91 protein-coding genes (2 of these 91 only partly in view) are annotated in these 115343 nt (G+C 31.9%); 52 read left to right on the forward strand and 39 right to left on the reverse strand.

Features of this window, described 5'->3' with window-relative positions:
* From TD29_RS15185 to TD29_RS15245, 13 genes are all read right to left on the reverse strand, one after another.
* Positions 1-550, reverse strand: partial view of a hypothetical protein gene (locus tag TD29_RS15185; protein WP_040281831.1) — the 5' portion only. The gene continues 1484 nt to the left of window position 1, outside the view; only the first 550 of its 2034 coding nucleotides appear in the window; its start codon is at positions 548-550; its stop codon lies off the left edge, out of view.
* Positions 551-579: 29 nt separating this feature from the next.
* Complete coding sequence (locus TD29_RS15190; protein ID WP_040282217.1) at positions 580-933, reverse strand: bleomycin resistance protein; 354 nt, start codon at positions 931-933, stop codon at positions 580-582.
* 37 nt (positions 934-970) lie between these two features.
* The gene (locus TD29_RS15195; protein ID WP_040281833.1) at positions 971-1480 is read right to left on the reverse strand and encodes a hypothetical protein; all 510 of its coding nucleotides are present in this window, start codon (positions 1478-1480) and stop codon (positions 971-973) included.
* Positions 1481-1502: 22 nt separating this feature from the next.
* Positions 1503-2249, reverse strand: a complete 747-nt coding sequence (fabG, locus tag TD29_RS15200) for a 3-oxoacyl-[acyl-carrier-protein] reductase (RefSeq protein ID WP_040281836.1) — start codon at positions 2247-2249, stop codon at positions 1503-1505.
* Between the two features lie 299 nt (positions 2250-2548).
* Positions 2549-5524 carry a M16 family metallopeptidase gene (locus TD29_RS15205; RefSeq protein ID WP_040281837.1) on the reverse strand — a complete coding sequence of 992 codons (2976 nt, stop codon included), beginning with the start codon at positions 5522-5524 and terminating at the stop codon, positions 2549-2551.
* A gap of 96 nt (positions 5525-5620) precedes the next feature.
* Entirely contained in the window at positions 5621-6496 is an 876-nt protein-coding gene (sucD, locus tag TD29_RS15210) for a succinate--CoA ligase subunit alpha (RefSeq protein ID WP_040281839.1), read from the reverse strand.
* A 152-nt stretch (positions 6497-6648) separates the two neighbouring features.
* On the reverse strand, positions 6649-7053 hold the full coding sequence (locus tag TD29_RS15215; RefSeq protein WP_040281841.1) for a nuclear transport factor 2 family protein: 405 nt from the start codon (positions 7051-7053) through the stop codon (positions 6649-6651).
* Positions 7054-7989: a UDP-3-O-(3-hydroxymyristoyl)glucosamine N-acyltransferase gene (locus TD29_RS15220; RefSeq protein WP_040281843.1), complete on the reverse strand. Its 936-nt coding sequence runs from the start codon at positions 7987-7989 to the stop codon at positions 7054-7056.
* 86 nt (positions 7990-8075) lie between these two features.
* Positions 8076-8642, reverse strand: a complete 567-nt coding sequence (efp, locus tag TD29_RS15225; protein ID WP_040281845.1) for an elongation factor P — start codon at positions 8640-8642, stop codon at positions 8076-8078.
* Between the two features lie 86 nt (positions 8643-8728).
* The gene (gene lpxA, locus TD29_RS15230) at positions 8729-9514 is read right to left on the reverse strand and encodes an acyl-ACP--UDP-N-acetylglucosamine O-acyltransferase (protein ID WP_040281847.1); all 786 of its coding nucleotides are present in this window, start codon (positions 9512-9514) and stop codon (positions 8729-8731) included.
* 82 nt (positions 9515-9596) lie between these two features.
* Positions 9597-11003 (reverse strand): bifunctional UDP-3-O-[3-hydroxymyristoyl] N-acetylglucosamine deacetylase/3-hydroxyacyl-ACP dehydratase, encoded by a 1407-nt coding sequence (locus TD29_RS15235; RefSeq protein WP_040281849.1) that lies wholly within the window; start codon positions 11001-11003, stop codon positions 9597-9599.
* Positions 10990-12018, reverse strand: a complete 1029-nt coding sequence (gene lpxD / locus TD29_RS15240) for a UDP-3-O-(3-hydroxymyristoyl)glucosamine N-acyltransferase (protein WP_040281851.1) — start codon at positions 12016-12018, stop codon at positions 10990-10992. The genes TD29_RS15235 and lpxD overlap by 14 nt, the downstream gene beginning before the upstream one ends.
* 183 nt (positions 12019-12201) lie before the next feature.
* Positions 12202-13428 (reverse strand): HD domain-containing protein, encoded by a 1227-nt coding sequence (locus TD29_RS15245; RefSeq protein ID WP_040281853.1) that lies wholly within the window; start codon positions 13426-13428, stop codon positions 12202-12204.
* A gap of 36 nt (positions 13429-13464) precedes the next feature.
* Here TD29_RS15245 and porX point away from each other — a divergent pair, with 36 nt between their 5' ends.
* From porX to TD29_RS15265, 5 genes are all read left to right on the forward strand, one after another.
* Complete coding sequence (gene porX / locus TD29_RS15250; protein WP_040281856.1) at positions 13465-15021, forward strand: T9SS response regulator signal transducer PorX; 1557 nt, start codon at positions 13465-13467, stop codon at positions 15019-15021.
* 243 nt (positions 15022-15264) lie between these two features.
* Positions 15265-15711: a tRNA (adenosine(37)-N6)-threonylcarbamoyltransferase complex ATPase subunit type 1 TsaE gene (gene tsaE / locus TD29_RS15255; protein WP_040281858.1), complete on the forward strand. Its 447-nt coding sequence runs from the start codon at positions 15265-15267 to the stop codon at positions 15709-15711.
* Positions 15712-15886: 175 nt separating this feature from the next.
* Positions 15887-16030, forward strand: a complete 144-nt coding sequence (locus TD29_RS18705) for a hypothetical protein (RefSeq protein ID WP_162835822.1) — start codon at positions 15887-15889, stop codon at positions 16028-16030.
* Between the two features lie 19 nt (positions 16031-16049).
* A complete protein-coding gene (locus TD29_RS15260) occupies positions 16050-16526 on the forward strand; it encodes a hypothetical protein (RefSeq protein WP_152611538.1) in 477 nt (158 codons plus the stop codon).
* A gap of 166 nt (positions 16527-16692) precedes the next feature.
* On the forward strand, positions 16693-17055 hold the full coding sequence (locus tag TD29_RS15265) for a hypothetical protein (protein ID WP_040281862.1): 363 nt from the start codon (positions 16693-16695) through the stop codon (positions 17053-17055).
* Between the two features lie 4 nt (positions 17056-17059).
* Here TD29_RS15265 and TD29_RS15270 read toward each other — a convergent pair whose 3' ends face one another.
* On the reverse strand, positions 17060-17665 hold the full coding sequence (locus TD29_RS15270; RefSeq protein ID WP_040281864.1) for a hypothetical protein: 606 nt from the start codon (positions 17663-17665) through the stop codon (positions 17060-17062).
* Positions 17666-17667: 2 nt separating this feature from the next.
* Positions 17668-18258: a hypothetical protein gene (locus TD29_RS15275; protein ID WP_040281866.1), complete on the reverse strand. Its 591-nt coding sequence runs from the start codon at positions 18256-18258 to the stop codon at positions 17668-17670.
* An 87-nt stretch (positions 18259-18345) separates the two neighbouring features.
* Between TD29_RS15275 and TD29_RS15280 the strand changes: the two genes are divergently transcribed.
* Entirely contained in the window at positions 18346-19545 is a 1200-nt protein-coding gene (locus TD29_RS15280) for an alanine dehydrogenase (protein ID WP_040281869.1), read from the forward strand.
* 15 nt (positions 19546-19560) lie between these two features.
* The gene (locus tag TD29_RS15285) at positions 19561-19932 is read left to right on the forward strand and encodes a hypothetical protein (RefSeq protein WP_040281871.1); all 372 of its coding nucleotides are present in this window, start codon (positions 19561-19563) and stop codon (positions 19930-19932) included.
* A gap of 163 nt (positions 19933-20095) precedes the next feature.
* Here TD29_RS15285 and TD29_RS18785 read toward each other — a convergent pair whose 3' ends face one another.
* Complete coding sequence (locus TD29_RS18785; protein ID WP_040281873.1) at positions 20096-24283, reverse strand: T9SS type A sorting domain-containing protein; 4188 nt, start codon at positions 24281-24283, stop codon at positions 20096-20098.
* Between the two features lie 673 nt (positions 24284-24956).
* Positions 24957-30263 carry a T9SS type A sorting domain-containing protein gene (locus tag TD29_RS15295; protein WP_040281875.1) on the reverse strand — a complete coding sequence of 1769 codons (5307 nt, stop codon included), beginning with the start codon at positions 30261-30263 and terminating at the stop codon, positions 24957-24959.
* Positions 30264-30578: 315 nt separating this feature from the next.
* Here TD29_RS15295 and TD29_RS15300 point away from each other — a divergent pair, with 315 nt between their 5' ends.
* Positions 30579-31529, forward strand: a complete 951-nt coding sequence (locus TD29_RS15300) for a glycosyltransferase family 2 protein (protein ID WP_040281877.1) — start codon at positions 30579-30581, stop codon at positions 31527-31529.
* A gap of 143 nt (positions 31530-31672) precedes the next feature.
* Here the strand turns inward: TD29_RS15300 and TD29_RS18740 are convergent, their stop codons facing one another.
* A complete protein-coding gene (locus TD29_RS18740) occupies positions 31673-31840 on the reverse strand; it encodes a hypothetical protein (RefSeq protein WP_206539802.1) in 168 nt (55 codons plus the stop codon).
* A gap of 159 nt (positions 31841-31999) precedes the next feature.
* The gene (locus TD29_RS18745) at positions 32000-32377 is read right to left on the reverse strand and encodes a class I SAM-dependent methyltransferase (protein WP_052467143.1); all 378 of its coding nucleotides are present in this window, start codon (positions 32375-32377) and stop codon (positions 32000-32002) included.
* A gap of 434 nt (positions 32378-32811) precedes the next feature.
* On the opposite strand from TD29_RS18745, the gene TD29_RS15310 reads away from it, so the two are divergent.
* The 23 genes from TD29_RS15310 (at position 32812) to TD29_RS15420 (ending at position 73595) form a co-directional block, all read left to right on the forward strand.
* The gene (locus TD29_RS15310) at positions 32812-33825 is read left to right on the forward strand and encodes a glycosyltransferase (RefSeq protein ID WP_052467144.1); all 1014 of its coding nucleotides are present in this window, start codon (positions 32812-32814) and stop codon (positions 33823-33825) included.
* 27 nt (positions 33826-33852) lie between these two features.
* Positions 33853-35397 (forward strand): lipopolysaccharide biosynthesis protein, encoded by a 1545-nt coding sequence (locus tag TD29_RS15315; RefSeq protein WP_040281879.1) that lies wholly within the window; start codon positions 33853-33855, stop codon positions 35395-35397.
* A gap of 30 nt (positions 35398-35427) precedes the next feature.
* Positions 35428-36534, forward strand: a complete 1107-nt coding sequence (locus TD29_RS15320; protein ID WP_040281882.1) for a glycosyltransferase family 4 protein — start codon at positions 35428-35430, stop codon at positions 36532-36534.
* A 17-nt stretch (positions 36535-36551) separates the two neighbouring features.
* Positions 36552-37676 (forward strand): O-antigen ligase family protein, encoded by a 1125-nt coding sequence (locus TD29_RS15325; RefSeq protein ID WP_084203504.1) that lies wholly within the window; start codon positions 36552-36554, stop codon positions 37674-37676.
* Between the two features lie 217 nt (positions 37677-37893).
* The gene (gene asnB, locus TD29_RS15330; protein ID WP_040281886.1) at positions 37894-39744 is read left to right on the forward strand and encodes an asparagine synthase (glutamine-hydrolyzing); all 1851 of its coding nucleotides are present in this window, start codon (positions 37894-37896) and stop codon (positions 39742-39744) included.
* Positions 39745-39748: 4 nt separating this feature from the next.
* On the forward strand, positions 39749-40828 hold the full coding sequence (locus tag TD29_RS15335) for a glycosyltransferase (RefSeq protein ID WP_040281888.1): 1080 nt from the start codon (positions 39749-39751) through the stop codon (positions 40826-40828).
* Positions 40828-41988, forward strand: coding sequence for a glycosyltransferase (locus tag TD29_RS15340; RefSeq protein ID WP_040281890.1), 1161 nt, complete (start codon positions 40828-40830; stop codon positions 41986-41988). Before TD29_RS15335 ends, TD29_RS15340 begins: the two co-directional genes overlap by 1 nt.
* 2 nt (positions 41989-41990) lie before the next feature.
* Positions 41991-43892: an asparagine synthase (glutamine-hydrolyzing) gene (asnB, locus tag TD29_RS15345; protein ID WP_040281893.1), complete on the forward strand. Its 1902-nt coding sequence runs from the start codon at positions 41991-41993 to the stop codon at positions 43890-43892.
* Between the two features lie 27 nt (positions 43893-43919).
* A complete protein-coding gene (locus tag TD29_RS15350) occupies positions 43920-45065 on the forward strand; it encodes a glycosyltransferase family 4 protein (protein WP_040281899.1) in 1146 nt (381 codons plus the stop codon).
* Between the two features lie 5 nt (positions 45066-45070).
* Positions 45071-45685 carry a sugar transferase gene (locus tag TD29_RS15355; RefSeq protein ID WP_040282222.1) on the forward strand — a complete coding sequence of 205 codons (615 nt, stop codon included), beginning with the start codon at positions 45071-45073 and terminating at the stop codon, positions 45683-45685.
* Complete coding sequence (locus TD29_RS15360; RefSeq protein ID WP_152611539.1) at positions 45686-46702, forward strand: ATP-grasp domain-containing protein; 1017 nt, start codon at positions 45686-45688, stop codon at positions 46700-46702.
* A gap of 234 nt (positions 46703-46936) precedes the next feature.
* A complete protein-coding gene (locus TD29_RS15365) occupies positions 46937-47953 on the forward strand; it encodes a peptidoglycan bridge formation glycyltransferase FemA/FemB family protein (RefSeq protein WP_040281902.1) in 1017 nt (338 codons plus the stop codon).
* A 130-nt stretch (positions 47954-48083) separates the two neighbouring features.
* Complete coding sequence (locus TD29_RS15370; RefSeq protein WP_241485291.1) at positions 48084-49118, forward strand: polysaccharide deacetylase family protein; 1035 nt, start codon at positions 48084-48086, stop codon at positions 49116-49118.
* Between the two features lie 15 nt (positions 49119-49133).
* Complete coding sequence (locus TD29_RS15375; RefSeq protein WP_040281906.1) at positions 49134-50273, forward strand: glycosyltransferase family 4 protein; 1140 nt, start codon at positions 49134-49136, stop codon at positions 50271-50273.
* A 107-nt stretch (positions 50274-50380) separates the two neighbouring features.
* Positions 50381-51172, forward strand: coding sequence for a hypothetical protein (locus TD29_RS15380; RefSeq protein WP_040281908.1), 792 nt, complete (start codon positions 50381-50383; stop codon positions 51170-51172).
* A 129-nt stretch (positions 51173-51301) separates the two neighbouring features.
* On the forward strand, positions 51302-52165 hold the full coding sequence (locus TD29_RS15385) for a class I SAM-dependent methyltransferase (RefSeq protein ID WP_040281910.1): 864 nt from the start codon (positions 51302-51304) through the stop codon (positions 52163-52165).
* 271 nt (positions 52166-52436) lie between these two features.
* Positions 52437-59063: a type I polyketide synthase gene (locus TD29_RS15390; RefSeq protein ID WP_040281912.1), complete on the forward strand. Its 6627-nt coding sequence runs from the start codon at positions 52437-52439 to the stop codon at positions 59061-59063.
* Positions 59064-59100: 37 nt separating this feature from the next.
* Positions 59101-66387, forward strand: coding sequence for an amino acid adenylation domain-containing protein (locus tag TD29_RS15395; RefSeq protein WP_040281915.1), 7287 nt, complete (start codon positions 59101-59103; stop codon positions 66385-66387).
* The gene (locus tag TD29_RS15400) at positions 66380-67147 is read left to right on the forward strand and encodes a 4'-phosphopantetheinyl transferase family protein (RefSeq protein ID WP_040281918.1); all 768 of its coding nucleotides are present in this window, start codon (positions 66380-66382) and stop codon (positions 67145-67147) included. Before TD29_RS15395 ends, TD29_RS15400 begins: the two co-directional genes overlap by 8 nt.
* Before the next feature lie 223 nt (positions 67148-67370).
* Entirely contained in the window at positions 67371-68495 is a 1125-nt protein-coding gene (locus TD29_RS15405; RefSeq protein ID WP_040281920.1) for a DegT/DnrJ/EryC1/StrS family aminotransferase, read from the forward strand.
* Positions 68492-70384, forward strand: coding sequence for a polysaccharide biosynthesis protein (locus TD29_RS15410; RefSeq protein ID WP_040281922.1), 1893 nt, complete (start codon positions 68492-68494; stop codon positions 70382-70384). Before TD29_RS15405 ends, TD29_RS15410 begins: the two co-directional genes overlap by 4 nt.
* Positions 70385-70406: 22 nt before the next feature.
* Positions 70407-71213 carry a polysaccharide biosynthesis/export family protein gene (locus TD29_RS15415; protein ID WP_040281924.1) on the forward strand — a complete coding sequence of 269 codons (807 nt, stop codon included), beginning with the start codon at positions 70407-70409 and terminating at the stop codon, positions 71211-71213.
* A gap of 18 nt (positions 71214-71231) precedes the next feature.
* Positions 71232-73595 carry a GumC family protein gene (locus TD29_RS15420; protein WP_040281926.1) on the forward strand — a complete coding sequence of 788 codons (2364 nt, stop codon included), beginning with the start codon at positions 71232-71234 and terminating at the stop codon, positions 73593-73595.
* A gap of 49 nt (positions 73596-73644) precedes the next feature.
* Here the strand turns inward: TD29_RS15420 and TD29_RS15425 are convergent, their stop codons facing one another.
* Positions 73645-74820, reverse strand: coding sequence for a proline dehydrogenase family protein (locus TD29_RS15425; protein WP_040281928.1), 1176 nt, complete (start codon positions 74818-74820; stop codon positions 73645-73647).
* Between the two features lie 70 nt (positions 74821-74890).
* Between TD29_RS15425 and aroB the strand changes: the two genes are divergently transcribed.
* Both aroB and TD29_RS15435 read left to right on the forward strand, forming a co-directional pair.
* Positions 74891-75964: a 3-dehydroquinate synthase gene (gene aroB, locus TD29_RS15430; protein ID WP_040281929.1), complete on the forward strand. Its 1074-nt coding sequence runs from the start codon at positions 74891-74893 to the stop codon at positions 75962-75964.
* A 182-nt stretch (positions 75965-76146) separates the two neighbouring features.
* Positions 76147-76530, forward strand: coding sequence for a VOC family protein (locus TD29_RS15435; protein WP_040281931.1), 384 nt, complete (start codon positions 76147-76149; stop codon positions 76528-76530).
* 42 nt (positions 76531-76572) lie between these two features.
* Here the strand turns inward: TD29_RS15435 and TD29_RS15440 are convergent, their stop codons facing one another.
* The gene (locus TD29_RS15440) at positions 76573-77565 is read right to left on the reverse strand and encodes a hypothetical protein (RefSeq protein WP_040281933.1); all 993 of its coding nucleotides are present in this window, start codon (positions 77563-77565) and stop codon (positions 76573-76575) included.
* Between the two features lie 233 nt (positions 77566-77798).
* Here TD29_RS15440 and TD29_RS15445 point away from each other — a divergent pair, with 233 nt between their 5' ends.
* Together TD29_RS15445 and TD29_RS15450 are read left to right on the forward strand one after the other, a co-directional pair.
* Complete coding sequence (locus TD29_RS15445) at positions 77799-80123, forward strand: type IA DNA topoisomerase (RefSeq protein WP_040281935.1); 2325 nt, start codon at positions 77799-77801, stop codon at positions 80121-80123.
* A gap of 102 nt (positions 80124-80225) precedes the next feature.
* Positions 80226-80795 (forward strand): pseudouridine synthase, encoded by a 570-nt coding sequence (locus TD29_RS15450; RefSeq protein ID WP_040281937.1) that lies wholly within the window; start codon positions 80226-80228, stop codon positions 80793-80795.
* Here TD29_RS15450 and TD29_RS15455 read toward each other — a convergent pair.
* Entirely contained in the window at positions 80785-81165 is a 381-nt protein-coding gene (locus TD29_RS15455; RefSeq protein WP_040281939.1) for a hypothetical protein, read from the reverse strand. The genes TD29_RS15450 and TD29_RS15455 overlap by 11 nt on opposite strands.
* A 9-nt stretch (positions 81166-81174) precedes the next feature.
* Positions 81175-81633, reverse strand: coding sequence for a cold-shock protein (locus TD29_RS15460; RefSeq protein WP_040281941.1), 459 nt, complete (start codon positions 81631-81633; stop codon positions 81175-81177).
* A 168-nt stretch (positions 81634-81801) separates the two neighbouring features.
* On the opposite strand from TD29_RS15460, the gene TD29_RS15465 reads away from it, so the two are divergent.
* From TD29_RS15465 to TD29_RS15480, 4 genes are read left to right on the forward strand one after another with little or no spacing between them, the layout of a single operon-like run.
* A complete protein-coding gene (locus tag TD29_RS15465; RefSeq protein WP_040281943.1) occupies positions 81802-82479 on the forward strand; it encodes a TetR/AcrR family transcriptional regulator in 678 nt (225 codons plus the stop codon).
* The gene (locus tag TD29_RS15470) at positions 82479-84143 is read left to right on the forward strand and encodes a peptidase domain-containing ABC transporter (protein ID WP_040281945.1); all 1665 of its coding nucleotides are present in this window, start codon (positions 82479-82481) and stop codon (positions 84141-84143) included. The genes TD29_RS15465 and TD29_RS15470 overlap by 1 nt, the downstream gene beginning before the upstream one ends.
* Positions 84144-84147: 4 nt before the next feature.
* Positions 84148-85503, forward strand: a complete 1356-nt coding sequence (locus tag TD29_RS15475; RefSeq protein WP_040281948.1) for an HlyD family secretion protein — start codon at positions 84148-84150, stop codon at positions 85501-85503.
* Positions 85503-86903 carry a TolC family protein gene (locus tag TD29_RS15480; protein ID WP_040281949.1) on the forward strand — a complete coding sequence of 467 codons (1401 nt, stop codon included), beginning with the start codon at positions 85503-85505 and terminating at the stop codon, positions 86901-86903. Before TD29_RS15475 ends, TD29_RS15480 begins: the two co-directional genes overlap by 1 nt.
* A gap of 5 nt (positions 86904-86908) precedes the next feature.
* On the opposite strand, the gene TD29_RS15485 is transcribed toward TD29_RS15480, so the two are convergent.
* Both TD29_RS15485 and TD29_RS15490 read right to left on the reverse strand, forming a co-directional pair.
* Positions 86909-87625, reverse strand: coding sequence for a hypothetical protein (locus tag TD29_RS15485; RefSeq protein ID WP_052467145.1), 717 nt, complete (start codon positions 87623-87625; stop codon positions 86909-86911).
* A gap of 110 nt (positions 87626-87735) precedes the next feature.
* Positions 87736-89250 carry a DEAD/DEAH box helicase gene (locus TD29_RS15490; RefSeq protein WP_040281952.1) on the reverse strand — a complete coding sequence of 505 codons (1515 nt, stop codon included), beginning with the start codon at positions 89248-89250 and terminating at the stop codon, positions 87736-87738.
* A gap of 817 nt (positions 89251-90067) precedes the next feature.
* On the opposite strand from TD29_RS15490, the gene TD29_RS15495 reads away from it, so the two are divergent.
* Positions 90068-90634, forward strand: coding sequence for an ExbD/TolR family protein (locus tag TD29_RS15495; RefSeq protein WP_040281954.1), 567 nt, complete (start codon positions 90068-90070; stop codon positions 90632-90634).
* 12 nt (positions 90635-90646) lie between these two features.
* On the opposite strand, the gene TD29_RS15500 is transcribed toward TD29_RS15495, so the two are convergent.
* The 3 genes from TD29_RS15500 to TD29_RS15515 all read right to left on the reverse strand — a co-directional run bounded on the left by TD29_RS15500 (position 90647) and on the right by TD29_RS15515 (position 93809).
* A complete protein-coding gene (locus TD29_RS15500) occupies positions 90647-91066 on the reverse strand; it encodes a 3D domain-containing protein (protein ID WP_040281956.1) in 420 nt (139 codons plus the stop codon).
* An 11-nt stretch (positions 91067-91077) separates the two neighbouring features.
* A complete protein-coding gene (locus TD29_RS15505; RefSeq protein WP_040281958.1) occupies positions 91078-91392 on the reverse strand; it encodes a hypothetical protein in 315 nt (104 codons plus the stop codon).
* 416 nt (positions 91393-91808) lie between these two features.
* Positions 91809-93809, reverse strand: coding sequence for an alpha-ketoacid dehydrogenase subunit alpha/beta (locus tag TD29_RS15515; RefSeq protein WP_040281961.1), 2001 nt, complete (start codon positions 93807-93809; stop codon positions 91809-91811).
* Between the two features lie 154 nt (positions 93810-93963).
* On the opposite strand from TD29_RS15515, the gene TD29_RS15520 reads away from it, so the two are divergent.
* From TD29_RS15520 to TD29_RS15540, 5 genes are all read left to right on the forward strand, one after another.
* A complete protein-coding gene (locus TD29_RS15520; protein WP_040281963.1) occupies positions 93964-94911 on the forward strand; it encodes an isopenicillin N synthase family dioxygenase in 948 nt (315 codons plus the stop codon).
* A gap of 98 nt (positions 94912-95009) precedes the next feature.
* Positions 95010-95342, forward strand: coding sequence for a translation initiation factor (locus TD29_RS15525; protein WP_040281965.1), 333 nt, complete (start codon positions 95010-95012; stop codon positions 95340-95342).
* Entirely contained in the window at positions 95339-96286 is a 948-nt protein-coding gene (locus TD29_RS15530; RefSeq protein ID WP_040281967.1) for a DUF1835 domain-containing protein, read from the forward strand. The genes TD29_RS15525 and TD29_RS15530 overlap by 4 nt, the downstream gene beginning before the upstream one ends.
* Positions 96276-97145 carry a nucleoside phosphorylase gene (locus TD29_RS15535; RefSeq protein ID WP_040281970.1) on the forward strand — a complete coding sequence of 290 codons (870 nt, stop codon included), beginning with the start codon at positions 96276-96278 and terminating at the stop codon, positions 97143-97145. Before TD29_RS15530 ends, TD29_RS15535 begins: the two co-directional genes overlap by 11 nt.
* Before the next feature lie 23 nt (positions 97146-97168).
* On the forward strand, positions 97169-98026 hold the full coding sequence (locus TD29_RS15540; protein ID WP_040281972.1) for a substrate-binding domain-containing protein: 858 nt from the start codon (positions 97169-97171) through the stop codon (positions 98024-98026).
* Positions 98027-98383: 357 nt separating this feature from the next.
* On the opposite strand, the gene TD29_RS15545 is transcribed toward TD29_RS15540, so the two are convergent.
* A complete protein-coding gene (locus TD29_RS15545; protein ID WP_040281974.1) occupies positions 98384-99049 on the reverse strand; it encodes a uracil-DNA glycosylase in 666 nt (221 codons plus the stop codon).
* Positions 99050-99227: 178 nt separating this feature from the next.
* On the opposite strand from TD29_RS15545, the gene TD29_RS15550 reads away from it, so the two are divergent.
* Together TD29_RS15550 and TD29_RS15555 are read left to right on the forward strand one after the other, a co-directional pair.
* Complete coding sequence (locus TD29_RS15550) at positions 99228-101396, forward strand: endonuclease MutS2 (protein WP_040281976.1); 2169 nt, start codon at positions 99228-99230, stop codon at positions 101394-101396.
* Between the two features lie 108 nt (positions 101397-101504).
* On the forward strand, positions 101505-101927 hold the full coding sequence (locus tag TD29_RS15555) for a thiol-disulfide oxidoreductase DCC family protein (protein WP_040281977.1): 423 nt from the start codon (positions 101505-101507) through the stop codon (positions 101925-101927).
* A 318-nt stretch (positions 101928-102245) separates the two neighbouring features.
* Here the strand turns inward: TD29_RS15555 and TD29_RS15560 are convergent, their stop codons facing one another.
* Genes TD29_RS15560 through aroC form a run of 6 tightly spaced genes read right to left on the reverse strand, consistent with a single transcriptional unit; the run spans position 102246 to position 106847 of the window.
* Positions 102246-103019, reverse strand: a complete 774-nt coding sequence (locus TD29_RS15560; protein WP_152611540.1) for a CPBP family intramembrane glutamic endopeptidase — start codon at positions 103017-103019, stop codon at positions 102246-102248.
* Between the two features lie 27 nt (positions 103020-103046).
* A complete protein-coding gene (locus tag TD29_RS18540; protein WP_161792623.1) occupies positions 103047-103211 on the reverse strand; it encodes a hypothetical protein in 165 nt (54 codons plus the stop codon).
* A 31-nt stretch (positions 103212-103242) separates the two neighbouring features.
* Positions 103243-103572 carry a hypothetical protein gene (locus TD29_RS15565; RefSeq protein WP_040281981.1) on the reverse strand — a complete coding sequence of 110 codons (330 nt, stop codon included), beginning with the start codon at positions 103570-103572 and terminating at the stop codon, positions 103243-103245.
* 2 nt (positions 103573-103574) lie between these two features.
* Entirely contained in the window at positions 103575-104399 is an 825-nt protein-coding gene (locus TD29_RS15570; RefSeq protein ID WP_040281983.1) for a sulfurtransferase, read from the reverse strand.
* 6 nt (positions 104400-104405) lie between these two features.
* A complete protein-coding gene (locus TD29_RS15575; RefSeq protein WP_040281985.1) occupies positions 104406-105731 on the reverse strand; it encodes a dicarboxylate/amino acid:cation symporter in 1326 nt (441 codons plus the stop codon).
* A gap of 54 nt (positions 105732-105785) precedes the next feature.
* On the reverse strand, positions 105786-106847 hold the full coding sequence (aroC, locus tag TD29_RS15580) for a chorismate synthase (RefSeq protein WP_040281987.1): 1062 nt from the start codon (positions 106845-106847) through the stop codon (positions 105786-105788).
* Positions 106848-107036: 189 nt separating this feature from the next.
* Between aroC and TD29_RS15585 the strand changes: the two genes are divergently transcribed.
* A complete protein-coding gene (locus TD29_RS15585) occupies positions 107037-107924 on the forward strand; it encodes a UDP-2,3-diacylglucosamine diphosphatase (protein ID WP_040281989.1) in 888 nt (295 codons plus the stop codon).
* Here the strand turns inward: TD29_RS15585 and TD29_RS15590 are convergent.
* Positions 107886-110828 carry an FAD-binding and (Fe-S)-binding domain-containing protein gene (locus tag TD29_RS15590; RefSeq protein WP_040281991.1) on the reverse strand — a complete coding sequence of 981 codons (2943 nt, stop codon included), beginning with the start codon at positions 110826-110828 and terminating at the stop codon, positions 107886-107888. The genes TD29_RS15585 and TD29_RS15590 overlap by 39 nt on opposite strands.
* A gap of 150 nt (positions 110829-110978) precedes the next feature.
* Between TD29_RS15590 and TD29_RS15595 the strand changes: the two genes are divergently transcribed.
* Positions 110979-111461 carry a hypothetical protein gene (locus tag TD29_RS15595; RefSeq protein ID WP_040281993.1) on the forward strand — a complete coding sequence of 161 codons (483 nt, stop codon included), beginning with the start codon at positions 110979-110981 and terminating at the stop codon, positions 111459-111461.
* Positions 111462-111541: 80 nt separating this feature from the next.
* On the opposite strand, the gene TD29_RS15600 is transcribed toward TD29_RS15595, so the two are convergent.
* From TD29_RS15600 to TD29_RS15610, 3 genes are all read right to left on the reverse strand, one after another.
* Entirely contained in the window at positions 111542-112057 is a 516-nt protein-coding gene (locus TD29_RS15600) for a DinB family protein (RefSeq protein WP_040281995.1), read from the reverse strand.
* A gap of 83 nt (positions 112058-112140) precedes the next feature.
* Positions 112141-112620, reverse strand: coding sequence for an Lrp/AsnC family transcriptional regulator (locus TD29_RS15605; protein WP_040281997.1), 480 nt, complete (start codon positions 112618-112620; stop codon positions 112141-112143).
* 75 nt (positions 112621-112695) lie between these two features.
* Positions 112696-113826, reverse strand: a complete 1131-nt coding sequence (locus tag TD29_RS15610) for a M14 family metallopeptidase (RefSeq protein ID WP_040281999.1) — start codon at positions 113824-113826, stop codon at positions 112696-112698.
* A gap of 303 nt (positions 113827-114129) precedes the next feature.
* Between TD29_RS15610 and TD29_RS15615 the strand changes: the two genes are divergently transcribed.
* The 3 genes from TD29_RS15615 to TD29_RS15625 form a co-directional block, all read left to right on the forward strand.
* The gene (locus TD29_RS15615; protein ID WP_040282228.1) at positions 114130-114528 is read left to right on the forward strand and encodes a helix-turn-helix domain-containing protein; all 399 of its coding nucleotides are present in this window, start codon (positions 114130-114132) and stop codon (positions 114526-114528) included.
* Between the two features lie 72 nt (positions 114529-114600).
* Positions 114601-114987 (forward strand): hypothetical protein, encoded by a 387-nt coding sequence (locus TD29_RS15620; RefSeq protein WP_040282000.1) that lies wholly within the window; start codon positions 114601-114603, stop codon positions 114985-114987.
* A gap of 1 nt (position 114988) precedes the next feature.
* On the forward strand, positions 114989-115343 hold the beginning of the coding sequence (locus TD29_RS15625) for a TerC family protein (protein ID WP_040282002.1). 443 nt of this gene lie beyond the right edge of the window; only the first 355 of its 798 coding nucleotides appear in the window; it begins with the start codon at positions 114989-114991; the stop codon falls past the right edge of the window.

The raw sequence follows: 115343 nt of genomic DNA on the forward strand, positions 1-115343 counted from the left end.
TCGTGTCTCCTAAAATAACCGGAAACACAGATTGTTTATAGCGTTTGGTCATGTAAGCATAATCGTTTCCGTAGGTTTGGTTTCCGTCGGAAATGATAAGGGTTGGAGAAATGGTGTTGTTGTACACTTCTGATAAGCGTTCAAACACTAAAGCGAGATTAGACTGCTTTTCATTGAAACTTAAAGAATCTGATTGTTGCAGCTCTTTTCCGAAGCTATAAAACTCAACATCAAAATTCTCGTTTAAGGCGTCGTTTGCTTTTAAATTTTGAATTAAATCTAAAGTATTTTGTGATTGTTTAAGATAGGTTACAGATTCTGAATTATCTACAGCCACCACTAAATTTGGTTTTTCGTTGTAATACGTAACTTTATCAAATTTAGGATTTATCAATAATAAAAAAATGGAGAAGTATGTTACAAAACGAAGCGCAGTTAATACCCAAGCACGTTTACCTTTGAGTTTAGATTTAAAAGCATACTGAAAAAGCGCTAATGCTAACGCTATAATTCCTGCTATTATGATAAATGTTAAGGTTTGGGTTTGCAATTATTTTTTATTTTCTTCAATTTTATTAATTATACCATTTGGCCAAAAGTTAGCAAATTATTATCTGGATCTAACAAGGCAAACTCTTTCATGTGCCAAGGTTTAATTTCTAAATCTCCATTGGGATGAATGTCAACATTATTATCTAAACAGAACTTATACATCTCATCAATAGTATCTGTTCTCATATAAACCATCCCATAATTCTCTTTTGTATTCAACGCTGTAAATTCAAAAAAATGAATCTCAATATCATCTTTTATAAGCATTAAATAACCATCATAATCTATATCTCCCAATGGTTTAAATCCCAAATTGTAGTAATACGCTTTTGTGATTGCTTTGTTGCGCATTGGTAGTTTTGGGATTATTGATTTGAGCATGTTACCAGTTTTATTTACTACGTATTGACATTCATTTTTATTCAAATTTTGATAAATCAGAGCTCATTAATTCAATTCTATTGAGATACTCTATATTGATTTTGTCTTCACTCGCAATTAACAGTTGTCTTTTTAAAGCTATTAAAGTTAACGCCTTTAATTTTTTATCAATTTTTCCTGTAATTTTAATTTGACCAAAGCCAGTTGCTATTATAGAATTATCCATGGCTAAAATTAAAAATTCATCTTTGTCATCAATTTCTTTAATTGTTTTTAAATCTAATAGTGTTGAGCAGCTTTCACTTTGAAATTCAAAACCCATTTCGTCGATTTGGTTGAACATCCATTTTACAATATTTCGAGTCCATTTTTTTTCTCTGTACCAATCTTCGAGATTATATAACAAATCTGCGCCATCGTCATTTCCAAAGGGAGAACATTCATCTAGACAACTAAAATAGAAGTCAGATGTCATTGCATTCACAAAGTTAGGATGTGACGTTTCTCTAGATGGACCGTTATCTTCAGTATCGAAATAGTATTTCATTAGTGCCAACTATGATAACTTTTTAAGTTAACATACCACCATCAACATTCAATGTTTGTCCTGTAACATAAGCACTCATATCACTTGCTAAAAACACACATGCGTTAGCGATATCTTCAGGACTTCCACCACGTTTTAATGGGATGGCATTTCTCCAACCTTTAACGGTTTCTTCGTCTAATTTTGCTGTCATTTCTGTTTCTATAAAACCTGGAGCAATCACGTTGCTTCTAATGTTTCTTGAGCCTAACTCTAAAGCTACAGATTTAGAGAACCCAATAATACCTGCTTTTGATGCTGCGTAATTGGTTTGTCCTGCGTTACCTTTTACTCCAACTACAGAACTCATATTAATAATAGACCCTTTACGCTGTTTCAACATGGTACGTTGAACCGCTTTGGTCATGTTAAAAACCGATTTTAAGTTGACCTCAATGACTTTATCAAAATCATCTTCTCCCATTCTCATGAGTAAATTATCTTTTGTGATTCCTGCATTATTTACAAGAATATCGATGCTACCAAACTCGGCTAATACATCCTCTGCCAATTTTTGAGACTCTTCAAAATTTGCTGCATTACTTTGATAACCTTTTGCTTTGATACCTAAAGTTGTAAGTTCTTTTTCTAATGCGTTTGCTGCCTCTACTGATGAGCTATATGTGAATGCAACATTTGCACCATGTTGTGCAAAAACTTCTGCGATTCCTTTTCCTATACCTCGGCTTGCACCTGTTATTATTGCTGTTTTTCCTTCTAGTAGTTTCATGAGTTGGTTGTTATTTTTGTTAGTGTCTCATGGAACATTTAATTCTTTAAAACCCATAGATTGACTAAAGGTTTAAGATTAAATGTTTCATTATTTGTGTTTTAAAATTTGGTATTCAAATATAATGAATACAAGTTCTGCAACATATAAAAACCTCACAAATTCTTGTGAGGTTTTTAACAGTGTATTTACTTTAAATGACAATACATATATGTTGCGTTACGTGTATTAAAAAAAGCAGCTACAAATATATGCAACTGCTTTTGAATTATAATATTTCCGAAGAAATTGAGATAAAATTACATCTTGACTTCTTCTGGTTGCTCATAATTAAATAGATAATCAATATCCATTTCTTGAAGCTTACCTAATTTTTCTAATGATTTGAAATCGATGTCTTTTTTATTACCAATTACCATCACGTTGTAGTTTTCGCCTTTAATATTAGAGTTGAAAAAATCACGTAAATCATCCATAGTCATGTTTTTTATGGTATTGTACAATTCTTCTCTATTATCGTTATCGATTCCTAATTTTTTAAGTCGTTCGTAACTCCAAAATATACCAGATTTAGTAATACGTTGTGCTGCTAATTTCTTCAATGTTGCCTCTTTAGCTGCATTAAATTGCTCTTCTGCTTCTGGCATGTTTGTCATTAACTCCATCATAGCATCAACGGCTTGTGGCATTTTGTTGGCTTGCGTTCCCATGTAGGCCATCACATAATTGTTGTTCTCCTTTTTACTGGCATTGCTATAGCTTGAAAATGCCGAGTAAGCCAATGATTTAGATTCTCTAATTTCTTGGAAAACGATGGATGATAATCCGCTACCAAAATACGTATTAAACAATGTTGAAGCTGCCATATTCTCTGCTTTAAAAGGATCTCCTTTTGCTAAGAATAACATTTCAGATTGTACCATATCAAAATCAACGAAGTATACATTTCCTCCAGTTTCTTTTTCTAGATAAGCCATTGCTTCTGGGTAGGTTTTTAATTCTTCGGAAACTTTATGACTCGTATTTAAAGCTGCTACAGCTGCATCGATATCTTTTCCGTAGTAAAAAATACGTTGTTCAAAATCTTTCATTCCTTTTACGATATCTACTAATTGAGCAGGATCCATTGCATTAAGCTCTTTGGTTTGGTAGATGTTTCTTAAACGCGAATTTTCCCCATATTTACCGTAATTCATTAAACCGTTCCAAAGAATATTTCCTTTTTGCGATTTACCATCTACTCTACCTTTTGTGATTGACTCTACATATTTTGTATAGGCTTCTTGATCTGGCACAGCATTGTTCCAGAGATGCTCTAAAAGTTCTAATCCTTTAGGCAAGTTTTCTTTAAGACCGTTTAATCCAACATAGGTTGTTTCTGCTCCTGCACTTACATAATATTTAATACCTAATTTGTAAAATTCTTTCTTTAATTCTTCAGCAGAATATTTATCAGTACCTAGATATTCCATATAACCAGCAGCCAATCCTAACTTTTTATCGTTATCGCTACCCATATCAAAAATGATATTCATATCGAATAAATCATTCATTTCATTCTCTATATAAGACACTTTAATACCGTTATCTAAGTCTGTTTCTTTGATTGCTTCTTTGTAATTAACGAACTTAGGTTGTAAATCTTCAGACTCTATTGCATTAAAATCTTGCATGTATTGAGATGTTTTGTCTCTATTTAAATTCACAGGTGTAATTCCTGGATTAGCAACTTTTACAATAGACGTATCTTCACCTTGACGCTTGTATGTTACAACGTAGTTATCTTTATAAAATCTGTTAGCAAAATCAACAACTTCTTGTTTGGTTACTTTTTTTAAATCGTCTAAAAATTTCACTTTATTAGCCCAATCTTCATGATGAATAAACGCATTATAATACATAGACGCTAAGGCAGTACTATTTTCATATTGTTGTGTTTGACTTAATTTTAAATCATTAACAACAGCATCAATCATCCAATCTTCAAACTCACCTTTTTTAAGTTTTTCTATTTGCGCTAAAATTAAATCTTTAACTTCATCAAGAGTTTGCCCTTCTTTTGGAGAACCATCAAAAGAATGATATCCATAATCGTTTAAAAATGTTGGAGAGCAACCTGCATATTGTACTGCTTGTTTTTGATTTAAATTTAAATCAATTAAACCAGCGTTACCGTTTGCCAAAATCATATCGGCAACCGTCATTAATTTTTCTTCTTCGGTATTTACACCTTTAGATCTAAATGCAATAGAAACCGTTTCTGCTGTAGGGCCAAAAACTTCTTTTATTATAGGAGAAGTAATAGGATCTTCTTTTGGAAGTGTAGGGTGTACAACCTCTTTCTTTTCTAGTTTACCAAAAGTTTCATTTACTTTTTTAATTGTTGCATCAAAATCCAAATCACCTACTAATACCATTGCCATGTTATTTGGCACATAATATTTCTCAAAATAATTATTAATATCTACTAATGACGGATTTTTTAAATGCTCAGCAACTCCTATTGTTGATTGTTGACCATAAGGATGATTAGGAAACAAACCTTCTAACATTGCTGCATAGCTTTTTCTATAATCGTTATCTTGACCTCTATTAAATTCTTCAAAAACAGCTTCTAATTCTGTGTGAAATAATCGTAATACAAGCTCACTAAAACGTTCGCTCTCTAATGCTAACCACTTATTTAATTCATTAGCAGGTATTTTATTTTTGTAAACTGTTTCTTCAAACCACGTATGTGCATTTGTACCAGTTGCTCCAAGCGAGCTCGTCATTTTATCATACTCATTAGCCACACTAAAATTTGAAGCCTCTAAAGACACTTCATCAATTTTTTTATATAAGGCTAATTTTTTATCAGGATCAGATTCTGCTCTGTGTTGCTCATACAAATCTGAAATTTGATCTAAATACGCTTTTTCTTTTTCCCAGTCTACTGTACCTACTTCGCTTGTACCTTTAAACACCATATGTTCTAGATAATGTGCTAATCCTGTAGATTCTTTTGGATCATAATTAGAGCCAGCTCTTACTGCGATGTAGGTTTGAATTTTTGGTTCTTCTACGTTTTTACTGAGGTACACTTTTAATCCGTTTTCTAAGGTATACAGACGTAAACCTGTTGGGTCATTTGTTACTGTTTCGTAAGCAATGCCATTGGCATCTTTGTTAGATTTAACTGCGTAAGCCAAATCTTTGTTGTTGTTGTTTTCTGTTTTACAATTGTACGCAAGCGCGACAATACAAAACAACATGATTAGTTTAATGTGTTTCATTTAGATTGATTTAGTTGTAAAAAAAATTCCGCTAACAAGATAATGTCAACGGAATTATAACGTAAAAGTTTTGTGTTTATTTTAACAAGAAATATCTTAGCTATTCATTACTTCTGCTACTTTCTTTCCAATTTCAGCAGGAGAATCAACAACGTGAATACCACATTCTCTCATAATTTTCTTTTTTGCTTGAGCCGTATCATCACTACCTCCAACAATTGCTCCAGCATGACCCATTGTACGTCCTGCAGGTGCAGTTTCTCCAGCGATAAATCCAATAACTGGTTTTTTGCTTCCACTAGCTTTGTACCAGTTTGCAGCATCTGCTTCTAATTGACCTCCAATTTCACCAATCATAACAACAGCTTCCGTTTCAGGATCGTTAATTAATAGCTCAACCGCTTCTTTAGTTGTTGTACCAATAATAGGATCTCCTCCAATACCAATTGCAGTTGTGATACCTAAACCTTGTTTTACAACTTGATCTGCAGCTTCATAAGTTAATGTTCCAGATTTAGAAACGATACCTACATTCCCTTTTTTGAAAACGAAACCTGGCATAATACCAACTTTAGCTTCACCTGGTGTAATAACACCTGGACAATTAGGTCCAATTAATCTACAATCTCTATCTTTAATATATGTTGAGGCTTTAATCATATCTGCAACAGGAATTCCTTCAGTAATTGTAATAATCACTTTGATGCCAGCATCTGCTGCTTCCATAATTGCATCTGCAGCAAATGCAGGTGGTACAAAAATAATAGTTGTGTCTGCCCCAACTTCTTTTACAGCTTCAGCAACTGTATTAAAAACAGGCTTATCTAAATGTGTTTGACCTCCTTTTCCTGGAGTTACACCACCAACAACATTTGTACCATATTCAATCATTTGACCTGCGTGAAATGTACCTTCACTACCTGTAAACCCTTGAACAATTATTTTTGAATCTTTGTTAACTAAAACGCTCATTTGTGTTTGTTTTATTGCCTTTTTTCTTCGGAAATTTAAAATTTTAAGAAGTTATAGGCTATTTATGATTTTGATTTTATGTTTTTGTGTATTCAGTTGATATTTCCGAATAATGACAAAAATAAGATATTGCTTATTATTTTTAAACCTTTTTAAACTTTAATTTCAGCATAAGAGTTTAAGCTTTCAGAACTATCATCTGGCAACTGACTTATTTCATATCCTTTATATAATTTTCCGTCCTTAACTTCCCAAATAGTAATAAAATGAGCTAAGGTATCCTCCTTTTCAGGACGTTCTATAGAAGTAACATAAATGGTATATCTAGCTGTAACCATATTGCCATCTTCTAATAAATGACTTAATCTAGACTTAAATGAGTGAAAAGATTGCTTTAAACCTTCAAGCATCTCTTCTAGTCCATTATAATTTAATTTTGTAAAGCCTTTACTACTATGCCATCTCAACTCACAATCTTTATGGTAGTGACTTAAGATATTCTCATCTTTTACTAAGTCTAAATCATAAAATGCTTTGACAATTTGTTTTGCAGACATTTATTTAGTTTTTAATTGCTTTAATATTTTTGGGATTTGTCTCAGGTAAGCCATTTCTTTAAATTTTTCGCGTGCTTCAATTGCTGGCGATCCAAAATACGTTCCGTTTGGTTTTGTTGAATGGCCTAAACCAGATTGCGCATACAACACAGTACCTTTTGCGATGGTGATTCCGCTTTTCACACCTACTTGTCCCCAAATAGTGACTTCATCTTCTACTACAACGCATCCTGCGATTCCTGTTTGTGAGGCTATTAAACATTTTTTACCGATTACAGTATCATGCCCAATTTGAATTTGATTATCTAATTTTGAGCCTTCACCAATAGTTGTATCTCCTGTTACACCTCTATCAATAGTACATAATGCACCAATGTCTACATTGTTTTCAATAATAACACGACCACCTGATTGCAATTGATCAAAACCTTCTGGTCTGTTTTTATAATAAAAAGCACTTGCTCCTAAACTGGTGCCTGCATGTACAGTCACATTATTACCAATAATCGTATCGTCATAGATACTTACATTGGAATGTATGATACAATTATCACCAATAATTACATTGTTACCTATAAAACAATTAGGTTGAATTATTGTATTTAGACCAATTTTAGCAGAAGCTGCTACTGCAGCATTTGAGGCTTGAAATGGTTTAAAGTGAGCGGTTAATGTATTAAAATCTCTAAATGGATCATCAGATATTAAAAGCGCTTTTCCTATTGGGCACTCTACTTTTTTATTAATTAAAATAATTGTTGCCGCACTTTCTAATGCTTTATCATAATATTTTGGATGATCTACAAATACAATATCTCCAGGTTCTACAACATGTATTTCATTCATTCCTAACACTGGAAAATCGTCTGCTCCTATATATTCAGTAGAAATAAGGTGAGCTATTTCCTTTAGTGTATGTGGTTGTGGGAATTTCATGTTGTTTAGTATACAGGTGGTGATTTACAGTTTACAGTCTCGAGTGAGTATGACTTACTTAAGACTGACTACTGCTTCTTAATGTCTTATTCTTTTACACGTTCTTTATACGTTCCTTTATCTGTCTCTACTTTAATTTTATCACCTTCATTGATAAATAAGGGTACATTTACCTCTGCTCCTGTTTCTACGGTTGCAGGTTTTGTAGCGTTAGTTGCAGTATTTCCTTTCACTCCTGGCTCTGTAGCCGTTACTTCTAAAATTACGGTTGCAGGCATATCTACCGATAACGGCATATTATCTTCTGTATTAATTTGGATTGTAACTACTTCTCCTTCTTTCATGAGGTCTGAACGGTCTAAAGCAGATTCTAATAATCGAATTTGCGTGTAATCTGCTTCATTCATAAAATGGAAAAATTCTCCATCATGGTATAAAAACTGGAATTTATGAGTTTCAACGCGTACATCTTCAATTTTATGACCTGCAGAAAATGTATTATCTAAAACTTTTCCTGTTGTCACACTTTTCATTTTTGTTCTTACAAATGCTGGACCTTTACCAGGTTTTACATGTAAAAATTCAATGATTTTATATATATCATTGTTATATCTAATGCATAATCCGTTTCTAATATCTGAAGTACTTGCCATTTTTTTGGTGTTTTGTATTTAGTGTATTGTTTTGCGTTATTGAATTAAACGCAAGGGTTTGGTGTTATTTAGTTTCCGAAGAAAACTTAATTTGATTTAAAATATCCTTTCATAATTCCGCGATGTGAATTCTTAATAAACTGAAGAATTTCATCACGCTCTGGAGTTGCCTCCATTTCAGCCTCTATTAAATCTGAAGCTTGTGAATTATTATAATTTTTTTGATATAGCATTCTATATATATCTTGTATTTCTCTAATTTTCTCTGTTGTAAAGCCTCTACGACGTAAACCTACAGAGTTAATACCTACATATGATAACGGCTCACGACCAGCTTTTACATAAGGTGGAACATCTTTTCTAACTAGAGATCCTCCAGTTACAAAGGCATGATTACCTACAGATACAAATTGATGTACTGCAGTCATACCTGCTAATACAACATAATCTCCAATGGTGATGTGTCCTGCAAGCGTACTATTATTTGAAAATATACAGTTATTACCAACGATACAATCGTGTGCTACGTGGCAATATGCCATAATAAGACAGTTATTACCTATAACTGTTTTCATTTTATCTGTAGTTCCTCTATTGATGGTAACACACTCTCTAATAGTAACATTATCGCCAATTACGGTAAGTGTATCTTCATCGTTATATTTTAAATCTTGAGGTACTGCAGAAATTACAGAACCAGGAAAAATATTACAATTTTTTCCAATTCTTGCACCTTCCATTATGGTCACATTACTACCTATCCAAGTTCCTTCTCCAATGGTGACATTACTATAGATTGTAGTAAAAGGCTCTATTACTACATTCTTAGCTATTTTTGCTCCAGGATGTACATATGCTAAAGGTTGGTTCATTTTTTTAATTTTTTTGATACATATTAAGTTATTTAAAACTTAATAAAATTGATTGATGCGCTAAAAATACGTTAAATATTGTTTATTTAACTTTAGAAATTTGTGCCATTAATTCTGCCTCAGCACATAATTGTCCGTTAGCATAAGCATAGCCTTGCATATGACAAATACCTCTACGAATAGGTGTAATTAAATCACACTTAAATATAAGTGTATCACCAGGAACAACTTTTTTCTTAAATTTAACTTTATCGATCTTCATAAAGAATGTTAGATAGTTTTCAGGATCTGGAACGGTACTTAATACAAGTATTCCTCCAGTTTGCGCCATAGCTTCAACTATTAAAACGCCAGGCATTACAGGTGCTCCAGGAAAGTGGCCTTTAAAGAACTCTTCGTTCATGGTCACATTTTTCATTCCAATAACTCCAGAGTCTGATAATTCAAAAACTTTGTCTAGTAATAAAAAAGGCTGTCTGTGTGGCAACATATCCATAATTTGATTCACATCCATTAGCGGTTGTTGATTCAAATCAATTTGAGGCACATTATTACGACGTTCATTTTTTATAATCTTTGATAGTTTTTTGGCGAACTGTGTATTTATAAAATGACCAGGTTTGTTTGCAATAACTTTACCTTTAATACGTGTACCTACGAGAGATAAATCACCAATAACATCTAAAAGCTTGTGTCTTGCGGCTTCATTTGGATGATGAAGCGTTAAATTATCTAAAATTCCATTTTGCTTAATCGCTATAGAATCTTTTTTAAATGCGACTTTAAGTTTCTCCATAGTTTCTGGAGATAGCTCTTTATCTACATAAACAATAGCATTATTTAAATCACCACCTTTTATAAGGCCATGTTCTAATAACATTTCTAATTCGTGAAGAAAGCTAAAGGTTCTAGAATCTGAAATATCCTCTTTAAAATCTAACAATCGGTTTAAAGTTGCGTTTTGAGTGCCTAAAACTTTAGTACCAAAATCAACCATTGTGGTGACTTGATATTCTTTTGAAGGCATAACAATAATTTCGCTTCCAGATTCTTCATCAGCATAAGAAATCACATCTGTTACCACGTATTCTTCTCTAAAATCATCTTGCTCTACAATACCTGCTTTTTCAATGGCTTCAACAAAAAACTTTGATGATCCATCCATAATTGGAGGCTCTGCAGCATTAAGCTCGATAATTGCGTTGTCAATATCCATACCAACCAAAGCCGCTAATACATGCTCTGATGTTTGAATAGTCACACCATTTCTTTCAATGCATGTTCCACGTTGTGTATTTGTTACATAATTTGCATCTGCCTCAATTACTGGAGATCCCTCAAGATCAATTCTTTTAAAAGAAAACCCGTTATTAACTGGTGCAGGACAAAATGTTATGGTTACATCATTCCCTGTATGTAATCCAACGCCTTGTAGAGAGACTTGATTCTCTATAGTTTTTTGCTTAATGTCTGTTTTAATTATTCCCATTTATTTTCTTTTCTAAATCATTAATAGATTTAACAATCTTTGGTAAATTTTTAAAATGTACGTACGATTTATTCCAGTCTCCAAATGAAAACGATGGAGATCCTTGCAATATTTCATTGTCTTTTACATGTCTTCCAATACCCGATTGTGCTTGTACACGCACATTATTACCAATTACAAAATGACCAGCAATTCCTACTTGGCCACCTATAAGGCAATTTTCGCCAATTTTGGCAGATCCAGCCACTCCTGTTTGAGCAGCTATGACTGTGTTTTTGCCAATTTCAACATTATGTGCTATTTGTATTTGATTATCTAATTTTACACCTCTTCTAATAATTGTAGAGCCTAAAGTTGCTCTATCAATAGTGGTAGCTGCACCAACATCAACAAAATCCTCTATAATTACATTACCAATTTGAGGTATTTTGCTATATTCTCCTTCGTTGTCTGGCACAAAACCAAAACCATCTGCTCCAATAATAACACCTGAGTTAATGACACAGTTATTACCTATAACGCTTTCAGAATAAATTTTAGCTCCCGAAAATATAATTGTATTATCACCAATAGTAACATTATCACCAATGTACGCATTAGGAAATACCTTAACATTATTACCTAAAGTCACATTATCACTAATGTAACTAAATGCACCAATATAAATATCACTTCCCATTTTTGCCGTGTCAGAAATAAACGAAGGCTGTTCTATACCTTGTTTATTTAACTTCACTTGGTTATAATATTCTAATAGTTTAGAAAAAGATTGGTAGGCATCATCAACCTTAATTAAGGTTGTTGAGAGTTCATTTTCTGGTTCAAAAGTTTTATTTACAATTGTAATAGATGCTTTTGTAGAATATATATATGAATTGTACTTAGGATTTGCTAAAAAGGTTAAAGAGCCTTCTATTCCTTCTTCAATTTTAGAAAGTTTAGAAACTTCTACCTCAGGATTACCTACGATATCACCTTCTAAAATTCCAGCTATTTGTTGTGCTGTAAAGTTCATCTTCGCAAAAATAGGAAAAATGTATAAATAAAAGTTAGGTGTTGAGTTGTTTGTTGTTAGGTCTCCTCAATTTTAATACTAATTGTAATGTTTTTGTGAGGTTTAACTTTAAAATGTTTTACTTCGGAAATTCTAAAATTCAAAAACATAGCCTCTGTATTCTAAACATTTACAAAACTTAAACTATTCAATTTTAGGATAACAGATATAATATTTAGTAATGGATTTAGACAAGGCCTTTATATTAAATTGATCTGATGCTTTGGTGATATCAACCACTCTACCCGATTTTTGTAATATTTTTATTTTTTGCGTTTTTGATTGATACGCCAAATTTGAAATCTCATCAATAAACACAAAATACTCAGCTTCTTTTTTAGAGATATTATGTTTTTCCATAAGTTGAGACTTATGTTTATCTAATGTAGAGCGTTTTATTGGTTTATTTTTAAGCTTAATTTTTAACAAATCTCTGTTAATAATCATACTACTTAGTTCGCTTAGCACAAAGTCATCATGGTATTGCCAATCTTTCATTGCCGAAACAATATCTGTATCATCCAATCTAGAGAAAATCTCTAAGGTATCATCATTAAAGTTATTATTAGAAATTTCATTCCGAAGAAAAAATGACAACGCATCACTTGCTCTTAAAGTTACACCTTGTCGCGATAACTCTTTGGCTCTTTTTAATACACGAGTTAAAAGTTGCTCTGCTACTACACCTGTTTTATGAAGATAAACTTGCCAATACATAAAACGTCTAGCTACTAAAAATTTCTCAACACTGTAAATGCCTTTTTGCTCAACAACGAGTCGGTCATCAACTACATTAAGCATGGTTATTAATCGTTCGCTATTTACATTACCTTCTGCAACGCCTGTATAAAAACTATCGCGTTTGAGATAATCTGCTCTATCCATATCAAATTGGCTAGAAATAAGTTCACATAAAAACGGTCTATCGTACTTGCCTTCAAAAATTTGAATGGCTAGCGTTAAACTTCCGTTAAATTCTTCATTGAGTTTTTGCATAAAACGCATTGAAATTTCTTCATGTGAAATTCCATTTACAATACTATGCTCCATGGCATGAGAGAATGGACCATGACCAATATCATGCAATAAAATGGCGATATAGAGCGCTCTTTCTTCTTCTTCAGAAATCGTAACACCTTTAAAACTAAGAACATTCACCGCTTTCTGCATAAGATACATGCAACCTATAGCATGATGAAATCTTGTATGATTTGCTCCTGGATATACAAGATACGATAAACCCATTTGAGAAATTCGTCTAAGCCTTTGGAAATATTTATGTTCAATTAAGTCAAAAATATCCGAATTTGGAATAGTAATAAATCCGTAAATTGGGTCGTTAAAGATTTTAAGTTTGTTACTTGTCTTCAAACACTATGCTTTTACATTAATTTTAAACAAATATACATGAACACTATAAATATTCTTTGGGTTGACGACGAAATCGATCTTTTAAAACCACATATCATCTTTTTAGAGCAAAAACAATATAAGGTAACAACCTGCCAAAGTGGTACAGAAGCTATCGAAATTATTGATGACACCAATTTTGATATTGTGTTCTTAGATGAAAATATGCCTGGACTTACAGGGTTAGAAACACTACATGAAATTAAAGAGCGACGTGCAAATTTACCAGTAGTAATGATAACTAAAAGTGAAGAGGAATATATTATGGAAGAGGCTATTGGAAATAAAATAGCCGATTATTTGATAAAGCCTGTGAACCCAAATCAGATCTTACTTAGTTTAAAAAAGAATTTAGATCATTCTAGGCTCATTTCAGAAAAAACAACATCAAACTACCAGCAAGAGTTTAGAAAAATTGCGATGGATATGTCTATGGTTAATAGTTTTGAGGAATGGAGCGATTTATATCAAAAATTGGTGTATTGGGAGTTACAGCTCGAAGATATAGAGGATGTTGGTATGACTGAAATTCTAGAATCTCAAAAAAATGAGGCCAATCTACAATTTGGGAAATTTATTGAAAAAAATTATGAAGATTGGTTTGATCATGATTCTGATGGACCGATTTTGTCTCATGATTTATTTAAAGAAAAAGTTGTGCCAGAGCTAAGCAAAGACCAACCTACGCTTTTTATTGTGATAGATAACTTGCGTTATGACCAATGGAAAGCATTTGAGCCTATCGTCAATAATTACTATAAAAAAATTAGTGAAGAACCGTTTTACAGTATTTTGCCTACAGCAACGCAATATGCTAGAAACGCAATATTTTCTGGTCTCACACCTTTAGATATGGAAAGACTACATCCTAATTTATGGAAAAATGATACTGATGATGGTGGTAAAAACATGTTTGAAAATGAGTTTCTTCAAGGTCAACTTAAACGATTAGGTTTACAAAACTTGAAAACATCATATCATAAGATCACAAATTTAAAAGCTGGAAAGAAGTTGGTAGAAAACTTCAAAACCTTAAAAGATGACGATTTATCTGTTATTGTATACAATTTTGTAGATATGCTTTCGCATTCAAAGACTGAAATGGATGTGGTTAAAGAATTAGCGTCCAATGACAAATCGTACCGTTCGTTAACAGTGAGTTGGTTTAAAAACTCACCATTATTAGAAATGATTCAACAAGCGCAAAATTTAGGTTTTAAATTAATACTCACAACAGATCACGGAACAATAAATGTAAAGAATCCTTCTAAGGTTATTGGAGATCGAGAAACAAGTTTAAATTTACGCTATAAAACAGGTCGCAGCCTAACATATGAAGATCGAGAGGTAATGGTAGCGAAAGATCCAAAGTCTATTCACTTACCATCTATTAACATGAGTAATTCATTTATTTTTGCTAAAAGTGACTATTTTTTAGCTTACCCAAACAACTACAATCATTATGTGAGTTACTATAGAAATACGTATCAACATGGAGGTGTGTCTTTAGAAGAAATGATTATACCTTTTGTGGTTATGAATCCAAAAACCTAATACTATTATGTTTATGTAAAACAAAGAAAATGAAGCCATTGTGTTTAAAACCACAATGGTTTTTCTACTTGTATTGACTATACATTTGACTCTAAAGTCTAAATATTAGACTTACAAAATTTGGTTTAAAAATCCTACGTAATGCAAAAATCCTCGATGAAATACACTTATTTCTAGCATTTACCAATAATTATACTTATAATTGCATTATTGGAAAGGACTTTACACGTTTAACTATTAACGATGACTCAATTATTAGAACTTGATTATCAATTAGAAGACATAGATATTGTTGCAAAACAAATTTTAAATCATACAACTTCTAAAACCTTACTTTTCTATGGAGACATGGGTGCTGGTAAAACCACACTTATTAAGTCTTTAGTTAAGTTACTGGGTAGTAATGACGATGTTAGTAGTCCAACATTTTCTATAGTAAATGAATATAGATCAAAAAAAGATTCTATTTTTCATTTTGATTTGTACAGAATTAACGATGAAGAAGAAGCATTAAATTTTGGTTTTGAAGACTATTTAAATCCCATGAATTGGGTGTTTATAGAATGGCCACAACATGCTAAAAATTTGCTTCCAGAGGACTCAAATGTTGTAGAAATTTCTTACAAAAATAAAACCTCAAGAATACTCAAATTGAGCCAAATACATATTATTAACCCAGTAAACAAGTAAAAAAGCAGTGAAATAGTGAAAATAAATTAGCAACCTTACACCACGTTATAGTTACAAAGTACGGAAAAACCGTAATCATAAGACGATTATTGAGCGTTTTTTAACACTCATTTTAACATTTTAAAATATAAGGCTAACTTATATTTGAATAATTAATTATTTAATCCCTTACATTATGAAAACTAAAAAGTACGTACTCGCTATCGCGATTTTCGGTGGAATGTTATTCACTGCTCATGCAACTGATTTAATCAATTTAGATGGACAAACTAAAACTGAAATCGAAAGAAAGAAATTCAGAGTACCGCCAAACGGATAAAAACGTTAGTAGAAAAAACTTGATAATTGGGAGTTTAATAGGAACTTATGTTGCTATAACTCCCTTTTTGTTTTATTTATATGAGTATGTTCCTAATACGCAAGTGTGGGAAACATTTTTGTTTACCTATGATAGTAATCTTTGGGGTGATGCAAATCTTTCCATGTGGATTTTGACCGGTAAAGCTGTTCCATTTGTACTGTTACTTATTTGGTTTTTTACTAATAGAAACTGGTGGTACCACGCGTTAATTGTACCAATTGTAATGTATGCTTTCCAAATTGTTGGTTTAATTTATAATGATATTGCTAATGTAGATGAGTTAGATTGGCTTTATATGATTCCTTTAATGGCTATTATAATACCTTCAATTTATCTAATTAGGGCAAAGATGTTTAATAAAATAAACGATGCCGATAAATCCATGCAAGAATTAGAAGAAGAGTTTATGATGAAACCCAAAGGTGTTTGGTCTAGAATTAAGCAGTATTTTTAATAATTATCACAAAGTTAAACAGCTAAGAATCCCACAATTTATTTAACAATTGTGGGATTTTTAGTTAAATAATTTACTTTTCTCATATAGATTACTAATATTTAAGTGAAAAAAATTACATTTGCAATACTTAAATCCCTCTTACTCTAACATAACCCTAATTATAATGAGTAAAACAATACATAGAATTATCCAATTATTATCTGCTCTTGACTTGAGTGCCAGACAGTTTGACATATCCATTGGTAGTGCTAATGGTTACACCTTGCGTATGCAAAAAAATAATGCATCTGTTGGTAGCGATGTCATTGAGCGCATAGTTAAAAAATATCCACAAATTAATTTAGTTTGGTTAATTACAGGTCAAGGAGAAATGTTTTTAAAAGACATGCCTAAACCAAAAGTTAGAACCAAAGCTGAAATTGAAGCTTACATTGATGACAAACTTAAGCAACAATGGTCTGACGAAAAGCGCGCTTTACTAGATGAAGTTTTAATGGAAATAGAGAAGGCTAATAAAGCTATTTAAATATTTATTGTAATTGATCTCTTAAAGTGATCAGTTTTGTTAAATACTCTTTTTTATCCATCATATCCTTTTGTGATTGTAACATATTAAGTTCGTTTTTCACAAACTTATACTGTTTAGCATCAAACTTAGAAAGTTTATTAATCTCTTTATTAATCCCAATATTTGACTTTAGTTCTTTCATTCTAAAACCAATTTTATTTGAAATAAAGTTCAATAGTAATAAATAGGGAATAGATATTATTAAACTATCTGAATATTCCACATCAAAATCAAAACCATACTTTAATAAACCGATATTCAAAGTTATTTTATAAATCTCCACTATAATTGTAAAAAATAGTACATATCTCCATCTGTTCAGACAAGTAATAAACCACAATGATAATATTGAAAGGGTAAGCAGTTTAATGTAGAAAATCCAAATTAAGTAATCTAAATCTTTTAAACCATCTAAATTAAGAGATAAAATATCTGAATACCAAATTGCACTATCAGTAGGAACAAGACGGTAAGTAAAAAACAAAAATGGTAGAATAACAATTAACACAAGAATTATTAAATCTCTTAGGTAACGTCTGTCATTTGATATGTTTTTTAGAGATGTCATAATTATATTTTATAAAATTCATCTCTTAATGCTTTAAGAGTATTTAAATAGTTAACAGCTTCTTTCTTATGTAATTTTTGTGCTTTTAACATTGTTACTTTTTCTTGTAAAGTGTCCAAATCCGTTTTCTTATATTTTTTTAAAGTCAAAAAAACCTCATCAATCTCAATATCTATATTTGTTTTAAGTTCTTGCGCTAGTCTATATTGATTTAATTTATGAGAAACTAAAAAAATCATCAAAATAATAGGAATTGTAATAGGTAAACTGGTTATGAATTCTATTTCATCTAAAGAATCTTGATTAGGGTTAAGTGTGCTAATTAGCTTCACTAATTCAATAGATATTATAATTAAAATTGAATGTCTCCACCAATGTTTAGAAGTGAAATACCATATTAAGCAAAAAGCAATAATTAAAATTTTCATTTTTGAAAAATGAAATAGACCCCAAAAACTATAAAAATCGAATTCACTAATATTTCCTTGTATATCCAAAATATTATTTGAATAATAACTCATTGTAACACATACAATTAATATAGAAATTAAAACATCCTTACTCCTTATATTTTGCAAACCAAATTTATTCATAGAAAATAATCACGAACTAATATATAAAAACTAAAATTGGAAATACTAAATAATTATTTGTAATTTGAGTTACCAATTAAAAACTCAATGAGCGAATCACTATCTCCCTTTACAAAAGCACAATTATTACCACAAGAAGAGACTCTTGAAGTCTACAAAAAGAAAGGTGATTTATTTATAGGCATCCCTAAAGAAACTCATTTTCAAGAAAAACGAGTGTGTTTAACTCCAGATGCAGTTCATGCATTGGTTTCAAACGGTCATCGTGTGATGTTTGAATCTGGCGCAGGAGAAGGCGCAAATTTTAAAGACAAAGCATATAGTGATGCAGGTGCAGAAGTTACTAGAGATACCGAAAAAGTGTTCTCCTGCCCTATTATTCTAAAAGTAGAACCACCTTCTATCGATGAAATTAAACTCATAAATCCGCAAACCTTATTAATTTCAGCGTTACAACTTAAAACTCAAAACAAAAATTATTTTAAAGCATTGGCTTCAAAACGCATTACGGCATTGGCCTTTGAGTTCATAAAAGATGACGATGGTGCCTATCCTGCAGTACGCTCATTGAGTGAAATTGCAGGAACTGCTTCTATTTTAATCGCCTCTGAACTTTTATCAAATGTAAATGGAGGAAACGGACTCATGTTAGGCAACATAAGTGGAGTTCCTCCAACTGAGGTCGTGATAATTGGTGCTGGAACTGTTGGAGAATTTGCTGCAAGATCGGCTATTGGCCTTGGTGCTAATGTGAAAATTTTTGATAGCTCAATCACAAAATTACGCTGTGTACAATCTAATTTAGGACGCACATTATATACCTCAACCTTACAGCCTAAAAACTTATTAAAAGCTTTAAAACGTTGTGATGTTGCCATTGGTGCTGTTCGAGGAAATAACCGCTCTCCAATAGTTGTTACAGAAGCTATGGTAAATGCTATGAAATCTGGATCTTTAGTTATTGATGTGAGTATTGATATGGGTGGTTGCTTTGAAACTAGCGAAATAACTAACCATGATCAACCAACTTTTGATTATAATGGTGTAACACATTATTGTGTTCCAAATATTCCTGCGCGATACTCTCGCTCTGCTTCTGTATCTCTCAGTAATATATTTACGCCTTACCTTTTAAAAATTGCTGAAGATGGTGGAATAGAAAATGCTATCCGTTTTGATCGTGGTTTAAAAAATGGGTTGTATTTTTACCACGGAATTTTAACAAACAAATCTGTAGCCAATTGGTTTGATCTAGACTACAGCGATCTTAACTTGTTAATTTTCTAGTAAAAAAAATAACTCATGAAATTATTACATCGAATTGGTTACTATTTGGGAGGATTCTCAATAGGCTTAGTTTTATTAGCCTTTTTTTTAGGCGGTAAAAAAACATCTTGTGCCTATGGTCCAAATGCAAGAACAATCAAGAATATTTCTATTAAAGATCGTTTCTATTCTGAAGACACCAAACTTGCCATGCAAACCTACAGTTTAGACTCTCTTGCTGTTTCAGAATTAATTAATACAAGTAATGTCAACTTTTCAAAAAGTGATACTAAAGCAGATTCTTGTAAAGTCTATTTACTCGAAAATGAGATTGATGATAAAGATGTCGAACTTTGGGTTAAGAATTGTGATTCAACTGCTACATTAGAAAAATTAATTATAAAATAAAGGGGTTATAGTTTCATTTTTATATAATGAAATCGTCTTATTTAAGAATGATATCAAATTTGTGTTCTAACCTGTAAACAATTACAGTCACCTTGAAGATTTCATTAAAAAAGTCCAGATCAATTAAGATCTGAACTTTAAATAAAATATAAACTAGTACTATCTATTGCTTAATAAATCGTTTTGTAATAGTTTGCCCTTCCGAAGAAAATCTAATTTGATATATTGCTCCTTTTAAGTGACTAACGTCAATTGTCTTGTTTTTTAAATTTCCTTTGGAAATTAGCTGGCCAACCATACTATATATTTCGTACGACATGTTAGTGAACGTTGATTCAATATGAAGCACACCATCTTTAACTGGATTTGGATATAATGAAACATCTTTTACAGTATCCAAATCTGTTGGCACTACTGATTTTTTTGATGCTGTTATTGACTCTCTTGATGTCGCTAAATTTGATGACAAACTAATGTTATCAATAGCCATATCTGCTTTCCAAATTCCACCAATAACTCTGTTAAATCGTAATTGTACGTTTCCTCCTGCATAAGTGGATAGATCAACACTTGCTTTTTGCCATGAATCACCTAAGTTGTTAGAACTTTTCCAAATACATGTCCAATTAGCACCAGCATCATCACTCACCTCTAAACAAATAATTCCCATAGCTGGTGCACCATATTGGTGATAATTAAAGCTAAATGTTGCATTAGTAAATCCTGACAAATCAAAGCATGGTGAATTTAGTATCGCTTTTTTATTAAGATTATTAGAAGCTTCAACAAAAATATAGTGCGTGCCTTGATAAGCACTTGAAGGACCTGTACCGTTAGACGGTGTTCCATTAGAATTAACTGTCCAGTCAATATCATCTAAAGATGATTGCGTCCAAGTTCCTAAATTGTTTTCGAAGCCCTCTGCATAAGGAAAAGAGCTAATTCCTCCTGAACACCCAGGATTTACATTACTTACAACTTCTAATAAGCTTACATCATCAATTGCAATATCTGCTAAATAAGAGTTTCCAATAATTCTATTAAATCTCAATTTAACTTGTCCTCCAACATACATATCAAGATTAATATTAGCTGTTAACCAAGTGTCACCAAGGTTCCCAGAACTATTCCAAATAGATATCCAGCTTGCACCATTATCATTACTTGCTTCTAAGTCAATTGTGCCTTCATCACTTGATCCAAACTGATGATATTTAAAACTAAAATTAGCACTAGACAAACTTGATAAGTCAAAACAAGGAGAATTTAATATAGCCTGGTTTGATGAATTTCCTGAGGCTTCAACAAATGCATAATATGAGCCTTGAGACGCCATTGATGGACCAGTTCCATTTGACGGAGTTCCATTGGTATTAATTAACCAATCAACATCATCAAATGAGGATTGTGTCCAAGCGCCTAAAGAATTTTCAAACCCTTCAGCATAAGGAAACGAAGTAATTTCACCGGTACATCCATTATCTATTATATGTCCTTCTTCTGACAAACTCACATTGTCAATTGCAATATCAGCTTGCCAAGTGTTTCCTACCAATCTATTAAACCGTAATTGAACAGCTTCACCTAAGTACTCAGAAATGTCAACATTGGCTGTTAACCATACGTTTCCTAAATTTCCAGAACTGTTCCAAACTGAAATCCAATTTGCTCCATTATCATTACTTACTTCTAAATCAATACTACCCATATCTGAAGCACCATCCTGATGATAGTTGAAACTAAATATTGCATTAGATAATGCAGACAAGTCAAAACATGGCGAATTTAATAAAGCTTGACTATTATTTTGATTAGAGGCTTCTACAAACATGTAATATGCACCTTGAGCTGCACTTGATGGTCCTGTAGAACTAGATGGTGTCCCATTTGAATGTATTGTCCAATCGATATCATCTAAAGATGATTGCGTCCAATCACCAAGGGTATTTTCAAACCCTTCAGAATAAGGAAAAGAGTTAATTCCTCCAGAGCAACTGCTTATAGTACTTGTGTTTTCGGTTATACTCACATTATCAATTGCAATATCGGCTTGCCAAGTACTTCCTATATTTCTATTGAATCGTAATTGAAGATTTCCACCCGAATATGAGGATATGTCTACATTTGCTGCTAACCATACATTTCCTAAATTACCTGAACTACTCCAAATCGTCGACCAACTTACACCATTATCATCACTCGCCTCTAAATCAATTTTACCAGCATCTGAAGCGCCATATTGGTGATAATTGAAGCTGAATGTTGCGTTAGATAAAGCAGATAAATCGAAACATGGTGAATTTAATAGCGCGTTTTTATTAAGATTATTAGACGCTTCTACAAAAACATAGTATGAGCCTTGAGCTGCATTTGATGGTCCTGTTGAACTTGATGGTGTCCCATTTGAATGTATTGTCCAATCGATATCATCTAAAGATGATTGAGTCCAAATACCTAAGGTATTCTCGAAACTTTCATTGTAAGGAAAAGAATTAATTTCTGCTGAACAATCTGTACCTATAGAGCTTAACGTATTGGTTAAACTCACATCATCAATTGCAATATCAGCCTGATAAGAGTTACCAATAACCCTGTTAAATCTCAATTGAACTAATCCTCCAACATAAGCATCAAGATCTATATCAGCTGTTAGCCAAGTGTCACCAAGGTTTCCAGAACTATTCCAAATCGATGTCCAATGTGCACCATTATCATCACTAACTTCTAAATCAATAGTGCCCTCGTCACTTGATCCATATTGATGATATTTAAAACTGAAATTGGCATTAGTTAAATTTGATAAATCAAAACATGGAGAATTTAAAATAGCTTGATTAGATTGGTTTCCAGAAGCTTCAACAAACACATAATATGAACCTCTAGCAGCATTTGATGGACCTGTTGAGCTGGATGGTGTTCCATTAGCATCAATAGTCCAATCCGTGTCGTCTAAAGAGGATTGTGTCCAATCTCCTAACGTATTTTCAAAATCTTCATTATAAGGAAAGGAATTGATTTGATTAGTACAATCAGGTATTGAGGTTGTCGCAATAGACATACCGTTAAGATAATACTCAAGATTTGTATAACCATCTGGTTGCATAAAATTTCTATCTGAAGCATCATTAGGATTCAATCCATTTTGTGTTTCCCAATTATTTGGCATTCCGTCATTATCAGAATCTACAGGTACTGTACCGCTTTGCATCGTTGGGTATGTTCCAGAATAAGCTAAAACACCATTACCATTATTATATTGATTAATAAGTCTAACATCTACCGCATCTCTTTTAGGCAAACTAGCACCTACATGAGATAAAATATCATTAGCAACTTGATCGGCAGGAATCGCTACAATTCCTGAACTAAGATACGGTGTCGTCTTAATATAAGGATTTAAATTAGAATGATATTCACTCATTCCATCTGGTGTTATGTTTCCTGATATGTACGCATAAGTTTCTGAAAGTGTTCCTGAACCCGCAAAAGTAGCATCTACAGCTGTTCCCATCGTTTCAACTTCACTAGATTTACGGTAATGATTATTTAGTACCGTAAACTTACTTCCCATACTGGGAGACGAAGCCCATCTCACACCATAAACTAAATTATTGATCATTTCAGAATCAAACATTCCAGCTGTTGGAAACCCATGAGCAATATTTCGTTCGGTATTATGTATAAATAAATTTTTATAATACGTTTTATTAAACGTGTTTTTAGCAGCAGCAGCACCATAAAGACTTTCTGCTATGATAGAATTTTGTAATGTTATATTTTGAACTTTACCTTCACTAACGGCTCTAACATCAAAATTCTCATCATCTGCCCAGCTAATGGAGCAATGATCTATAATTATATTTTCTACAATGTCAGATCCCCAAGACGTAATGTTTAGGCCATCGGCTGTATTTGATTGTGAATTACCTGGTCTAAACCTTATATATCTCATGATAACATTTGAGGTTTGAATAAGAACCATAGATCCTTTAATTAGTATACCATCACCAGGAGCTGTTTGACCAGCAACTGTGACATTACCATCTAAAACCGTTAAAGCACTAGTCAATGTTATAGTTCCTCCTACTTCAAATACTATGGTTCTAGCGCCAGATGTATACATAAGCGCTTGTCTTAAACTTCCAGGACCGCTGTCATTTAAATTAGTGACTTTTATGACAGTTCCGCCTCGTCCACCTGAGGCATATTTACCAAAGCCATTGGCTGTGGGAAAAGCAATAGTTTGGGCATAATTAGAATTTGAAATACAAAAGATAAAAATTACTAAAATTAGAAAAGGTCTTGATTTGAGGGTTGAGCAAAGATCCGTGAAACGGTTTAGTGAAATCATTTTAAGCTTGAGAGGATTTAATTAATTATTTAGTGTAAAGTTTTAATTATTATTTATTACTATTTATTGTGACTAATTATTTATAGTTAAAAACATTAGTTATATGTGAACTTCTCTTTAAAACCCACATGCTTATGACTATCCCTAACCCATATAATTTATTAAAAATGAAAAACTTACAATAAAATGAAATGAATTGCATTTCTAAATAGCTTTACAAAATTTCATATTATCTAACTGAAATTCAAATAGTATCAAAAAACATACTTCATAACAGATTATTGCGACACACGAACAGATATACGTTTGAAACGCAAAAAAAGACGTTTAAATGTGATTATTTTTATAAATTATAATTATTCAAAAATAAATTCAACAATAAACAACTAATAAACAAACACTTATTCTTTTAAGGTTAAAAAAAAAAAAAAAAACAAATACAAGCTAAGGCATTATGACATAAATTAGTCATGAATTAGTGTTTTCCAAAAATAACTTAAACAAAAGCGCTAGTTTTTTAAATTGAAACTCATTTTCTCATAAAAACGACAAATATATATATAATAAAACTTTTATAAATAGTTCTTAGTGAACATTATATATAATAAAAAAACCATTGCTAACATGATTTACGTTAACAATGGTTTAAACTTCAATTCAACTAACTATATTTTTATCGTATTGGTATTTTCTTTATCAAACTAGTATCATCATAAATTAACTTCACAACGTAAATTCCTCTAGAATATGTTGACACGTCTAATTCTCTATTCATTTGAGACATGTCTTGAAACTCTGATGGATTAAAAAGTTCTGTATAGACCACTTTACCTGATAAGTCATAAATTGAATACCCTTTGGCAGTCACAGACTGTAATCCATCAATTCTTATTTTCAAGATATCTAACATCGCGTCTTGGTAAATAAAGAATTCAAATGCTTCTGTTTCAGTAGGGTTTTCAATAGTACTACACTCTTCTACAAAAACCATTATAGAATCTTCGTCACTATCTAATGCATTATATACTAAAACCGAATATTCGGTATCTTCATTTGGAGACACTTCAATACTTTGAGTTGTTTCTCCATTACTCCATAAATACTCATCACCTCCTGTTGCAGTAAGCGTGGCCATTTCATTAGTACAAATTACTAGATCTTCTCCAGCATCTGCCTCAATAATTTCTAACACATTCACTAACACAGCTTTAGTGTCTTCACAGTTATTTATAAAGCCTGTAACTTCATATGTTGTGGTTGTTGATGGGCTTACAGCAATGTTAGGTTGTGTTGCTCCATTATTCCAGGCATACGTATTTGCACCAGATGCTGAAAGCGTTATAAACTCGCCTTCTAAAATCATAACATCATTTCCATTTGTAATAACCACATTTGGATTAGGATTTACACCAACTTGAACCTCAGCATCAGCTTGGTAATCACCTTCAAAAACGGTAACAGTATAGGTTTGAGTATTAGTTGGATTTACGGTAATACTTTGCGTAGTCTCACCAGTGCTCCATAAATAGCTATCACCTTCACTTGCCGTAAGGGTTGTTTCATAACCGTGACAAATAGTTTGATTAGCTCCTGCACTAGCTGTATATATAAAAGGCTCAACAATAACAGTTACCTCATCAATAGATTCACACCCATTTGAGATACCTGTAACTATATACGTTGTAGTCTCTACTGGGTTCACAGAAATACTCGATGTTGTTTCTCCCGTATTCCAAATATAAGCATCTGCTCCTATTACTGATAGCGTTGTAGACTCTCCTTCAACAATTGTCACATCATTTCCAGCATAAGTTTGTGGCACATCGTTAACAATTACTAATACATCATCTGTACTTGAACAATTATTTTCAAAAACCTCTACAACATACGTCGTTGTACTATTTGGGTTTACTGTAATGTTTTGTGTTGTTTCTCCTGTACTCCAAAGGTAAGTTGAACCTCCAGAAGCTGTTAAAACTGTTTCATTTCCGAAGCAAATTGTAATATCATTTCCTGCATTTGCTACTGGAATATCATTAACTGTTACAATCACACTATCTGCATTTGATTCATTCCCATTTGAACTAAATGCTGTAACCGTATAGGTTGTAGTTGCTGTTGGCGACACTTCAATAGTTGCAGTTGTTTCTCCAGTATCCCATAGATAAGTTGCGCCTCCTGTTGCAGTAAGCAAAGTACTTTCTCCATTACAAATTGTAACATCTGCTCCTGCATTAGCTGTAATATTTTCTGTTTCTACGGAAACGATAACGTCATCACTAATTTCGCATCCATTAGAAATACCGGTTACGGTATACGTTGTTGTACTAGTTGGACTTACTGTGATACTTGCTGTAGTCTCTCCAGTACTCCAAATATAGGTATCTGCTCCAACAGCAGTTAATGTTGTAGAATCGCCTTCTAGTATTAAAACATCATTTCCAGCATAGGTTTCTGGTAATGCATTTACAACAACTGTAACACTATCATCATCTGATGCGGTTTGCGCTTCATTAAAAGCGGTAACCGTATAATTTGTTGTTTGACTTGGACTTACAGTTATACTTGCGGTAGTTTCCCCTGTGTTCCAAAGGTACGTTGCGCCTCCAGTTGCAGTAAGCAAAGTACTTTCTCCATTACAAATTGCAACATCTACTCCTGCGTTTGCTATTATATTTTCAGTTTCTACAGAAACGATAACGTCGTCACTAGTTTCGCATCCATTAGAAACACCTGTTACGGTATACGTTGTTGTACTAGTTGGACTTACTGTGATACTTGCTGAAGTTTCTCCAGTACTCCATACATAAGCATCTGCTCCAATAGCTGTTAATGTTGTTGAATCGCCCTCTGTTACCGATACATTATTTCCAGCGTCTGTAGCTGGTAATTCTTTTACCGTTACAGTGATGTCATCAATACTAGAGCAATTGTTTTCAAAAACTTCTACTGAGTATGTTGACGTTACATCAGGACTTACTGAAATCGTTTGTGTTGTTTCTCCTGTGTTCCATAAATATGATGTTCCGCCAGAAGCTGTTATTGTGGTTACATTTCCGAAGCAAATTTCAACATCTTCACCAGCATTTGCTATTGGCAGTTCATTTACGTTAACGGTAACGCTATCCTCTGCAGTATTATTTCCAGAAGTACTATAAGCTGTAACCGTATATGTTGTGGTTGTTGAAGGTGACACCTCTATTGTAGTTGTTGTTTCACCTGTGCTCCATACATAGGTGACACCTCCTGAAGCCGTAAGTGTGGTGCTTTCTCCGTTACAAATCTCTGAATCGGCTCCTGCATTAGCAGTCACATCGTCTGATTGTATGGTTATTGTAACAGCATCTGTAAATTCACATTGATTACTAGTTCCTGTTACAGCATATGTTGTAGTATTTGATGGGTTTACAGTAATACTTTGGGTCGTTTCTCCTGTGTTCCAAAGATAAGTATCTGCTCCTGTAGCTGTTAATGTAGTTGATTCTCCTTCAAAAATGGTTTGATTTTCTCCAGCATCAACATTTGGAATGTCATTAACTGTTACTGTAATTTGATCTGTACTCGAGCAGTTGTTTTCAAAAACTTCTACGGAGTATGTTGTAGTTGCGTCAGGACTTACTGAAATTATTTGTGTTGTTTCTCCTGTGTTCCATAAATATGATGTTCCGCCAGAAGCTGTTAATGTGGTTACATTTCCGAAGCACATCTCAACATCTTCACCAGCATTTGCAACTGGTATTTCGTTTACAGTTACAATAACACTATCCTCTGCTGTATTATTTCCAGAAGGGCTATAAGCTGTTACTGTATATGTGGTAATTTCTGTAGGAGATACTTCAATCGTAGCTGTTGTTTCTCCTGTGTTCCATAAATAGGTTGCTCCACCTGTTGCTGTTAATTGAGTCGATTGGCCAATGCAAATCTCAGTGTCAGCTCCAGCATTAGCATTGACACTGTCATCTAACAAAAAAACGGTAACGGTATCTGTGTTTTCGCAATTGTTAGTTGTTCCTGTTACCAAATATGAGGTATCTAGCATTGGATTTACTGTAATGCTTTGGGTCGTTTCTCCTGTGCTCCATACATATGAATCTGCTCCAGTAGCTGTTAAAGTAGCAGTTTCTCCTTCGAAAATGGTTTGATCTTCTCCAGCATCTACATCTGGAATGTCATTAACTGTTACTGTAACTTGATCTGTACTTGAGCAATTATTTTCAAAAACTTCTACTGTATATGTAACTGTAGTATTTGGGTTAACGGTAATTGAGGCTGTTGTTCCTCCATTACTCCATTGGTACGAATCACCTCCTGATGCTGTTAAAGTAACTGGGCTCCCTATACACGTTGCTATATCTTCTCCTGCGTTTGCAGTTGGAACTTGGTTTACGGTAATTGTAATTTCATCTTGCGTTGTACTACCATCTGAATGTGTTCCTGTAACAGTATATGTTGTAGTCACATTTGGTGTAACTTCTAAAGTTGTAGATGTTTCTCCTGTGTTCCAAATATAAGAATCTGCTCCTGTAGCTGTTAGGGTTGTACTTTGACCTTCGCAAAGTGTGTCTGTATCACTTATGATTATTACTTCGTATCCTAAGGTTATTCCATTTATAAACTCTTCAAGGTTAGTGTAACCATTTCCGTTGTCGTCTCCATTAGAATCTCTAGTTAAATCACCAAAGGTATTTAGTTCCCATTGATCTGCCATCCCATCATTATCAGTATCATAATCGTTAGACCTAGTGTTATTTGGTAGCGTGGGCTGCGTCCATGATTTATTTGATGGATTTGAACTGATCCCGTTTAAAACATTTGAAATTTTTGTACTATCAAAACTGTCTTGATACTCTCCAAAAGTACCGTCAGCATTTAAATATCTATTGGACCCAACATCATTAGTTACATCTGCGTAAGCTAATTGTGGGGCTTTAATATCAGGTCCTTGACCTAGCAATTGATGTTGAGTTGTAGTAAACCTATTTGAAGATATTGATTGTCCTGGATAATAGAAATCAGTCCACATATCTCTATCATCTAATTGTGGTGTAGGATAAAACGTAGCATGATAATTATTAGCTGTATAAATAACTGGTGTAGAAGGGTATTGTACAACGTTGGCTCTAATATCAGAACTATAGTCACCTGGTTTATAGTAATTTCCAATATGGTTTATCATTGGTGAATCATCATTAGCATTTGCTAATCTGTTTCCCCAATTAAAGAACACATTATTTATGATATCCCATTGTAAATTTCCTCCCATATTAGGTGTTCTATGAGTAACATCTACAAAAAGATTATTACTAAATGTCATATCACCTCTTGGATGCGTACCACCAAGTCCTAAAATAATTTGTGTTGAATTTTCAGAAAAAACACATCTTTGTATGGTTATATTTTTTAACGGACCATAATATGAATCCATAGAGATAGCTTGATCGTCACAAAAACTAAACGAACAATGATCTAAGATTAAACCATTGGTTCCATTTGATATAAAACCATTATGATTATAAACATCGTTTTGTCCTGTATAACTCCCGTTTCTAAATCTTATATAACGCCAAATACCGTTGTTACAAGGTTCACTAGAGTTGCCCATTTGAATAGGTTTCCCACTAATAGTAATACCTCCTTGAGGTGCAGTTTGTCCTGCCACCGTAAAGTTTGAATTGGCAACTCCAAGTTCTAAAAGACTTGTCATATGGATTCTTCCGCTTACATCAAAAACAATTGTTCTAGGAACAGTCATTAGCAGTGCGTTTCTCAAACTACCAGTTCCGCTAGCGTTGAGGTTTGTAACTCTTACCACAATTCCTCCGCGACCTCCAGTTGTGTAGGCGCCAGCGCCTTCTGCGGTAGGAAACGCTAACTGTTGTGAAAACAACGTTGATGTTGATGATAAAATTAATAAAACTGTAATAAACAAGGTATACGCTTGATTACCAAGTTTATGGCGTAGGGTTTTTGAGAATGTCATTTTTATTAAATTGGGGCTTAATAAGTGAGCAATTTATAGAAATATTTTACATAAACACGTTTAAAGTATTAATTATTCGTTAAAGTGTATTTAAAAGAACAATTATTCTTACAAAATGCATGATTTTTCTTAATCAATATGATTTTCAACTATAACTGTAGCATTATGGATAAGAAAATCTTAGCATGAGATATCTAAGTTTGTAAGAGCATGTTTTAATATCAAATTATATAAAACGCTATGGATATAGATAAAAAACCAACATTAGTACTTACTTTTATACACTAACATTACTCTTATAGATATTACCTATAAATGAATTTAAGACATTATATACCACAATTAGAATCGATAGTAGATAATAATTACAAGTTTACTTTTACGGTTTTTACTCCCGTTTATAATGCAGAAAAGACGATTAACAGAGTACATGAGTCATTGTTAAAGCAATCATTTGACGATTTTGAATGGGTTATCATAAATGATGGTTCTACAGATGGGTCACATGAAGTTATACTAGATATTATAAATTCCTCTCCATTAAACATCGCTTACATTAATAATAAAAAAAACAAGCATAAAATGGCTTGCTTTTTTCAAGCCGTAAATTTAGCCAACGGTCATTTGTTTCTAACATTTGATGCCGACGATGAATGTTTTCCGACTGCTTTAGAAACCTTTAATAATGAATACTATGCTTTATCAGAAAAGGAAAGAGAGTATATTATTGCAGTTACAGGTCTTTGTGTGGATCAAAATAGAAATGCGATTGGAAATCAATTTAATCCGAATCCGTTAATTAGTGACACTTTTGAAACCACAGCTATTAAAAATATTACTGGAGAAAAATGGGGTTTTACAAGTACAAAGCATCTACAAAGTATAACATTTAACGATTGTTTTATTGAAAATGGATTTATGATGGAAGGTATTATTTGGACTCTTTTTGCTAAAAATGGATATAAGACAAAATATATTAATTCTATAGTTCGCATTTATCACACGGATATTGAAAATTCAATATCGTCTAGCAGTCATGAAAAAACAGCTTTAGGAGCTGTAATTTACAATATTGTAATATTTAATTGGTTTTATAAAAAACATGCTTTAGCAGCACCAAAGTTCTTTTTAAAAAACTTGTATTTTCTAATCTCAAAAAGTAAGTATTTAAATTTAGATCTAAAAAACTACATAGCTTCCATAGACTCATTAGTTATCAAATTCTTATTTATAATATTATGGCCTTTAAGATATTTTTTTAAATAGTCCTACATACTAAATCAGCGTTAAATTAGAATTTAAACAGAGACCTACCTTTACATCTTATAGATCGGGTATTTTATTAAGGCAAACTTTTTAAACTCATTAAACAATTATTAAGGCCTAAAAAAATAATAAATACACATTTTTTAACACTTCGAAAAAACGTACTCATTACATTCATATCCTCCAGCATTAGTTTTAAGTAATTCTAATTTGTAGTTTCTATCTCTATAAAAATTAAAAATCAATTCTATTGTTGCAACTTCAAAAGGATAACCTCCCACCCAATCAATCAAATCATAATGTGGAGACATCCCTCTATTATTTTTTGTTAGTCTCTACGTATAGAATGGTTTCCTTCTAAAGAATAGATCATAAGTAAATATTTTCCTCCAAATTTTAACATAACATAACGTAACCATAATTGATTTAAAAAAGTTAGAAGACCTCACGTAAGTAGATTTAATTTCCCTTCAAATTTTAGATCTGTTCCCTTGATTATTATATATAGCAATACATAAGGTTCCATCTTTTTTAACATTACTATCAACATTAGCAAGTGCTTTGATCATATCACCTGTATGATGAAGAACACACCATGAATACACTATATCAAATTCTCTAAGAGTTTTCATATAGTCTTCATTAAGAGCCGAACCTTGCTCAATACTCCAAAGCATATCATCTTTAAAATACTTTTGTTTTAAATATTTGGTACATTCCACGGACTGTTCATCGTAATCAAAAGAAAATACTTCGGCACCCATTTTCCTTGCTACTAATGAAGAAAGTCCGCTACCACTCCCGACATCTAAAAACCGTTTTCCAGATAAATCATTAACTCCAAGCATGTTGATTAGCCCTCTCTTAGAATCTTGCTATGCGATCATCATTTAAGTGTATTAAAAAATTTTTCCAATTATTCCCAAACTTAAACCGTTCTCTTTGATCGATCTCTTCCATATTAGAATATTTAAAATAATTCTAAAAATAGGAATAAAATTGTTCGCATAATTGATTGACTACAAGCGTTATAGAATTATAAATCAAAAATTAAGAAATTAGATTTCATTATAAAACATCACATAACAAGTGTATTTCATACCATTTTAAAACCATTTAATCTAAACAGTTTGTTTTATTATAAAAGAAGTTAAAAAATAATTTATTTTCGCAGTTCGAATACCTAATTAAAAAGTTGTTTTACATCCAAACAAAACCTTCAATTATATCTACTTATGATTTCAAGATTTAACTTGAAAACATTTATAGCTTAATATTTATTATGGAACCAAAGATTAGTGTAATAGTACCAGTGTATAATGTAGAAAACTACCTCAAAGTTTGTATTGATAGTATTACTAACCAGTCGTATACAAATTTGGAAATTATACTTATAAATGATGGTTCTATAGATAAAAGTGGTGAAATTTGTGATCAATATGCACATAATGATTCTAGAATAATAGTTAGACATCAAGAAAATAAAGGACAAAGTTCAGCTAGAAATATTGGCTTAACATTAGCTACTGGTGACTATATTGGATTCGTTGACAGTGATGATTGGATAGAATTAGACATGTATAAAACCATGATGCAAATTGGTTTAAATCATCAATTAGACATCATAGAATGTGATATTAATGTATCTCGAAATGGTGAAAACACTAATTTTAAAAAACCTGGTATATTAAAATTAGAGAATACTAGCCAGGCAGTAGAGCGAATTTTAAAAAGCACACAATTCTCAGTATGTACAAAATTATTTAAAAAGTCTATAATTGGTAATTCTAGGTTTTTATTAAATAAAACTTCTGAAGATGCGTACTTTGTTGTTGAAAATATTCCTAAATCTAATAACATTGGCTATTATAGTTGTCCTTTTTATAATTATAGATCAAATCCTAATGGCACTACAAAAAGCCCATATAATTTAAAAAGATTTGATGATGCTATTACTTCAACCCTATTTATCAAGAGTAAATGGACGCCAAACACATCTAGTTGCGTAGATTCATTAAAACAAGATACAGATGACAAATTATCTAATATAGTTTTAAGCTTTGTATTAAAGGAATTAATGTATCATTATAAAATGCTAAACTATTATCCAGAATTAGATAAAAAATACGAACATCGTAAGAGGTTAAAAAAACTAATTGATACTAATTATTTTAAAAGCAAGTCTCATAATAAAGAGTTAAAACAAGCTAAAAAATTATCTATTAAATCTTTTGAAGTTATTATAAGTATAAATAAATTTAAGCATAAAATATTAAAAACGAATCAATTTTCGTAGTCTTTAATTTTTATTTAAAAAGCAAAAATGTCTAGAGTTTCTAAGTCTTTAAAAAATGCAAAAATTGGAGCGTTCTTTTTTATTTTTTCAATTTTCGCTCAATTTTTTACAAGAAAAATATTTCTAGATTTTCTAGGTGATGAATTTATTGGTCTAACATCAACCTTAAGAAGTGTATTAGGTTTTCTAAACTTAGCTGAATTAGGAATTGGAACTGCAATTGGATATGCTCTTTATAAACCTATTTTTGATAATAATCATTCAGAAATAAATAAAATAATAGCCCTTTTAGGCCTGTTATATAAACGAATTGGAATTTTTATTTTTAGTGTTGGTATCATCATATCCTTATTTTTTCCATATTTTTTTGGAGATACTCAATTCTCATTTGGGTTAATCTATTTTGTATTTTACTCCTTTTTAATTTCAACTTTATTAAGCTATTTTTTTAATTATCACATGACGCTGTTAGAGGCTGATCAAAAAGGTTATGTTGTTCAAGTTTATTTTCAGTCGTTAAATATTCTTAGATTAGTTTTTCAAGGGCTCATAGCTTACTATTTACAAAGCTATTATGCTTGGGTTATTATGGAGTTGCTATTTTCTGTTATACTGAGTTTTATACTCAGAAAAAAAATAAAGCAGCACTACCCTTGGCTCATTATAGTCTCAAAAGAAACTTCCAATTTAATTAAAAAATACCCTGAAATAATTACAAAAACTAAACAATTATTTGTTCATAAAATGGGTTCTTTTGTTAAAGATGGCACAGATAATATTTTAGTATATGCTCTTGTAAATGTTCAAAGTGTTGCTTTTTTTGGTAATTATCAACTCATTTTCATGAATTTGATTAGCTTGATGCAAATAATTTTTGCAGGTACTGGTGCTGGAGTAGGAAACTTAATTGCAGAAAATAACAAAAAAAATATTGAAAAGGTTTTTTGGGAAATGATGGCTTTACAATTTTTTATAGCTGGTTTTTTTAGTCTCGCTGTATACTACCTAATTAGTCCGTTTGTTATATTATGGATTGGAGATGAATATGTTCTTGAAGAATTTATAGTTCTATTAATGATAGGAAATTTTTTCATAAGCTTGATTAGATCTCCTGTGCAGCACTTCCAAAATGCTTACGGTTTGTTTTCAGACACTTGGGCACCTGGACTAGAAATTATAATTAATTTAATCATTTCTTTTATTTTTGGAAAACTTTGGGGTATTTCGGGTATCTTATTAGGAACGTTCACCAGTTTAATCGTAGTTGTCATGTTATGGAAGCCTTATTTATTATTTACCAAAGGTTTTAAGACAAGTACATGGAAGTATTGGACAGGCTTTATACCCCTAACACTTGTTTTCCTTGTGTCAGCCTATATCGTTAACGTGATTTACTCTAATTATTTAGATCATGATAACCTAAACTTTTTATCTTGGTGTTTCAATTCGATAAAACTAAGTTTTACTATTCTTATCGTATATGGACTATTAATGTACATTAGCTCACAAGGCTTTAGAGATTTTAATCATAGAATATTCATATTGATTAAAAATAAGATTTATAAAAATTAATTAAAACCTCTATTTTTAACAGTCTACACTATGAAAAGTCCTAAAAAAAAGATAGCCTTCGTTATAGCTTCTCTCGCCTCTGGAGGTGCAGAACGTGTTATATCTAATCTTAGTAATGACCTCATAGAAAAATTTGAAATTGTTATTATTACATTTGAAAAATCAACACCTTTTTATACATTAGATAAACGTATTAAAGTTATACCATGCCTTAATTCTATTATACAGCCAAGTTCTTTTATTCAATCTTTTAAATTAAATTATAATTTAACAAAAAGAATATATCAAATATTAAAATCTGAACAAGTTAATATCGTTATAGGTTTCATTACTTCAGCTAATATTTTAGCAACTATTGCGGCTAAATTTTATCGTATTCCTTGTATTATAAGTGAACGTAACAACCCTATAATTGAAGATGTTCCTAAGTTTTGGGTGTTACTTAGAAAATTTATTTACCCTATTGCAAATAAAGTGGTATTACAAACTAAAGGTGTTAAAAAAATATACGATAATAAAATAGACGCACATAAAATTCATATACTACCAAATCCTATTTCTTCGGAATTAACGCAACTAAGAGATAGTTCTGTTTATAAAGAAAATCTAATACTAACCGTCGGACGATTAGATAAAAATAAATGTCAAGAGGATTTGATAAAGGCTTTTAGCAGCATTAATGTCGAAAACTGGAACTTATTAATTATTGGTGAAGGGCACAAAAAACAAGAATTGACTAACCTTATTAATAGCCTGAATCTTGGTGATAAGATTAAAATTATTTCTAAAGTCAAGAATATAGATGAATATTACAACAAGGCATCTATTTTTGTATTTACTTCTAAAACTGAAGGATTTCCCAATGCACTTCTAGAAGCCATGCACTTTGGCTTACCTTGTATCTCAACAGATTGTGATTTTGGACCATCAGATTTAATAAATGATGGTGAAAATGGTTTTCTCGTACCTGTGAATCAAGAGGTGATTTTAAGCCAAAGATTGCAACAACTAATGTGTAATAAAGAGTTAAGAGATAAATTCTCATCGCAATCAAAACTTAGCACTGATAATTATCAAAGTAAAAAAGTTGTGAAACAGTGGGAAGATTTAATAAATTCTACTTTTAATCGTGTATAAAGCAATATATTTCTGAAATGAAAATTCTTAGAATAATAATTTTACTGTTAATTTTATGGAATTTGCCTTCTATAGGTCTTTCTGCAATGGGAGATGGTGTTGGCAGCTTACTAAGCTATCTTACTATTACTTTAATAGCAGTTTACTATTTCTTTGAAGAAAAATCAAAACCAAATTGGTGGATTATTGTATTATCGTTTTTTTATTTCATAATAGCTAGTTTCCAATATTATGGCACTCCTAAGGTATTCATGCTTGAAACAACAAAATATTTCATTTTTGTATTAGGTGGCTATGAATTAGTGAAGCGAGTGAATAAAGAAGAACTGTTTTTTATACTACTCTTAGGTACTATAAGCGTTGCCATAGAAGCCCTCTACTTCCCCTCAAAATTAGGTAGATATTCTGGTTTTTATTTAAATCCCAATGAAGCAGGATTCGTGTGTATTTATGGATATGCACTTGTGTATAGTCTTAAAAATACAAGTTTTAAACTACTAGGTCAATTTGTGTTCACTTTAATGGGACTATTAACATTCTCAAGAACGTTTATTGTAATTTGGCTCATTCTAAATATTATATCCTTAAAAATTAGCATTAAAAATATTCGAATATTAGGTATAGGCGTTTTAATATTTAGCTCGCTTATTTTTATCGATGAAGTTGTAGGATTAAATAATCCTCGTTTTAAACAACTCACAAATATTATTAAAAATGAAAATGTATCTGTAAATGAGATAAATGAAGATTCTAGAGTAGATACTTGGGCACAACATTTTGATGAAATTTTAGAATCACCTTTTTTTGGCAATGGTTATGGCACCTTTTCTGGAGGAACTGGCCATTTGGGTGTGCATAATAGTTATTTAATGATTATTGGAGAAGCCGGAATATTTCCATTCCTTATCCTAATAGCTTACATGGGTTACTTGGTCTTTTGGAGTATTTACTTTTTTAATAGAACTCCGTATTTAATTATGCAAACAATAGCAGTAACTATGTTTTTGTTAACAGATCATAATTTCTTTACTCATTATTATGTGCTATTAGTTACCATGTGGATTCAATACCAAATAGTATTAGAAAAAGAACGCTTTTACGAGATTAACAATTCAATAGAAGTTGATACTACTGACACTTAATTTACGTATTGTCAATATCAAGAATGCACCGTTTTAATGAATACCAAACATTTTTAAAACGCTATAAATATAGTTATTGACTAAAGTTTCCGCAGAAAATAATAAAACATACTACAATCACTTTATAGCTTAAAAATACATTTGATAGATGTTTTTAAGTATAAGTTGATTAAATATCTATTTTTGTTAAAAGAATTAAACCCAAATTGAAGCTTTTATGTGCGGAATATACGGAACCACTCTCAATTACAGTGAACAACAAGTCAAAGACAAATTAAAGCGTACAGCTTTTAGAGGTCCAGACAAAATGGGATGGCAATTTTACAAATCTGATAATCATCAAATTACATTTGGTCATAATCGCTTATCAATTATTGATTTGGATCCAAGATCAGACCAACCATTTACCTATTACGAACATATCCATATTGTGTTTAATGGAGAAGTGTATAACTTTAAAATTATTAAAGAAACATTAACAAAAAAGGGTTATAAATTTACTACCACAAGTGATACTGAAGTATTATGTGCAGCCTATTTAGAATACGGTCAAAACTGTGTAGATCACTTTGATGGGATGTTTGCATTTGTAATTTATGATGAAAAAAAACAACACTTTTTTGGAGCTAGAGATCGCTTAGGAAAAAAACCATTTTACTACTACCATAACGGTAAATCTTTTGAATTTGCAAGTCAGATTTCATCAATCCAAATGTATATGGATGATCTTACCATTTCTGAAAAAGCCATTGCGTATTACTTAGCTTGGGGTAATATTCCTGATCCTCAATCTATTTTTAATGAAGTAAAAAAATTAAAAGCTGGTCACAAATTCACATTTGATTTAAACACAGGTCAATTTGAAACCGAACCATACTGGGACATCGATTATAAAAATGAAAGACCTTATCAAGGTACTTATGAAGACGCAAAAAAAGAATTAAACCATATTTTAAAAGACACAGTTTCCGCTCGTCTGTTTGCAGATGTACCGGTTGGAGTTTTTCTGTCTGGAGGTGTTGACTCTTCGTTAGTTGCGTCAATAGCATCGCAAACATCTAATACAAAAATCAAAACGTTTTCAGTAAAATTCAATGAAAAAGGTTTTGATGAAAGTAAATATGCACAACAAGTAGCAAATCATCTTCAAACAGATCATAACGTGATAGAATGTAATTATGATGAAGGCATAGATCTTATTCAAGATTTTTGCCATTATTATGATGAGCCGTTTTCCGACTCATCTGCAATACCTTCAATGTTACTCGCTAAACACACCAAAAAACAAGTTACCGTTGCTTTATCTGGTGATGGAGGTGACGAAAGTTTTATTGGTTATCATAGATATGATTGGGCTAAAAAAGGAAGTGTTGTTTATAAACTACCCTTATCAGTTAGAAAAGTAGGTGCTAGTATTTTAGCACTCGCTCCTAATTACAAATTAAAAGTTATTTCAAAGGCATTACTTTATAAAGACCAAAATGAAGTTTATTTGAGCGCCATGACAGGTGTAGATAGATCATATGTTAAAACTAAATACGATACCAGAGATATTGATGAATTAAAATATCTAGTTCATGATAATAAAAACTTTTATGAACGCATCTCTGATTTTGACACTAAAACATACCTTAATTTTGATATCAATACTAAAGTTGATAGAGCTACTATGGCATTTTCATTAGAAGCTCGTGCTCCTCTGCTCGATCATCGTGTTGTGGATTTCGCAAATTCACTTCCTACTGAGTTTAAATTTCATAAAGGTGTAATGAAACGTATTTTAAAAGATGTACTTTATGAATCTGTACCAAAACATATTTTTGATCGTCCAAAGGCCGGGTTTACAATGCCATTTTCACGATGGTTTAAAGAAGACTTAAAAGACTATGTACTAAGTGAACTCGATGACCAATCTTTAAAATCTATACCATGTATTGATGTTGAAAAAGTTCAATTTATGATTAAACAGCATATGGATGGTAGCTGGAATAGATATCCTCTCATTTGGAACCTTCTTGTGCTTAAACAATGGCTTAATAACAACGGTAAAGGATATTCTATCAAATAAGTGTATGACAACATCTAAAATAGATATAGTTTTTGTGCTACCATCGCTTGTTGCAGGTGGTGCCGAGCGCGTAATGTCATTAATTGCCAAAAATATTAATAATAACGATTTTAACACCACATTAGTGGTTATTGGTTACGAAAAAGATAAGGCTTATAATGTTGATGGATTACATGTAATATATCTAAATAAACCTCGTGTTGGCAAAGGTATACCAATGCTATTTAAATACATGGCTAAAGCTAAACCAGATGTTGTTGTGAGTTGTATGTCACATCTAAACACAGCATTGGCGCTCATATTATTATGTTTTCCTAAAATTAAATTAATAAATAGAGAAGCTAATATTAAAAAAGTGACTGCGCTGTATAATACAACTAACAATTCTTACTTCGGAAATGTTCTCAAACAAGTAGCAGATAAAAGAACAAATGCAATTATTTGCCAGTCAAAAGATATGGCCGAAGAGTTGATTTCAGAATATAAAATTCCGAAGTCAAAAATCACAACAATTAATAATCCAATCTCTGATGATTTCAAACCATCTCAAAACAAAAAAAATAATGCGATAAAAACATATATAACCGTTGGTCGTTTACATGAAGAAAAGGGACATTTGAGGTTATTAAATGTATTATCAAAACTCAATACACCTTTTAAGTATCTAATTATTGGCACTGGTGAATGGGAAGCTAACATAAAAAAGCACGTTGAAAAATTAGATTTAAAACCACACGTTGAATTTATAGATTACACTAACGAAATACCAAAATATCTAGAAACTAGTGATATCTTTTTACAAGGTTCATTTGCAGAAGGCTTCCCAAATGCTCTTCTAGAAAGCTGCGCTATTGGTACACCTGTAATTGCTTTTAATGCTGTAGGAGGCACAAATGAAATTGTAGAACAAGGTGTAAATGGGTATTTAGCAAACGATGAAAATGAGTTTTTAAATTATATAAAACAACTTAATCAACAACCTCTAAACGCAATAGCGGTTAGCAACAGTGTATTTGCTAAGTTCAAAAAAGAACACATTGTAAATCAATTTGAAGTCTTAATAAAAAAAGTAGCTCAATCGTAATGAACAAAAAAAAACTTTGCGTATTAGCCATAAGCCTATCATCTGGTGGAGCAGAACGTGTAATAAGTTTATTACTCAAACATTTGGTAAAAGATTTTGATGTAACTCTTATTTTATTATCCAACAACATTTTCTTTGAACTACCTAAAAACTTAAAAATCATATATTTAGGTAAGCCTGAAATGGTAGAGATTACCTCGCCTCTACTAAAATTAAAAGGTATGGCTACATTTGTATATAAATACCGAGCCATCGCTAAAAAAGAGAAATTTGATATCGTTATGTCATTTCTAGCTCTACCTAATATAATAAATGGTCTTGTTACATCTAGACTTAAACCAAAACCAAAAACTATTATAAGTGAACGTTGTTTCCCTTCAAAGATGTATGCTAATAATAATTTTGCTATGAAAGTTGCAAAAACGTTTTATCCAAAGTTTTATAACAAAGCAGATGTATTATTTTCTAACTCTTTACATATCAATCAAGACTTAAAGGATAACTTCGGAATAAAAATTCCTATGAAGTTAATTTACAACCCAATAGAAATAGAACATCATAAACCATATCAAGACAACTACAAAACAACCGATAACTTTAAGGTTGTGAGCGTAGGAAGTCACACACCTGCTAAAAATCAAATTTTACTTTTAAAAGCATTACAACATTTAGATACAACCTATACTTTAACCATTCCGGGAGCAGGACCTCTCACAAATGATTTAACCGATTTTGCTAAAGATAACCGTCTAGAAAATCAGATCGTCCTACCAGGAAGTGTCAAAAATGTTAAAGACTATCTTTTAGAAAATAATTGTTTTGTACTCTCATCTAATACCGAAGGTTTTCCTAATGTACTTTTAGAAGCAATGGCAGTTGGATTACCCGTTATTTCAACCAATTGCATGTCTGGACCTTTAGAAATTCTTAACGATAATGAACCTATTAATATTGCTAAGGGAGAATTTTATTTGGCAAAGTATGGTATTTTAATAAATACCGAAGATGACATGGCATTATCAAAAGCTATTCTATTTTTGCGTAACAATGATGATCAACGAAAAACATATAGTGAATTAGGATTTCAAAAAGCCCAAAACTTTAGTTTACCTAAAATATATGATCAAGTAAAATATTTATTAAACCACCAAATCAACTAATTATGTGCGGAATTAATGGCGTCATATTTAAATCCAAACAAGATGAACAAACCGTAAGGCAACAACTTACAGTTATGAACGATCTCATTATTCACCGTGGACCAGATGATGATGGTGTATTTATCAACGCAACACCAAATTATAGTGTTGGTATGGCAATGCGTCGCTTATCAATTATTGATTTAAGTTCTGGACAACAACCTATGTTTTCCGAAGATAAAAATATAGCCATTGTTTTTAATGGTGAAATATATAATTTTAAAACCCTTAAACATCAACTAGAAGCCAATGGCATACAGTTTAAAACAACTAGTGATACAGAAGTTATTTTAAAACTTTATGAATTAAAAGGCATAGAGGCTTTTAAAGACCTTGATGGCATGTTTGGCTTGAGCATTTATGATTTTAATGTAGGTAAAGTATTCATTGCTAGAGATTATTTTGGAGAAAAACCGTTGTATTACACAACTACTAACGAAAAATTTTATTGGGCTTCTGAGCTTAAATCAATAATAAATAGTTTACCAGTGAAACCTCAAATTAGCAAAACAGGTCTTAATTTATTTTTTAGATTAACGTATATACCTGCTCCAAATACTATTTATGAAGGCATTTACAAATTAGAGCCTAATCATTTTATAAGCTATGATCTCAAAACCAATACAATAGATATTGAAAAAATTCATGCAGATCAAGCTATTGAAAAATCAACATTATCTTTTAACGATGCCAAAAAAGAAGTAAATAAAAGAATGTTTGAAAGTGTTGAAAGTCGTTCAATTTCTGATGTGCCTTTGGGTACTTTTCTTTCTGGAGGTGTAGATTCTTCGATAGTTACCTATTGTTTAGCAGATATGACAGACGCTAAAATTGATACGTTTTCTATTGGTTTTGAAAAAAAATCATTTGATGAAACCGATAAATCACAGGTTGTTGCAAAAATGGTAAACAGTAATCATCATGAATTTGTTATTAGTGAAAATGATTTAAAAAAACATACGCATGACATTTTAATGAATTTTGATGAGCCTTTTGCAGATTCGTCCTCGCTCCCAACCTATCTCGTTTCAGCAAAAACAAAACAACACGTTAAAGTTGCTTTAACTGGTGATGGTGGTGATGAAGTATTTGGAGGTTATAACAAATATTATATAGGAAAACTTAACGCAAAATATACTAACGTCGTACCAAAACGTGTTCACAATGCCGTAAACAAATTTTCTGGAAAGTTATTACAACAAAAAGAAGATAGTCGTGGTATAAAATACAGACTCAACAAACTCATTAATGCTATAGACTATACTAATAACTATTATTGGGATATCATTTCTTTAGGGCTTAATGACAATGATATTAAAAGTTTATTGGTATCAGATTATCAACAGTCAAATATTTTTGATTATTATAAAACCAAATCAAATATTAGCAATCCTAAATCATTAAACGATTTTAGAACTGTTGACCGTCATTTAAGTCTAGAAGGTGATATGTTAGTTAAAGTAGATCGTACCAGTATGCTTAACTCGTTAGAATGCCGTTCACCATTTCTAAATCGAGAACTTTTTAATTTCACCATGAGTTTACCCGAAGATTATCTCTTAAAAAAATGGAGTAAAAAGCACATTCTTAAAGAAGCCTTCACTGATGTTTTTCCAAAAGGATTTTTAGAGAAATCTAAACAAGGATTTGGTGTTCCTGTTGGAGATTGGCTTCGTGATGGACTTAAGACAGAATTATTGAGTTACATTGAGTTACCATTATTAAAATCTCAAGGTATTTTTAAAATTACTGAAATTCAAAAACTAGTAGAACATCATATTCATGGTAAGGCAGATAATACGTTTAAGGTTTGGTCTTTCTTTTGCTTTCAAAAATGGTATATCAATACCTATTTAAATTCTTAACCTTTTTTAAATTAGAAACAAAAGCAATTGAAAAAATTAATTCGTATTACCACAGTACCTTCCTCTTTAAGATCACTCTTAAAAGGGCAACATCGTTTTATGAGCAATTATTTTGAAGTTATAGGTGTGTCTGGTGATGGTGATGCGCTTCAAGATGTGCGACAAAACGAAGGTATTAAAACACACGTTGTGGAAATGACGAGAACCATCACACCTCTTAAAGATTTAAAAGCAACGTACAAACTATATAAGTTTTTTAAAAAAGAACGTCCGTTTATTGTGCACACGCACACACCAAAAGCAGGAACCTTGGGCATGTTAGCTGCAAAATTAGCAAAAGTCCCTCATCGTTTGCATACTATTGCAGGACTGCCTTTGCTAGAAGCTACAGGTAAAAAAAGAATGCTATTAGATAACGTTGAAAAATTTACATACAGCTGTGCAACAAAAATATTACCTAACTCATATGGTTTAGAAAAAATCATCATAGATAATAAGTACACCAAACCTGAGAAATTGCTCGTTATTGGTAATGGAAGTTCTAATGGTATTGATACAACACATTATGATGCTAGTTTAATTTCCGAAGAAAAAAAAGAAAAACTAAAACAAGAGCTAGAAATTAGTGATAATGATCTCGTTTTCATTTTTATTGGAAGACTTGTAAAGGATAAAGGTATTAATGAATTAGTACAAGCTTTTAATCACTTAACTAAAAAACAAACCAATATTAAGCTCATTTTAGTAGGTTATAAAGAAACTATTTTAGACCCTTTATTACCAGAAACTGAAACTTCAATTTTAGAAAATAAACACATTTTAGCTGTTGGCTTACAAAAAGATATTAGACCCTATGTTGCAATTTCTCATGTGCTAACTTTTCCTAGCTATAGAGAAGGTTTTCCTAATGTGGTGTTACAATGCAGCTGTATGGAATTACCATGTATAGTATCTAATATTAATGGTTGTAATGAAGTAATTGAAGATCATGTTAACGGCCTTATAATTCCTTCAAAAAACGTAACCGATTTAGAAAAAGCAATGCAATTCATGATCGATTTTCCAGATAAAAGAATAGACATGAAAAAACATACAAGATCAAGAATTTTAGAACGTTACGAACAAAAATTTGTTTGGGACAAACTTTTAAATTATTATTACAGTTTAAGTTAAAGACTATGTATAAAACCATAATTAAACCGCTTTTTGATTTCCTTTCGGCTAGCATAGGCTTTATATTATTACTACCCATTTTTGCTGTAACTTGGGTAATTTTATGCATAAAAAATGATGGAAAAGCCTTTTTCTATCAAGAACGTCCTGGAAAAAATGAACGCATTTTCAAAATTATTAAATTCAAAACCATGAATGATAAAACAAATCAAAATGGTGAATTACTCCCAGCACAGCAACGAATTACAAAAACTGGTGTTTTTATTCGGAAATATTCTTTAGATGAAATTCCTCAACTTTTAAACGTCATTAAAGGCGATATGAGTCTAATTGGCCCAAGGCCATTACTTGTTAAATATTTACAAGTTTACAATGAAGAACAAAAACAACGTCATCATATTAAACCAGGTATAACAGGTTGGGCACAAGTAAATGGAAGAAATGCTATTAGTTGGGAAACTAAATTTGAATATGATGTATGGTATGTAAATAATTTATCATTTTTATTAGATATAAAAATCTTATTTTTAACATTATATAAAGTGTTTAAAAAAGATGGAATTTATAGTGTAGATAATGATATAATGTCTGATTTTACAGGAACAAAAACAAATAATTAATTGAATTTGAATATTCTATTTACATGCGCAGGAAGGCGTAATTATCTTATCAATTATTTTAAAAAAGCCATTGGAACCGATGGTAAAATTTTTGCAGCAGACATGGATCTGTCTGCTCCTGCTATGATTGATGCAGATGTACCACTTTTAGTACCTAGTATTTATGATGAAAATTATATTGAAGCACTTAAAACTATAATTAAAATTCATAGCATTAAAGCCATTATTTCACTTAATGATTTAGAACTACCAATTTTATCAAAACATAAAAACGAACTGGAGACCTTTGGAGTAAAAGTTTTAGTCTCTAATGAAGACGTTATTGACATAACATTTGATAAATTAAAAACCTTCAATTTTATTAAAAATATTGGTTTAGAAACACCACAAACCTATACAAAATTAGAAGCTGTAAAAATTGCTTTAAAAAATAATCAAATTCAGTTTCCACTAGTATTGAAACCTCGTTGGGGAAGTGCTTCTATAGGTTTAAGCTTTCCAGAATCTATGGAAGAATTAGAGTTAGCATTTAAGCTTTTAGAATTAAAATTAAAAAAATCGGAATTAACTACTGTAAGTTCTAAAAACAGCAATGACGCTATTTTAATACAAGAAAAAATAGATGGTATAGAATATGGTATGGACATTGTAAATAATTTTGAGAACGCTTATTTTGGCACGTTTGTTAGAGAAAAACTAAGCATGCGTGGTGGTGAAACAGATAAAGCTGTCTCTGTAATTGATGAACAATTTCAAAAACTAGGAAGCCAATTATCTAACCAACTTAAACATCTTGGAAGTTTAGATTGTGATGTCATATTAAGCAAAAATAAAATCTACATAATAGAATGTAACCCAAGATTTGGTGGTGGTTATCCCTTTTCTCATGAAGCAGGAATTAATATTGCTGCAATTTATATAGAATGGCTAAAAGGCAATACTAATGTAAATCATTTTAATAATTATGTCTCTGGTAGAGTATTCTCTAAATGCGATAGAATAATTAATATTTCTTAACTATTAAAAAAAAAAAAAATATGTTAATGATTAAGAGTTATATTGTTTAGACAATGAATTTCTTATATTTGGTTTTTTAATTATTTTCTTAAAAACAACATTAACAATTAACTACCTATCAAGTATTTATCCAAAAAAAATAATTAAATTTTTAGAACATCAGCTATTAATAAATAATCAATAAATCAACCAAAGAACTTTTGATTTTATGATTTTGCGTTTAGGGACCAAAACATGATTGAAATAATAAAAAGTAAAAATGAATGGGATTCTTTTCTTGATAAAGTAAATCATTATGATTTTTATCATACTTACGATTATCACGAATTATCATTAAAAGAAGACGAAAAGTGTATTTTGATAACTTATATCGAAAACGATACACTAATAGGACTTCCATTTATTGTACGGCCAATTCCAAATACTAAATATTACGATATAACTTCGGTGTATGGTTATGCTGGTCCTATATCTAAAAATATTAACGAAAATTTCAATAATTTAAAGTTTTTAAACGCGTTAAATGCGTCTTTAAAAACTCAAAATGTAGTCTCTGTATTTAGTAGGCTAAATCCTTTCATTGCTTTTCAATCACAAATGTTAAATGGTATTGGTCACATTGAAAACATAGGTCAAATTGTACACATAGATTTAGAAAAACCTCTTGATATTCAAAGGCAAAATTATCAACGTCGTATTAAATCTCAAATCAATAAAGCAAGAAGATTATGTAATGTAAAAAAATCGACTTCCAAAAAAGATATGCTTGAGTTCATTAATATTTATTATGAGAATATGGACAGAGTTCAAGCAAGAGACTTTTACTATTTCAAACCAGAATATTTTTTGAAATTCCTAGAATCCAGCAGCTTAAATATTGACTTTTTAATAATCACACTAAAAGATACTAACGAAATTATTGCCGGAGCACTCTTTCTTAAAACAAATGATATCGTTCAATATCACTTATCTGGTTGTAAAGAAGCCTACTTAGAAGTCACGCCTTTAAAATTGTTAATTGATGAAATGAGAATTATTGCAACTCAAGAAGGGTATCATCATTTTAATTTAGGTGGAGGTTATTCTAGTAAAAATGATTCTTTACTACGATTTAAAATGTCATTTTCTAAACAATTACGAGATTTTTATGTTTGGAAACATGTGGTTAACCAACAACTTTATGATGATTTAACAAGCTCAAATAAAACCGTACAACAAGATTACTTTCCCCAATACAGAAGTCCAAACTAGTTTACATTAGCAACGCATAAAGTGAAAATCTTTAACAGATACATAAATCTGGTCTACTACTGTCCAATTTTTTTTTCTTCGGAAATTTTAAAGAAAACACAAATACAAACTACTATTATTTTATTTACTTTTGAGTAAAGAAAATTTAGAAATGAGAGGTCATTTAGTTATTTCATTAGATTATGAAATTCATTGGGGAGTTTTTGATAATAAAAGCGTTAATGAATATCGAAAAAATCTAGAAAATGTCAATGAAGTAATTGATAGATTACTGGAGTTAAGTGATACATATGGTATTAAACTTACATTTTCTACAGTTGGTTTTTTATTTGCTAAAAACAAAACCGATTTAGTCAATTATCTTCCCACACAAAAGCCTACTTATACTTTAAATAAATTAAACCCCTACGACTTAATAGACTCCAATGGCAACAACGAGTATGAAGACCCTTTTCATTATGCATATTCTAAAATTCTAAAAATTAAACACAATGGTAACCATGAAATTGGAACCCACACATTTTCACATTTTTACTGTCATGCTCTAGGGCAAACAATAGAACAGTTTAATGAAGATATAAATGCTGCCATCAATATTGCACAACCACTTGATATTAAAATTTCAAGTATCGTTTTTCCAAAAAATCAAATAAATCCAAATGATGACATTGATAAACCTTATTTAAAAGTGTGTAAAAAGTATGGTATTACTAGTTTTAGAGGAAAAGAAAAATCTTTCATTTATAATATTCACAGCTCTAAAAAATATCGTAATTTATTTATTTTTAAAGCGATGAAGCCTTTAGATGCCTATTTTAATATAACAGGTACCAACACATACAATCTTAAAGCTATTAATAAAAATAGTATTATTTTCAATATCCCTTCCAGTCGATTTTTAAGACCATACAATACTAAACTAAAACTGTTTGAAGGTCTAAAACTAAGAAGAATTAAAAAGGCCATGACCTATGCTGCCAAACATAACGAAGTGTATCATCTTTGGTGGCATCCTCATAATTTCGGAACTAACATAGATGAAAATTTTAAAAACTTAGAAACCATTTTCAAAACCTATCAAATGTTAAATAAATCTCATGGTTTTCAAAGTGAAACCATGACTAGTCTCACAGAGAAATTTAATAAGACTCGTACTCATGATTAATTTAAGGTTTTAGAAATGAAAAAAATAGTTAGAGTCACAACAATATCTGAATCCTTAAGAGATTTACTCAAAGGTCAATTAGGCTTTATTAACCAATTTTACGAAGTTGTTGGTGTATCTAGCAATGGTGAGATTCTAAAAGAAGTCCAAGTTAATGAAGGTATAAAAACTGAAGTTCTTGAAATGACAAGAACCATCTCTCCTATTCAAGACCTCAAAGCAGTCTTTCATCTTTATAAAATTCTTAAAAAGGAAAAACCTCACATCGTACACACGCATACTCCAAAAGCAGGAGTCATTGGCATGCTTGCAGCTAAACTTGCAGGTGTAAAACATCGTTTCCACACAGTTGCAGGAATGCCATTATTAGTAGCTACAGGACCAAAGAGAATATTACTCAACTATACCGAAATGTTAACTTATAAATGTGCCACTAAAATATTCCCAAATTCGTACGGTTTAAAAGATATTATTTTAAAAGAAAAATTTACTACACAAAAAAAACTTACTGTTATTGGTAGAGGCAGTAGTAATGGTATCAATGTAGATCATTTTGATCGTAGTCTATTAAAAGAAACAGACTTAGAATCACTCAAACAAGAATTACATATTGATAATCAATTTGTTTATGTCTTTGTAGGTCGCTTAGTTACAGATAAAGGACTTAATGAGTTAATAACTGCTTTTGACCAATTCTCTAAAAACCATGATGCCAAATTATTACTTGTTGGGTGTCGCGAAAGTGAATTAGATCCATTATTTCCAAAAACAGAACATATCTTAAATAAAAATGAGCACATTATACAGGTAGGCTATCAACCCGACGTTAGACCATATTTTGCAATTGCTAATGTTTTAGTATTTCCTAGTTATAGAGAAGGGTTTCCTAATGTCGTATTGCAGGCAGGTGCTATGCAAGTGCCAAGTATTGTCACTAATATAAATGGCTGCAATGAAATTATTAGTGAAGGAGAAAATGGTTTAATTATTCCCGTAAAAAATATAACGGCAATTATTGATGCAATGGAATATTTAATTCTTAACCCAAACAAACTCGAAATAATGCGCTCAAAATCAAGACAAATCATCGTAAATAATTATAAGCACACCTATATTTGGGAGGAGTTATTAAAAGAATATCGTAAAACCGATTAGCTTAAAAACACTATAAAAATCATAACGCACTTTATGTAAATAAAATTTGTGATATGTTGAGAAGTCATTTAAATAATAATTATATTGATTTTTTTATTTGAAAAACTATGAAAGAATTCATTAAAAAATATGAAATTTGGGTGTTCTTAGTTCTTGGTCCTGCATTTAATTTATTATTCGTTTACGCTAGATATCTTAATGTAATCAACTCATTTGTTTATAGACATGGTCGTTTTTGTGTGTTATTATTATTCTTAATTTGCTTAGTTAAATTTACTAGAGGAAATGAAGGTATAAAAGATATATTTAAACCTATGCTCAATTGGAGAGTGAAACCAAAATGGTATATATTTAGTTTAGTATTTGCATTTTTAATAGGCATCTTAACATTAATGCTAAAGGGATTGTATTTTGGTGATGAGTTCTACACTTATATAAAGGTAGAATACAATTTAAACCTACGTGCAATACTCATGTGGTTAATTTGGGCTTTTCTAGGTGAAGTGGTTTGGGTTAGCTATTGCATACGTCAATTACTAAAGGTTACAACGCCCTTTTACGCGAGTCAAATTGTTGGTGTGTCTTGGACGTTATGGTTTATTCCTATAGCGCTTCTTGGTGAAGGTATTTTACCTGGCATTCCTGTAATATCTCTATTAATATTTATGTTAGGTGTAGCAGGTATGTGTACCGTAGTCTATGTAGGCTCAAAAAGTGGTGTTTGTGTATTGTTATTGCAACACATGATAAATATTAGTTTAAACATATTATTACTTTCACCTTCTAGAGGAGGCGTTGCCACATTTACGGCTTATTCTGTAATTTACTTTTTAGTAATGTTGATCTTTATGTATTTTATGAATCCAAGTAATAAATTGAAAACTATAAGAACCACTTAACATTGATATCTACATCTAAACAACAAATTTCAAATACATATTTTATTAAACCATATTAGACTCGTTTATTGTACTTTAGTAGTCTAAATTCACATCAAAGTAAAAATTTGAGCAACAAAATTATTGCTAATGCGTTCTACTATCAAATCAATTATTAGACCCTTTGCCAAAATATTGGGAAACATCCTTGTGTTTCTTCTACCCAAAAAAGCTAATCAACTTTCAAAAAATAGAATAACTTTAATTCATAAGAATAAAAAAAATCTAAATATTATTGAATTGTTAATGCGCTATACTTTACTACAAAAGTTAGAAAAAATAGACGATCATAGCACTATAGCTCAAGCTAATAAAGAGTTTTGGATAAATAATAACGCAACAGAACTTTTTATAGAAACAGAAGATACATTCCATACAGACTTCCTACCTAACTGCACCTTTATTTTTGATCTACTCAAAAACGAATTATCAAATCACACTCAAAAATTTGATACCATAGTAGAAATTGGAACAGGAAATGGTGATGTATTAAACTATCTGAGCCTAGAATTCCCTCAAATAAATCATTTAATTGGTATCGATCTAAGTCAACAACAAACCAAACTTAATAATATAAAATTTAAAAATAATAATAAGCTTGAGTTCATAGCATATGACGCTTTTGATTGGGTAAAAAAACACGGACAAGCTAATACCATTTTTGTATCCTCAAGAGGCGTATTAGAATATTTTCTTGAACAACAACTACAAGATTTTCTAAAAGAAATTAATCAATTAGGTAACACAATTTTTATTGCTATAGAACCAAACGGTGCCGATCATAATTTTGATACACAACCAAATACGCAACTTTATGGAGATGAGCCTTCATTTTCACATAACTATCCAAAACTATTTAAAAATGCAGGTTTTAACTTGTGGCATTTCTCACAAAAAACATGGTTTAAAGGCACCAATATTCAAACGTTTATTGGCGCTAAAAACTACAAATAAATCTGCTAGCTATAAATATTTATATTGCAACCTCTTTTTTGTATAAAAACAAGTCTTTTTAAACCGAAAAAATCGTCATTTAACTAATATTTTTCTTGAGCATTATAATTAATTTTATTTTTAGTTTGCCTAAATTTAAATTCCCCTCAACAGCCCTCAAGATTAGATAATTAAATATTTTTAAATAAGGTTTTAAGTCTAAAGTTTTATAACTTATGATCAATTATAATCATTACCAAATGGTTATCTTTAACGCAAATAATTTTGAGAAATGAATACGCCCAATTCTACATATTTACTTTTTGAAAAATCAGCGAAACATTATGCTGATGACTTAAGTATTATATCTAATAATACAAGTATAACCTACAACCAATTAGAAAACAAAGTAACAGTAGTATATAACGCAATAATAAAATATGCCAAAAACGATAACATTATTGGTCTATCTACAACAAGAGGTATTGATCAAATCGTTTTTATGCTTGCCATATTAAAAGCAGGAAAAACATATCTCCCATTAGATTTTAATTATCCTAAAGACCGAATTCTAAAAATAATAAACAATTCTAATCTTAATTTTTGCTTAACAACTCCTGAAGAATTTCAAATATCTTCGGAAATGGGATTACTCCAACTCCCCATCCAAGAAACACAAACTGTTTCTAATTTAAAGAAGCAAGACGACATGTCTAAACATGGCACTTACATGTTGTACACATCAGGATCTACAGGTGAACCTAAAGGCGTTTGTATGGGACAAGGTGCAACGACAAACCTTATTAATTGGCAAAACAAAAACTCTCAAGCTACAAAAGGCACAAGAACACTTCAATTTGCACCACTAAGTTTTGATGTGTCATTCCAAGAAATTATGGCGACGCTCAGCAATGGAGGAACGCTTGTTTTGATCAATGAAGAGCAACGACAAGATATGGTTGAGCTCATCAAGTTAATTGAGCAACAAGCGGTAAACAGACTATTTCTGCCTTTTGTAGCGTTACAAACTTTGGCAGAAACCGCTGTAAGCCTCAATCTTTTTCCTACCAGTTTGAAAGAAATCATGACTGCTGGAGAACAACTAAAAATAACACCTCAGGTAAAAACTTTTTTTAAAGCACTCAAAAACTGTACACTGTATAATCAATACGGTCCTACAGAGTGCCATGTCGTCACAGAACTAAAACTTGAAGGTGATCCCGAAACATGGCCAGCATTACCCAACATTGGAAAACCCATTGATAACACAAAAATTTATATTCTCGATAAACACCAGCAAATCGTTACAAACGGTGAAACTGGAGAACTTTGCATTACAGGTGAGTGTCTTGCTGAAGGCTATATGGGAAACGAAAACTTAACCAAAGAGAAATTTTCAATTTTAAAACGTCCTGATGCCTCATTTATTAGAATGTATCGTACTGGAGACATCGCACGTTTTTTACCAGACGGGAATATTGAATTTCTCGGTAGAGACGACGAGCAAGTAAAAATTAGTGGTCATAGAATTGAACTAGGTGAAGTAGAAATTGCACTTAATAAGCTTCCTTTTATACAAAACGCAGTAGTTGTTGCAACGACGCATTTATCTAATCAAGCTCAATTAATAGCTTATTTACAATCTCATGATGCATCACAAGATGTACCAAATTTAAGAGAACAAGTAAACGCTGTTCTTCCAAATTATATGTTACCGTCACACTATATTTGGGTAAAAGAATTTCCGAAGACATCTAGCGGAAAAGTCAATAAAAAAGCTTTACCTCTACCAAAATACGAGAGACCAAGCACAGCTCCTTTGTACAAAAAACCAGTTACAGAAATTCAGAAAAACATAGCCAAAATCTGGTCTAATATCTTACGAATTCCAAAAATCGGAATGTTAGATAACTTCTTTGAAATGGGAGGCACTTCGCTCCTAGCCCAAAAAACGGTTTCTAACTTGAGATTAAATTATAAGTATGACATTCCAATTATAAAACTATACCAACATCCTACAGTCTCAGAATTATCTAGCTTTTTAGAACCAAACAAAGAAACAAAACTTAAACCAAGCACTTCAAAAAAGAGAAATAACTCATCTCAAGATGTTGCCATTATTGGGATGGCAGGACGCTTTCCTGGTGCAAATACAATTCAAGAACTTTGGGACGTTTTAAGAGATGGCAAAGAAACTATTTCATTTTTTACACCAGAAGAACTGGATTTTAGTATTTCAGAATCAATCAAGAAAGATCCACTTTACATAAGAGCTCGAGGTGTTGTGCCTTCTGTTAAAACTTTTGATGCAGCCTTTTTCGGTATAAATCCAAAAGTTGCAGAAGCTATGGATCCTCAACAACGATTGTTTTTAGAAATAGCTTGGGAAGTTTTAGAACAATCAGGATATCTTCCAACACATTTTGATGGAAGCATTGGTGTGTATGCAGGTACAGGAATGAACATGTATTATAAAAATAATATTCTTCCTAATAAAAACGTCATAGATAGAATTGGTAGTTTTCAAGCGAGCACAATTAATGAGAAAGATTATATTGCAACGCGAACAGCTTATCATCTAAACCTCAAAGGTCCTGCTGTAGCAATTCACTCGGCTTGCTCCACATCTTTATTAGCCATAGCCGAAGCTGCAGAAGCCATTAGAAACGGTCGTTGCGATGTCGCTTTGGCTGGAGGCTCTAGTATTACAACTCCAATTAATAGCGGACATCTATATCAAGAAGGCTCTATAATGAGTCCAGACGGCCACTGTCGTCCCTTTGACGAAAATGCAAAAGGAACTGTTTTTAGTGATGGTGCTGGTGTTTTACTTCTTAAAAATTTAGACGATGCGCAAAGAGATGGTGATGTTATTCACGGTCTTATTAAAGGCATTGGTACAAACAATGATGGTGGAGATAAAGGTAGTTTTACAGCGCCAAGTGTAGAAGGTCAAGCTGGAGCAATTGCAAATGCCTTGTTTGATGCAGCTATTGATGCTTCGGAAATTAGCTATATCGAAACCCACGGAACAGCAACTCCAGTTGGTGATCCCATCGAAATAGAAGGCCTCAAATTAGCCTTTGGTAAACAAGAAGTTAATCAATATTGTGCTATAGGATCTATTAAAAGTAATATGGGACATTTAACAGCTGCAGCAGGTGTTGCAGGTGTGATTAAAACTATTTTAGCTCTAAAACATCATCAAATTCCACCATCATTAGGCTATGAAAATCCAAACCCATCTATAGATTTTGAAAACAGTCCGTTTTATGTGAACCATACATTAAATGAATGGAAATCTGATAAACCAAGAAAAGCAGGAATTAGTTCTTTTGGTGTTGGTGGCACCAACGTCCATATGATTGTTGAAGAATATGAAAATGAATTAAAACCTTCAAATTTAGGAAGACCGTTGCAGTTATTAACTTGGTCTGCAAACTCTGAATATAGCCTATCAGCTTATCAAAAAGCACTAGGTGAATTTCTAAAATTAGAGTCTAATGTTGCACTCGCTGATGTTGCACATGGCTTAAATGAAACAAGAGAATCATTTGCTCATAGAAGTTTCTCTATTTCTGGAACTATTGATGATGCTAGCAAAAATCTATTAAAAGAGAATAATACTCTAATAAAAACGAGAGAACTGAAAGTTGCTCCTAGTGAGCTGGCATTTTTATTTCCTGGACAAGGTTCTCAATACCTTCAAATGGGTAAATCGCTTTATTCCGAAGAAAAAGTATTTAAAGATGCCGTTGATCAATGTGCTAAATTATTACAAGGGGAATTACATAAAGATCTTAGAGACTTAATTTATCCTGAAACGAATTCTGAAGAAAAAGACAATCAATTAAAAGATACAAAATATACGCAACCTGCCCTTTTTGTTATTGAGTATGCACTCGCTCAGCTTTGGATGAGTTGGGGAATTAAGCCTACCTTACTATGCGGACACAGTATAGGCGAATTTGTTGCTGCTCATTTGGCTGGGATTTTTAGCTTAGACGAGGCGTTGCATTTAATTACAATACGAGGAAAATTAGTGAGTGAACTTCCTGGTGGTAGTATGCTATCTGTGCGTTCAACAATTGACGAACTAGAACATTTAATCCCAAAAACTTTATCAATTGCAGCGATAAATTCTGATAAATTAATAGTTATTTCAGGACCAGATGATGATGTTCATGACTTTGCTCAACTTTTAGATAAACAAAATATTGCTAATAAATTATTATTGACCAGTCATGCCTTTCATTCTACCATGATGGATCCAGTTTTAGATATTTTTGAAGCCGAAGTCAGTAAAATAAAACTTAATATACCACGTCTGCCAATAGTGTCTACAGTAACTGGAACATGGCTTACAGACGCTGAAGCTACTAGTACTCAATATTGGACAAACCATTTACGAGCAACTGTGAATTTTTCTGGTGCTATGGAAACGGTATTAGCACTAGAAGATCCTGTCTTACTAGAAGTAGGTCCAGGTAGAGCTTTAACCACATTGTCAATGCAAAAGAAAGGCTTAAAATCATTAGCCTCTATTGCGAGTTTAACATTTCCGAAGAACAACGAAACCGCACACCATACCGTTTTAAGTGCCTTAGGTGATTTATGGGTTAATGGTGTAGAACCCAATTGGAAATTATTTTATAAAGGTCAATCCAGACAAAAAGTGTGGTTACCATCATATGTTTTTGATCGTAAACCGTGTTGGGTAGATCTTATAAAAGTACAACCTGCAAATAATACAAATCAAAATACGATACATCTAAATACAGAACATCACGCTGTAGAACCGTTATCAAATGCCAATACAACAGTTATGAGAAAACCCATAATTCTTAATAAAATAGCAGAACTTGTAGAAAATAATTCTGGAATCGAAATTGGAACTAGTGAATTTAATCAAAGTTTTTTAGAACTTGGTTTAGATTCTTTAGTGCTCACCCAAATGGCTATTAATTTAAAAAATGAATTTAATACACCTATTTCATTTCGACAATTAAATGATGAATTTGGATCGCCAGATTTGTTAGCAGCTCATTTAGATACTGTGCTACCAAAAGACGTTATGGCTCCTACTCCAACAATTAATCCTATTGCACCAGTTGCAAATAATGTAGCATCGTTTAATCCTGTACCGCAAAATTTGAATGTAACCAACAACCCTAACCAAAATACTGCACTAAGCCTAATAGCACAACAAATTCAGCTATTAGGACAACAGATAGAATTACTTCAAGGAAATAACACTACAGCCACATCTGTTACAACTAGTGATGTCTCGAAACCTGTAATGATGACTTCGCCAAATGATGTAGCAACAGAACTCCTTTCTGAAGAAGAAAAGAAAGAACATCAAAAACCATTTGGAGCAACTCCTAGAATAGAAAAATTATCAACGGAACTTACTCATAATCAAAAAGAATTTTTAGAAAATCTAATTATAAGTTATAATAAAAAAACAGCAGGTAGTAAAGCCTATACTCAAAAACATCGTGCTCACATGTCTGATCCTAGAGTGGTTTCAGGATTTAAGCCTTTAACCAAAGAGTTGGTTTACCCTATTGTAGTCAATAAATCTTCTGGTAGTCGCCTTTGGGATATTGATGGCAACGAATATCTAGATGTTTTAAATAGTTTTGGAGCCTGTTTATTTGGTCATCAGCCGGATTTTATAAAAGATGCCATACATGAACAAGTAGAACTAGGTTTTGAGGTTGGCCCTCAACATCCATTAGCTGGTGAGGTTTGTGAATTACTTTGTGAATTCACAAATCAAGATCGCGCAGCATTATGTAACACAGGTTCTGAAGCCGTATTAGGAGCCATGCGAATTGCAAGAACAGTCACTGGACGTTCACTTATTGTAGCATTTACAACCTCTTATCATGGTATTAATGATGAAGTTCTTGTTAGAGGTTCGAAGAAATTAAAATCATTTCCAGCTGCCTCAGGTATTTTACCAGAAGCGGTTCAAAATATGCTAATTTTAGATTATGGTACTGAAGAGAGTCTTGCAATAATTAAAGAACGAGCTCATGAAATTGCGGCAGTTCTAGTAGAACCAGTGCAAAGTCGTAGACCAGATTTTAGACCAGTAGAATTTTTAAAAGACGTTAGAAAAATCACTACGGAAGCTGACTCAGTATTAATTTTTGATGAAATTATCACAGGTTTTAGAATGCATCCAGGTGGTGCACAAGCATTATTTGGCATAAAAGCTGATATTGGTACCTACGGAAAAGTGATTGGTGGAGGAATTTCTATAGGTGCAATAGTAGGTAGTAAACGCTGTATGGATGCGCTAGATGGTGGATTTTGGCAATTTGGAGACGACTCGTTTCCAGAAGCTGGAGTTACGTATTTTGCAGGAACATTTGTACGTCACCCTCTTGCTTTAGCAACTTGTAAAGCTTCTTTATTACATATGAAAGCGAAAGGTGTTGCGCTGCAAGATGAATTATCAAGAAAAATTGACGTTTTTGCTTCTGCAATGAATGGTTATTTTAAATCACACAATCTTCCTATGGAAATAATGCACTATCGTTCTTTATGGAAATTGAGAATGTTAGAAGATGTACCATATGCCGAATTAGTATTTGTATTAATGCGAGAAAAAGGAATTCACCTTTGGGATGGATTCCCTTGTTATATAACTGAAGCTTATACCGAAGACGATCTAACATATTTAATTAATACGTTTAAAGCATGTGTAGATGAACTTATAGCAGCAGGTTTTTTTAATAATGAATCAAAATTAAATGGTCAAAAAACATTTACTAAAGAATTAAATCAACCACCTGTAAAAGGTGCGCGTTTAGGAATGGACGAATCAGGAAACCCAGCATGGTTTGTAGCTAATAAAGATAAGGTTGGAGAATATATTCAAATAGATTTGCAGAGCAAACTCTAATTAATATTTTTTAAAGTAAACGTACAAGATTATTGAAATGAGTAACAAAATATCTACAACTTCTCAAACCAAAACAGTCTCTTTCAATCCTTTTGCTGGACCTATAATTGAAAAAGTAATACATACTACAGCATCACAGGCAGAAATATGGATTGGTTGTTCATTAGGCGGAGAAGATGCAAATAGAGCTTACAATGAGTCAGTTTCTCTTATTTTAAAAGGTAATTTGAATATAAATGCCTTAGAAACTGCCATACAAGATTTAGTAAAACGACACGAAGCATTACGATCTACTTTTAGTCCAGATGGCTTGTTTATAAGTGTTTTAAATGAAATATCTATTGTTCCTTTTTTTCAAGATATTTCAAATTATACGCCTTTAGAAAAAGATAGAAGCGTATCTGGTTATTTATCTAGAGATGCTCATTATTCATTTAACCTTGCAAAAGGACCACTAATTAAGTTTGGACTATTAAAACTATCGGAATTAGAACATCAACTCATAATTACTGCTCATCATATCGTTTGTGATGGTTGGTCAATGGGTATTATTCTTCAAGATATTGGAAACCTCTACTCTGCTGCTGTTACGAATACTAATCACACGCTTCCCAAAGTAAATGATTTTAGCACCTATGCAGATGAACAGCAAGAATTTATTAATAGTATAGAATTTGAAAACACCCAAAAATATTGGCTCAAACAATATCAAGACTCGATTCCAACAGTTACATTGCCTACCGATTTTCCAAGACCAAAAATAAGAACGTTTAAAAGTAACCGATTAGATTTTCCTATTAGTAATGAATTAGTAGCCGATTTAAAAAAAGTAGGAATAAAATCTGGGGCAAGTTTTGTTGTCACACTCATGACTGCTTTTGAGGTGTTTTTATATTTTCAAACCGGTCAGGATGATTTGTCTTTAGGTTTATCAGCTGCTGGCCAATCAGTAAGTGGGAAAAATAATTTGGTTGGACATTGCGTTAACTTACTTCCTTTACGCAGTAAAATAGTTCCAAATACACCATTTAACAGTTACTTAAAAAACAGGAAAGAAGACATATTTGATGCTTATGATCATCAACAGTTTAGTTTTAGTCAGCTGTTAGAACGACTTAATATTGAAAGAGATACGTCAAGAATACCATTAGTTCCAGTTGTTTTCAATATAGACATGGGTATGACCAACGATGTGGTTTTTAATGGCTTAAACTATAAGTTAAAAAGTAATCCTAGAGCTTATGAAGCATTTGAACTCTTTTTAAATGCCACAGGTACTGAGGATGAACTCATTTTAGAATGGTCTTATAACACTGCTCTGTTTAACACAACTACAATTGAAAACATGATGTCTTCTTTTAAAGATATACTTCATAATATTGTAGCAAATCCAAATATTGAGATCGGTAATTTGACAAAGATTGATAGTTCCACCTCTTTAAAATTAAACGACACAAATCTATCTTCATCTAAGCCAACTTATGAAAAAATTAATCATTTAAATGAGGAGGAATTTTTAGATTATTCCGAAGAAAAAAATATCATAGATTTATTTTTAGCTCAAGTAAAAAGCACACCTAATAATACCGCTGTGAGTTTTGAAAACAAAACACTAACCTACAGCGAATTAGACAACCTCTCTAACCAATTTGCAAATCACCTTATTGACTCACATAGAGTAAAAAATGGTGATTTAGTTAGCGTAATGCTTGATCGTAGTGAATGGATTATTGTTTGCGCTTTAGGGATCTTAAAATCTGGAGCTGCCTACGTGCCAATAGAACCTAATTATCCTGAAAAAAGAAAAAATTATATCATTGAAGATAGTCAATGTAAAATCACAATTGACCATGGTTTTATAAACAATTTTATAAATAAATTAGATGAACTTTCACTTGAATTTAATCATGCTGTTAAAATTGTTCCAGAGGATCTTTGTTATATAATTTATACTTCTGGAACTACTGGTAACCCAAAAGGTGTTATGATTGAGCACAGAAATGTGGTTAGTTTGATGTTTCATGGACAAGGTCTCTTTAATTTTAATGCTAATGACGTTTGGACTATGTTCCATTCATTTTGTTTTGATTTTTCCGTTTGGGAAATGTATGGTGCCCTATTATTTGGTGGTAAATTAATAATTGTACCACAAATGGTTGCCAAAGATCCGTTTCAATTTATTTCAATGATAGAAAAAGAAGGTGTTACTGTTCTAAACCAAACACCATCGGCATTTATTAACCTAATGGAAAGTGTAAATGATAGCTCATTAAATTTAAAACTACGCTATATCATATTTGGTGGTGAAGCACTTTTTCCAAAACATTTAAAAAGTTGGTATATTCAATACCCAAAAATCAAATTTGTTAACATGTACGGGATTACAGAAACAACGGTACATGTCACGTATAAAGATATTAGGAAAGAAGAAATAGAAAATAATAAATCTAATATAGGTAATTGCATTTCTACACTTACAGCCTATATTTTAGATGAATTTAAAAACCCACAACCTGAAGGTGTAGTTGGTGAACTATATATTTCTGGAAAGGGTGTGGCTAGAGGCTACCTCAATCGACCAGAATTGACCAATGAGCGATTTTTACCAAATCCTTTTAATAAAAGAGAACGAATGTATCGCTCTGGCGACCTTGCAAAAAAGCTTCCTAATGGAGAACTTGAGTATATGGGTCGTATTGATGATCAGGTAAAAATAAGAGGTTATCGTATTGAAATTAAAGAGGTTGAAGCTGCTATAAATTCTTTGCCTAATATTAAGAATTCTGTTGTAATTACAAGTGATCATCTTGCAGGAGAACTCAGTTTAGTTGCTTATTTGCAACCATTTAACTTTAAAGGAGATTCAAATAACATACGAACTCAACTTGGTGAAATTTTGCCAGATTTTCAAATTCCATCAACGTTTATGTGGGTCGACAAATTCCCTTTAACAACAAACGGGAAAATAGACAAGAAAAATTTACCTAGTCCAGAATATGAAAGAACAGATTCTAATACTGCACTTAATTTGCCACAAACTGAACTTGAAAAAGATATTGCCAAAATATGGAGTGAACTACTTCAAATACCTATTATACATGTTGAGGATAATTTTTTTAAAATGGGAGGCTCCTCATTATTAGCTCAAAGAGTCGTTGGCTCATTGAGAAAAAAATTAAACAAAGAGATTCCATTAATCAAAATATTTCAACATCCAACAATCTCACAGCTTGCCCAATTTCTAGGTGAGAACTCAAACGTCGAAGCAGAAAGTGAAACGATTCTAACTACTGTTAGTTCAAAAGTAACCACATCTCTAAGTCATTTAAATTCTCAAAAACCTAAAACTAACACTCAAGTTAACAAGCGAACTCAATTAGTTATTAAAACAACCAGAGCACAGTCTGAAATATTAACGGATTGTTTTTATGGAGGTGATGATGCCAAAAAAGGATATAATATTTCTTTCTCTTTTAAGTTTGAAGGCCATTTAAACTATGACGCTTTAGAACTAGCGATTCAATCTTTAGTAGAACGTCATCAATCTTTGAGATCTTCTTTTAGTGAAGACCTTCAGTCCATGCATATCTATTCCGATTTTAATGTAAATATTTTATATCATGACATCTCCAATCAAGTTGAAACAGACAAACTGAATACCATAAAAACGTTTATAAATGATGATGTTAACTATCTATTCGACTTAATTAATGGACCTTTACTAAAGTTTAACCTAGTTAAAATAAATGAGCATAATCATGAATTAATTGTCTTAGTTAATCATGCTATTTGCGATGGCTTAAGTACAAGTGTATTTATTGAAGAGCTCGCGACTCTTTACACTGCTTTTGCACAAGGCCAAGTACCAACATTAAACAAACTAGATCGATTTAGCGTGTTTGCTGATAAAGAAAATAAGTTTGCAGATAGTAATGCGCATAAACGTTCTGTTGAGTTTTGGTTAAATATGTATAAAGAAACGGTTCCAAAACTTGAATTACCAATAGATTACCCAAGACCTAAATTAAGAACTTACAACAACAATCATCTAGATTTTGAAATAGATAATACGCTTTTACATACTTTAAAACAAATTGGTAATAATAGCAACTCTAGTATGTTTACCAGTATTGTTACCACTCTACTCGCTGCCTTTGAAGTGTTTTTATATAAGCAAACAGGGCAAAATGATTTGGTTTTAGGGCTTATAAGTTCTACTCGTGCCAATCATGATATGATGCAAATGATTGGGCATTCGGTTAATTTACTGCCTCTGCGTAGTAAGGTTGACTCAAAATTAAGTTTCAACGATTATTTAAATCAAAGAAATAAAGACTTATTTGAAGTCTATGAAAACCAATCTATTAGTTTTGGAAATCTACTAGAAAAACTGTCTATTCCTCGAGATCCATCTAGAGTTCCGTTGGTTCCTGTGATTATAAATATTCAATTAGATGATGTAATAGAAAGTAAAAATTCGTTTTACGACTTATCAACAGAAATAAGACATAATGAAAATAATTATAGAACATTTGAAATTGAACTTCAAGTATTTATGTCTAATGACAAACCTTGTTTTCGTTGGAGGTATAATACAACTCTGTTTAAGCCATCTTCTATAGAGGGCATGATGAAAACTTTTGAAAGTGTTTTACATAGTATCGTTAAAAACCCAGAAGTTTCAATTTCAAAAATTATTGATATCGATGTTTCAGCTTACACTAAGTTAAATGATACCAAAGCTACTTATCCTAACCAAACTTTAAATAAATTACTTTCAGAACAAGCTATAAAATATCCTAAACATATAGCTTTAAAGTTCGAAAACACCCAAATTACTTATGAAGATCTTGAGCAAAAAGTTAATCAATTGACTCATAGCTTAATAGCGCAAGGTATTAGTCCTGGAGATTTTGTTGGTGTTTGTTTACCGCGTTCTATTGAGCTCATAATTACTTTAAGAGCAATCATGCAATGTGGAGCAGCCTATGTCCCATTAGATCCCAGTTATCCTATTCAGCGTTTAAATTATATGCTAGACGATTCTGAAGCTAAATTTTTAATTACAACAACTATAGTATCTTCAACTTTAAGTTTAAACGCTACTGTATTAATACAGGACGATTTATTTTTAAATCTTAACACGTTTTCTAGCGAGCCTATTTCCGTAGAAATAAATCAAAATAACATTGTGTATTTACTGTATACATCTGGTTCTACAGGCAAACCTAAAGGTGTTTCTATAACTCATAAAAACTTGGTAAACCTATTATATAGTTTTATTGACAAACCAGGTATTAAAGAAACAGATACACTCATTTCCATAACCACAATATCATTTGATATTGCTATGGCTGAGTTGTTCGCACCATTATTAAAAGGCGCAAAATTGATATTAACTAATGAAGAAACAGCCAAAGACACACGTTTGTTATTGGATGTTATGACAAATGAATCAGTTACCATGATGCAAGCTACTCCTGCAACATGGCAAATGCTTTTAGATTCGGGTTGGGACAAACATTTACCAATAAGAGCAATATCTACAGGAGAAGCGTTACCTTTAGAACTGGCTCAAAAAATATTAAATAGCGTAAATGAACTTTGGAATTTATATGGACCAACAGAAACAACGATTTGGTCGGCAATGACGCAAATAACTGAGACATGTAATTCTATTCCTATTGGTCGACCTCTAGCTAACACGCAGCTATACATAGTAAACGAGGAAAATAATTTAGTAGCTCCAGGTATTATTGGTGAACTTTGTATTGCAGGAGATGGTGTGTCAAATGGCTATTGGAAACGACCAGAATTAACTGCAGATAAGTTTATTACAAATCATTTTAATACAGATACCAAAGACAAATTATATCGTACTGGAGATTTAGCAAAATTACTACCCAATGGTGATGTACTTTGTTTAGGACGTATTGATAACCAAGTAAAAATTAGAGGTCAACGTATTGAGCTAGGTGAGATTGAACAAGCTCTAGACGCCTTAGAAGGTGTGCAATCTTCAGTAGTATTATTAAATGAAAATCGTTTGGTGGCACATTTAATAGCTTCGGAAATTGGAAATGAAAACACAATTGAGATTAACGCATGGAAAACGATCTTAAAAGAAAAACTTCCAACTCACATGATTCCGCAACACTTTAATGTGCTAAAAGAATTTCCTGTAACTCTTAACGGAAAGATAGACCGTAATGCATTATTAAATCTAACACCAAAACCAACAAAAGCATCAAGTTTTACTGAACCTTCAACTCCTTCCGAAAAAATTATTTTAGATATTTGGAAAGACTGTTTGGACTTAGAAAAGATAGATATTAACGACGATTATTTTGAAATTGGTGGTCATTCTCTTATAGGTGTCAAAGTGATGGCACGACTCGAAAAGGAAACAGGTAACAGAGTTCCGTTAGTTGCTTTATTAAAACATTCTACAATTAAAAAACTCGCGGCTTATATGGACCATGAGTTTTTTACTTGGGATTCATTAGTTCCCTTAAAACCTGAGGGTTCTAAACCTCCTTTATACATTGTTCATGGTGCTAACCATCAAGTCTTATTATTTAACGAATTGGCTCAAAGGCTAGATAAAGATCAACCAGTTTACGGCTTACAATCAAGAGGATTAAATGGTATTGACCAACCTCACGACTCTATTAATGATATGGCTGCAGATTATGTTAGCGAAATTATAGCATCAAACCCAGAAGGACCTTATGCATTAGCAGGATTTTCTTATGGTGGTATAGTTGCATATGAAATGGCACGACAATTAAAAGCTCAAGGTAAAGAAGTAAAAATATTAGCACAATTTGACACCTATATTTTTCCAGATTATTATTACCAAAATCCTTTTAAAAAGAAGGTTTTAGGTGTAATATACAATATTGGTAAAATGGGTTATCTATTACTAAATATGTTTAGTAGTAAAAAGAATTTTAAACGACGACTAGCATTATTAAAGCTACAATTTAAAGGACTTAAATTGCGATTAAAACATGGAAAGGCTAAACAATATGAAATGCAATTTAACGTATCTTCAAAATTAGCAGAAAATCATAGTATTGCAACTTCTAATTATACCATAACACCTCAAGATATTGTGATTGATTTGTTTAGAGCTCGTGAGGAAATAAATTTTGTACACGACCCTAAGTACCTTGGTTGGAAAAACATGCCATTAAAAGGTATTCGTAAACACATGGTTGATGGAAATCATGTAGATATGTTTGAAGCCGAAAATGTTCAAGACTTTGCAACTAGTCTTCAGTATGTTTTAGATCATCATAATTCAAACAGTTATGAGTAATATAGTATGCCAAACAACGCAAATATATCAAACCTCATACAACTTATTGCATGAAAATAGCGCTGGTCTAAGTCTTTTTAAAATTAAGCTCTCCTCCTACTATGATTTAGTTCCTGAATTAAAACTATTTTTGAATACTTCGGAAATGCAACGTGCACAAAAATATCATTTCGATAAAGATAGAAATCAATTTATTATATGTAGAAGTCTACTAAAATTTATTCTAGCTAAATATTTAAAATGCGATGTTTCTGAAATTAAAATAGAAATACACATTAATAAAAAACCCTATATATCCTCAAATAAGAACATTTATTTTAACCTATCTCATTCAAAAGATTTTGCGATTATCGCATTAAACAATTCTGATGTAGGAATAGATATAGAATATCTAAGTAAAGATTTAGAATTTTTAGAAATGATGCCTTCTATATATAGTGATATCGAAATTAAGACTGTATTAAATGCGCCTAACAAAACGCATGCGTTTTACAATTTTTGGACGCGTAAAGAATCAATAGTAAAAGCAACAGGACAAGGCATTAGTGATTATTTACCTCAAATTCCAGCTTTGGAAGGATCTCATATAGTGGATTCAAAATTAGTGAATGGTATTAAAAGCCTAAATGTATTGAGTTTTAAATTGAATGATGACTACATCGCATCACTAGCATTAAGTAATGAAAACAGCAATTTAGATGCCCTTAAAGTTTATAATCTTCCTAATACAATTGAGAGCTTAAAATTCTTTAGTTCTTGAAAAAAAATATTCATATTTTTATATAAGTATCATGGTATTATCATCGTATAAAAGCGTTTTTTATCGTGTTTATTTGGTAAAAGAGTTGGTAATAATGCATCTTTAAACCGAATTTAAAAAGGTAAAACACGCTTTGTTATGTTTTATTCGGAAATTTTCAATCCCAAATCCCTCGCTAGACAATAATTGTTGCATAGTAATTAACTAACTTAACTTATTAATTATGGAATCAAAAATTTGGTTGTCATCTCCTCATATGAGTGGAAAAGAACAATCTTATGTAAATAATGCTTTTGAGACAAATTGGATTGCTCCATTAGGACCTCATGTTAATGGTTTTGAAAGCGATATACAAAACTACCTGCAACAAGGTAGCCATGTTGCTGCATTAAGTTCTGGTACAGCTGCTATTCATTTAGGTCTCATTTTATTAAATGTTGGTTTGGGAGATGAAGTTATTTGCCAAAGCAAAACGTTTTCGGCTTCTGCAAATCCAATTGTATATCAAGGTGCTACTCCTATTTTTGTTGATAGCGAAAAGGATACTTGGAATATGTGCCCAGAACAATTAGAAATTGCTATTAAAGATCGTATTAGTAAAGGAAAAAAACCTAAAGCTATTATTTCAGTTCACCTTTATGGAATGCCCTATAAAGTTGATGAAATACATAAAATAGCTAAAACATATAATATTCCTGTATTAGAAGATAGTGCAGAAGCCTTAGGAAGTACATACAATTCAATTAAGTGTGGTACGTTTGGAGATCTTGCAATATTATCGTTTAATGGTAATAAAATTATTACAACTTCTGGAGGAGGTGCCTTAGTTACCAAAGATGTCAAACTCAAAGATAAAGCCGTTTTTCTAGCTACTCAGTCTAGAGATAAAGCTGTGGAATACTTACATTCATCTATAGGCTACAATTATAGACTATCTAATGTATTAGCAGGTATTGGTAGAGGGCAAATGGAAGTTATTGATGATCGCGTAGCTGCCAGAAGAGCCAACTACGAACACTATAAAGAAAGTTTTAAAAATATAGACGAGCTAAAATTTGTTGATGAACCGAAAGGCTACTACTCTAACCGCTGGTTATCTTGTATGATTACACCTTCCGAAGATATTAGAGAAGGTATTAGAACCACTTTAGATGCTCTAAATATTGAGACTAGACCGCTTTGGAAACCTATGCATCAACAACCTATTTTTAAAGATGCACCTAAATATCTTAATGGTATTTCAGACGACTTATTTGAAAAAGGCTTATGTTTGCCTAGTGGCTCTAATTTAACTGAGGTTGAATTAAATAGGGTAACATCTGCAATAAAAACGTATTTTAGAGCATGATTAAAAAATTACTGCAAGACATATCAAATAAATATGCCTCTAAATGGCTAGTAATGCTTTTTGATTTAGGTATCATAGCATTTACATTTATTGTTGCCTATGTCATACGCTTTAATTTTATTTTTGACTTCGATTGGGTTGTGATGTTAAAACAAATTCCGTTTGTGTTTTTGGCAGGACTCATTAGCTTTGTTGTCGTTGGATCGTATAAAGGTGTGGTGCGATTTACAGGTTTTAAAGATGTTATTAACATCATTATTGGTGTAAACATTTTAGCAACCATTTTAATTATATCTACTTTTTTTAGTAGACAATTGAACTATGAGAGTATTTTTAATATTTCGGGTTCTATTATCTATATACATCTACTACTCAATATTCTTTTTCTCGTTGGTTCTAAACTTTTTATAAAATCTGTTTATAACAAATTGATGCAAGATTTTAAAACTCAAAAACGAGTTTTGATATTTGGAGCAGGAAATGCTGGTATGATTACCTATGACGCAATTTCTAATGACCCTAATAATAGCCATGAGATTATTGGTTTTATAGATGATAACGAACGTAAAATCGGTAAGAAAATAAACACTTTGAAAGTGTATAGTTTAGAAAACATTACCTCTGAGTTTATTGAAAAACATGGCATAGAAGAAGTAATCATATCGGTTCAAAACATAGAATCCTCTAGACTTTTACAAATATCGAGTCAACTGTTTGAACATGGCCTAAAAGTAAAAATTGTACCTCCTATTCAACATTGGATTGATGGAGACTTAAGTGTTGGCCAAATTAAAGAAGTTAATATTGAAGATTTATTAGGTAGAGATCCAATATCTATTACTAATCCGGCACTTTTAGATGAATATAACAATCAAATCATATTAATTACTGGTGCTGCAGGTTCGATTGGTAGTGAAATTGCTAGAAAAACTACAAATTATAATTACAAAAAATTAATACTTGTTGATACCGCAGAGTCTCCACTTTACGAGTTACAACAAGAATTTGTACAAAAAGGAATTAAAAATTTCACAGCTATAGTCTCAGATGTAAGAGATTTTAGACGCATGGAAAAACTCTTTGAACAGTATAAACCTAATATGGTTTTTCATGCTGCTGCTTATAAGCATGTACCTTTAATGGAAAACAACCCTTATGAAGCAGTTAGTGTAAATATTGGTGGCACACGCCATATGGCTAGTCTTTCAGTAAAACATGGTGTCAATAAATTTGTACTAATTTCTACAGATAAAGCCGTAAATCCAACCAATGTGATGGGTGCAACAAAGCGTATTGCTGAGCTCTACGTCAATTGCTTACAAGGAAAAGGTAAAACTAAATTTATTACAACGCGCTTCGGAAATGTGCTAGGTTCAAATGGATCTGTCATTCCATTATTTAAAAAGCAAATAGACCAAGGTGGACCGCTAACGGTTACTCATAAAGATATTACTCGTTATTTCATGACCATTTCTGAAGCATGTCAACTTGTTTTAGAAGCAGCTACAATGGGTAATGGTGGCGAAATATTTGTTTTTGATATGGGTGAATCTGTAAAAATCCATGACTTAGCAAAAAATATGATCATACTATCTGGACTTAGATATCCAGAAGATATTGATATCAAAATCACAGGATTAAGACCTGGAGAAAAAATATATGAAGAGTTACTAGCAGACGGTGAAAATACGAGACCTACGTATCATGAAAAAATTATGATTGCTAGAACTAAAAAAATTGATGCGCTAAGTATTAATGAAAAAATATCTAATTTGTGTACAGTTAATTTAAAATCACAAAACTTAGAAATTGTAGCATTAATCAAAGAAATCATCCCAGAATATATTTCTAATAACTCAAAGTATGAAGTATTAGATTCAAAAAAATAAGCAAAACCAAATCAAACTATTTATGATTCGTCAACAATTAAAACTTATTTCAAAATCACTCCTTATTCTATCATGTATAGTAATAATGTCATCATGTGGTAGTAGAAAAGATATTATTTATTTTCAAGATGAACCTATTACAGATCAAAGTTTAAGCGAATTAGATAATAATTATGAAATACGTTATAAACCTAATGACATATTAACAATTGACGTGTCTTCACAAAATACTGAATCGGTTCTTCCTTTTAATTTACCTGCTGTTGCATATAACAATACAAATGCAGGAGCTACTGAACAAACTACTGTTTTAAGACAAACGTATTTATTAGATCCTCAAGGTAATATAGAATTTCCTACACTTGGAACCATTAAATTGGGCGGACTTACAAGAACCGAAGCAACTGAAATGTTTAAAGAGAAAATTGGCGAATATGTTAATGAATTCATTGTTAACATTAGACTTATCAATTTTACAATTACAGTAAGTGGTGAAGTAAAAAACCCTGGAAACTTTACGGTTCAAGGCGAACGTATTTCACTCATCCAAGCTTTAGGATTGGCAGGAGATTTAACCATCTATGGAAAAAGAGATAATATTTTCCTAATTCGAGAAATAGACGGTAAAAAAAAATATGCTAAATATGATTTAACGTCTATCAATGTCGTTAACTCACCTGTATATTATTTGTCGCAAAATGATATCATATATGTTGAACCTAACAACTCTAAAGTGAGAACATCAACGTACAACCCTAATACTGGAGTATTAATTTCTGCAGTATCATTATTGGCGACAATTGCAGCTATCTTTATAACAAGAAACTAATAAAGTTTAAAACATACCATGTCTCAAAATCTATTAAAAACCAAAGATTCGTTCTTACATATTATTGAGCTATACTTATCAAAATGGAAAATTCTTATAGTTTGCTTATTTATTGCCTTAGCTATTGCATTTGTAAAAATAAGATATAGCACTAATATATATCAGGCTACTGCAACTATCAAACTAAAAGAGGATGAAAATTCTAGAAGTCTCTCTGAAATTTCCGCACTTCAAGGTGCAGGATTAGGTGCATTACCAAATGTATTAGACGAAATAGAGATTATCAAATCAAGATCTATTATCACAGAAGTCGTAAAAGATCTCAATTTAAATACAAGATTTTATGTTACCGGAAAGGTGAAAAAAGTGGAAGTTTATTCCAATCCACCAGTTAGCATTAATTTTTTTACAAGTGATTCTATTGTTGAAAACATTAGTAAATCATTTTATATAAAAATTATATCTGCACAAAAATATGAGCTTTCAAATGTCAATACTAATGATTTGTTTGAGTTTGACGATGGTGGCACAAAAACATATAGTTTTGGTGAAAAAGTAAATACATCGTATGGAGAATTTGTTATCATACCAAATATAGGTGCTTACGGTTCTAGTCCAGGTTCATTTATTGAAATAAGTATGAGACCTGTGCACAGTATTGTAGAATCTTACCTTCAAGCCATACAAGTTAGTACTTCTGAAAAGTCAAATGTCATTAAATTATCGCTCAATGAGAGTATAAAAGAGAAAGCTCGACTTATTCTTAATAAGGTCATTGAAAAATATAATGAAGACGTTATCAATGATAAAGAAAAAATTGTTCAAGTCACTTCAGACTTTATAACCAACCGATTAAATGTTGTTTCAAATGAATTAGAACAGGTTGATTTCACAGCAGAAAATCTTCAGCAAAACAATAGGCTTACTGCATTAGGATCACAATCCAACATCTTTTTAGAAAGTGAGCGCGAAATTGGTAATAGAATCAACCAAACCAGCAATCAATTACAGATGGCTGAGTTTATGAGTAATGAAATTAATAATGATAACAGAGACTCAGATTTTTTACCAGCAGATATAGGCATTACCGATGCTAATGTTGCACAAATAACAAATAACTATAACGAATTGGTTTCTAGACGAAACCAAGTTTTAAAAAACTCTAGCGATAAAAACCCAACAGTACTTAAGTTAAATAGCCAGATTGATGCATTAAAAGGTAATCTAAATCAAAGTATAGAAAATATTATATCAACAAATAAAATTACACTTAATAATCTCAATAGAGAAAATTCTAGAATTCGAGGTCAAATATATGCTGCTCCTACTAAAGAAAGGCAGTTTAGAAACATAGAGCGTCAACAAGGTATAAAAGAATCTCTTTATCTGTATTTATTACAAAAGCGTGAGGAGACTGCCATCACATTAGGGATGTCAACTGCCAATGCTAAAGTTATAGACCTTGCTTACGCTAGTGATAGCCCTATTGCTCCAAACAAAAGAATTATTTATCTAGCCTCTATGCTTATAGGGCTTTTTATTCCAGTAGCATTAATATACGCTCTAGATTTAATAGATAATAAAGTACATACTAAAGAAGATGTAAGACGTCTAATTAAAGCACCTTTTATTGGAGACATCCCAAAAGGAGAAGGAAAATTACCTGTAGTCAATAAAGTAGACTATTCTCCAAAAGCAGAAGCATTTAGAATCATTAGAACAAATATTGATTTTATGCTTCAAAATAATAGCAATTCGTGTAAAGTCATTTTTGTAACATCAACAACTGCACAAGAAGGAAAATCGCACACAACTACAAATCTTGCAAGTTCATTTTCATTTTCAGAAAAAAAGGTACTACTTGTAGAAACAGATATTCGTGTACCTCGAGTTAATGATTATTTAAAAATAACAGCTAAAAAAGGAATAACAGATTTCATTTCAGATAAAACCCTGACTATAAAAGACGTTATAGTGTCTATACCTGATAATCCATTCCTAGATGTCATTCCATCTGGAACGATACCTCCAAATCCTGCAGAATTACTCATGAGTGATCGTGTGAATTATCTTTTTGAAAATGTCAAAAAAGATTATGATTATATCGTTGTTGATACAGCCGCTGTTGGTTTAGTTACTGATACACTTTTAATAAGTGATCATGCCGATATTTTTATATATGTAGTAAGCGCAAATAATATTGATAAACGTCAATTACACATTGCTCAAACCATGTATGAGGAAAAACGCTTACCAAATATGGTCACGCTATTAAATGGAAGCATTAAAAAGAAAGGCTACGGTTACGGTTACGGAAACAATCCTACCCGAAATAAAAAATGGTACACTAGATTGAAAATGTTTGGTAATTTATTCAAATAATTACGCTAAACGTAAAAAAAAATCCGCAACGTAAATTTGCGGATTTTTTTTATTTCAATTTTCTACGTTTCTTTTCAGCTTTCAGTAAATTCAATTCTCTACTCGTTTGCCCAGCTACAGATGTGTTTTCTTCGGCACGTCTAATTAAGTAAGGCATAACATCTTTTACAGGTCCAAAAGGTACATATTTCGCAACGTTGTAACCTTGAGCTGCCAAATTATAACTGATATGATCACTCATGCCATAAAGTTGTCCAAACCAAACATTATTATCAGTTTTTTCAATACCTTTCTCTTCCATCATTCGCATTGCGAGATAACAACTTTGTTCATTATGTGTACCTATAAAAAGAGAAATATCATTTAAATGATTTAAAATATAGCTCATACAGGTATCAAAATTCTCATCTGTAGCCAATTTACTTTCACAAATTGGAGACTCATAACCTTTTTCTTCTGCTCTATTTCGTTCTTTTTCCATATAAGCGCCACGCACAATTTTAAAACCAACTTTAAAATTTTCTGCTTTTGCACGTTCATGAATTGCCTTTAAATAAGTTAAGCGATCCCAACGGTAAGTTTGTAAGGTATTATAAACTATTGGTTTCGTGGTATTATACTTTCGCATTAGTGTTTCACATAAATCATCTGCCGCATCTTGCATCCAGCTTTCTTCACCATCAATTAATACTTCAACATCTTTCTCTTTAGCAAGAGAACAAACGGCTTCAAAACGCGCAATAACTCTATCCCATTCCTGTTGTTCTTCAGCAGTAAAAACACCACCTTCACCTAGTTTTTGATATAAATAAAAGCGCCCAAAACCAGTAGGCTTAAACACTACTATTGGCATAGCCTCCTTTTCGTCGGCAAACCTAATAATTTTTAATATTTTATCTCTACACTCATCAAAAGCCAAATCAGTGTCCTTCCCCTCTACCGAATAATCCAGTACAGCACTCACGCCTTTAGTAAACATATTGTCAATCACTGGGACGCAATCTTCTTCATTTACACCTCCACAAAAGTGATCAAAAACGGTAGAGCGAATTAAACCTTCTACAGGTAATTTTGCTTTAAGAGCAAAGTTTGTAGCCGCAGTCCCAATACGAACCATAGGCTCATATGAAATCATCTTAAACAAAAAATAAGCGCGCTCTAATTGAGCATCATTTTTGAGAGCAAAAGCAACTTCTGTATTATCAAAAAGTGTAGTTGTATTCATATGTTAAAAATATGTAACAAAAATAATTATTCATTAGGTAATATGTTATTAAAAGTTGCTAATTTTCGGCATGAATTCTATTGAAACAAAAACATACAAAGTTCATTTTAATGCAAACGCATATTTAGAGCTTAATAATTACATAGATAACAACCATTTTTCTAAAATTTTTATTTTAGTTGATACTAATACACATGAGTATTGTTTAGCAAAATTCATGGCACAATTAGAAACTAAACTAACTATAGAAGTTATAGAAATTGAAGCTGGAGAACATCATAAAACCATAGATACTTGTGTAGGTGTTTGGCAAACACTATCAGATCTAGGTGCAGATCGTAAAAGTCTCATGCTCAATCTTGGTGGTGGAGTGGTTACAGATCTTGGAGGCTTTGTGGCTTGTACCTTCAAAAGAGGTATCAAATATATTAATATCCCAACCTCATTATTAGCCATGGTTGATGCTTCTGTTGGTGGTAAAACTGGTGTAGACCTTGGTGCTCTTAAAAACCAAGTTGGTGTTATAAGCTCTGGAGATATGGTGATTATAGACACCTCCTACTTAGATACGCTTCCTCAAAATCAAATGAAATCTGGTTTAGCCGAAATGTTAAAACACGGTCTCATCGTCGATAAAACCTATTTTGATAAGCTTACAGATTTATCAAAACTCACGCTTAATGATTTAGACCAACTAATTCATGACTCTGTAGAAATTAAAAAAACCATAGTTACCAAAGATCCCTTAGAACTAAACGAACGCAAGCACCTTAATTTTGGTCATACTTTAGGTCATGCCATCGAATCTTATTTTTTGAGCCATCCTGAAAAAGATGAATTATTGCATGGCGAAGCTATTGCTATTGGTATGATTCTAGAATCTTTTGTTTCTGCGGAAATTTTAAAACTCCCAAAACCCGACTTAGACTACATTACTAAAGCTTTAAACAACATATACAAACCTATAATGATAGAGCCTTCAGATTATGACACTATTATTGATCTTTTAAAATACGATAAGAAAAACGAACATGGTAATATTAATTTTGTGTTGTTAGATGCCATCGGATTACCTAAAATAGACTGTTTGGTTGACAATGATTTAATAATTAAAAGTTTTGAGTATTATAGAGATTCGTTTTAAGGCTTCAAGGAGTTCTTAATTTCTAATGCTTTCTTAGAATATAGCATGCGTTCTAGTGGTCTCTTTGTGTTAAATATAAAAATCTATAAGTAAATTATAGCCTATCATTTAAACTGAAACTAAAATGATACGCCTTGAGCGTATTACCTTATAAAACTAATACTATTTAAAACGTTTAAAATATGGCTACATTTACATTTGACCATTTAGCACTATCAGTTAAAGATGTTAACGAATCTGTTGCATTTTATCAGAACGTTTTACAACTAAAAGAAATTAAAAATACCGCCTCTTCCTCTAAAACCAGATGGTTGTCCTTAAACGAGAATAAACAACTTCATTTAATTCCGCGTCCAGATGCAGAAATAAAAACAAATAAAGCTGTACATTTTGCTTTAGCAACAACTAATATTCAGGCATTTATTAAACACTTAAAGCATTTAAATATTGAATATAGTGATTGGCGAGATACACCAAACAAAAACTATGTAAGAGACGACGGTATTTTACAAGTTTATTTTCAAGACCCAAATGGGTATTGGATTGAGGTTAATAATTTATCTTAAATAGCCGTAAACAATAACTAGTATGACAATACATTAAAAACCTCAAGGAAGATGCTTTTTAATAAATTTAATGATATCATTTATAACTTCATCAATTAACTCTTGCTCTACACTAAAAGGTTGACCGTTTGCATATCTTGCCGGTTTTGAATTCCCATCAGGACTACAATGATCAACATCAATTGATCTTCGCCATACATCTGCATGATTAATCCATTCTGACCTATCTACTTTACTTGGTGCATCAAACCATACATTCCAAGCTAAAATATTCCCTTTTTGCAACATATTACCCGAAGCTATATTAAAAGCTTTCATTACCAAGTTATTAAACTCGGCTACAATTGGATGATCTGCAACATCAATATCTCCAATTTCAACCTCTACATTCGCATGGTTCCAAGCTTCGGGATGCAATGTAAAATGCGGTAATTCACTGTTCATAAATAAACCATCTCTTATATTAATGATCGTTGTTTTTTCTGCATCAGTTCTAAACGTGTTTAGGGTTATTGCCTTGTCTTTTTCTGAAGGAAAACCAAAACCTATATAATTTAAATCAAATAAAGCCCATAATATTTGGCCTAATGAAGATTGATGCGCACTTGGGCTAAACCATATTTTTGGTTTAACCACCATATCTACTGCCATTGATTTATTAGTTTCATCTACCCATCCACCTTGTTTTGTAACTGTAACTTCAACATTCATTGTACCAAAACCTGGCAAATAAACGCCTTGCTGCGGACAAATAACAGACCAAGACTGCCCTGTATTATCATAACCAATACGTGAAATATCTGGTGCAAACATTTGAAAACAACGTTTTGGATCTTTTTTTCCTTTTCGAGTTTCCCAAGTAAACTCTGGCCATAAAACACGCTGTTGTCGTGTGAGTTTACCAATGTTATCTAAATTTTGTGTTAAGCCTATTCCCTTTAAGTCAGGATCTGGATATTTTGCTTTTGGATGTTTGTTTAAAAAACCACCTTTCCAACCTTTTGCAGGAATGTGATTTGGCTTTAGTTTTTTCATGAAGTTCGGTTTAGAAATTAAATCTTATCAAAACTAAGTGCTATAGTTAGTATTTTTAAACGCAATATTCTGTAATTAAAAAAACAGGTGTATTTACTCAACTCAATATTTTAGTCTAGAGATATTTAATAATGAATGATTTTATAGTTAATAACTCTCTGTAATTCCTTTGCAAAAAACAGCTACAATTCACTAATTTGCGTCTCTGTTAATTTTCCGAAGAAAAAAATATTTTGAAAGTCTGTATAGCCGAAAAACCTAGTGTAGCACGAGAAATCGCGCAAGTTCTTGGTGCCAAAACAAAACGTGATGGCTATTTTGAAGGCAATGGTTATGCTGTAACTTATACGTTTGGTCATCTCTGTACATTAATGGAACCAAACGATTATAAACCGTATTGGAAAAGTTGGGATCTTAACAACTTACCTATGTTACCCGAAAAGTTTAAAACCAAGGTGACTAACAACTCCGGAATTAAAAAACAGTTCAATATTGTAAAATCTTTGTTTGACAAAGCAGACGTTGTTATCAACTGTGGTGATGCTGGTACAGAAGGAGAACTCATACAGCGTTGGGTTTTAGATCAAGCCAATTATAAAGGAGAAGTACAACGTTTATGGATTTCTTCATTAACCACTGAAGCGATTAAGGAAGGTTTTCAAAACCTAAAAGATTCTAAAGATTATGACAACCTTTATTACGCAGGATTTTCTCGTGCTATTGGAGATTGGTTATTAGGTATGAACGCAACACGTTTATATACTGTAAAACATGGTGGCTACAAACAAGTTTTATCTGTTGGTCGTGTGCAAACACCAACATTGGCAATGGTTGTAAACCGTTTTAAAGATATTGAAAATTTTAAGCCTCAGCCATATTGGGAATTACAAACGATGTATCGAGACACCTTATTTGCGTATGAAGAAGGACGTTTTCTAAAAATGGAAGACGGTGAAATTCTGGCAAAAAAGGTTAAAGAAGACGATTTTGAAATCGTATCTACAGCAAAAAAGAAAGGAAAAGAATACGCACCAAAACTCTTTGATCTTACAGGTTTACAAGTGTATTGCAATACAAAATTTGGCTTTTCGGCAGATGAAACCTTAAAAATTGTTCAAAAATTGTATGAGCAAAAAGCAGTCACTTACCCAAGAGTTGACACCACGTTTTTACCAAATGATGTTTACCCTAAAGTGCATGGTATTCTTGCTAAACTTACTAAGTACAAAGAATTAACACAACCACTTTTAGGCAAAAAAATAAAAAAATCGGCAAAAGTTTTTAATGATAAAAAAGTAACCGATCACCATGCCATAATCCCAACTGGTATTGAAATTAATTTACAATACAACCAGCAACAAGTTTATGATATTATTGTAAAACGATTTATCGCTGTATTCTATCCAGAATGTGAAGTTTCTAATACGACAGTAATTGGAAAAGCTGCAGACGTTAATTTTAAAACCACTGGTAAAGAGATTTTAAAAGACGGTTGGAAAGTTGTTTTTAAATTCGGAAAATCGCCATCTTCAAACACATCTGATAAAGACACGTTACCAACTTTTAACAAAGGTGAAAAAGGACCTCACGAACCTTCGTTTTTAGAGAAGCAAACCAAACCACCAAATCAATATACGGAAGCCTCTCTCCTACGCGCTATGGAAACGGCAGGTAAGCAAGTTGATGATGACGAACTTCGTGATTTAATGAAAGAAAACGGGATTGGTAGACCATCAACACGTGCTAATATTATTGAGACCTTATTTAAACGTCAATACATAAAACGTAATAAAAAACAATTGCTCCCAACCGTTACAGGTATTGCGCTAATTGACACTATACAGAACGAATTATTAAAATCTGCTGAGCTCACAGGACTTTGGGAAAAACAACTTAAAGACATTGAAAAGGGTGATTATAGTGCAAGTCTTTTCATTAAAAACATGAAAATAATGGTTGATGAGTTGGTTTACGAAGTTCGTAGCGAAACTAAACGCGCCAATATCTCTCAAGCCACTGTTGTTAAGCAACGACAAGCCAAAACGAAAACAAAAAAAGCAGCTGGTATTACTTCGGAAATGTGCCCAAAATGCAAAAAAGGGTCTATTTTAAAAGGAAAATCGGCATATGGTTGTTCTGCCTTTAAATCTGGATGTGATTTTGTGATGTCATTTGAAAACTACGGAAAGAAAATTTCTGAAAAGCAATTTATCAGAATATTAAAAAAAGGGTCTACTGTAAATTTAAAAGGATTTACTTCGGAAACTGGAACAACCGAAGGTTTATTGCGTTTTGATGATAGCTTTAAATTGGTTTTAGAAGCAAAAAAAGGAACAACTAAAATTTCCGCAGTACCAAAAACAGAGCAAAAAACTGATACGCTTATATGTCCGAAATGTCATCAAGGTCAGATTATGAAAGGTAAAACGGCTTATGGCTGTAGTGCTTATAAAACGGGATGTGATTTTAAAATGTCTTTTGATGCTATTCGTGAGCAAGCTAAAGACAGAACTCTTACTAAAGAGTTAGTCTATTCTATTTTACAAAATAGTATCTAGCCTGCTAAATTTTTGAAACCTTATCGGTTTGTAGATAAATCTAACGTATTTAATATACATACAAGGTTTTTAAAACCTTGAAGTTGAAATTCGAGAACACACATGAACCATCGTCATTTTAAACTCTTTAAACCTTACGGTTATTTAAGTCAGTTTCAAACCAACGCTAAACATGAAATTAACAAGAAATTCTTAGGAGAATTACATGATTTTCCTGAAGGCACAATGGCGATTGGGCGATTAGATAAAGACTCTGAAGGCTTATTATTGTTAACCACAAATGGAAAAGTGAGTTACGATATTACCAGTTCAAAAACCGATAAAGAATATTATGTGCAGGTTGATGGTGAGATTACTGCAGAAGCCATTAATATGTTACAAAATGGTGTTACTATTAGCCATAAAAGCGAGACCTACCGTACAAAACTATGTAAAGCTTTCATTTTAGATCACAAACCTAATTTTCCAGAACGCGCCAAAAAAATACGTGATGAACGTCATGGAAAAACCACTTGGATTTCTCTCACCATTAACGAAGGTAAATTTAGACAAGTACGAAAAATGACTGCTGTGGTTGGCTTTCCAACCTTACGATTAGTTAGAGTTCGTGTTGGTACTATTACTTTAAAAGGTTTAGAAATGGGAGCTGTTAAAGAAATTACTATTCCTTAAGTTTTACAAGAAGCATACTGTCTTGTAATGCATCGTTTATCACTTTTTGACAAACTATCGTGTCGCCATTAATTTTGGTGATTTCTACAATGTACTTTGTACCAATTAGCGGTTTAAATTTGGCATCACTTACTTTATAATACTCAAATTCATATCTACAATTTGTTAGCCATTTAACGTGACTAGTAGCTTTAAAAGTTGATGTTTTATAACTGTCTATTTGAGTAGAGTCTGTTCTAATAGTTAGCAAATCAGCATAATCTTTATCTAAATATCTAAACTGTCCTGTTTTAAATTTAGAGCAATCCAGATGTTGAGCAAAAGATGTTGCTGATGCTAGAATAACTATTAAGAACGATAAAAATTTCAATGCGATGAATTAGATCACTTTGACACGAACCGCATTCATACCACGATTTCCTTTTTCTAATTCAAACTGCACTTTGTCATTTTCGTTAATTTCGTCAATAAGTCCACTAACGTGACAGAAGTATTTCTCTTGGTCTTCGGTATCAATTATAAAACCAAAACCTTTAGAGTGATCAAAGAAAGATACTTTTCCTTTTCTAATTGGATCGTATTCTTCTTCTTCAATATCTTCTTTTTTAGGCACACCTAGAACGATGTTTTTTGCCTTAACTTTTACTTTATCTGCTGGATCTGGAGGTGTATCTGTAAGATTACCAAATTGATCTACGTAAGCAAATGGGATGCTTTCTGCTCCATTTTCTTCTTTTTCGAGCTTACGAGCTTCCATTTTTTTGCGTTTGTCTTCACGCTTTTTTAAACGTTTCTTTTCTTTTTCACTTTTACTAAATGTCTGTTGCGACTTTGCCATTCTTTATTTCCTCTTGGTTTTAATTATATAACCCTTCTCTGGTCACTTACATCAAAGATACGCTATATCTATGACTTTATCAAAAACGTTAAGAAATATAGTTAACAAACGTTAAAAAATCAAAAAGTAATAGTATTACTATTATATTTGCAAGTAAAATAAAATATTATGAAATCTTTACTATCAAATTTAAAAATTGACATCAATGACAAGATCTACATGAAAGATCCTGAATCTTCTAAATTGGGTAAACGAATAATTGAGCATAGTATAAAATTAATTGATGATATTGGTTTTGAGAGCTTTACCTTTAAAAAGCTTGGTGTCATTATTGGATCTAATGAAAGTTCTATCTATAGATACTTTGATAGTAAACACAAGTTATTACTTTATTTAACATCTTGGTATTGGGCTTGGCTAGAATATCAACTTGTTTTTTCAATTTCTAACATAAAAAGTCCTCATGAAAAATTAGAGAAAGCTATTGTTATTTTAACACGGTCTGTTCAAGCTGATTCTACATTTTCACACATCGATGAAGTTGTTTTAAGTCGAGTTGTTATAAATGAATATTCAAAATCTTACTTAACTAAAGAAGTTGACTTAGATAATAAAGAAGGCTATTTTGCTATTTACAAGCGTTTAATTATACGTTTACGTGATATTATAGTTGAGGTTAATTCTAATTATAAATTCCCTCATAGTTTGGCAAGTACAGTAATAGATGGTGCTTTACATCAACATTTTCTTAAAGATCATTTTAAGGCTATAACCGATTGTAATGACACAATTCAACCTTCCGATTATTTTACACATTTAGTATCTAATACCTTAAAAAGTAACTGATGACAAAGACTATTTTAACCTCTTGGCAACGCTTAATTGGATTATTAAAATTAGACAAAAAAGACATAAAACAAGTGTTCTATTATGCCATATTTGCAGGACTTGTTAATCTTTCACTTCCTCTGGGAATTCAAGCTATTATTAATCTACTACAAGGTGCACAAATTAGTAGTTCATGGATTGTACTCGTAATATTAGTTACTTTAGGTGTGGCTTTTGCAGGTTTATTACAACTTATGCAAATGCGAATAATAGAGAATATACAACAGAAAATTTTCACTCGTTCTTCTTTTGAGTTTACATATCGATTTCCGAAGATAAAAATGAGCGAGCTACGCAATTATTATCCTCCAGAATTAGCAAATCGCTTCTTTGACACTCTAAATGTTCAAAAAGGGTTGTCTAAGATTTTAATTGACTTTCCTGCTGCCTTATTACAGATTATTTTTGGGTTAGTACTCCTCTCATTCTATCATCCTTTCTTTATCATTTATGGAATGTTGCTTATTGTAATGATATATATTGTTTTCAAATTCTCGGCTCAACGAGGCTTAGATACTAGCTTAGAAGAATCAAAACAGAAATACAAAGTTGCGCACTGGATACAAGAAATTGCACGCTCTGTTTTAAGTTTTAAATTATCTGGTAAAACAAGTTTAGCGTTAGACAAAAATGATGAGCTTGTATCTAATTACTTAGACGCCAGAGAGAATCATTTTAAAATTCTAATTCAGCAGTTTATAAAGCTCATAAGTTTTAAGGTTTTAGTAACCGCTGGTTTATTAGTTATTGGTGGGATATTAGTACTTAATCAAGAAATGAACATAGGCCAATTTGTTGCAGCAGAGATTATTATTTTATTAGTTATAAACTCTGTGGAGAAGTTAATTTTAGGGCTAGAATCTTTTTATGACGTGCTTACTTCAATTGAAAAGCTAGGTCAAGTTGTTGACAAAGAATTAGAACCTCAAGATGGCGCTAATATCAGTAACACGAAATCCTTTTCATTAGAACTAGACAATCTAAGCTACATCGTACCTGATATGATAAAACCAATCATTGAAAATATCTCCTTTACTATAAACTCTAAGGATCGTATCATGATTTATGGTTCACATGGCTCTGGCAAGACAACACTTTTAAAACTGATAGCGGGAATTATTCAACCTACATCTGGTGTTTTATATGTTAATGATATTGCAATGCAAGGAATTAAACCCAATAATTATAGAGGTCATGTTGGACAATCTCTACCTGAAGAATCTCCTTTTGAAGGCACAATAAGGGATAATTTAACCTTTGGAGACCCTAATATTAGTAATAATGAAATCGATGATGTTTTGAAGCACACTAAGTTAATCGCTTTTGTTAAATCTCAACCTCAAGGTTTAAATACAATCCTTTATCCTGAAGGTCAAAGACTCTCATCAACTATAGCTAAAAAGATTGTTTTAGCAAGAAGTATACTTAAAAACCCAAAATTATTAATTCTAAAAGATCCTTTAGAGCAATTTGACAGAGAGGAGGCCGAGAGCATTATGAATTATTTGACAGATTCAAATAAAACATGGGCATTAGTTGTAGTTAGTTACAATCTAGAATGGATGAAAAAATGCTCTAGAGTCATCAATATAGAACAAGGTAAAATAATAGCAAACAATTAAGATTATGCTAAACATCTCTAACAACAAATTGAATAAAACGGTAGATTTATCTAAATATAAATCTGTTCAAAAAGTATTTCATAAAACACATTTTAAACATTTTAACCGTTTTCTACAAGCCTTTGCTATTTTAATAGTTATCATTATGTTTTTACCTTGGACTCAAAATATTAATAGTCGAGGTAGTGTTACAACATTAACACCAGATCAACGACCACAAACAATACAATCTGTTATACCTGGACGTATAGAGAAATGGTTTGTAAGAGAAGGTGATTTTGTAAAGCAAGGTGATACAATATTGTTCATTTCCGAAGTAAAAAACGAGTATTTTGATCCTAATCTAGTGAATAGAACTGGAAAACAAATTAAGGCTAAAGAGGCCTCTGTAGTGTCTTATGAATCAAAAATCAAAGCATTGAATTCTCAAATTACTGCTTTAAATAGAGAGCGAGTTTTAAAATTAGAACAGGCTCAGAATACATTGTTACAATCTAAATTGAAAGTAAAAAGTGACAGTATTGACCTAGAAGCGGTAAAAACCAATTTAGAGATTGCTAAGCGACAAATTGGAGCTACAGAAAAATTATATAAAGAAGGCTTAAAATCATTAACACAATTAGAAGAAAAACAGTCTAAATTTCAAGAATCACAATCGAAATTAATTTCGCAAGAGAACAAATTTCTTGCTTCCAAAAATAATGTTATTAATGCCATGGTAGAAATCAATCGTGTGCAGGCAGAATATACAGATAAAATTTCTAAGGCTAAGAGTGATAAATTCACAGCAGAATCAAACGGTTTTGATGCTGAAGCACAAGTTACAAAATTAGAAAGCGACTATACTAGCTACGAAATGCGTAATAACATGTACTACATTAAAGCTCCACAAAACGGCTATATTAATAAAGCAATAAAAGGTGGTATTGGTGAGACCTTTAAAGAAGGAGAACGTTTAGTTGGTATCATGCCGTCTAATTACGACTTAGCGGTTGAGACATTTATAAACCCTATAGATTTACCTCTTATTCATCTTAATGAGAAGGTGCGAGTACAGTTTGATGGCTGGCCTGCTGTAATTTTTAGCGGATGGCCTAATGTATCTTATGGAACCTATGGTGCAAAAGTGGTTGCTATAGAAAATTTTATAAGTGATAACGGAAAATTTAGAATTTTATTAGCTCCAGATGAAACTGACCACCAATGGCCAGAAGCAATTAGAGTTGGTTCGGGAGCCAAAACAATAGCACTACTTGAAGACGTCCCTATTTGGTTTGAGATCTGGAGAAAACTTAATGGTTTTCCTCCAAATTATTATCAGCCTAAAACTGCCAAAACAACTAATTCAAATTATAAGTAATGAGATATTTACAACTAATCGTCTTTTTATTAACGTCAACAATTTTTGCCCAAACTAAAAATTCAATAACGTTGAGTTTTAGTGAGTATTTAGGCTATGTAAAAAAATATCATCCTATTGCAAAACAAGCAGAATTAACATTACAAATTGGTCAAGCTCATTTGATGAAAGCTCGTGGTGCTTTTGATCCCAAAATTGAAATTGATAATACTCGTAAAACGTTTAAAAATATTGAGTATTATGATCAGTTAAATGCAACTTTTAAAATTCCAACATGGTATGGTATTGAGCTGAAAGCTAATTTTGAAGACAATGATGGCACGTATTTAAATCCAGAATTAAATGTACCAGAAAACGGATTATATAGTGCTGGGATTTCAGCGTCTTTAGGTCAAGGCTTATTCATAAACCAACGCATGGCAGATTTAAAAAAAGCGAAATTATTTAAAGAACAAAGTGTTGCCGATCGAGATATATTAATTAACCAAATACTTTACAAAGCCTCACTTTCCTACTTTAATTGGTTAAAATCTTACAATGAAACAAAAATCTATGAACAATTTTTAGAGAATTCAAAAATTAGATTTCAAGGTATAAAACGTCGTGTAGAAAATGGAGACAAAGCACCTATAGATTCTATTGAAGCATCTATTACTATCAAAAACAGAAAATTAGGCTTAGAACAAGCTAAAGTTAAATTAACAAAAGCTGTATTAGAATTATCTACATTTTTATGGCTTAATAACAACCTACCAATAGAACTACAATCTCATGTAATTCCCGATGCTTTTATTGACGACACTATTGATGATGTTTTAGAGATTTCGGGAGTGTCTCTTGGTAATTTTAGTTTAGAAAATCATCCTAAATTACAATCACTTAATTATAAATCCCTAAGCTTAGAAGTTGATAAAAAATTAAAAGCTAATAAATTATTACCTCAAATTGATGTACAATACAACTTTTTAACGCAAGATCCCGATTTAGCTAGATCTTTTAACACAAGTCAATATAAAGGCGGATTTAAAATTGCGTTTCCTATTTTTCTTCGGAAAGAACGTGCCGATTTAAAACTTTCAAAGTTTAAACTTCAAGATACCAGATTTGAAATTAGTAGTGCCAAAATTACAATTCAAAACAAGATATTAGCACTTAACAAAGAGCTAGAATCATTTAAAACACAAAACATACTGATTGAAAATATTGTTACTGATTATACAAAAATGTTGCATGCAGAAGAACGTAAATTGAGTTTTGGTGAGAGTTCTTTGTTTTTAATTAACTCACGAGAAAAAAGTTTAATTGATTCAAAATTGAAAGCAATTGAAATCCAAAATAAATACTTAGTAGCAAAAGCACAATTGTTTAATAGCCTATCTCAAGACTTAAAAAAATTATAGCACAATTAGTTCCGTTTAGGTTCTTTTTCTGTTATAGGATTAGCATCTTTAAGCACAATTACCGTGGCTTTAACACCTGTGAGGAGATTCCATTTTTTTGAAGATACTAGGTTTCCATTGTCATCATAAACAATAAACTCGGCTGTATTTGGACCTGAGTCGCCTTGGTTAAGAGCGATAAATTCTATTTTGTTACTACCAACATTTAAATCTACATTAAATCCTTTATAACCACCTGTTAATAATAATCTAGGCACGATAATATCATCATTAACTTTGACCTGAACTACATCTCCATCTGGAAATTCGTGATCACGACAAACAATTCTAACAAAAGCACCATTACTTTTAATTTCGCCCAAAAAGACATCTGCCATAGTCTCAATTTTGAGCCCTTGCTCTACTGCGACTTTATTAAATTTAGCTTCAAACAAATCTCCTGGATTTTTTAATCCGTTGTCATGAATCATAGAAAATTCTTTCTTTGGTTTAGTAATGGATTCTTTACTTACTTTAGGAACGCTTATACCAGAAATATTCTTTTTGGTTTTAGTAATGCTTAGTTTAGAATTTGGTTTTATATCTAACTTCACAGAAGCCGTATCCTTCTTTTTAGTTTCTTTAGCAGGAATTTTTATTGATTTTTTCTCATTAGTATCTGGTTGCGCAAAAACTTGTAAGGCAAAAAGAGAAAAAAATAATAAAATGATGTGTTTTTTCATCAACATTAGAGTTTGACATCAGGCATTCAAAAACTATACCTAATACCATATAATCTCAAAAATAAGGCGTAAAAAGGGTATTTATTTAAATATTACGTTAAAATTTTGGACTAAAACTTGCCATTAAAGCTCAATCGAAGTTTACGCGTATACTCTTCTAATAACCATTCTTTATAATTTTTTGTACTATTCATAATACAATAACAATACTGTTTAATGCGGTAACAAATATCATCATGTAATAATTTAGACAGTTCTCTAGCCTCAAAAACATCTTCACTATTTGCAATTACCAATTTAGAATGTTGTGCTATACTGTTTTCAATTGCTTGCATTGATTTATGACCAGCTCGAGTGACTTTTTTGTATTCTTCTTTTATGTCAAAATCATCGTTAGGATTTTTCTTAAAACGTTTTTTAAGCGACTCTGGCATGGCATATACAAATTCACGCTCAATATCTTCATCGTTACGTAAATTTTCTAAATAAAAGTCTGGGTTTTTAAAAATATGTTGCCAATCTACGGGTTGACTCCAAGGTCCAAATCTAATAGCATTGTTACCTAAATCAATAACTTTAAACGTCGTTTTATCACCTTTTATTCTAGACCCTCTTCCAATCATTTGAAAGTACAAGGTAAGTGATCGCGTTGCTCTATTTAATATGATGGATTCTACCGAAGGTTCATCAAAACCTGTTGTTAATATACTAACAGAAGACAAGATACCATTAGGCGTATTTTTAAACCACTTTAAAATATCTTTACGCTCTTGTTTACTACAGGTATTATCCAAATGACGCACATCATAACCAGCGCGTTTAAAGGTATAATAAACCTCCTTTGACGTATTTATACCATTATTAAAAATAAGTGTTTTTTTACCTTTACTAAGTTCTTCATATGCAAATAACAACTTGCCTTGCATTGCTGTATTACTATATAAAGCTTCAGATGATTTCACGGTATAGTCACCGTTAATACCAATTTTTAATGTATTTAACTCGACATCATAGTTGTAAATTTCCGCAGCTGCTAAAAAACCATTTTTTATTAACGTAGAAATATTATCACCAACAATTAGCTCTTTATAATTGTCTTTCATTGGGAGTTTAATATTACTACTTAAAGGTGTAGCTGTTACTCCAAGAATAAAGCAATTTTCAAAAAAACCAAATAATTTTCTAAACGAATTATAATGGGCTTCATCAATAATAACTAAGCCAATATCCTCTAAATTTAACTTGCCATCATTAAGCCTGTTATTAAGCGTCTCGACCATAGCAACAAAACATTCGTATTGATCCTGATCTGGTAACTCTTTAACTTTACTGTTAATAATTTTATTATGAACACCAAAATTATGCAATACTTTAGAGGTTTGCTTACACAATTCAATACGATGTGTTAGTATGACAACTTTCTTTTTATGCTTATTTATATATCGTCTTACAATTTCAGAAAAAATAACTGTTTTACCACCTCCTGTAGGCAGTTGGTACAATAGATTGTAGTTATTTGGAGCCGCATCAAACACTTCAAAAATGCGCTTTAAATCGGCAATTTGATAGTCATATAGACGCTTTTTCGTTCCTTTATTTGATAAGGCTTGTAAGGTTTCGGACATATAAATTAATAGCTTCTGAAAAAAAAATTCTCACAAAATTAACGCTTTACAAAGGTTAATTGAGCATATTGTTGACAACAATTGAAAAGTAATTCCCTCTTTTTTGTGTTAAAATTTGTTAAAAAACTACTTTGTTATGCATAGTACTGTAACAAAACTATTCATCTGTCGTCTTTTAAGTATAACATTAAACAAACCAGCTGAATATAATTCAGTATTAAATCAATTATTATGAGAACTTTAAACAATAATCAATTATCGAGTACAGGAACTGAAACACGAATGTATACATGGAACCAAAAAAGACGTTATAGGTAAAAACCTTCAATCAATCAATCAATCAATCAATCAATCAATCAATCAATCAATCAAAGCTGAACTTTTCAGCATAAAAAAATCAAAATCATGAGAACATTAAATAGCAATCAAATTACAAGTACATCAACAGAAACTAGAATTTTTACGTGGAACCAAAAAAGACGATATAGATAATATATCAAAACATCAATCAAAAAATCAATCTGCCATGAAAGCATTATCAAGAATTATTAATACATCACACACAACAAACGACGATTTAGAAACGTTACGTTAGTGTTATAATTAAATTTTCATCAATCTACGAGATCTGTAATTAGTTCAGATTCAAAATCTAATCGAGAAAGACCAGTATACAATTTGTATTCTGGTCTTTTTGCATTAACATAATTTTATGGTATCGTTTTTGTGACTTCCCTCCTATTATTAATCATCTTTTATACAAACAACCTAGAAATTACTTCTGGTTTTAGTTTGTAAGATTTAAACACTCACTATTATGAAAAGTACAAGACGACATTACCCAGAAGTCAATGCAGGATCTATGGCAGATATTGCATTTTTACTCCTTATTTTTTTCTTAGTTACTGCTGTTATTCCTAAAGACAAAGGCATTAATAGGAAGTTACCAGCTCCTTGTCCAGAAAACGTAAATTGCAACGATGGTCACGTGAACATGCGCAATATACTAGTTATAAAAGTTAATGCTAGTAACGAATTACTCGTTGATAATGAACTCATTTCTATAAACGAGCTTAAAACGATTACAAAAACATTTTTAAATAATAATGGTGATAGTTCTTGCGATTATTGTGATGGTTTAAACGATATTTCTTCATCAGACAATCCCCAAAAAGCAATTGTATCTTTAGCCAACGACACCTTGACGTCTTACGAATTTTATATTAAAGTACAGGATGAAATTACAAAAGCATATTATGAATTAAGACGTGATTATGCTAAAAATAAATGGAATAAACCAACCAATGAACTCTCTATAAAAGAACTTCAAGAAGTTAAAAAAGCGTATCCTTTTAAATTATCTGAAGCAGAGATTAAGCATTAGGCAATACTGTTATTAATATATAATAATTGAGTCTTTAATAGTCTCAATTCTATAACTGATGTTAACCTTGCGTCTACCCCATTTTTTCGCAGCTTTAACATCAGTTCCCATATAAAGGTCTATTTTGTTTTTAAATCGACGATTCATTTTATCCTTGACCAAATAAGTGCCTTCCAAACCTTCAACTTTCACTAAAGTATTGTGTCCCAAACCACTTTCAAGCAAATCTCTAGAGACTGCAATATATTTTAGTCCAGGTTTTAAACTATCGCCAAATGCTGTAATATGCGGATTAGAATTTGTTTGATACATTAAAGAATTATAAGCTGTAGCAGTAACCTCAATCGTTTTCCATTGGTAGTTATTTGTTTCTTCCTCTTTACAACTTAGTAAGAGTAAAATAACTAAAAGAACAACCAGTTTTAAGTTCACAATTGGTACATTTAAAAAAGTTTAGAAAGATCTATAATACTCGCTGCAAAAATTGAAATAATTAATAAAATTAAAATAGAATTCACCAACAACCCAATTATTTTTTTTACTGAAATAGGCTCTTTCAACCCTTTCATACTATAAAAAAAGCCAGTAATTCCTGCAATAAGAACTACAGCTATAGAAAAACTACTTGCGTAAGTGTATGTTTCTTCGGAAATTCTATTACTCGCGGCCAGAAACTGAAAAAGAACAAATATCAAAAAACAAACAATCGAGATGATTGCGAACTGAAAGGCTTTATTAGTGTTTTTGCTTAAGTTCATTTTATAAATTAAAAAGAGTAATTATACCTTTTATTTAGCTATTCAATTGTCGTTTTTATTTATATTAAAACCCAAATCTATAACGATAAACATTAGATCCAATAACCATAAAAATCAATGTAATCGGAATATTAATTAGAACAAATAATATCACTTTTCCAAAAACAAGTCTTAAGTTTTTTCTCTAAATCCCTAAATAAATGAGTTGCACTAACATGATACTATTTATAAAACTCGCTAATAAAAAAAACAAGACACCTATTAAGGCCAAACTTTCCAAACTGAACAATAAAAATCCTAAAAAAATGAGCGTACCAATTATAAAAGACCCAATTGCAATTTTTTTAGCATATGCAATACTAGCTCTTTCATATACGCTCAGTCTTTTCAAGATATAAACGAATTTCTTTTTTATTTCAATAATTCAACAACGCAACTAAAGCTTCTTCAAACCTACCTTTTGCCATATACTGCTCTTCCAACTGCCCAATAAAAGGAATAGGCGTTTCCATACTTGCCACACGCTTTACTGGTGCATCTAATTGCTCAAAACAGTTTTCCATTATTAGAGAAGAAATATCACTTGCAATACCTCCAAAAAGAGAGTCTTCTTGTAAAATAATAGCTCTACCTGTTTTTTTAACAGAAGCATAAATAGCCTCTGTATCTATAGGTTGTAAACTTCTTAAATCTATAAGGTCTGCATTAATATTTGGATTCTTTTCTAAAGTTTCTAAAGCCCAATGCACGCCTGCTCCATAAGTTATAATCGTCACATCAGTTCCTTCTTTAAGCAAAGCTGCTTTACCTAAAGGAATTGTAAAATAATTAACTGGTACCTCTTGACGAATACTTCTATACAAGGCCTTGTGCTCAAAAAACAAGACTGGATTAGGCTCTTCAATTGCTGTAGCCAATAAGCCTTTTGCATCATAAGGGAACGCTGGATACACCACTTTTAAACCTGGAGTTTTTGTAAACCAAGCTTCATTGGTTTGCGAGTGAAAAGGTCCTGCAGCAACACCTCCTCCACAAGGCATTCTAATAACAACATCTGCTTGTTGACTCCAACGATAATGTGATTTAGCTAAATAATTTACAATTGGATTAAATCCAGAGGTCGCAAAATCTGCAAATTGCATCTCCATAACTGCTTTCATCCCAGCGATTGATAATCCCATAGCTGCTTCTACAATTGCCGATTCACAAATTGGCGTGTTCCGTACACGTTCTTTTCCAAACGCGTCTACAAAACCTTCAGTGATTTTAAAAACACCTCCATACTCAGCAACATCTTGTCCCATAATGACCAAATCATTATGTTTTTCCATAGATTGCTTAAGACCTTGAGAAATGGCATCTATAAACCTTAACTCTTCAGTTTTGGCGCTTGGAGTTGACTCTTTATATTGAAAATCGCTATATATATCATTTAATTCTGTTTCTACATTTGGTACAATAGCATCTTCATTATAAGCTAATTGTAGATGTTCATTAATTTCGTTAAGAATAGTTTCTCTAAAAGTTGTGTCGTCTTTTTCAGTTAACAAACCAAGCTCCATTAAATAGGCTCTAAAATTATCTACAGGATCTTTTTTAGCCCAATCATTCATGAGTTTTTTAGGAACATACTTTGTTCCGCTCGCTTCTTCATGACCACGCATTCTAAAAGTTTTAAACTCTATTAAAATCGGTCGCGGACGTTTACGAACGCTATCTGCCAATTTTTTAATTTTAGCATAGACTTCTAGTATATTATTTCCGTCGAGAATAAAAGATTCCATACCGTACCCTTTACCTCTATCGGCTATATCTTTACAGTTATATTGTTCACTTGTTGGCGTTGAGAGTCCGTAACCATTATTTTCAACACAAAACAAAACAGGTAATTGCCACACAGATGCGACATTCAACGCTTCATGAAAATCACCTTCACTTGTTCCACCTTCTCCTGTAAAAACGGCTGTTACTTGTTGTTTGTTTTTTAATACACTTGCTAAAGCAATACCGTCGGCGACACCTAATTGTGGTCCCAAATGCGAAATCATACCCACTAAATTAAACTCTTGAGTTCCAAAATGGAATGAGCGATCTCTACCTTTTGTAAATCCATTAGCTTTACCTTGCCATTGGCTAAATAATCGATATAACGGGATTTCTCGTGTTGTAAAAACCCCTAAGTTTCTATGCATTGGCAGGATATATTCCTCCTTATCTAATGCCATAGTCACTCCTACAGAAATCGCTTCTTGACCAATACCAGAAAACCATTTTGAAATTTTACCTTGACGTAATAAGATGAGCATTTTCTCTTCTATCATACGAGGTTTGAGCATATTTTTATAAAGACTTAAAAGTGTTTTGTCGTCTAGATTTTTCTTATTGTAGGCTATTAGACTTTTGGTTGAGGTCAACATTATTTGAAATATTTTATTAGTAAATCAAATGTAAATAAAAATTGACTTTTATACGGACTAACTCTGTTCTTTTTTAAGTGTAAGTGAAATATGTGATTTTAGGACAATTTTCGCTATTTTTGTTATCTTGACATTAAATTAAATCCAAGATACAATGAATAGAATACCAAGTGTGAATCTTCAAGATTTTCTCTCTGAAGACGCAAATAGAAAGCAAAAATTTATTGATGAAATTGGCAAAGCCTATGAAGAAATAGGTTTTGTAGCCTTAAAAGGACATTTTTTAAACGACCAATTGGTTGACAACTTATATGATGAAGTAAAGAACTTTTTTGATTTACCAGTAGAAACGAAACGCAGTTATGAAATTGAAGGTATTGGTGGCCAACGTGGTTATATTTCCTTCGGAAAAGAAAGTGCAAAAGGTAAAAAGGAAGGCGATTTAAAAGAGTTTTGGCATTTTGGACAATATGTTGAAGATGATCCTGAACGCGCTAAAGAATACCCTGAAAATGTCACAGTTAACGAACTTGAAAACTTCAATAAAACAGGTAAAGAAACCTATCAAATGTTAGAAAAAACGGCTAAATATGTATTACGTGCTTTAGCCTTATATCTAGATTTAGAAGAGACTTATTTTGATAATTATATCCATAATGGAAATTCAATATTAAGACCTATTCATTACCCTCCTATTCTTGAAGAACCTGAAAATGCAGTGCGTGCTGCTGCTCATGGCGATATCAATTTAATTACCTTATTAATGGGAGCTCAAGGACGAGGACTTCAAGTACAAAATCATAAGGGTGAATGGATTGATGCTATGGCAGAGCCTGACGAATTAATGATTAATGTTGGTGATATGTTATCGAGACATACCAACAATAAATTAAAATCTACGATTCACAGAGTTGTAAATCCGCCACGAGAACTTTGGGGAACGTCGCGCTACTCTATTCCATTTTTTATGCATCCAATTAGTGAAATGAAATTAGATGTATTAGAAAGTTGTATTGATGAAGACAATCCTAAGCAGTTTGACGATATCACAGCTGGTGAGTTTTTAAATGAACGCTTAATAGAACTTGGACTTAAGAAATAAGTATGCAGTGATTAGTATGTAGTTATACTCTAACGCACTACTGCAAACTGAAAACTGAGAACTGAGAACTGAGAACTGAGAACTGAAGACTAAAATCAATGGATTTACAAGACCAACTAAAAAACCTCTTTCCTGATCATGTGGAAGAAGAAGTTTCCGAAGAAAAAACGTCTAAAGACAAAGATCTTTGGTTACAAGATGACCCTATAATTTGTAAATACGAGAAACGAAAAGGGAAACCAATTACCATATTAGAAGGCTATACAGGTGCTACAGATGATTTTAAAAAGTTAGCCAAAGAATTAAAACAAAAACTAAGCGTTGGTGGAAGTTTTAAAGATGATAAAATTATCATTCAAGGTGATTATAGAGATAAGATCATGACCATCTTAAAAGCGAAAGGTTTTAACGTAAAACGTGTTGGTGGATGAGTAGCACAACGTTGCATATTACAAACGGAAATGCTTTAACAGATTATCTTTTAGAACTAGAGATTGTCACAAAAGCTAACGTGATTTCATGGCAGGAAACACTTTGTGTTGGACCTACAGTAGAGCTTGTAGCTTCAAAAGAGTTTATAAAAGCTAGAAAATCTTTCTTTAAGTCGTTTTATGATATCAATTTAAGTAAAAAACAAATAACTAGTGAGCTAAAAAAATTAGACGATATCGCTAGTTTTACTGAGATTGTTTTATGGTTTGAATATGATTTATTTTGCCATATTAATATGGTGGCAGTTATTAGTTTATTAGAGCAAAAAGGGATTTATTTACCCATATATCTTGTTTGTAGTGGTCGTGTTGAAGGTGAAAAAGAATTAAAAGCACTTGGGCAATTAAACCCAAAGCAACTACAAGCACATTATGATGAACGTGTTAAACTCAATGTTGACGATATTGCTTTAGCAACAAAGGTTTGGAAAATTTACTGCGGAAATGATCATAATTTACTTAAACCATTAATTACAAGACCATCGTCATTTAAATATATGAGTAATTGCTTAAAAGCGCATATTAAACGTTTTCCTGATGTACGAAGTGGTATTAGCACCTTAGAATACAATATTCTAACACTTGTAAAAGAAAATAAAATAACCTCTAGACATCATTTAGTAGGTTACACACTGCACTACCAAGGCTATTATGGTTATGGAGATTTACAATTAGCACGTGTAATAGATGTATTAGCACTCTTTTTTACTGAAACTGAAAACAGCTTAATTTTGAATAGAAAAGGACATTTAGCTCTAGAACACCAACATAATTATCAAGTAGAAATGAATAACACCATGTATTATGGAGGAGTACGTGCTCTAGATTTCAAATTTGATAAACAACAAAATAAACTTATAAAAACAGTATTAAATGCCAATTAAAGCATCTGAATTAATATTAAATCCTGATGGCAGTGTATATCACTTAAATCTTCGCCCAGAACATTTGGCGTCAACAATTATAACGGTTGGTGATCCTGATCGTGTATCTAGTGTCACAAAGCATTTTGATTCGGTTGAATTTAAAACGCACAAGCGTGAGTTTCATACACAAACTGGCACTTACAAAGGAAAAAAAATAACGGTAATTTCAACAGGTATTGGTACAGATAATATTGATATTGTTTTTAACGAATTGGACGCATTAGTCAATATTGATTTAGAAAAGCGAGAAATAAAACCTGACCTAACATCCTTAGACATTATAAGGATTGGAACATCTGGCTCAATCCAAAAAGAGATACCTATTAATTCATTTTTAATAAGCGAATATGCTGCTGGTTTTGATAGTTTACTTCATTTTTATGACAGCGAGCATGTGCAGTATTTTAAAATTTCCGAAGCATTAAAAACGCAAACTCATTGGTTTGACAAAAAATCTGACCCTTATGTTGTAAAATGTAGTGATCGCTTACTAGAAAAACTCACTAGTGATAAAACCGTTACAGGCTTTACTGCTACTAATGTTGGGTTTTATGGTCCGCAAGGTCGCATATTGAGATTACCAATACAAGATAACGACTTAAATGACAAACTGGCTAATTTTGATTTTGACGGCAAATCTATTACCAACCTAGAAATGGAAACTGCAGGAATTTATGGGATTTCTAATTTATTAGGCCATAATGCGCTTTCTATGAATGCTATTATTGCAAATAGAGCAACAGGTGAATTTAGCGAAACACCAAAAGAGCTTGTTAACGAACTGATTAAATACACGTTAGACAAAATAATAGAATAAGATTAATTATTTAAATAAATACATTGAAAAAAATAAACATAGGAGGCGTTCCTGAACATTTTAATCTTGCCTGGTATCTCACCCTTAAAAATGGTGAATATAAAGATGAAGGTATAAACCTACGTTGGAAAGATTATTTTGGAGGTACTGGTGCCATGAATAAAGCCTTGCGTGAAGGCGAGATTGATATGGCTGTAATACTTACAGAAGGCGTTATAAAAGATATAATTGATGGCAACCCTAGTAAAATTGTACAAACATTTGTACAATCTCCTTTAATTTGGGGAATTCATGTGGCTCATGATTCAAATTTTAAAACTATCGACGATTTAAAAGGAACGCGAGCAGCAATAAGCCGATATGGCTCTGGATCTCATTTAATGGCTTATATCAATGCCGAAAATCATAAATGGAATTTAGAAAAAGATTTAAATTTTGAGGTCATTAAAAATTTAGATGGTGCAGTTGAAGGCTTAACAAATGGTGATGCTGATTATTTTATGTGGGAAAAGTTTACAACAAAACCTATTGTAGACAATGGCGTGTTTAGAAGGATTGATAACTGCCCAACGCCATGGCCTTGTTTTGTTATTGCAGTGAGAGAAGATTTTTTAGAGTCTAATTTACAAGACGTCAAAACCATTTTAAATATTATTAATAATACTACAGAAGAGTTTAAAGACATCCCAAGTATTGATAAAACTATTGCTAATAGGTACGATCAACAATTAGAAGATGTACAAGAATGGCTATCACTCACAGAATGGTCTCAAGAGGTTATCGATGAAACTACAATTGATTTGATACAGGATAAGTTGTTAAACTTAGATATTATTCCTAAAAAAGTTGATTATTATAGTTTAGTTAAAAAATTATTCTAATGTTGGTAGGAAAAAATAGATGATACTTGTTTTATTATTAAAGGTTATAATCTTAGAGAAATAGGTAGTTTTACCTGTTTTTATTTTATAACTTTCTATTTATCAAAATTTTACTTATTTTAGCATAACCGAAACTTTTGATTATCTTAACTAATAATTTATTTTTATATGATAATAACAATTACTCTAGCACTTTCATTTTTAGTTGCATTAAACTTTTTGTTATTGATTTTTAGCTGTAACAAGACCACAAAAAGAGTTTCAAAAGAACAGCCTCTTGTTATAAAATCCGTGTCACCTAAAATTAGAACAGAAAAGCTTACGGTTAGTCATTTAGCTCCAACAGGGAGTTAATTATCACCATTTAATCTCTTTTTTATTATTTGAATTTAAGATTTTATTGGTTTTACTAAAATGCTTGTTACCAAACCAATACCCTCTATTTGCGCTCAATGGTGATGGATGACCTGAGGTTAAAACATTATGTTTAGTAGTATCAATTAATTTTATTTTCTTTTTTGCATAACCTCCCCAAAGTAAAAAAACAACGCCTTCTTTTTCATTGCTAATTGTTTTAATCACGTTATCAGTAAATTTTTCCCATCCTTTATTTTGATGGCTACCAGCCTCACGAGCCCTTACAGTCAATGTTGCATTTAATAATAAAACACCTTCTTTTGCTAAATGTTCTAAATTGCCAGATACAGGATATGGCATACCAAGATCACTTTCTATTTCTTTAAAAATATTTCTAAGCGATGGTGGATGAGCAACATCATCACCAACCGAAAAACATAAACCGTTGGCTTGATGCACTCCATGATAAGGATCTTGCCCAATTATAACCACTTTAACACTATCAAAATGACAAAGATTGAACGCAGAAAAAATGTTTTGTTTTGGAGGATAACATTCAAAACGGCTATATTCTTTTGATATATAATCACTTAATTCCACAAAATAAGAGGCTTCAAACTCATCTTGTAATTTTTCTTTCCAGCTTTGATGTATTGAAATTTCCATATTATTTATTAGTTATGCTTCGTCAAAATTATACAATATACCCTAAATATGTAATAGCATTCAAAATATAATTCTACCTACAACAAGTTAAACTACTCAACAACAGTACACTAAAACATTTTAATACTACATCATTAATAAGTACATTTGTAATTCTTCAATTAGAGACTAACTATTAATGATTAATATTCACGACAAGACTTTACAAGACGTAGAATTTTACACTGTATTACAACAAGTGTCAGAACTTTGTATTACCGATTTAGGCCGTATTGAATCCTTAAACATAAAACCTTTTACTACAAGAGAGAACGTCATTAAATCACTAGATTTTACAAATGAATATATCTCTTCGTTTTATAATGATAATAGAATCCCAAATCACGGATTCGAGCCTATCACAAAAGAGATCAAGCTGTTAAAAATTGAAAACTCTTATTTAGACACCAAAAGCTTTAAAAAAATCGCCTCCATTACACTCACTATAAGTGAGATTCTTAAGTTTTTAAAGAAATTTGAAGAGTATTACCCAACCTTGTTCCAGATATCTACAAAGTTAGAGGTTGTATCTCATATTATTACAGAAATAGATACCATAATAGATCGATTTGGAGATGTAAAAGACAATGCTACAAATACATTGTATCAATTACGTCAATCTATTAACACTGTGCGTGGTAAAATTAATGTAAGTTTTACTGCCGCTCTCACTCAATATCATAATTTAGAATATCTAGATGATATTAGAGAATCTGTGGTTGAAAACAAACGCGTTTTAGCTGTTAAAGCGATGTACCGACGCAAAGTTAAAGGAAGTATTATGGGCGGAAGCAGAACGGGAAGCATCGTTTATATCCAGCCAGAACAAACGTTTCAATATGCTCGCGAACTCAACAATTTAGAGTTTGATGAAAGTGAAGAAGTCGATAAAATTCTTAGAAACTTAACCGAATATATTCGTCCGTATGTTTCTCTTTTTCAACGCTATCAATCATTCTTAGTTAAACTAGATGTGATTTATGCAAAAGCTAAACACGCACAATCTATTAATGGTATTCTTCCAATACTTAACGACGAGAAAATATATAACGCAAAAGACGCCTACCATCCTTTACTTTATATATCTAATAAAGCCGAAGGCAAAAAAACCCATCCTCAATCCATTGTTTTACATCCAGAGAACCGCATTATCGTTATTTCTGGACCTAACGCTGGCGGAAAAAGCATCACGCTTAAAACCATAGGTTTAATGCAAGTTATGTTGCAAAGCGGCTTATTAATTCCGGTGCACGAAAAAAGCAACATATGCCTTTTTGACCGTATTATTAGTGACATTGGAGACAATCAATCTATAGAAAATCACCTAAGTACGTATAGCTACCGATTAAAACAAATGAACTTTTTTCTTCGGAAATGTAACAAAAACACCTTATTTCTTATCGATGAATTTGGAACTGGATCTGATCCAGAACTTGGAGGCGCTTTGGCTGAAACATTTTTAGAAGAATTTTATCATCGTGAAGCCTACGGAATAATTACAACTCACTACTCTAACCTAAAAGTGTTAGCAAACGAATTACCATTTATGCAAAATGCAAACATGATGTTTGATGAAAAGAGTTTAGAGCCTATGTTTAAATTGGTTTTAGGCCAAGCTGGTAGTTCATTTACGTTTGAAGTTGCACAAAAAAACGGCATTCCTTATAGCCTTATTAATCGTGCAAAAAAGAAAATTGAGCGTGGTAAAGTAAGATTTGATGCCACTATAGCAAAACTCCAAAAAGAACGTAGTAAACTAGAAAAAACAGAACGCTCCCTAAAAGAAAATGAGAAGAAAAAGCAATCTGAAGCAGATAAATTAGAGGAAGTTAATGCTAAGGTTCAAAAAAAATTAGAGAATTTTCAAGAATTATATGATTCTAATCAGCGTTTAATTTATTTAGGCCAAAAGGTTAACGACATTTCAGAGAAGTACTTTGAAGACAAAAAAAAGCGAGAGTTAATGGCAGAGCTATTTAAATTAGTTCAAATAGAAAACTCTAAACGCAAGAAAATTTCCGCTAAACAAAAAAGAGCAGTAAAGCATAAAGAAAAGCAGATTAAACAAGAAGCTGAGAAAAAGGTTGACATGATTCGTAAAAAGAAAAAAGCTGCCAAAATAAAAGCAAAACCTGTAGAAAAACCAAAACCTATACTTAGGTTAGGAGATCGTGTTAGAATGCACGACGGTCGTGCAGTTGGCACGATTGATAAAATAGAAAAAAATAAAGCTGTTGTGAATTATGGTATTTTTACAACCAATGTTAGTTTAGAACAATTAGAATTGGTTGAGGCTGTAAAACAATAAGCTTTAATTTATATAAACAATGATGATTATTACTTTTTCTAAAATCTAGCCTCACCTCTTTTAACACTTTTTAAAAAAAACTAATCATACTTAGTTTATCTTTGTAATGTGATAAAATCTTTACCTAAAAATAAGCAATTAATACTTTTTGATGGTGTTTGCAATCTTTGCAACTCTAGTGTGTTGTACGTTATAAAACGTGATAAAAAGAACAAATTTTTGTTTGCGCCTTTGCAAAGCAACATTGGAAATGATATTATCAAAAAGTTTAGTATAGATACCACAAAAACAGATTCTATTTTATTATATAACCCAATAAAAGAGACACTCACCTATAAATCTACTGCAGCCTTATTAATTACAAAACACTTAGGGTTTCCTACTAACCTACTTGCAGTTTTTTTAATTACACCCGCTTTTATTAGAAATTGGGTTTACAACTTTATTGCTAAAAATCGCTATAAATGGTATGGTAAAAAAGAGTCCTGTATGATACCAACTCCTGAATTGAAGTCTAAATTTATTGCATAAAAAAAGTCCTTTCGGGAAAAAAGGACTCTAATAATTAACAACTAATTAAAACTAAATTTAACTTTTAAATAATTTTTTAATCAAGAGGGATTATCTAACGATATATTGATTAATAGCACATTATTTATACTGTAAATTTACTGCATATGTTTAGTGTAGAATAAAAACATCGTTATAAACCAAATAAAAAAGTTTAAGATACCAGATGTGCAAAAAACATCTATAAAATACACGAATACAACTCATTAGTAGCACTTACGACTCTATAAATTATTATTATTTTAATTTTTGATAGAACTTTAAAGATTGAGATTCTCATTAATAAATGCCTGGCGCGTACTTACCAACCATGTACATGGCTATTAACACAAAGCAGTTATTTACAGCATGAAATACAATACCTGTAAGCAAACCATTGGTGCGTTTCACCGCATAGCCTGTGATTAAACCAAATACAAAATAAAATATAAAAAGTTCAAAATTAAAATGAACAACCGCAAATAGTACTGCTTGAACAACATTAGCCCACTTAAAACCAATATGTTTTTCTGTAGAAGACAAAATGATTCCACGAAACATAATTTCTTCATAAAAAGGCACTATAACAGCAATTATCAAAAAAGAAACACCAAAGCCGTACTCAAAAAGCAACGCTTTTATCTCTTCACGTATACTTAATGATTGAATAAACATAGAGGCTTCATCAATATCTATGAATATGCGAAGGACTTTTAAAATTATGACATTCACGATTAAAAACAATATGCTACATCCAATAATTTGCATATACCTTATATTGGATTGAAACACAAATTTCAAGCGTTTCTTGTTCAAGAAGAAAAGTGTTAATATTAAAACAATAACAGAATAAGCAATAAGCGTATTTGCGGTAAAGAGTTGTGTTTCTAATAATTCATCATCCACATAAGAATAGACAATATCAAAATAATAATTCATATAATCTTGATAATAGAAAATAACCATAAGCAGCATTTGAGCCATCAAATATGCAAAGCAGATTAACCAAAAATGCTTAAGAGTCCAATTTACCGGAATTCTTTTCTCTAACGCTATTGGCTTTATTTTAAACAATTTGTTAGCACTATATATTGGTAACACCTAAGCATCATAATCCTCTATGATTGAATTGAATCTAACATCTTTAGAGTTTACTAAAGTCTCAACAAAAAGTTTGTAACTATCTTCTTGATTTACTTTTATTTCTTGAGCGTTACTTAACGTAGTAATTACAAAAACAAAAACACTAAAAATGCTTCTTATCATAATTTAAATTTATGTGTATTTAGCACAAGTATTATGTCAATATCTTCTTTAAACTATTATACATGGCATGTTCCATTTGATCCATTTTACCATCTGCAAAGGCCATCAATTTAATATCTGCGAATAACGCATCAGGATTATTTTTATAAAACTGAGATGCATTGACAGCTTCAACTATTTTAGTAATACTTTGATAATCATTATCTGCATCAAATTCATTTTTAATATGAATATATGTGTCTAAATCTACGCGAGATAAAATATACTCATGCTCTCGCTTTGTTTCTTTTAAATCTGAATGTGCCACATACAATAAAATATATGCTACCAATTCTTGTTTACTCCAATTTGTGTGTTCCATAATTATTGAATTAAAGTTCCGTATTCTGTCCATGAACCATCATAAACAGCAATTTGTTGATAACCTAAAATACATGCAGCTAAAGCTAAAATACAAGCTGTAATGCCAGATCCACAAGAGAAAACCAACCTCCTTTCTTCTATGTTAAATGTATCAAAAATTACTTTTAGCTCATCTTTAGGCTTCAAACAGCCGTCGTTAAGCAACACATTGTATGGCAGGTTTTGAGAATTTGGAATTGTCCCACTTCGCAATCCTACTCTAGGCTCTTTAGCTTTTCCTTTAAATCTTTCTTCGGAACGTGCATCTAAAATCAAACCTATTTTATCAGTTGATATTTCAGAAATACCTTTGAAAAAAATCATATTTTTTGCATTATATGTTGCAGAAAAGTTACCCGTTTTCCAGTGTTTAGATTCTAAAAAATTTACGGTTTCGTAATTTTGCTGTTTCCATTGTGGAAGTCCGCCATCTAATACAGCTACATTTTCAAAACCAAAGGTTTTAAATAACCACCACACTCTAGCGCTAGAATAAATACCTTTGTTATCATACACGACTATTATAGAATCTTGATGAATACCTAGTGCTCTTGCTTCATGTTGAAATTGTGCTTCGGAAGACACTGTTGTTGGAAACTCTGCTTCTATATCACTAAACTTTCCTTTTAGATCAAAATACCTCGTTTTAGGAATCCATTCTTCCGAAGTAAAAGTCCCTACATCATTTACTTTTTTAATAGTTGCATCTAAAACGATTAGATTGTCATTATTTATATGCTGATGAAGCCAACTAACACTAACAGTTTGAGATGTATCATTACGCATTTTAATTTATTTTACAGCGTCATAATTATCATCCCAATCCTTAGGTTTAGGATCATGTAGTTTACCTACAGATTTAGCAACTATCATAGACACTGTTGCATCACCAGTTACATTTACAACTGTTCTACACATATCTAAAGGTCTATCTACCGCAAAAATTAAAGCTAAACCAATTGGTAATAATTCTGGCGGTAACCCTACAGATTCTAAAACAATTACAAGCATCACCATTCCTGCTCCAGGAACAGCAGCACTACCAATAGACGCTAATAAAGCGGTTAAAACAATTGTAATTTGATCTGCGAAAGTTAAGTCTAAACCAAGTGCTTGGAAAATAAATACCGCAGCCACGGCTTGATACAAACTTGTACCATCCATATTTATGGTGGCGCCAACAGGAAGCACAAAACTAGACACCTCTTTATCTACTCCAATATGCTCTTCTACTCGCTCCATTGTTACAGGAAGTGTTGCAGCACTTGAACTCGTAGAAAATGCTAAAAGTTGTGCAGGACTAATTTCTTTTAAAAACCAAAATGGATTTTTCTTAGTAACTGTCCCAACAAGAACACTATAAAAAACAATCATTAATGCTAAACCAAAAACTACGACACCTGCATACTTTAGCAAGGCATATAAAATATCTGGATCATCTGAAGATACAACAACATTTGCTAATAAAGCAAACACTGCAACAGGAGCAGATAACATGATTAAATCTACCATTTTTAGCACCACATCGTTTAAAGAATCAAATAATTTCTTTAACGGTTCTGCTGACTTTTCTCCTATTAAAAGCATTGAAATCCCCAAAAAGATAGCAAAGAAAATCACTTGAAGCATTAGCTTGTTATTGCTTAATGCATTAAACGCATTATCAGGAACCATATCTTCTAAAAACTGTAAAGGACCAGAATCCTTCTGTTTTGAAGCTTCAGCTATTTTTGCTTTTACACTACTATTTTCAGAATAAGTTTCAGTAAGTTTCGCTATAGTTTCATCAGAAACACCATCTCCTGGTTGCATAATATTAACTAGCGCTAAACCAATAGAAATTGCAATTACAGTTGTTAAAATATAGATTCCTATAGTTTTTAAACCAATATTTTTAAACTTAGAAATATCTTTTAAATCTGAAATCCCTTTAATTAAAGAGGCTAAGATTAATGGAATAGCAATAAGTTTCAATAATTTTACAAAAATAGAACCTATAGGCTTGATCCAATCTTCGGTAAAAGCTCGTCCGCCATCAATTTGTAGCATTATAAAACCAAATACTAAACCGAGTAGCATTCCTATTAAAATTTTCCAGTGTAATGCTAGTTTTTTCATAAGCTCTTTTAGTGTTATAGGGACATTTCCGAAGAAATATAAATTATTTAAGTATTAGTTATACATTTTATTTAGCAAATAGAAATCAGCTATGACTAAAGCTGCCATAGCCTCTACAATTGGTATTGCACGAGGCACAACACATGGATCGTGACGACCTTTACCTTGCATTTCAACAATTTCTCCTGCACTATTAAGCGCATCTTGTTTTTGTATTACGGTTGCCACAGGTTTAAAAGCAACTCTAAAGTAAATGTCCATGCCATTACTTATACCTCCTTGAATTCCTCCAGAAAGATTTGATTTTGTAGTACCATCCTCGTTGAATAAGTCATTATGCTCTGTACCTTTCATTTTTGCGCCACAAAAGCCACTGCCATATTCAAACCCTTTTACGGCATTTATAGAAAGCATCGCTTTACCTAACTCGGCATGGAGTTTATCAAAAACAGGCTCTCCTAAACCAATAGGGACATTCTGTAATACACATGTTACTGTACCACCAATAGTATTCCCTTCTTTTTTAATGTCTTTTATTTTGGCAATCATCTGTTCTGCAACATCTTGATCTGGACAACGCACAGCATTACTTTCAATTTTAGAAAAATCTAAATCTTGGTATGGTTTTTCTAAAAACAAATCACCTACAGATGATGTGTATGCATTAATTTTAATAGAACTTAAAAACTGTTTAGCAATTGCTCCTGCCACAACTCGACTAGCGGTTTCACGCGCAGAACTTCGACCTCCTCCTCTATAATCTCGTACACCATATTTTTTTTCATAGGTATAATCGGCATGACTAGGTCTATAAACATCTTTAATATGGGAGTAATCATTAGATTTTTGATTGGTATTTTTAATGACGAATCCTATTGGAGTTCCAGTGGTTTTACCCTCAAAAATTCCTGATAGAAACTCAACAGTATCAGGTTCTTTACGTTGGGTAACAATTTTAGACTGTCCAGGTTTTCGTCTATTCATCTCATTCTCAATGGCATCAAAATCTAATTGTATTCCTGGAGGACAACCATCAATAATACCACCAATTGCTACTCCATGAGACTCTCCAAAAGTGGTGAGTTTAAATATGTTTCCGAAAGAATTTCCTGCCATAAATTAAGATTTTACGCTAATGTACTTGTAAAAATAGAGAAACAAAAACAGAATCCCATAAAGCAGCGCAAATCTGTAGTAAAAACAACATAACAATTGCTTAACAATTTACTCATTGTTTGTTAATTACAATTTTTACGCAGTTTAAAAACATATTAATTTCTTTGTAATGTTAATAGCAAAAAGTTCATGAAAACAAAACGCAAAGTAGAAGTCGTCGTAATTTCTGATGTTCATTTGGGAACTTACGGTTGCCATGCTAAACAATTATTAACATACCTGAGTAGTATTTCTCCAAAAAAACTAATCTTAAATGGAGATATCATTGATATTTGGCAATTTAAAAAACGTTATTTCCCAAAATCACATTTAAGAGTCATCAAAAAAATTATGGATATGGCTTCTGAAGGTGTTGAAATAATTTACATTACAGGCAACCACGACGAGATGCTTCGAAAATTTAGCGATACCACTATTGGAAACCTATCTATAGTTGACAAAGTTGTTTTAGATCTTGACGATAAAAGTGCTTGGATTTTTCATGGAGATGTCTTTGACGTCGCTATTCAAAACGCCAAATGGCTTGCAAAATTGGGCGGTTACGGTTACGACCTTCTTATTGTTTTAAATCAACTTACCAATTGGTGCTTAGACAAAATGGGGAAAGAGAAATATTCGCTTTCTAAAAAAATAAAAAATAGCGTAAAAGGAGCTGTAAAATACATTAATGATTTTGAAAAAGTAGCTACCGATTTAGCGATTGAAAAGGGCTATGACTATGTGATTTGCGGTCATATACATCAACCAAAAATAGTTAAAGTAGAGAATAAACACGGCAACACAACATATTTAAACTCTGGCGATTGGATAGAGAATTTTACAGCTCTAGAATATCAATTTAAGCGTTGGAAACTTTATAATTACAACACTGATAAATTGCGCGCTTTTTATGCCGATCAAGACATAAAAGACATGGAAGTAAAAGATCTAATCGCAGCAATTACAGTTTTAGACCCAAAGACTAAAAAAAACAAACCCTCAAAGAAGAGCTCGTCTAAGAATCGTGATAGGATGTAGAGCCTCACGCTCAGTACCATCCTTGATTTGATGCCTACAACTTGTTCCATTAGCTGAAATTTGAACATCAACACCTGCATTTCTAATAGCAGGAAACAAGGTCTGCTCTCCTATTTGCATACTCACGTCGTAATGTTCTTTTTCATAGCCAAAACTCCCAGCCATACCACAACATCCACTCGAAATGATAGACACCCTATAATTTACTGGTAGATTCAAAACTGCAAAACTAGACGACTGATTCAACATTGCTTTTTGATGACAATGTCCATGAAATTTAATGTTTTTTTCTTCGGAAGAAAACTGAGAAGACCTAATATTACCTAGCTCTATCTCCTTTTGAATGAACTCCTCTATCAAGTAGGTATGCTTGGCAATATGCTTTGCGGAAGACTTATCATCTGCTAACCTCAAATACTCATCTTTAAACGTCAATATAGCCGAAGGCTCAATCCCTATTAGTGGTGTATTCTCAGAAACCAAATCTTTAAATATAGCCACATTTTGATTTGCCAAAAGCTTAGCCTGTTTTAGTAACCCTTTTGATAAAAATGAGCGCCCAGACTCTTTGTGATTTATAAATTTCACATTATAATTTAAAGCCTTTAAAAGTGCAATAGCATCTAATCCAATTGCCGTGTCTAAATGATTTGTAAATTCATCATTAAACACATAAACATCCTTAACAAAAACAGACGTATAATTTTTATTTTTAATGTTTTGAACTTCTTTACTTAAACTTTTACTTGAAATTAAAGGCAAGCTTCTTTTTATAGCAATCCCGAAGGTTTTTTTCAATAATAACGACGATAATGTATTAGAAAACATAAAATTTGTGAGTCCAGGAAACACACTTCCGAAGTCATTAAAACGATTATTATAAGCAAACAATTTTGTTCTCCAACTCACACCATTCTCCTTTTGATATTGATATTGAAATTCAGCTTTTAAACTCGCCACATCAACACTACTTGGACATTCACTTGCACACGCTTTACAACTCAAACATAAATCAAAAACCTGTTTTAATTCCTTGCTATCAAACTTATTCATTTTCTGAGAGCTTGTCAGCACTTCTCTCAACGCATTGGCCCTCGCTCTCGTTGTGTCTTTCTCGTTTTTTGTTGCTCGATAACTAGGACACATCGTACCACCAAACTCTGGAAGTTTTCTACAATCTCCAGAACCGTTACATTTTTCAGCTTCCCTCAAAATACCATGAGAAGACGAAAAATCTAAAACAGTCTCCACCTCAGGTTCCGCCCTACCAGGTTGATAGCGCAAAGATTGATCCATAGGGTACGCATCCACAATTTTTCCTGGATTAAAAATGTTTTGCGGATCAAAAGCAGACTTAATACGCTTTAATATCTCATAATTCTCATCCCCAATCATCAATGGAATAAATTCTGCACGCACAATACCATCACCATGCTCGCCACTCATTGAGCCTCGATAACGTTTTACAAGATGAGCTGTATCTGTTGTGATTTTTCTAAACAACACTACATCGCTTTTCTTTTTTAAATTCAAAATGGGACGTAAATGCAACTCTCCTGCTCCAGCATGTGCATAATACACAGGCTTTTGACCATAACCTTTCATTAATTGCGAAAAATCTTTAATGTAGCCGGACAAGTCTTCAAGCGCCACAGCAGTATCTTCAATACAAGCAGCTGTTTTTTCATCACCAATCATATTCCCTAACAAACCCAATCCTGCTTTACGCAACTCATTAGCTTTATTAATATCATTAGCCTTGAGCAAAGGATTAGCAAAACTCAATCCTGAATTCTCAAGAGCATTAACCAATTCTCGAGTTTTTAAGTCTAGAGTATTAAAATCATCATCTCTAAGCTCACAGATTAAAATCGCTTCAGGATCACCCTCAATAAACACCCTATTTTCCTGTTGTGTTTTGTTATACTTAGTAAGATCTAAAATAGTCTTATCCATCATTTCACAAGTATAAAGCTGGTGCTCCATCACAATGGTCACTGCATTCATACAGTCTTCAATCGTTTTAAAATGTGCAGCAACCATAACACTGTTTTTAGGCGGCAGCTTATCTAATTTTAACGTGATTTGAGTTGTAAATGCCAACGTACCTTCACTTCCTGACAATAGTTTACATAAATTAAACGACACACCCTCTTCCTCTTTACCTTCGGAAATATCTGAAAACACTGTTGTTTTTATCAATTCATCTATAGCGTAACCCGTATTTCTGCGATGAATTTCTGGTTTTGGAAAATTAGATACGATTTGATCTCGCACCTCTTTAGACGATAATTGCGAGGTAATTGCCCTATATATATCACCTTCTAAATTGTTTAGCTTAGGTTTTAATTCAAATTCTGCCGAAGACAATGCTTTAAAAATCACCTCACTTTCATCACTTAAAACCGTATGCAACTCCAACACTTTATCACGAGTAACACCGTATTTTATTGAAGTTGTACCAGATGAATTATTCCCAACCATACCTCCAATCATACACCTATTGGATGTTGATGTATTGGGCCCAAAAAACAAACCGAAAGGTTTTAAATAATTATTGAGCTCATCTCTTACAACACCTGGTTGCACTGTGACAGTTTGTAACGCTTCGTTAATATCTAAAATTTTTGTAAAATATTTAGACACATCTACAACAATCCCCTTTCCTACGCATTGTCCTGCTAATGAAGTTCCTGCTGCTCTAGGAATTAATGACGTATTATGTTGTTTTGCAAAACGAATTAACACCTTAATATCATTACGGTTTTTTGGAAGCGCAACAGCCAAAGGCAACATTCTATATACCGAAGCATCTGTTGCATAGAGCGTTCGTATCAAATCATCAAAATGTAATTCACCTTCTAATTGAGAGGCTAATATTTTAAATTCTGAATTACTAATCATAAGACCAAATGTATATCGATAAAGCTAAAAATAAATCTAATAAAACAACAGTTTTGACGTTATATTTGCTAAGTTATTCTCAAAGTGTAACATATGACTTTTTTGCAAGTCATATTATTAGTTAATCTATAAAACAAACAATTAAATTTTATGAAAAAATTATTTTTAGTAGCAATAGCCCTTATTGGCTTTGCAATAGTAAACGCTCAAGACATCTCAGAAAACGCAATTGGCTTAAGATTAGGTGATAGCGATGGTTTTGGAGCTGAAGTTTCATACCAAAGAGCTCTTGGTGACAATAATCGTGTTGAAATTGATTTAGGCCTTAGAAGCGGAAATGGATATGATGGATTCAAACTTGCAGGTATCTACCAATGGGTCTGGCAACTTGATGGCGCCTTTAACTGGTATGCTGGTGCAGGTGGCGGATTAGGCTCTTATAGTTTTGACAATGTCCCTAGTGGTGTTGACGATAGTGAAACTTTTTTCTTTGTAGCTGGTGATATAGGAATTGAATACAACTTTGACTTCCCGCTTCAACTATCACTTGACGCGAGACCAGAGTTAGGATTTGGAGACTATAGAGATGACCTAGATTTTGATATCGCTTTAGGTGTTAGATATAGATTCTAATACAATTAAGCATTTTTACAGCATACAAAAACAGCCATTTCATTTTGAAATGGCTGTTTTACAATTAACCCTACTTCTATTTATAAATAGCGTTCTTTTATAATTTCACAATGATGATTTTCATGACCAATTAGAATAAAAGCCACTGCACGAGGCGATAAATTACTATTACTCGCAATACCAATGCGCTGTAACATTTCCGAAGAAAAACTTTCAAACAGAATTATACTCGCTAGTCTTACCGCCTTATATTCATTAATCAAACTAATCATTGAACGATTGTTCGCCTCACAACTTACCACATACTCATCTTGATCATACCCTGGAAACAATGTTTTATCTGCCCTTGCAATACACAAGGCTCGATAAGCAAAAATACGCTCTGTATCAATAATATGCTGAACAACCTCTTTAATTGTCCATTTACCATCAGCATAACGATATTCTAATTTTTCTTCGGAAATAGACTCTAAAAACGCAATTGTAGCATCTCCATTAACCCTTAATCCTTCTAAAATTGTAACTTCTCCCGCTTTTTGAATGTATTGCTGATAATAAGGATTATACTCAGCAACAGTTAGATCATCTTTAGTCATTATGAAAATATTTTAAGTTTAAAAATTAAAAAACCCTTCACTACAACTGTAATGAAGGGCTAAATTGTAATTACAAGTTAACATTATAACTCGTTAAAAATCGTATGCATTAAACGCTTCTTATCGTTGATACTTTCCTCTAAACTAATCATAGTTTCAGTTCTATAAATACCTTCAATATCATCTAACATAAAAATAATATCTTTTGCATGAGATGTGTTTTTAGCTCTCACTTTACAGAAAATATTAAACTTTCCAGTTGTAATATGAGCAACCGTTACATAAGGAATCTCATGTATGCGCTCTAAAACAAATTTTGTTTGGGACGTATTATTCAAGAACACACCAACGTATGCAATGAAAGAATAACCAAGCTTTAGATAATCTAAGGTCAAAGAAGACCCTCTAATGATTCCTGCTTCCTCCATTTTTTTCACTCTAACATGAACTGTTCCTGCAGAAATCACTAATTTTTTTGCGATATCAGTAAAAGGAATTCTTGTATTATCAATCAACATATCTAGTATTTGATGATCAATTTCGTCTAATTTGAATTTTGCCATTATTTTAGTATTCTTTGAATTTTAAGCAAAAATAACGCATTTTCTTTAAAGATATCTCACAAAAAATTGATTATTTTACACTTTAAGCGACAATTTCTCTTTATTGATTATCACGAAATCGATTTCGAGGCCTTCTTGTAAAGCCATAGAGTTTTCTCCAAAGACCTCACAACCATTAGCATCTCTCTCGCAATGAGCAAAATAATGACTCATGTCAGAAATTTTTTCAATTTTTGGCACAAACACAAGATCACTTCCCTCTAACCTCTCTACATACTGAATAGCAATATCGCGATGACTTGTGTTTCTAATGATAATATCATAAAACAATTTATCATTTTGAGGAATTTCCAAATACGACTGATAATCACTCCCAACAACAGCTCTAGACGCGATATAATCTAACGACACCAATAAAGACTGAAATATAAACGCTCGAGTGTGCTCCCTATGATAATCGTTCACATAATGACCAGCTTCAAATAAAATTGTTGGAACATTTTCCGCCTGAAATGTATCTCCTACACAATTAATATTAAAACCATCATCATAAATCCCAACTTGACCTGGTATTTGCAACTGCAAACTTGAATTCATAACCGAAATTACCTCCATTGCAATTTTCCTGGTAGAAGTTATCGTTCTATCCTCATCTTGAGCAGGTGCTAAAAAGGATATTGTAGCAGGCTTATCTACTTTACCAGCACTAAATATAGTACGCTGACCATGCAGGTTATAACAAAAGTCTGGCTTCAAATCGTTAAACACATTACGCAACACACGACTTTCAGGCTGAGTCATCTTTTGAGCATCTCTATTTAAATCTACTTTATTTGCATTCAAACGTGTGTATAATTTTGCTCCATCAGGATTTAGAATCGGTATAACAGTAACCGTACACGCTTTTAGAATTGCTTTTGTGATTTCATTTTCTTCGGAAAATAGATTTAATAAATCAAAAACAGCTTTTGTAGTTGTACTTTCATTACCATGCATTTGAGACCACATCAATATTTTTTTACCTCCAGAACCAAATGTAACCGTATGAATGGGCACACCATTTACAGATTTACCCACTTGCTTAATTTGCATTTTATCCTTCAATTTTTCTAAAAGAGGGTCAATGTTTTTAGCATGAATATATCGCCCAAAAAGAGAGGTTTCTTTATAAGTTTTAAAAAGCAATTTCAATGTTTCTATCTGCATTTTGATGTTGTATGAATCACAAAGGTAAACAATTGATTTTTTACAATTGTAAACATGTGTTTTCTGTTTACGATTGTAAATCATACACTTTTGTAAACAAAAAGAGAGCGCAATTTATCATCGCATTGAAAATAATTCAATAAAAACATAATTTTACATTTAAAATCTTTATTTTCAGTAGTTTAATGCAATTTATATAAAGTTAAAATACAATACTTTACTAACTTTAAAAATTATATTTAGCTATTACAAAGTAATATGTTTACTTTTGTAACGTTACAAAACCAAACTGTATCGTTTACAATGATAAACAACGAAGAATTTACTAAACGCCTTCAAAAAGTGATAGATTTTTACGGAGAGTCTGCATCGTCTTTTGCCGAAAAAATAGGTGTTCAGCGCTCTAGTATTTCACACATTTTATCAGGTAGAAATAAGCCAAGTTTGGATTTTGTTTTAAAGGTACTTTCCTCCTTTCCTGAAGTAGAATTATATTGGCTAATGAATGGTAAAGGAATTTTTCCTGCTCAAAAAAAACAGGATGAAAATATTCCTATTTCGAAAGCACCAAAAAATGTAAGCGCTAATCCTGAATCAAATTCTCAAACTTTGAGCGCTTCCATTTCCGAAGATAAAACAATTGAACGCATCGTTATTTTTTATAAAGATGGTACATTCAAAAATTTTGAGCATTCTTCATAATCGATGAAAATTTATAAATGGGCTACTTACAATAATCAGGATCTGTTTTGTAATTTTGTATAAAATAGCAAAATGCAAAAAATACGCCTTCTCCTTTTACAACTATTATGTTTTAGTTGCTACCAAACTGAAAGACAATGTTCCGATTTTAAAACTGGCACCTTTGAGTTCACCTATACTATTGATGGTATAGACAAAACTGGAACGTTTGTACGCACAGATACTTTAAATATCGATTATTTTGAAAACAAAATAGATTCGGCCTCTATACGATGGATTAATGACTGTGAGTTTATCCAGAAGAAAATCAATCCGAAAAATAGGTCTGAAGAAAAGGCCATTCATTTTAAAATCCTCTCTACTACCAAGGACACCTACACTTTTGAATATCAATTAGCAGTAAAAGATGCCTTTAAAAAGAAACGAGTTGAAAAAGGCACTGCAAAAAAAATAGAATAACATGCTAGATTTTTTACTCACCAGTGATGCAATAATGGCATTAATCACTTTGACATTCTTAGAAATAATTCTCGGGATTGATAACATTGTTTTTATTTCTATCGCAGCCAATAAATTACCCGAACATCAGCGCAACAAAGCCACCAACATTGGGCTATTATTAGCCATGGTGCAACGTATTATATTATTGTTTTTTGTGTCGTTTCTTGTAGGTTTATCAGAGCCTTTTTATAATCTCGAAACCAATTGGATTCAACTCCACATAAGCTGGCAAGCCATTATATTATTTGCTGGAGGATTGTTTTTAATTTACAAAAGCACCTCTGAAATTAGAGAAAAAGTAACGCATCCTGAGC

The organism is Psychroserpens damuponensis (assembly GCF_000826655.1).
GTDB lineage: Bacteria > Bacteroidota > Bacteroidia > Flavobacteriales > Flavobacteriaceae > Psychroserpens > Psychroserpens damuponensis.

Coding starts and splice junctions, on each gene's coding strand:
- TD29_RS15190 (WP_040282217.1), bottom strand. CDS start 933: ATGCTCAAATCAATAATCCCAAAACTACCAATGCGCAACAAAGCAATC.
- TD29_RS15195 (WP_040281833.1), bottom strand. CDS start 1,480: ATGAAATACTATTTCGATACTGAAGATAACGGTCCATCTAGAGAAACG.
- fabG (WP_040281836.1), bottom strand. CDS start 2,249: ATGAAACTACTAGAAGGAAAAACAGCAATAATAACAGGTGCAAGCCGA.
- TD29_RS15205 (WP_040281837.1), bottom strand. CDS start 5,524: ATGAAACACATTAAACTAATCATGTTGTTTTGTATTGTCGCGCTTGCG.
- sucD (WP_040281839.1), bottom strand. CDS start 6,496: ATGAGCGTTTTAGTTAACAAAGATTCAAAAATAATTGTTCAAGGGTTT.
- TD29_RS15215 (WP_040281841.1), bottom strand. CDS start 7,053: ATGTCTGCAAAACAAATTGTCAAAGCATTTTATGATTTAGACTTAGTA.
- TD29_RS15220 (WP_040281843.1), bottom strand. CDS start 7,989: ATGAAATTCCCACAACCACATACACTAAAGGAAATAGCTCACCTTATT.
- efp (WP_040281845.1), bottom strand. CDS start 8,642: ATGGCAAGTACTTCAGATATTAGAAACGGATTATGCATTAGATATAAC.
- lpxA (WP_040281847.1), bottom strand. CDS start 9,514: ATGAACCAACCTTTAGCATATGTACATCCTGGAGCAAAAATAGCTAAG.
- TD29_RS15235 (WP_040281849.1), bottom strand. CDS start 11,003: ATGGGAATAATTAAAACAGACATTAAGCAAAAAACTATAGAGAATCAA.
- lpxD (WP_040281851.1), bottom strand. CDS start 12,018: ATGAACTTTACAGCACAACAAATAGCTGGAATTTTAGAAGGTGATATC.
- porX (WP_040281856.1), top strand. CDS start 13,465: ATGAACACTATAAATATTCTTTGGGTTGACGACGAAATCGATCTTTTA.
- tsaE (WP_040281858.1), top strand. CDS start 15,265: ATGACTCAATTATTAGAACTTGATTATCAATTAGAAGACATAGATATT.
- TD29_RS18705 (WP_162835822.1), top strand. CDS start 15,887: ATGAAAACTAAAAAGTACGTACTCGCTATCGCGATTTTCGGTGGAATG.
- TD29_RS15265 (WP_040281862.1), top strand. CDS start 16,693: ATGAGTAAAACAATACATAGAATTATCCAATTATTATCTGCTCTTGAC.
- TD29_RS15270 (WP_040281864.1), bottom strand. CDS start 17,665: ATGACATCTCTAAAAAACATATCAAATGACAGACGTTACCTAAGAGAT.
- TD29_RS15275 (WP_040281866.1), bottom strand. CDS start 18,258: ATGAATAAATTTGGTTTGCAAAATATAAGGAGTAAGGATGTTTTAATT.
- TD29_RS15280 (WP_040281869.1), top strand. CDS start 18,346: ATGAGCGAATCACTATCTCCCTTTACAAAAGCACAATTATTACCACAA.
- TD29_RS15285 (WP_040281871.1), top strand. CDS start 19,561: ATGAAATTATTACATCGAATTGGTTACTATTTGGGAGGATTCTCAATA.
- TD29_RS18785 (WP_040281873.1), bottom strand. CDS start 24,283: ATGATTTCACTAAACCGTTTCACGGATCTTTGCTCAACCCTCAAATCA.
- TD29_RS15295 (WP_040281875.1), bottom strand. CDS start 30,263: ATGACATTCTCAAAAACCCTACGCCATAAACTTGGTAATCAAGCGTAT.
- TD29_RS15300 (WP_040281877.1), top strand. CDS start 30,579: ATGAATTTAAGACATTATATACCACAATTAGAATCGATAGTAGATAAT.
- TD29_RS18740 (WP_206539802.1), bottom strand. CDS start 31,840: ATGTCTCCACATTATGATTTGATTGATTGGGTGGGAGGTTATCCTTTT.
- TD29_RS18745 (WP_052467143.1), bottom strand. CDS start 32,377: ATGCTTGGAGTTAATGATTTATCTGGAAAACGGTTTTTAGATGTCGGG.
- TD29_RS15310 (WP_052467144.1), top strand. CDS start 32,812: ATGGAACCAAAGATTAGTGTAATAGTACCAGTGTATAATGTAGAAAAC.
- TD29_RS15315 (WP_040281879.1), top strand. CDS start 33,853: ATGTCTAGAGTTTCTAAGTCTTTAAAAAATGCAAAAATTGGAGCGTTC.
- TD29_RS15320 (WP_040281882.1), top strand. CDS start 35,428: ATGAAAAGTCCTAAAAAAAAGATAGCCTTCGTTATAGCTTCTCTCGCC.
- TD29_RS15325 (WP_084203504.1), top strand. CDS start 36,552: ATGAAAATTCTTAGAATAATAATTTTACTGTTAATTTTATGGAATTTG.
- asnB (WP_040281886.1), top strand. CDS start 37,894: ATGTGCGGAATATACGGAACCACTCTCAATTACAGTGAACAACAAGTC.
- TD29_RS15335 (WP_040281888.1), top strand. CDS start 39,749: ATGACAACATCTAAAATAGATATAGTTTTTGTGCTACCATCGCTTGTT.
- TD29_RS15340 (WP_040281890.1), top strand. CDS start 40,828: ATGAACAAAAAAAAACTTTGCGTATTAGCCATAAGCCTATCATCTGGT.
- asnB (WP_040281893.1), top strand. CDS start 41,991: ATGTGCGGAATTAATGGCGTCATATTTAAATCCAAACAAGATGAACAA.
- TD29_RS15355 (WP_040282222.1), top strand. CDS start 45,071: ATGTATAAAACCATAATTAAACCGCTTTTTGATTTCCTTTCGGCTAGC.
- TD29_RS15365 (WP_040281902.1), top strand. CDS start 46,937: ATGATTGAAATAATAAAAAGTAAAAATGAATGGGATTCTTTTCTTGAT.
- TD29_RS15375 (WP_040281906.1), top strand. CDS start 49,134: ATGAAAAAAATAGTTAGAGTCACAACAATATCTGAATCCTTAAGAGAT.
- TD29_RS15380 (WP_040281908.1), top strand. CDS start 50,381: ATGAAAGAATTCATTAAAAAATATGAAATTTGGGTGTTCTTAGTTCTT.
- TD29_RS15385 (WP_040281910.1), top strand. CDS start 51,302: ATGCGTTCTACTATCAAATCAATTATTAGACCCTTTGCCAAAATATTG.
- TD29_RS15390 (WP_040281912.1), top strand. CDS start 52,437: ATGAATACGCCCAATTCTACATATTTACTTTTTGAAAAATCAGCGAAA.
- TD29_RS15395 (WP_040281915.1), top strand. CDS start 59,101: ATGAGTAACAAAATATCTACAACTTCTCAAACCAAAACAGTCTCTTTC.
- TD29_RS15400 (WP_040281918.1), top strand. CDS start 66,380: ATGAGTAATATAGTATGCCAAACAACGCAAATATATCAAACCTCATAC.
- TD29_RS15405 (WP_040281920.1), top strand. CDS start 67,371: ATGGAATCAAAAATTTGGTTGTCATCTCCTCATATGAGTGGAAAAGAA.
- TD29_RS15410 (WP_040281922.1), top strand. CDS start 68,492: ATGATTAAAAAATTACTGCAAGACATATCAAATAAATATGCCTCTAAA.
- TD29_RS15415 (WP_040281924.1), top strand. CDS start 70,407: ATGATTCGTCAACAATTAAAACTTATTTCAAAATCACTCCTTATTCTA.
- TD29_RS15420 (WP_040281926.1), top strand. CDS start 71,232: ATGTCTCAAAATCTATTAAAAACCAAAGATTCGTTCTTACATATTATT.
- TD29_RS15425 (WP_040281928.1), bottom strand. CDS start 74,820: ATGAATACAACTACACTTTTTGATAATACAGAAGTTGCTTTTGCTCTC.
- aroB (WP_040281929.1), top strand. CDS start 74,891: ATGAATTCTATTGAAACAAAAACATACAAAGTTCATTTTAATGCAAAC.
- TD29_RS15435 (WP_040281931.1), top strand. CDS start 76,147: ATGGCTACATTTACATTTGACCATTTAGCACTATCAGTTAAAGATGTT.
- TD29_RS15440 (WP_040281933.1), bottom strand. CDS start 77,565: ATGAAAAAACTAAAGCCAAATCACATTCCTGCAAAAGGTTGGAAAGGT.
- TD29_RS15450 (WP_040281937.1), top strand. CDS start 80,226: ATGAACCATCGTCATTTTAAACTCTTTAAACCTTACGGTTATTTAAGT.
- TD29_RS15460 (WP_040281941.1), bottom strand. CDS start 81,633: ATGGCAAAGTCGCAACAGACATTTAGTAAAAGTGAAAAAGAAAAGAAA.
- TD29_RS15465 (WP_040281943.1), top strand. CDS start 81,802: ATGAAATCTTTACTATCAAATTTAAAAATTGACATCAATGACAAGATC.
- TD29_RS15470 (WP_040281945.1), top strand. CDS start 82,479: ATGACAAAGACTATTTTAACCTCTTGGCAACGCTTAATTGGATTATTA.
- TD29_RS15475 (WP_040281948.1), top strand. CDS start 84,148: ATGCTAAACATCTCTAACAACAAATTGAATAAAACGGTAGATTTATCT.
- TD29_RS15480 (WP_040281949.1), top strand. CDS start 85,503: ATGAGATATTTACAACTAATCGTCTTTTTATTAACGTCAACAATTTTT.
- TD29_RS15485 (WP_052467145.1), bottom strand. CDS start 87,625: ATGAAAAAACACATCATTTTATTATTTTTTTCTCTTTTTGCCTTACAA.
- TD29_RS15490 (WP_040281952.1), bottom strand. CDS start 89,250: ATGTCCGAAACCTTACAAGCCTTATCAAATAAAGGAACGAAAAAGCGT.
- TD29_RS15495 (WP_040281954.1), top strand. CDS start 90,068: ATGAAAAGTACAAGACGACATTACCCAGAAGTCAATGCAGGATCTATG.
- TD29_RS15505 (WP_040281958.1), bottom strand. CDS start 91,392: ATGAACTTAAGCAAAAACACTAATAAAGCCTTTCAGTTCGCAATCATC.
- TD29_RS15515 (WP_040281961.1), bottom strand. CDS start 93,809: ATGTTGACCTCAACCAAAAGTCTAATAGCCTACAATAAGAAAAATCTA.
- TD29_RS15520 (WP_040281963.1), top strand. CDS start 93,964: ATGAATAGAATACCAAGTGTGAATCTTCAAGATTTTCTCTCTGAAGAC.
- TD29_RS15525 (WP_040281965.1), top strand. CDS start 95,010: ATGGATTTACAAGACCAACTAAAAAACCTCTTTCCTGATCATGTGGAA.
- TD29_RS15530 (WP_040281967.1), top strand. CDS start 95,339: ATGAGTAGCACAACGTTGCATATTACAAACGGAAATGCTTTAACAGAT.
- TD29_RS15535 (WP_040281970.1), top strand. CDS start 96,276: ATGCCAATTAAAGCATCTGAATTAATATTAAATCCTGATGGCAGTGTA.
- TD29_RS15545 (WP_040281974.1), bottom strand. CDS start 99,049: ATGGAAATTTCAATACATCAAAGCTGGAAAGAAAAATTACAAGATGAG.
- TD29_RS15550 (WP_040281976.1), top strand. CDS start 99,228: ATGATTAATATTCACGACAAGACTTTACAAGACGTAGAATTTTACACT.
- TD29_RS18540 (WP_161792623.1), bottom strand. CDS start 103,211: ATGATAAGAAGCATTTTTAGTGTTTTTGTTTTTGTAATTACTACGTTA.
- TD29_RS15565 (WP_040281981.1), bottom strand. CDS start 103,572: ATGGAACACACAAATTGGAGTAAACAAGAATTGGTAGCATATATTTTA.
- TD29_RS15570 (WP_040281983.1), bottom strand. CDS start 104,399: ATGCGTAATGATACATCTCAAACTGTTAGTGTTAGTTGGCTTCATCAG.
- TD29_RS15575 (WP_040281985.1), bottom strand. CDS start 105,731: ATGAAAAAACTAGCATTACACTGGAAAATTTTAATAGGAATGCTACTC.
- aroC (WP_040281987.1), bottom strand. CDS start 106,847: ATGGCAGGAAATTCTTTCGGAAACATATTTAAACTCACCACTTTTGGA.
- TD29_RS15585 (WP_040281989.1), top strand. CDS start 107,037: ATGAAAACAAAACGCAAAGTAGAAGTCGTCGTAATTTCTGATGTTCAT.
- TD29_RS15590 (WP_040281991.1), bottom strand. CDS start 110,828: ATGATTAGTAATTCAGAATTTAAAATATTAGCCTCTCAATTAGAAGGT.
- TD29_RS15595 (WP_040281993.1), top strand. CDS start 110,979: ATGAAAAAATTATTTTTAGTAGCAATAGCCCTTATTGGCTTTGCAATA.
- TD29_RS15600 (WP_040281995.1), bottom strand. CDS start 112,057: ATGACTAAAGATGATCTAACTGTTGCTGAGTATAATCCTTATTATCAG.
- TD29_RS15605 (WP_040281997.1), bottom strand. CDS start 112,620: ATGGCAAAATTCAAATTAGACGAAATTGATCATCAAATACTAGATATG.
- TD29_RS15610 (WP_040281999.1), bottom strand. CDS start 113,826: ATGCAGATAGAAACATTGAAATTGCTTTTTAAAACTTATAAAGAAACC.
- TD29_RS15615 (WP_040282228.1), top strand. CDS start 114,130: ATGATAAACAACGAAGAATTTACTAAACGCCTTCAAAAAGTGATAGAT.
- TD29_RS15620 (WP_040282000.1), top strand. CDS start 114,601: ATGCAAAAAATACGCCTTCTCCTTTTACAACTATTATGTTTTAGTTGC.